This window comes from Streptomyces sp. NPDC085927 (assembly GCF_044540975.1).
GTDB classification, from domain to species: Bacteria; Actinomycetota; Actinomycetes; order Streptomycetales; family Streptomycetaceae; genus Streptomyces; species Streptomyces hirsutus.
The window spans coordinates 54,349-164,741 of record NZ_JBITSN010000003.1; the positions used below are offsets into that span (position 1 = coordinate 54,349).

General features: G+C 70.9%; 116 protein-coding genes, 1 tRNA gene, 3 pseudogenes and 1 riboswitch (2 of these 121 only partly in view). Of the genes and pseudogenes, 61 read left to right on the forward strand and 59 right to left on the reverse strand.

From position 1 onward, the window contains the following. Positions 1-150: the end of a GNAT family N-acetyltransferase gene (locus ACIF80_RS09190; protein WP_399801425.1), read on the forward strand. The gene continues 1,122 nt to the left of window position 1, outside the view; only the last 150 of its 1,272 coding nucleotides appear in the window; its start codon lies beyond the left edge, outside the window; the stop codon is at positions 148-150. Positions 151-486: 336 nt separating this feature from the next. Then, the gene (locus tag ACIF80_RS09195; protein ID WP_399801428.1) at positions 487-1,425 is read left to right on the forward strand and encodes a FadR/GntR family transcriptional regulator; all 939 of its coding nucleotides are present in this window, start codon (positions 487-489) and stop codon (positions 1,423-1,425) included. A gap of 45 nt (positions 1,426-1,470) precedes the next feature. Here the strand turns inward: ACIF80_RS09195 and ACIF80_RS09200 are convergent, their stop codons facing one another. After that, positions 1,471-1,659, reverse strand: a complete 189-nt coding sequence (locus tag ACIF80_RS09200) for a hypothetical protein (RefSeq protein ID WP_399801431.1) — start codon at positions 1,657-1,659, stop codon at positions 1,471-1,473. A 164-nt stretch (positions 1,660-1,823) separates the two neighbouring features. Between ACIF80_RS09200 and ACIF80_RS09205 the strand changes: the two genes are divergently transcribed. The 6 genes from ACIF80_RS09205 to ACIF80_RS09230 all read left to right on the forward strand — a co-directional run bounded on the left by ACIF80_RS09205 (position 1,824) and on the right by ACIF80_RS09230 (position 8,986). Next, on the forward strand, positions 1,824-2,705 hold the full coding sequence (locus tag ACIF80_RS09205) for a GntR family transcriptional regulator (protein ID WP_399801433.1): 882 nt from the start codon (positions 1,824-1,826) through the stop codon (positions 2,703-2,705). Beyond that, the gene (locus tag ACIF80_RS09210; protein ID WP_399801435.1) at positions 2,654-3,514 is read left to right on the forward strand and encodes an HAD family hydrolase; all 861 of its coding nucleotides are present in this window, start codon (positions 2,654-2,656) and stop codon (positions 3,512-3,514) included. Before ACIF80_RS09205 ends, ACIF80_RS09210 begins: the two co-directional genes overlap by 52 nt. Positions 3,515-3,953: 439 nt before the next feature. Beyond that, a complete protein-coding gene (locus ACIF80_RS09215) occupies positions 3,954-6,143 on the forward strand; it encodes a phosphotransferase family protein (protein WP_399801438.1) in 2,190 nt (729 codons plus the stop codon). An 82-nt stretch (positions 6,144-6,225) separates the two neighbouring features. After that, positions 6,226-6,822: a hypothetical protein gene (locus tag ACIF80_RS09220; RefSeq protein ID WP_399801441.1), complete on the forward strand. Its 597-nt coding sequence runs from the start codon at positions 6,226-6,228 to the stop codon at positions 6,820-6,822. Continuing rightward, entirely contained in the window at positions 6,819-8,066 is a 1,248-nt protein-coding gene (locus ACIF80_RS09225) for an aminotransferase class V-fold PLP-dependent enzyme (RefSeq protein WP_399801443.1), read from the forward strand. The genes ACIF80_RS09220 and ACIF80_RS09225 overlap by 4 nt, the downstream gene beginning before the upstream one ends. A 194-nt stretch (positions 8,067-8,260) precedes the next feature. After that, positions 8,261-8,986 carry a class I SAM-dependent methyltransferase gene (locus ACIF80_RS09230; RefSeq protein WP_399801446.1) on the forward strand — a complete coding sequence of 242 codons (726 nt, stop codon included), beginning with the start codon at positions 8,261-8,263 and terminating at the stop codon, positions 8,984-8,986. 28 nt (positions 8,987-9,014) lie between these two features. Here the strand turns inward: ACIF80_RS09230 and ACIF80_RS09235 are convergent, their stop codons facing one another. Next, positions 9,015-9,542 carry an SMI1/KNR4 family protein gene (locus tag ACIF80_RS09235; protein WP_399801449.1) on the reverse strand — a complete coding sequence of 176 codons (528 nt, stop codon included), beginning with the start codon at positions 9,540-9,542 and terminating at the stop codon, positions 9,015-9,017. Between the two features lie 391 nt (positions 9,543-9,933). Here ACIF80_RS09235 and rox point away from each other — a divergent pair, with 391 nt between their 5' ends. Further along, a complete protein-coding gene (gene rox, locus ACIF80_RS09240; protein WP_399801451.1) occupies positions 9,934-11,403 on the forward strand; it encodes a rifampin monooxygenase in 1,470 nt (489 codons plus the stop codon). Between the two features lie 159 nt (positions 11,404-11,562). On the opposite strand, the pseudogene ACIF80_RS09245 reads toward rox, so the two are convergent. Next, a pseudogene (locus ACIF80_RS09245) lies at positions 11,563-12,443 on the reverse strand (GNAT family N-acetyltransferase). A 233-nt stretch (positions 12,444-12,676) separates the two neighbouring features. On the opposite strand from ACIF80_RS09245, the gene ACIF80_RS09250 reads away from it, so the two are divergent. The 3 genes from ACIF80_RS09250 to ACIF80_RS09260 all read left to right on the forward strand — a co-directional run bounded on the left by ACIF80_RS09250 (position 12,677) and on the right by ACIF80_RS09260 (position 14,528). Continuing rightward, positions 12,677-13,336, forward strand: a complete 660-nt coding sequence (locus ACIF80_RS09250) for a helix-turn-helix domain-containing protein (RefSeq protein WP_399801453.1) — start codon at positions 12,677-12,679, stop codon at positions 13,334-13,336. Between the two features lie 76 nt (positions 13,337-13,412). After that, positions 13,413-14,042: a hypothetical protein gene (locus ACIF80_RS09255; protein WP_399801456.1), complete on the forward strand. Its 630-nt coding sequence runs from the start codon at positions 13,413-13,415 to the stop codon at positions 14,040-14,042. Between the two features lie 153 nt (positions 14,043-14,195). After that, positions 14,196-14,528: a DUF2516 family protein gene (locus tag ACIF80_RS09260; RefSeq protein ID WP_399802588.1), complete on the forward strand. Its 333-nt coding sequence runs from the start codon at positions 14,196-14,198 to the stop codon at positions 14,526-14,528. Between the two features lie 68 nt (positions 14,529-14,596). On the opposite strand, the gene ACIF80_RS09265 is transcribed toward ACIF80_RS09260, so the two are convergent. From ACIF80_RS09265 to ACIF80_RS09275, 3 genes and pseudogenes are all read right to left on the reverse strand, one after another. Continuing rightward, positions 14,597-16,051: a PP2C family protein-serine/threonine phosphatase gene (locus ACIF80_RS09265; RefSeq protein WP_399801458.1), complete on the reverse strand. Its 1,455-nt coding sequence runs from the start codon at positions 16,049-16,051 to the stop codon at positions 14,597-14,599. Between the two features lie 659 nt (positions 16,052-16,710). Further along, positions 16,711-17,808 (reverse strand): annotated as a pseudogene (locus ACIF80_RS09270) (NlpC/P60 family protein); the annotation flags it as partial. Positions 17,809-18,081: 273 nt separating this feature from the next. Continuing rightward, entirely contained in the window at positions 18,082-18,873 is a 792-nt protein-coding gene (locus tag ACIF80_RS09275) for a class I SAM-dependent methyltransferase (protein ID WP_399802590.1), read from the reverse strand. A gap of 400 nt (positions 18,874-19,273) precedes the next feature. On the opposite strand from ACIF80_RS09275, the gene mshA reads away from it, so the two are divergent. The 3 genes from mshA to ACIF80_RS09290 all read left to right on the forward strand — a co-directional run bounded on the left by mshA (position 19,274) and on the right by ACIF80_RS09290 (position 22,043). Further along, positions 19,274-20,611: a D-inositol-3-phosphate glycosyltransferase gene (mshA, locus tag ACIF80_RS09280; RefSeq protein ID WP_399801460.1), complete on the forward strand. Its 1,338-nt coding sequence runs from the start codon at positions 19,274-19,276 to the stop codon at positions 20,609-20,611. After that, positions 20,604-21,125 (forward strand): YbjN domain-containing protein, encoded by a 522-nt coding sequence (locus ACIF80_RS09285; protein ID WP_399801463.1) that lies wholly within the window; start codon positions 20,604-20,606, stop codon positions 21,123-21,125. The genes mshA and ACIF80_RS09285 overlap by 8 nt, the downstream gene beginning before the upstream one ends. Before the next feature lie 114 nt (positions 21,126-21,239). Continuing rightward, positions 21,240-22,043, forward strand: coding sequence for a hypothetical protein (locus tag ACIF80_RS09290; RefSeq protein ID WP_399801466.1), 804 nt, complete (start codon positions 21,240-21,242; stop codon positions 22,041-22,043). A 145-nt stretch (positions 22,044-22,188) separates the two neighbouring features. Here the strand turns inward: ACIF80_RS09290 and ACIF80_RS09295 are convergent, their stop codons facing one another. Then, on the reverse strand, positions 22,189-23,004 hold the full coding sequence (locus ACIF80_RS09295; RefSeq protein ID WP_399801468.1) for an AraC family transcriptional regulator: 816 nt from the start codon (positions 23,002-23,004) through the stop codon (positions 22,189-22,191). A 49-nt stretch (positions 23,005-23,053) separates the two neighbouring features. Between ACIF80_RS09295 and ACIF80_RS09300 the strand changes: the two genes are divergently transcribed. Then, entirely contained in the window at positions 23,054-23,470 is a 417-nt protein-coding gene (locus ACIF80_RS09300) for a DUF2000 family protein (protein ID WP_399801471.1), read from the forward strand. A gap of 119 nt (positions 23,471-23,589) precedes the next feature. Here the strand turns inward: ACIF80_RS09300 and ACIF80_RS09305 are convergent, their stop codons facing one another. Together ACIF80_RS09305 and ACIF80_RS09310 are read right to left on the reverse strand one after the other, a co-directional pair. Beyond that, complete coding sequence (locus ACIF80_RS09305) at positions 23,590-24,834, reverse strand: amidohydrolase (protein WP_399801473.1); 1,245 nt, start codon at positions 24,832-24,834, stop codon at positions 23,590-23,592. 432 nt (positions 24,835-25,266) lie between these two features. Then, positions 25,267-26,442, reverse strand: a complete 1,176-nt coding sequence (locus ACIF80_RS09310) for a YihY/virulence factor BrkB family protein (RefSeq protein ID WP_399801475.1) — start codon at positions 26,440-26,442, stop codon at positions 25,267-25,269. A gap of 229 nt (positions 26,443-26,671) precedes the next feature. Between ACIF80_RS09310 and ACIF80_RS09315 the strand changes: the two genes are divergently transcribed. Together ACIF80_RS09315 and ACIF80_RS09320 are read left to right on the forward strand one after the other, a co-directional pair. Further along, the gene (locus ACIF80_RS09315) at positions 26,672-27,826 is read left to right on the forward strand and encodes an aromatic acid exporter family protein (protein WP_399801478.1); all 1,155 of its coding nucleotides are present in this window, start codon (positions 26,672-26,674) and stop codon (positions 27,824-27,826) included. Between the two features lie 183 nt (positions 27,827-28,009). Then, positions 28,010-28,336 carry a plasmid stabilization protein gene (locus ACIF80_RS09320; protein WP_399801481.1) on the forward strand — a complete coding sequence of 109 codons (327 nt, stop codon included), beginning with the start codon at positions 28,010-28,012 and terminating at the stop codon, positions 28,334-28,336. A gap of 130 nt (positions 28,337-28,466) precedes the next feature. Here ACIF80_RS09320 and ACIF80_RS09325 read toward each other — a convergent pair whose 3' ends face one another. Beyond that, the gene (locus ACIF80_RS09325) at positions 28,467-29,069 is read right to left on the reverse strand and encodes a flavodoxin family protein (RefSeq protein ID WP_399801483.1); all 603 of its coding nucleotides are present in this window, start codon (positions 29,067-29,069) and stop codon (positions 28,467-28,469) included. A gap of 360 nt (positions 29,070-29,429) precedes the next feature. Between ACIF80_RS09325 and ACIF80_RS09330 the strand changes: the two genes are divergently transcribed. Continuing rightward, positions 29,430-30,887, forward strand: a complete 1,458-nt coding sequence (locus ACIF80_RS09330; protein WP_399801486.1) for an FG-GAP-like repeat-containing protein — start codon at positions 29,430-29,432, stop codon at positions 30,885-30,887. Positions 30,888-31,044: 157 nt separating this feature from the next. Continuing rightward, entirely contained in the window at positions 31,045-32,625 is a 1,581-nt protein-coding gene (locus ACIF80_RS09335) for a hypothetical protein (protein WP_399801488.1), read from the forward strand. Positions 32,626-32,766: 141 nt separating this feature from the next. On the opposite strand, the gene ACIF80_RS09340 is transcribed toward ACIF80_RS09335, so the two are convergent. The 3 genes from ACIF80_RS09340 to ACIF80_RS09350 all read right to left on the reverse strand — a co-directional run bounded on the left by ACIF80_RS09340 (position 32,767) and on the right by ACIF80_RS09350 (position 35,099). Next, the gene (locus tag ACIF80_RS09340; RefSeq protein WP_399801491.1) at positions 32,767-34,179 is read right to left on the reverse strand and encodes an amino acid permease; all 1,413 of its coding nucleotides are present in this window, start codon (positions 34,177-34,179) and stop codon (positions 32,767-32,769) included. A gap of 138 nt (positions 34,180-34,317) precedes the next feature. Next, a complete protein-coding gene (locus tag ACIF80_RS09345; protein WP_399802593.1) occupies positions 34,318-34,611 on the reverse strand; it encodes a universal stress protein in 294 nt (97 codons plus the stop codon). 62 nt (positions 34,612-34,673) lie between these two features. Next, positions 34,674-35,099, reverse strand: a complete 426-nt coding sequence (locus ACIF80_RS09350; protein ID WP_399801493.1) for a VOC family protein — start codon at positions 35,097-35,099, stop codon at positions 34,674-34,676. A 14-nt stretch (positions 35,100-35,113) separates the two neighbouring features. On the opposite strand from ACIF80_RS09350, the gene ACIF80_RS09355 reads away from it, so the two are divergent. Both ACIF80_RS09355 and ACIF80_RS09360 read left to right on the forward strand, forming a co-directional pair. Next, positions 35,114-35,476 (forward strand): SLATT domain-containing protein, encoded by a 363-nt coding sequence (locus ACIF80_RS09355; protein ID WP_399801496.1) that lies wholly within the window; start codon positions 35,114-35,116, stop codon positions 35,474-35,476. 201 nt (positions 35,477-35,677) lie between these two features. After that, a complete protein-coding gene (locus ACIF80_RS09360) occupies positions 35,678-35,980 on the forward strand; it encodes a hypothetical protein (protein WP_399801498.1) in 303 nt (100 codons plus the stop codon). A 671-nt stretch (positions 35,981-36,651) separates the two neighbouring features. On the opposite strand, the gene ACIF80_RS09365 is transcribed toward ACIF80_RS09360, so the two are convergent. Continuing rightward, a complete protein-coding gene (locus ACIF80_RS09365) occupies positions 36,652-37,116 on the reverse strand; it encodes a hypothetical protein (RefSeq protein ID WP_399801501.1) in 465 nt (154 codons plus the stop codon). A 259-nt stretch (positions 37,117-37,375) separates the two neighbouring features. Here ACIF80_RS09365 and ACIF80_RS09370 point away from each other — a divergent pair, with 259 nt between their 5' ends. Both ACIF80_RS09370 and ACIF80_RS09375 read left to right on the forward strand, forming a co-directional pair. Next, on the forward strand, positions 37,376-37,705 hold the full coding sequence (locus tag ACIF80_RS09370) for a hypothetical protein (protein ID WP_399801504.1): 330 nt from the start codon (positions 37,376-37,378) through the stop codon (positions 37,703-37,705). 85 nt (positions 37,706-37,790) lie between these two features. Further along, complete coding sequence (locus ACIF80_RS09375; RefSeq protein WP_399801507.1) at positions 37,791-38,168, forward strand: DUF5958 family protein; 378 nt, start codon at positions 37,791-37,793, stop codon at positions 38,166-38,168. 166 nt (positions 38,169-38,334) lie between these two features. On the opposite strand, the gene ACIF80_RS09380 is transcribed toward ACIF80_RS09375, so the two are convergent. The 4 genes from ACIF80_RS09380 to ACIF80_RS09395 form a co-directional block, all read right to left on the reverse strand. Further along, positions 38,335-38,820 (reverse strand): DUF4265 domain-containing protein, encoded by a 486-nt coding sequence (locus tag ACIF80_RS09380; RefSeq protein WP_399801509.1) that lies wholly within the window; start codon positions 38,818-38,820, stop codon positions 38,335-38,337. Positions 38,821-39,113: 293 nt separating this feature from the next. Beyond that, positions 39,114-39,545: a DUF4145 domain-containing protein gene (locus ACIF80_RS09385; RefSeq protein WP_399801511.1), complete on the reverse strand. Its 432-nt coding sequence runs from the start codon at positions 39,543-39,545 to the stop codon at positions 39,114-39,116. Between the two features lie 407 nt (positions 39,546-39,952). Continuing rightward, positions 39,953-40,360 carry a hypothetical protein gene (locus ACIF80_RS09390; protein WP_399802595.1) on the reverse strand — a complete coding sequence of 136 codons (408 nt, stop codon included), beginning with the start codon at positions 40,358-40,360 and terminating at the stop codon, positions 39,953-39,955. A gap of 106 nt (positions 40,361-40,466) precedes the next feature. Next, positions 40,467-40,898 carry an ATP-binding protein gene (locus tag ACIF80_RS09395; protein WP_399801514.1) on the reverse strand — a complete coding sequence of 144 codons (432 nt, stop codon included), beginning with the start codon at positions 40,896-40,898 and terminating at the stop codon, positions 40,467-40,469. Positions 40,899-41,083: 185 nt separating this feature from the next. Here ACIF80_RS09395 and ACIF80_RS09400 point away from each other — a divergent pair, with 185 nt between their 5' ends. From ACIF80_RS09400 to ACIF80_RS09410, 3 genes are all read left to right on the forward strand, one after another. After that, entirely contained in the window at positions 41,084-42,361 is a 1,278-nt protein-coding gene (locus ACIF80_RS09400) for a helix-turn-helix domain-containing protein (RefSeq protein ID WP_399801517.1), read from the forward strand. 14 nt (positions 42,362-42,375) lie between these two features. After that, on the forward strand, positions 42,376-42,912 hold the full coding sequence (locus ACIF80_RS09405; RefSeq protein ID WP_399802597.1) for a flavoprotein: 537 nt from the start codon (positions 42,376-42,378) through the stop codon (positions 42,910-42,912). Between the two features lie 399 nt (positions 42,913-43,311). Continuing rightward, positions 43,312-43,668, forward strand: coding sequence for a hypothetical protein (locus tag ACIF80_RS09410; RefSeq protein ID WP_399801519.1), 357 nt, complete (start codon positions 43,312-43,314; stop codon positions 43,666-43,668). Positions 43,669-43,769: 101 nt separating this feature from the next. Here the strand turns inward: ACIF80_RS09410 and ACIF80_RS09415 are convergent. Beyond that, a protein-coding gene (locus ACIF80_RS09415) for an IS5 family transposase (RefSeq protein WP_399802599.1) occupies positions 43,770-44,569 on the reverse strand; the annotation gives its coding sequence in 2 pieces (ribosomal slippage) (positions 43,770-44,231 and positions 44,234-44,569; 798 coding nt in all). 229 nt (positions 44,570-44,798) lie between these two features. On the opposite strand from ACIF80_RS09415, the gene ACIF80_RS09420 reads away from it, so the two are divergent. Then, positions 44,799-45,401, forward strand: a complete 603-nt coding sequence (locus ACIF80_RS09420) for a hypothetical protein (protein ID WP_399801522.1) — start codon at positions 44,799-44,801, stop codon at positions 45,399-45,401. A gap of 318 nt (positions 45,402-45,719) precedes the next feature. On the opposite strand, the gene ACIF80_RS09425 is transcribed toward ACIF80_RS09420, so the two are convergent. Then, a complete protein-coding gene (locus ACIF80_RS09425) occupies positions 45,720-46,121 on the reverse strand; it encodes a winged helix-turn-helix transcriptional regulator (protein WP_399801525.1) in 402 nt (133 codons plus the stop codon). Here ACIF80_RS09425 and ACIF80_RS09430 point away from each other — a divergent pair. Next, positions 46,120-46,791, forward strand: a complete 672-nt coding sequence (locus ACIF80_RS09430) for an NAD(P)H-binding protein (RefSeq protein ID WP_399801527.1) — start codon at positions 46,120-46,122, stop codon at positions 46,789-46,791. The genes ACIF80_RS09425 and ACIF80_RS09430 overlap by 2 nt on opposite strands. A gap of 687 nt (positions 46,792-47,478) precedes the next feature. On the opposite strand, the gene ACIF80_RS09435 is transcribed toward ACIF80_RS09430, so the two are convergent. Further along, positions 47,479-47,694: a hypothetical protein gene (locus ACIF80_RS09435; RefSeq protein ID WP_399801530.1), complete on the reverse strand. Its 216-nt coding sequence runs from the start codon at positions 47,692-47,694 to the stop codon at positions 47,479-47,481. 272 nt (positions 47,695-47,966) lie between these two features. On the opposite strand from ACIF80_RS09435, the pseudogene ACIF80_RS09440 reads away from it, so the two are divergent. After that, a pseudogene (locus tag ACIF80_RS09440) lies at positions 47,967-48,653 on the forward strand (integrase core domain-containing protein); the annotation flags it as partial. Between the two features lie 421 nt (positions 48,654-49,074). Continuing rightward, positions 49,075-49,527 carry a hypothetical protein gene (locus ACIF80_RS09445; RefSeq protein WP_399801532.1) on the forward strand — a complete coding sequence of 151 codons (453 nt, stop codon included), beginning with the start codon at positions 49,075-49,077 and terminating at the stop codon, positions 49,525-49,527. A 78-nt stretch (positions 49,528-49,605) separates the two neighbouring features. On the opposite strand, the gene ACIF80_RS09450 is transcribed toward ACIF80_RS09445, so the two are convergent. From ACIF80_RS09450 to ACIF80_RS09465, 4 genes are all read right to left on the reverse strand, one after another. Continuing rightward, entirely contained in the window at positions 49,606-51,513 is a 1,908-nt protein-coding gene (locus ACIF80_RS09450; RefSeq protein ID WP_399801535.1) for a TerD family protein, read from the reverse strand. Positions 51,514-51,786: 273 nt separating this feature from the next. Next, positions 51,787-52,188, reverse strand: coding sequence for a PIN domain-containing protein (locus tag ACIF80_RS09455; RefSeq protein ID WP_399801538.1), 402 nt, complete (start codon positions 52,186-52,188; stop codon positions 51,787-51,789). Further along, positions 52,185-52,433 carry a type II toxin-antitoxin system CcdA family antitoxin gene (locus ACIF80_RS09460; protein WP_055627308.1) on the reverse strand — a complete coding sequence of 83 codons (249 nt, stop codon included), beginning with the start codon at positions 52,431-52,433 and terminating at the stop codon, positions 52,185-52,187. The genes ACIF80_RS09455 and ACIF80_RS09460 overlap by 4 nt, the downstream gene beginning before the upstream one ends. A gap of 349 nt (positions 52,434-52,782) precedes the next feature. Then, positions 52,783-53,544 carry a phosphoglyceromutase gene (locus tag ACIF80_RS09465; RefSeq protein ID WP_399801541.1) on the reverse strand — a complete coding sequence of 254 codons (762 nt, stop codon included), beginning with the start codon at positions 53,542-53,544 and terminating at the stop codon, positions 52,783-52,785. A 192-nt stretch (positions 53,545-53,736) separates the two neighbouring features. Here ACIF80_RS09465 and ACIF80_RS09470 point away from each other — a divergent pair, with 192 nt between their 5' ends. Then, positions 53,737-55,131: an MDR family MFS transporter gene (locus ACIF80_RS09470; RefSeq protein ID WP_399801544.1), complete on the forward strand. Its 1,395-nt coding sequence runs from the start codon at positions 53,737-53,739 to the stop codon at positions 55,129-55,131. A gap of 3 nt (positions 55,132-55,134) precedes the next feature. Here the strand turns inward: ACIF80_RS09470 and ACIF80_RS09475 are convergent, their stop codons facing one another. The 3 genes from ACIF80_RS09475 to phoU all read right to left on the reverse strand — a co-directional run bounded on the left by ACIF80_RS09475 (position 55,135) and on the right by phoU (position 56,613). Further along, the gene (locus ACIF80_RS09475) at positions 55,135-55,386 is read right to left on the reverse strand and encodes an SCO4226 family nickel-binding protein (RefSeq protein WP_399801547.1); all 252 of its coding nucleotides are present in this window, start codon (positions 55,384-55,386) and stop codon (positions 55,135-55,137) included. Between the two features lie 240 nt (positions 55,387-55,626). Then, positions 55,627-55,791: a hypothetical protein gene (locus ACIF80_RS09480; protein WP_399801550.1), complete on the reverse strand. Its 165-nt coding sequence runs from the start codon at positions 55,789-55,791 to the stop codon at positions 55,627-55,629. A 123-nt stretch (positions 55,792-55,914) separates the two neighbouring features. Beyond that, positions 55,915-56,613: a phosphate signaling complex protein PhoU gene (phoU, locus tag ACIF80_RS09485; protein ID WP_399802602.1), complete on the reverse strand. Its 699-nt coding sequence runs from the start codon at positions 56,611-56,613 to the stop codon at positions 55,915-55,917. 268 nt (positions 56,614-56,881) lie between these two features. On the opposite strand from phoU, the gene ACIF80_RS09490 reads away from it, so the two are divergent. Both ACIF80_RS09490 and ACIF80_RS09495 read left to right on the forward strand, forming a co-directional pair. Next, entirely contained in the window at positions 56,882-58,234 is a 1,353-nt protein-coding gene (locus ACIF80_RS09490; RefSeq protein WP_399801552.1) for a sensor histidine kinase, read from the forward strand. Beyond that, complete coding sequence (locus tag ACIF80_RS09495) at positions 58,231-58,911, forward strand: response regulator transcription factor (RefSeq protein ID WP_042168908.1); 681 nt, start codon at positions 58,231-58,233, stop codon at positions 58,909-58,911. Before ACIF80_RS09490 ends, ACIF80_RS09495 begins: the two co-directional genes overlap by 4 nt. A gap of 336 nt (positions 58,912-59,247) precedes the next feature. On the opposite strand, the gene ACIF80_RS09500 is transcribed toward ACIF80_RS09495, so the two are convergent. Continuing rightward, positions 59,248-59,958, reverse strand: coding sequence for a DUF461 domain-containing protein (locus ACIF80_RS09500; RefSeq protein ID WP_399801555.1), 711 nt, complete (start codon positions 59,956-59,958; stop codon positions 59,248-59,250). A 777-nt stretch (positions 59,959-60,735) separates the two neighbouring features. On the opposite strand from ACIF80_RS09500, the gene ACIF80_RS09505 reads away from it, so the two are divergent. From ACIF80_RS09505 to ACIF80_RS09530, 6 genes are all read left to right on the forward strand, one after another. After that, on the forward strand, positions 60,736-61,218 hold the full coding sequence (locus tag ACIF80_RS09505) for a CarD family transcriptional regulator (RefSeq protein ID WP_042168913.1): 483 nt from the start codon (positions 60,736-60,738) through the stop codon (positions 61,216-61,218). 365 nt (positions 61,219-61,583) lie between these two features. Beyond that, positions 61,584-62,360, forward strand: coding sequence for a 2-C-methyl-D-erythritol 4-phosphate cytidylyltransferase (gene ispD, locus ACIF80_RS09510; RefSeq protein ID WP_399801557.1), 777 nt, complete (start codon positions 61,584-61,586; stop codon positions 62,358-62,360). Then, complete coding sequence (gene ispF, locus ACIF80_RS09515) at positions 62,350-62,943, forward strand: 2-C-methyl-D-erythritol 2,4-cyclodiphosphate synthase (protein WP_399801560.1); 594 nt, start codon at positions 62,350-62,352, stop codon at positions 62,941-62,943. Before ispD ends, ispF begins: the two co-directional genes overlap by 11 nt. 101 nt (positions 62,944-63,044) lie before the next feature. Continuing rightward, complete coding sequence (gene cysS, locus ACIF80_RS09520) at positions 63,045-64,451, forward strand: cysteine--tRNA ligase (RefSeq protein ID WP_399801563.1); 1,407 nt, start codon at positions 63,045-63,047, stop codon at positions 64,449-64,451. A 221-nt stretch (positions 64,452-64,672) separates the two neighbouring features. Beyond that, positions 64,673-65,614 (forward strand): 23S rRNA (guanosine(2251)-2'-O)-methyltransferase RlmB, encoded by a 942-nt coding sequence (gene rlmB / locus ACIF80_RS09525; RefSeq protein ID WP_399801566.1) that lies wholly within the window; start codon positions 64,673-64,675, stop codon positions 65,612-65,614. Between the two features lie 135 nt (positions 65,615-65,749). Further along, positions 65,750-67,513 carry a DoxX family protein gene (locus ACIF80_RS09530; protein WP_399801569.1) on the forward strand — a complete coding sequence of 588 codons (1,764 nt, stop codon included), beginning with the start codon at positions 65,750-65,752 and terminating at the stop codon, positions 67,511-67,513. 116 nt (positions 67,514-67,629) lie between these two features. Here ACIF80_RS09530 and ACIF80_RS09535 read toward each other — a convergent pair whose 3' ends face one another. The 4 genes from ACIF80_RS09535 to ACIF80_RS09550 all read right to left on the reverse strand — a co-directional run bounded on the left by ACIF80_RS09535 (position 67,630) and on the right by ACIF80_RS09550 (position 71,499). After that, complete coding sequence (locus ACIF80_RS09535) at positions 67,630-68,361, reverse strand: NDP-sugar synthase (RefSeq protein ID WP_399801572.1); 732 nt, start codon at positions 68,359-68,361, stop codon at positions 67,630-67,632. Between the two features lie 146 nt (positions 68,362-68,507). Then, positions 68,508-68,978: a hypothetical protein gene (locus tag ACIF80_RS09540; protein WP_399801574.1), complete on the reverse strand. Its 471-nt coding sequence runs from the start codon at positions 68,976-68,978 to the stop codon at positions 68,508-68,510. Between the two features lie 240 nt (positions 68,979-69,218). After that, complete coding sequence (locus ACIF80_RS09545) at positions 69,219-70,307, reverse strand: ABC transporter ATP-binding protein (protein WP_399801577.1); 1,089 nt, start codon at positions 70,305-70,307, stop codon at positions 69,219-69,221. Positions 70,308-70,518: 211 nt separating this feature from the next. Then, positions 70,519-71,499 carry a helix-turn-helix transcriptional regulator gene (locus tag ACIF80_RS09550; RefSeq protein WP_399801580.1) on the reverse strand — a complete coding sequence of 327 codons (981 nt, stop codon included), beginning with the start codon at positions 71,497-71,499 and terminating at the stop codon, positions 70,519-70,521. 114 nt (positions 71,500-71,613) lie between these two features. On the opposite strand from ACIF80_RS09550, the gene ACIF80_RS09555 reads away from it, so the two are divergent. After that, positions 71,614-72,024 carry a DUF3224 domain-containing protein gene (locus ACIF80_RS09555; RefSeq protein WP_399801583.1) on the forward strand — a complete coding sequence of 137 codons (411 nt, stop codon included), beginning with the start codon at positions 71,614-71,616 and terminating at the stop codon, positions 72,022-72,024. A gap of 93 nt (positions 72,025-72,117) precedes the next feature. Continuing rightward, positions 72,118-72,191, forward strand: a tRNA-Thr gene (locus ACIF80_RS09560). A gap of 97 nt (positions 72,192-72,288) precedes the next feature. Here the strand turns inward: ACIF80_RS09560 and ACIF80_RS09565 are convergent. Together ACIF80_RS09565 and ACIF80_RS09570 are read right to left on the reverse strand one after the other, a co-directional pair. Beyond that, entirely contained in the window at positions 72,289-73,488 is a 1,200-nt protein-coding gene (locus tag ACIF80_RS09565) for a tyrosine-type recombinase/integrase (protein WP_399801586.1), read from the reverse strand. Continuing rightward, positions 73,488-74,147: a helix-turn-helix domain-containing protein gene (locus tag ACIF80_RS09570; RefSeq protein WP_399801588.1), complete on the reverse strand. Its 660-nt coding sequence runs from the start codon at positions 74,145-74,147 to the stop codon at positions 73,488-73,490. Before ACIF80_RS09570 ends, ACIF80_RS09565 begins: the two co-directional genes overlap by 1 nt. A gap of 121 nt (positions 74,148-74,268) precedes the next feature. Between ACIF80_RS09570 and ACIF80_RS09575 the strand changes: the two genes are divergently transcribed. The 8 genes from ACIF80_RS09575 to ACIF80_RS09610 all read left to right on the forward strand — a co-directional run bounded on the left by ACIF80_RS09575 (position 74,269) and on the right by ACIF80_RS09610 (position 79,758). Then, entirely contained in the window at positions 74,269-74,514 is a 246-nt protein-coding gene (locus tag ACIF80_RS09575) for a helix-turn-helix transcriptional regulator (RefSeq protein ID WP_399801589.1), read from the forward strand. Positions 74,515-74,809: 295 nt separating this feature from the next. Next, positions 74,810-77,152 carry a DUF3987 domain-containing protein gene (locus ACIF80_RS09580; RefSeq protein ID WP_399801592.1) on the forward strand — a complete coding sequence of 781 codons (2,343 nt, stop codon included), beginning with the start codon at positions 74,810-74,812 and terminating at the stop codon, positions 77,150-77,152. Next, positions 77,149-77,454 (forward strand): hypothetical protein, encoded by a 306-nt coding sequence (locus ACIF80_RS09585; RefSeq protein ID WP_399801594.1) that lies wholly within the window; start codon positions 77,149-77,151, stop codon positions 77,452-77,454. Before ACIF80_RS09580 ends, ACIF80_RS09585 begins: the two co-directional genes overlap by 4 nt. A 76-nt stretch (positions 77,455-77,530) precedes the next feature. Continuing rightward, positions 77,531-77,974 carry a hypothetical protein gene (locus ACIF80_RS09590; RefSeq protein ID WP_399801597.1) on the forward strand — a complete coding sequence of 148 codons (444 nt, stop codon included), beginning with the start codon at positions 77,531-77,533 and terminating at the stop codon, positions 77,972-77,974. Positions 77,975-78,064: 90 nt separating this feature from the next. Then, positions 78,065-78,364 (forward strand): hypothetical protein, encoded by a 300-nt coding sequence (locus tag ACIF80_RS09595; protein ID WP_399801599.1) that lies wholly within the window; start codon positions 78,065-78,067, stop codon positions 78,362-78,364. Next, positions 78,336-78,806, forward strand: a complete 471-nt coding sequence (locus ACIF80_RS09600; RefSeq protein ID WP_399801601.1) for a hypothetical protein — start codon at positions 78,336-78,338, stop codon at positions 78,804-78,806. The genes ACIF80_RS09595 and ACIF80_RS09600 overlap by 29 nt, the downstream gene beginning before the upstream one ends. A 17-nt stretch (positions 78,807-78,823) precedes the next feature. Beyond that, a complete protein-coding gene (locus ACIF80_RS09605; protein WP_399801604.1) occupies positions 78,824-79,054 on the forward strand; it encodes a hypothetical protein in 231 nt (76 codons plus the stop codon). 53 nt (positions 79,055-79,107) lie between these two features. Beyond that, on the forward strand, positions 79,108-79,758 hold the full coding sequence (locus ACIF80_RS09610; RefSeq protein WP_399801605.1) for a hypothetical protein: 651 nt from the start codon (positions 79,108-79,110) through the stop codon (positions 79,756-79,758). A 163-nt stretch (positions 79,759-79,921) separates the two neighbouring features. Here the strand turns inward: ACIF80_RS09610 and ACIF80_RS09615 are convergent, their stop codons facing one another. Then, positions 79,922-80,305, reverse strand: a complete 384-nt coding sequence (locus ACIF80_RS09615; protein WP_399801608.1) for a DUF6415 family natural product biosynthesis protein — start codon at positions 80,303-80,305, stop codon at positions 79,922-79,924. 152 nt (positions 80,306-80,457) lie between these two features. Here ACIF80_RS09615 and ACIF80_RS09620 point away from each other — a divergent pair, with 152 nt between their 5' ends. After that, positions 80,458-80,691 (forward strand): GntR family transcriptional regulator, encoded by a 234-nt coding sequence (locus ACIF80_RS09620; RefSeq protein ID WP_399801611.1) that lies wholly within the window; start codon positions 80,458-80,460, stop codon positions 80,689-80,691. Positions 80,692-80,910: 219 nt separating this feature from the next. Here ACIF80_RS09620 and ACIF80_RS09625 read toward each other — a convergent pair whose 3' ends face one another. From ACIF80_RS09625 to ACIF80_RS09685, 13 genes are all read right to left on the reverse strand, one after another. After that, positions 80,911-83,043 carry an FtsK/SpoIIIE domain-containing protein gene (locus ACIF80_RS09625; protein WP_399801613.1) on the reverse strand — a complete coding sequence of 711 codons (2,133 nt, stop codon included), beginning with the start codon at positions 83,041-83,043 and terminating at the stop codon, positions 80,911-80,913. Positions 83,044-83,129: 86 nt separating this feature from the next. After that, positions 83,130-83,306, reverse strand: a complete 177-nt coding sequence (locus ACIF80_RS09630; protein ID WP_399801616.1) for a hypothetical protein — start codon at positions 83,304-83,306, stop codon at positions 83,130-83,132. A 2-nt stretch (positions 83,307-83,308) separates the two neighbouring features. Further along, positions 83,309-83,620 carry a hypothetical protein gene (locus tag ACIF80_RS09635; RefSeq protein ID WP_399801619.1) on the reverse strand — a complete coding sequence of 104 codons (312 nt, stop codon included), beginning with the start codon at positions 83,618-83,620 and terminating at the stop codon, positions 83,309-83,311. Then, a complete protein-coding gene (locus ACIF80_RS09640; RefSeq protein ID WP_399801621.1) occupies positions 83,617-83,790 on the reverse strand; it encodes a hypothetical protein in 174 nt (57 codons plus the stop codon). Before ACIF80_RS09640 ends, ACIF80_RS09635 begins: the two co-directional genes overlap by 4 nt. After that, on the reverse strand, positions 83,787-84,632 hold the full coding sequence (locus ACIF80_RS09645) for a hypothetical protein (protein WP_399801624.1): 846 nt from the start codon (positions 84,630-84,632) through the stop codon (positions 83,787-83,789). Before ACIF80_RS09645 ends, ACIF80_RS09640 begins: the two co-directional genes overlap by 4 nt. After that, positions 84,629-84,799: a hypothetical protein gene (locus ACIF80_RS09650; RefSeq protein WP_399801627.1), complete on the reverse strand. Its 171-nt coding sequence runs from the start codon at positions 84,797-84,799 to the stop codon at positions 84,629-84,631. Before ACIF80_RS09650 ends, ACIF80_RS09645 begins: the two co-directional genes overlap by 4 nt. Before the next feature lie 193 nt (positions 84,800-84,992). Next, entirely contained in the window at positions 84,993-85,385 is a 393-nt protein-coding gene (locus tag ACIF80_RS09655) for a DUF6907 domain-containing protein (RefSeq protein ID WP_399801629.1), read from the reverse strand. Next, positions 85,382-85,696 carry a hypothetical protein gene (locus ACIF80_RS09660; RefSeq protein WP_399801632.1) on the reverse strand — a complete coding sequence of 105 codons (315 nt, stop codon included), beginning with the start codon at positions 85,694-85,696 and terminating at the stop codon, positions 85,382-85,384. Before ACIF80_RS09660 ends, ACIF80_RS09655 begins: the two co-directional genes overlap by 4 nt. Beyond that, positions 85,693-86,220, reverse strand: a complete 528-nt coding sequence (locus tag ACIF80_RS09665) for a DUF6907 domain-containing protein (protein ID WP_399801635.1) — start codon at positions 86,218-86,220, stop codon at positions 85,693-85,695. Before ACIF80_RS09665 ends, ACIF80_RS09660 begins: the two co-directional genes overlap by 4 nt. 113 nt (positions 86,221-86,333) lie before the next feature. Continuing rightward, a complete protein-coding gene (locus ACIF80_RS09670) occupies positions 86,334-86,783 on the reverse strand; it encodes a hypothetical protein (protein WP_399801637.1) in 450 nt (149 codons plus the stop codon). A gap of 356 nt (positions 86,784-87,139) precedes the next feature. Continuing rightward, the gene (locus ACIF80_RS09675; protein WP_399801640.1) at positions 87,140-88,036 is read right to left on the reverse strand and encodes an aminoglycoside phosphotransferase family protein; all 897 of its coding nucleotides are present in this window, start codon (positions 88,034-88,036) and stop codon (positions 87,140-87,142) included. Between the two features lie 13 nt (positions 88,037-88,049). Then, entirely contained in the window at positions 88,050-89,024 is a 975-nt protein-coding gene (locus tag ACIF80_RS09680; RefSeq protein ID WP_399801642.1) for a zinc-binding dehydrogenase, read from the reverse strand. Positions 89,025-89,183: 159 nt separating this feature from the next. Beyond that, positions 89,184-90,344 (reverse strand): NAD(P)-binding protein, encoded by a 1,161-nt coding sequence (locus tag ACIF80_RS09685; protein WP_399801645.1) that lies wholly within the window; start codon positions 90,342-90,344, stop codon positions 89,184-89,186. 173 nt (positions 90,345-90,517) lie between these two features. On the opposite strand from ACIF80_RS09685, the gene ACIF80_RS09690 reads away from it, so the two are divergent. Continuing rightward, positions 90,518-91,201, forward strand: a complete 684-nt coding sequence (locus ACIF80_RS09690) for a pentapeptide repeat-containing protein (protein WP_399801647.1) — start codon at positions 90,518-90,520, stop codon at positions 91,199-91,201. Between the two features lie 74 nt (positions 91,202-91,275). Here ACIF80_RS09690 and ACIF80_RS09695 read toward each other — a convergent pair whose 3' ends face one another. Then, positions 91,276-91,776, reverse strand: coding sequence for a hypothetical protein (locus ACIF80_RS09695; RefSeq protein ID WP_399801650.1), 501 nt, complete (start codon positions 91,774-91,776; stop codon positions 91,276-91,278). A 130-nt stretch (positions 91,777-91,906) separates the two neighbouring features. Between ACIF80_RS09695 and ACIF80_RS09700 the strand changes: the two genes are divergently transcribed. Beyond that, positions 91,907-93,403, forward strand: a complete 1,497-nt coding sequence (locus tag ACIF80_RS09700) for a M1 family metallopeptidase (protein WP_399801652.1) — start codon at positions 91,907-91,909, stop codon at positions 93,401-93,403. A gap of 114 nt (positions 93,404-93,517) precedes the next feature. Here ACIF80_RS09700 and ACIF80_RS09705 read toward each other — a convergent pair whose 3' ends face one another. Next, complete coding sequence (locus tag ACIF80_RS09705; RefSeq protein ID WP_042168946.1) at positions 93,518-94,093, reverse strand: TerD family protein; 576 nt, start codon at positions 94,091-94,093, stop codon at positions 93,518-93,520. Positions 94,094-94,238: 145 nt separating this feature from the next. On the opposite strand from ACIF80_RS09705, the gene arfB reads away from it, so the two are divergent. After that, complete coding sequence (gene arfB, locus ACIF80_RS09710) at positions 94,239-94,676, forward strand: alternative ribosome rescue aminoacyl-tRNA hydrolase ArfB (RefSeq protein WP_399801655.1); 438 nt, start codon at positions 94,239-94,241, stop codon at positions 94,674-94,676. Positions 94,677-94,741: 65 nt separating this feature from the next. Here the strand turns inward: arfB and ACIF80_RS09715 are convergent, their stop codons facing one another. Continuing rightward, positions 94,742-95,215 carry a GNAT family N-acetyltransferase gene (locus tag ACIF80_RS09715; protein ID WP_399801658.1) on the reverse strand — a complete coding sequence of 158 codons (474 nt, stop codon included), beginning with the start codon at positions 95,213-95,215 and terminating at the stop codon, positions 94,742-94,744. Positions 95,216-95,297: 82 nt separating this feature from the next. Then, positions 95,298-95,882 carry a flavin reductase family protein gene (locus ACIF80_RS09720; RefSeq protein WP_399801660.1) on the reverse strand — a complete coding sequence of 195 codons (585 nt, stop codon included), beginning with the start codon at positions 95,880-95,882 and terminating at the stop codon, positions 95,298-95,300. A gap of 373 nt (positions 95,883-96,255) precedes the next feature. Here ACIF80_RS09720 and cdgB point away from each other — a divergent pair, with 373 nt between their 5' ends. Both cdgB and ACIF80_RS09730 read left to right on the forward strand, forming a co-directional pair. Beyond that, on the forward strand, positions 96,256-97,941 hold the full coding sequence (gene cdgB / locus ACIF80_RS09725; RefSeq protein ID WP_399801663.1) for a diguanylate cyclase CdgB: 1,686 nt from the start codon (positions 96,256-96,258) through the stop codon (positions 97,939-97,941). 153 nt (positions 97,942-98,094) lie between these two features. Further along, positions 98,095-99,048, forward strand: a complete 954-nt coding sequence (locus ACIF80_RS09730; RefSeq protein WP_399801666.1) for a carbohydrate-binding protein — start codon at positions 98,095-98,097, stop codon at positions 99,046-99,048. A gap of 42 nt (positions 99,049-99,090) precedes the next feature. Here ACIF80_RS09730 and ACIF80_RS09735 read toward each other — a convergent pair whose 3' ends face one another. From ACIF80_RS09735 to ACIF80_RS09745, 3 genes are all read right to left on the reverse strand, one after another. Continuing rightward, a complete protein-coding gene (locus ACIF80_RS09735) occupies positions 99,091-100,020 on the reverse strand; it encodes a 1-phosphofructokinase family hexose kinase (protein ID WP_399801669.1) in 930 nt (309 codons plus the stop codon). Between the two features lie 122 nt (positions 100,021-100,142). After that, complete coding sequence (nagA, locus tag ACIF80_RS09740) at positions 100,143-101,324, reverse strand: N-acetylglucosamine-6-phosphate deacetylase (protein WP_399801672.1); 1,182 nt, start codon at positions 101,322-101,324, stop codon at positions 100,143-100,145. Beyond that, a complete protein-coding gene (locus ACIF80_RS09745; protein WP_399801675.1) occupies positions 101,324-102,268 on the reverse strand; it encodes an ROK family protein in 945 nt (314 codons plus the stop codon). The genes nagA and ACIF80_RS09745 overlap by 1 nt, the downstream gene beginning before the upstream one ends. Before the next feature lie 125 nt (positions 102,269-102,393). Between ACIF80_RS09745 and ACIF80_RS09750 the strand changes: the two genes are divergently transcribed. Next, positions 102,394-103,662: an extracellular solute-binding protein gene (locus tag ACIF80_RS09750; protein WP_399802604.1), complete on the forward strand. Its 1,269-nt coding sequence runs from the start codon at positions 102,394-102,396 to the stop codon at positions 103,660-103,662. Between the two features lie 126 nt (positions 103,663-103,788). Next, on the forward strand, positions 103,789-104,064 hold the full coding sequence (locus tag ACIF80_RS09755; protein WP_399801678.1) for a DUF3263 domain-containing protein: 276 nt from the start codon (positions 103,789-103,791) through the stop codon (positions 104,062-104,064). A gap of 137 nt (positions 104,065-104,201) precedes the next feature. Here the strand turns inward: ACIF80_RS09755 and otsB are convergent, their stop codons facing one another. The 3 genes from otsB to ACIF80_RS09770 all read right to left on the reverse strand — a co-directional run bounded on the left by otsB (position 104,202) and on the right by ACIF80_RS09770 (position 107,744). After that, positions 104,202-105,122: a trehalose-phosphatase gene (gene otsB, locus ACIF80_RS09760; protein WP_399801680.1), complete on the reverse strand. Its 921-nt coding sequence runs from the start codon at positions 105,120-105,122 to the stop codon at positions 104,202-104,204. Between the two features lie 123 nt (positions 105,123-105,245). Further along, the gene (locus ACIF80_RS09765) at positions 105,246-106,661 is read right to left on the reverse strand and encodes a trehalose-6-phosphate synthase (protein ID WP_399801683.1); all 1,416 of its coding nucleotides are present in this window, start codon (positions 106,659-106,661) and stop codon (positions 105,246-105,248) included. Positions 106,662-106,799: 138 nt separating this feature from the next. Continuing rightward, complete coding sequence (locus tag ACIF80_RS09770) at positions 106,800-107,744, reverse strand: glucosyl-3-phosphoglycerate synthase (RefSeq protein WP_399801686.1); 945 nt, start codon at positions 107,742-107,744, stop codon at positions 106,800-106,802. 253 nt (positions 107,745-107,997) lie between these two features. Further along, positions 107,998-108,212: riboswitch (SAM riboswitch) on the forward strand. A gap of 18 nt (positions 108,213-108,230) precedes the next feature. On the opposite strand from ACIF80_RS09770, the gene thrC reads away from it, so the two are divergent. The 3 genes from thrC to ACIF80_RS09785 all read left to right on the forward strand — a co-directional run. Further along, the gene (gene thrC, locus ACIF80_RS09775; protein ID WP_399801688.1) at positions 108,231-109,535 is read left to right on the forward strand and encodes a threonine synthase; all 1,305 of its coding nucleotides are present in this window, start codon (positions 108,231-108,233) and stop codon (positions 109,533-109,535) included. Next, a complete protein-coding gene (locus tag ACIF80_RS09780) occupies positions 109,532-109,807 on the forward strand; it encodes a MoaD/ThiS family protein (RefSeq protein ID WP_399801690.1) in 276 nt (91 codons plus the stop codon). Before thrC ends, ACIF80_RS09780 begins: the two co-directional genes overlap by 4 nt. A 431-nt stretch (positions 109,808-110,238) precedes the next feature. Beyond that, on the forward strand, positions 110,239-110,393 hold the 5' portion of the coding sequence (locus ACIF80_RS09785) for a cold-shock protein (protein ID WP_004986573.1). It continues 49 nt past the right edge of the window; 155 of the gene's 204 nt are visible here — the first part of the coding sequence; the start codon lies at positions 110,239-110,241; its stop codon lies beyond the right edge, outside the window.

The window sequence follows — 110,393 nt, forward strand, 5'->3', positions numbered from 1 at the left end:
GCCGAGTTGGCGCCGCTGTGGCTGGGTGACGAGTCGGCGGTGCGGCTGGCTGCGCTGGGCCGGGTCCGGGAAGAACGAGCGGGCGCCGCCCGTGAGGCCGACGCCCTGCTGCGTACGTCCAGGCGTCCATGGTGCCCGGACATTTTCTGAGCGCTGCCGCGCTCCCTCGGTGTCGTTCGCTCCTCCTCCCCCTCGTCCGGCGGGTGTCCGTACATCCGTAGCTGTTCTTGCCGTTCTTGTTGTTCAGTTGTGGTTGTTGCGCTGGTGCTGACCGACCGGGTTCCCGGCTCCCCTCCGGAAGGGAAGCCCGGTCGGCGGCTCGAGGAGTGGTCCCCACTGTCACCGTGATGGCCAACCTCCCGGGAGGCCCGACCATGTTGCTCAAGTTGGCGACCAACTTCTCTTAAGTTATCTCCGCTTGGATGCGGCTCATAACCACCTTTCCGTGAACTGCCAAAAGATGGCGAGAAGTTGTAGGGTTTCGGCGTGGACCCGGAATACGCCCCCGTCAATGGACGGAAGAGGCCACAGCGGCCACAGAGGACACACCGCGAGGTGGCCGACGAGTTGCGCGCCCGGATCAGGTCCGGGGAGCTGCGACCTGGCCAGCGCATGCCCACTCAGGCGAAGCTCGCGGACGAGTTCGGCGTCGAGCGCGGTGCCGTACGCCAGGCACTGCGCATCCTGCAGTCCGAGCAGTTGCTCACCAACGTCGCCAAGGGCGCCCCGGCGACCGTCGCCGGCCGCCCCGGCGGGGCGCTGACCGGGCCGGAAGCGCCGCCCCAGCCCACCACGGCGGCCCTCGCACCCCGTATCGCCGCCGCCTTCGAGGCCGAGCACGTCGAGATCGACGCCGTCTGCCTGACCGCGATATCCCTCACCCTCGCCATCGGCGAACCGCTGCGTCAGATCCATGCCGGACGGATGAAACCGGCCAAGGTCGACGTCCGCGTCCTGCTGCCCGGAAGGAACATCGACCTCGCCTTCCCGGTGGCGGTCGAGGACTCCGCCAACGGCCGGGGCGGTGACCGTCACGGTGGCCGGGGCGAGGACCCCGTGCACGAGCGGTGGCTGGCGATGCGCAACGCCCAGGGGCAGGTGCTCCGGCACAGTCTGCTCGCCCTGCGTGCCACCCACGGCATCGACGTGCGGGTCTCCTTCCGGGCGCTGCCTTTCACCCCGCCGGTGAAGCTGTACCTGCTCAATGACGTGGAGGCGCTGTTCGCCTACTACACGCTGTCCCGCAGCGAGGCGCAGATCGACCAGGAGAACGTTCAGATGTACGACGCGCAGGGCACCCGCTCCGCGCTGTTCGCGTTCGAGCAGGGCGCCGGGATGCGGGACAGCGCCTTCGTGACGCAGTCCCGGCTGTGGTTCAACGCGTTGTGGGAGACCATCAGTTCGGAGTTGCAGCTCACGAGCTGACGTCTCCCTGCCCCCATGGGCAGGGGCCCGGCGGGTACGGGTGGTTCAGAGTGCGGGCCGCGCCATCAGCAGCGCGAGCAGGACGGCTCCGGCGGAGCTGACGCCCGGGCTGTGGGCCTTGATGCCGACGGTGAGCAGCAGCAGGCCGATGATGCCGGCGATGCCGTACTTCCATTCGACGTACTGCTCGAGGGTGACGACGAGGACCGCGGAGATGAGAGCGAGGACTGGCACGATGTTCCCCCTTCGTGCTGCTTCGTGCTTTCCTGTGGGCGGAAGCGGAACCTCCGCCAACTCGGTCAAGTTGGTTGCCAACTCTAGCTAGGTTGTCCCCACTTGGCAGGTACTTATAAACAACTTTCAAGCAACTCCCCATAGATGGATCAAAGTTGTAGCGTTTGGTCGTGACCCAGGAGAACGTCGCAGTGAACGGCAACAGCAGGAACTCGCCCCAGGAGATCGCCGACATCCTGCGCGAACGTATCCGCGCCGGGGAGCTCAGGGCCGGCGAACGCCTGCCCACCCAGGCCGAGCTCGCCGAGGAGTTCGGCGTGGAACGCGGCGTCGTCCGCCAGGCACTGCGCGTTCTCGCGGACGACGGTCTGCTCAGCAACGTCAGCAAGGGCAGCCCGCCCCGGATCGCCGAACCGGCCCCGGCGTCGGACGAGCCCCAGCCGACCATGGTCGGTCTCGCCCCCCGTCTCACCGAGGCCTTCTCCGCACCCCACGTCCGTATCGACGTCGTGTCCCACACCTCCGAGACGCTGATGGTCGCCATCGGTGAACCCGTCCGGCTGATCCACGAGGGAAGACTCCGCCCCGAGTCGATCGAGTTCCGCGTCCTCCTGCCGTCCCGGACCATCAACCTGGCCTTCCCCGTCCTGGTCGACGAGGACGCCGACGGCGACGACCCGGTCCACGAGCGCTGGCTGCAGATGCGCAACGCCCAGGCCCAGGTGCTCCAGCACAACCTGCAGGCCGTCCGCCACACCCACGGCATCGACGTCCACGTCAGGTTCCGCGCCCTGCCCTTCACCCCGCCGATGAAGCTCTACCTGCTCAACGGCCAGGAGGCACTGATCGGTTACTACCTGCTCGCCAGGCGCGAGGAGGAGTGGGGCTCCCAGACCCTGGACATGTACGACGCCCTCGGCTCCCAGTCCCTGCTCTTCTCCTTCACCAAGCAGACCGGACAGCGGGACCAGGCGTTCGTGGAGGAATCCCAGAAGTGGTTCGACGCCCTCTGGGAAACCATCACCACGGACCTGACACTCTCCTAGTGACTTCTGATGCGACGCAGACCGAACCGGTGACACACGAGACCGATAACGACCGGAACGACCGGAACGACCTCAGCGGCCTCAGCGATTTCGGCGACCCGGACGCACCGAACGAACTGCGTGAGCTGATCAGCGGCGCCCGTGTCGTGCTGTGGGACTTCGACGGGCCCATCTGCCGCCTCTTCGCAGGGCACTCGGCCGACAGGGTGGCGCGGGACCTCGTCGAGTGGCTGGAGGGCCGGGGCCTGCACGGCCTGCTCACCGAGCCCGAACGCGAATCGCTGGACCCGCACGCGGTACTCCGCGCCGTCGACCGCAGACACCCGGGCAGCGACCTGGTGGCCGAGCTGGAGGCACGGCTCACCCGGGAGGAAATGCTGGCCGCGTCCTCGGCATGGCCCACCGCCTACGCCGACCCGCTGATCCGCACCTGGACCGCGGTGGGCTCCAGGCCGGCCATCGCGACGAACAACTCCCCCCGCGTGGTCCGCAAGTACCTCGCCGACCGCGGTCTCCTCGGCTGCTTCGCCCCCCACATCTACGGCCGGACCCAGCAGCTCAGCCGGCTCAAGCCGGACCCCCACTGCATCAACCGCGCCCTGAACGCCATGGGCGCCGCCCCGGACTCCGCCCTGATGATCGGCGACACCCCCTCCGACTTCCACGCCGCCACAGCGGCCGGCGTGCCCTTCCTCGGCTACGCCCGCAACGAGAAGAAGGAAAAGATCCTGCAAGCCGCGGGCGCCACCGTGATCCTGTCCTCCCTGGAACCCGTCCTCACCCTGCTCCGCACGGCACCTCAGGCCTGAACCACCAGCAGGGCCGGTGGCAGGGCCGGTGGCAGGACGGCGCCGACGGCACACCCGTCCTGCCGAATCCGCGCCCACCCGCCGATGAGAAGCAGGAGCACCGGACCGGCCGCACCGAGTTCCTTCTCCGCGACCAGTCGCAGGAGCGGCAGGGGTTCGAAGCGGTAGGGAATCCGCTCTCCGCCGAGGTGTGAGCCGCTTTCGGTCCGCCTTCCGCTAGCATGCCCGCACCGACCGAGCAGACGCTCTCCGGAGCTCGTATCAAGAGGCTGACAAGCCCATCTCCGACGAGCCCGCGGGGGCCTCACGCGGAGCGGTGGTACACCCCCCAGTGCGCCCGGCGCGCCGCTCCGCCGCCCATCGTTCCTCATGCGTGATAACCGGCCTCGTGCCTACCGTTTGCCATGTCGTGACTCTCCTCGCACTTCCGGAGTGGCCAGTGGGCGTGTCCCCCCTTCCCCGTCCCGCCCTCGGGGAACGTCCCGCGTCCTCACCGGGGCACCGCGCCTTCGTCGACCTGGCCGCACGGGCGGGTCAGGCGATCAGCGGTCACCACCATCAGAACTACGTCGTGCCGGTCACACCCGCCATGGCGAAACCGCTGGGCCGCGAGGCCGGTACGTCCGTGACCGTGCGGATCCGCCGTACCACGGCGTTGTCGGTGGTGATCAGGACATGGCAGAACGAGCAGGAGATCCTCGACGCCGTCAGAGGGGCCCTGCCGTACGTGCCGGAGGTCCTGGCCAGGGGAGACGACTTCGCGATCCACAGCTATGTGGAAGGAGTCCCGCTCTCCGGCGTCTGCGGGAACGGTGAACCCGTCGACTCCCTGCTCGTCCGGGAACTGGCCCGGCTTCTGGCCGGTATGGCGCTGGTGCGCCGTAACGGGCTTCCTCCCCTACCGTCGGCCTGGCCCCGCAACGACACGGACAGCCAAGGCTTTCTGCGCACGCTGACGCATCTCGCGGATCAACAGATCAGAGAGCCCAACTGGGCATCGTTCGGTGGACTGTTCGTGGCCCTGGGCATTCCCGAGGACGCTCTGCTCAGGCTGGCCGAGCGGGTTCCCGCCATGGCGCGGCGACCGTACAGCCTGCTCCACGCCGACCTGCACCGCGACAACCTGATCCTGTCCTGCACCGGCGACCGGCCGCCCGTCTGCGTCGACTGGGAGCTGGCGACCTACGGTGACCCGCTGCACGACCTGGCGACCCACCTGGTGCGGATGCGGTATCCGGCACACCAGCTTTCCGAGGTGGTGGACGCCTGGGCGGACGCCATGCGCGAGGTCCGCCCGAACGCCGTCAACGGCCTGGGCAAGGACCTGTGCCACTACCTGGCCTTCGAGCGCGCCCAGTCCGTGTACCCCGACGTCATACGGGCGGCGCGGTCCCTCGAGGAGTCGTTCACCCAGAACAGGCTGGACGAGGCGACGGCGGAGGTGCGCAGGGCCCTGGAGGCGGCTGCCGAGCCGCTGCGGCTCAGGAACGTGCCGGGGGAGAGGGAGATCGAGCGGGCGCTGTTCCGCCGGCTCGCGGCCCGCCCTGATGAGAGCGGTGCCGGCCGCAGCCTGAGGGGCAGAGCCTTCACCTGGGAACCGGACCGGCGCCTCGAGCAGCCCGCGGACTTCCCCGAGGCCGCGGTGCGGGAGGCCCTGGAGCTCGAGGGAGCGGCTCCGGCCGGCCGTGTCTTCAAGGGCACCGCTCACCTCAACACGGTGGTGCGGGTGCCGAGCATCGACCGCCCCGTGGTCGTCCGCCGGAAGCTGCCCGACGTATGCAGCCGGGAACGCGGCATCCTCAGCGAGCACGCCGTCCTGCGGCTCATCGAACAAGCGCCCGTCCCGGTGGCCGTGCCGAGGGCCCTGGCGCTCGGAGTCAGCCACTCGGACGATCCCTTCACCATTCACACCTACGAGGGCCCCGCCGATGCCGGCAGCCCTCCGAACCATCCGGTCGACGGTCTGCTGCCGCACGAGGCGGACGGTCTCGTGGACCAGCTCTGCGCCCTGACACGGGTGGACTGCACACCACTCGATCCGCTGGCCGGGACCGAAGGGTCCTACCCCTCGCTCAAAGACCAACTGGTCCTGCTGGTGGCCGGACTTCCGGAGCGTTCACAACGGCTGGCGCGGCATCTCGGACTCCCGGACGCCGACCGCCTCCGGCAGCTCCTGTCCCGCCACGAGGTGAGCCACCGCAAGCCCTCCCTGCTGCACGGCGATCTCAACCCGTGGAACCTGGTGCGCAGGGACGACGCCTTCGCGCTGACCATCATCGACTGGGAGATGGCCCTGGTCGGCGACCCCCTCTACGACCTGGTGCGCCACATGCACCTGACGCCCACCCGCCCGGAGATCCGCGAACGGATGTTCCGCCGCTGGGAACGCCGGCTGCCGCCCGAACGCACTCGGGACTGGCAGAAGGACTGGCAGGTGTACCGCTGGCTGGAGATCGTGCGCTCCGCCTACATCGACCTCGACCGCATCGTGACCGGAGCGAGCCTGGACGCCCCCAACGTCCGGCGTGCGGTGGACTCCTACGCCATAACGCTGGCGGTGGCGACCGGGACGCTGGGCCTGCCGACCCGTACCACCACCCCTTCCCGTCTTGCCCGGGGCCTGGTGTAGGTGGCCCATGAACCTTCCGAAAGCTGTGGTGGCCGACGGAACGCGACGCTCCGTCGGCCACTGCGCGCGGAGGGGGTTCGGCATGCCGGAGCGCGTGAACGGGGCGGCGGACGGAGGGGCGGGGCAGCGACTGCGGCGCTTCCAGGAACGCTTCGGGCCCGCGGCGACCCGGGTCGTCGTCCGGTGCGAGTACCGGTACCACCCCGGCATCCCCCGCGACAAGATCTGCATCTTCAACCGGGCCCAGGTCCTGCACGGCCTCTACGACGTCTCCGCGCGTATGCGTATCGAATCCCCGGGCTTCGAGTACTTCGACCCCAACGGCTGCATGACCGAACTCAACGTCTGGTCGCGCGAGGGGACCCCCGCGGCCGACGCCGCGGTGGCCACCTGGATCAAGCACTTCGACGACCTGGGGGCACTGGCGGCGGTCCCGCGGTGGCGCCGGTCCACGGCCGTGCAGACCGGGCGCCGGAGGAGTCGCCGGACGGCCGGGGCGTATCTGTCACACGTCGTCCGGCCTCCCCTGCCGCCGAGGAATTGTCATGGCCCGAAATCTCGTGCGACCATCCCGGGTCGTCCTGTGTCCTGGGCCCTCCCGTTCCGGGGACCTGATGACTGCCGGTGCGAGAAGGCCGTACCCGGGGCTCCTCCCGGGGCCCGGAGGAGAGTCGTGTGAGCGAGACCGAGGTCACCACCGCACCGCGTCCCCTGCTGCTGGCCGACGGCCGGCCGGCCCTCCACGCGTGGTCGCTGGACCCGGCCCTGCGGCACCTCAACCACGGTTCGTTCGGGGCGGTCCCGCTGGTGGCGCAGGAGCACCAGCAGCGGGTGCGGAAGGAGATGGAGAGCGCGCCGGTGGTCTGGTTCCCCGCGCTGCCGCAGCGGCTCGCGGAGGCCAGGGCCGACCTCGCCGCGTTCCTCGGGGCGGACCCCGGCGACCTCGCCCTGGTGCCGAACGCGAGCGCCGGCGCCAGCGTCGTCTACGCCAACCTCGCACGCCGCCACGGCGGGGAGATCGTCGTCACCGACCACGGCTACGGCGCCGTCACCATGGGCGCCGAACGCCTGGCACGCCGCTGGGGCGGCCGGGTCCGCACGGCCGCGGTGCCGCTGGACGCGGACGAGGAGCAGGCGTACGAGGCCGTGGCCGCCGAGCTGAGCGACGCCACCGACCTCGTGGTCGTCGACCAGATCACCTCGCCGACCGCCCGCCGCATGCCGGTGGAGCGGATCGGCGCCGAGACGCGGCGACGCGGTGTCCCGCTGCTCGTCGACGGCGCGCACGCGCCGGGGCTGATCGCCGCCCCGTTCGCCGGGCCGGCCTGCGACTTCTGGGTCGGCAACCTGCACAAGTGGGCCTGCGCACCGCGCGGCACCGCCGCCCTGGTCGCCCGCGGCCCGCAGCGGGACGACCTGTATCCGCTGATCGACTCATGGGGGGCCGAGGACCCGTACCCCGACCGCTTCGACCAGCAGGGCACGGTCGACGCCACCGGCCCTCTCGCCGCCGCCACCGCGATCGACTTCGTCGAGAGCACCTGGGGCTGGCCCGCCGCCCGCCGCTACATGGACGACCTGGCCGATTACGCCGAGCGGACCATCGGTGCCGCGCTCGCCGGCCTGACGGGCTTCGACGGCCCGGTGGACGTCGGCATGCCCGTGCCCGGGATGCGGTTGGTGCGGCTGCCCGAGGGACTGGCCGACAGCCGCGTCGCGGCCGACGCGCTGCGCGACCGGGCGGCCGGGGAGCTGGGGGCGGAGGCCGCCTTCACCAGTTTCGACGGCGTCGGCTATCTGCGGCTCTCCGCCCACGTCTACAACACCGCCGAGGACTACGACTACTTCGCCGAGCACTGCGTTCCGATCCTCGGGGAGTGGGCCCGCGCGGCCCGTGCACAGCGGCGGCACCGCGCTTCCTAGACCCTGTCGTCGAACCCGGGCCCCGGCCCCGTCCGGATGTTCCGCGGCGGGTCCGCCCTCGCCGGCCGCCACATCGTCCAGGGCCTGATCTCGGGCGCGGTGAAGGGCTGAACCGCCGGTCCGGGCGGGTCCGGGCCGGCCTGGGCGGAAAAACCAGTGGGCGGTTCGAGCCCGGCCCTCCTACGTTCGGGCGCATGGCTGATGAGTGCTTCGGGCATCCGCGCCTCGCCGCGGTGTATGACGTCCTCGACCCCGACCGCGGCGATCTCGACGCCTACGTCGAGCTGGCGGAAGAGGGCGGGGTGCGGCGGGTGCTGGACATCGGCTGCGGGACGGGGGTGTTCGCGCTCCTGTTGGCCGGCCGCGGACTCGAGGTCGTCGGAGTCGATCCCGCCCGGGCGTCCCTCGACGTGGCCCGGGGCAAGCCGGGCAGCGGGCGAGTGCGCTGGATCTGCGGTGACGCGACGGCGCTTCCGCCGCTGCGGGTCGACCTGGCGACCATGACGGCGAACGTCGCCCAGGCCGTCGTCGATCCGCGGAGGTGGCGGGAGACCCTGCGGGGCGCCCACGAAGCACTGCGGCCCGGCGGACGTCTGGTCTTCGAGACCCGGGACCCGGCCGCCCGTGCCTGGGAGGAATGGAACCGTGCGGCTTCGTACGGCGTGACGGACGTTCCGGGGGCCGGCGCGGTCGAGAGCTGGGTCGAGCTGGTCGAGGTGGCGTGGCCGCTGGTGACGTTCCGCTGGACCTATGTGTTCGCCGCGGACGGGCAGGTGCTGACCTCGGATTCCACGCTGCGTTTCCGTGAGCGGGAGGAGATCGCGACGGAACTGGCCGCGCAGGGTTACGTGGTGGAGGACGTACGCGACGCTCCCGACCGGCCGGGCAGGGAGTTCGTCTTCGTCGCGCGGCAGGCGTAGGGGCACGTGGCGGGCACGGTGACCGGGTTCAGCGGCAGAGGGCCGTGACGGTGTCGTCGAAATCCGGGAACTCGCGCGCCGCCTGCTGCATCACGGAACCCGCCGACGCGCGGAAGGGCGCCGCGTACTGTTCCGCGACGGCCGTCAGCTCACGATCGGGACGCGGTCCCCGGTCGGGCTCGTAGGGGGTGGCCGCCTCCCAGGGGCCGTAGCCGTCGGCCAGCAGCCACAGGAAGGCGTTCAGGTCGCTCGCGACGACGCCCGTCTCCCCCTCGGAGCCGAGGAAGACGACCGGCTGACCGGCCGTCGTCCGGCCCGGGCGCACCAGCCAGAACGCCGCGTACCCGCCGGAGCCGTCCTGGCCGAACACCCGGAACGCGTCACCGTTCAGCTCGCCGTTGCCCGTCCAGGCCCGGAACCACTCCGTCGTCCCGTCGGCGGAGAGGAATTCCGTGAAGGGCTCGAAGTCGATGCCGCCCTCGCCGATACGGCCGGACCGGACCGACATCGCTGCGGAGAGCGGGGGAGGAAACCGGCGGTCTTCGTTCGACGTCATGCGGCCAGACCAGCCGGCCTTGGGCGAGGTCCGGCTCGTGGACCTGGAGAGGCTGTACCGGGGCTCGTAGCGTCCGTCCCGGTTCGGGCAGGCAGGTCGGCGAGGGGACCTGGGAGGCCTGAGCGGCTTGGGAGGACGAGACGGCAAGGGCAAGGAGAGAAACCGTCTCCTTGCCCTTCTCAACGTATAGCGCACCGGGGGGCTTGCGGCAAGGCCCCGGTCGTGCCGCAGAATCATCGCCCTGGGCCGGAACCTGCGTAAATCGGCGATTCGCGAAGAGTGTGAGCCGTTGTCGAGGTATGCGCCTCGCGTGGGGCGTCGAACCGTCGGCGTCGCGCGCGGCGCGGTGCGTGCGGTATCCGGCATCGTTCATCCGGGGGTTGGGGTTTTCATGATTGACGTGATCGTGGTCGGCGGCGGGCCGACCGGGCTGATGCTGGCCGCCGAGCTGCGGCTGCAGGGTGTGCGGGTGCTCGTGCTGGAGAAGGAGGCCGGGCCGACCGGGTACGTCCGTGCGCTGGGGCTGCACGTGCGCAGCGTCGAGGTGCTGGATCAGCGCGGTCTGCTGGAGCGGTTCCTCGCGCTGGGCAAGCAGTACGCGGTCGGTGGTTTCTTCGCCGGCATCGACAAGGGGTGGCCCGAACGGCTGGACACCGCGCATGCGTACGTCCTCGGCATTCCGCAGCCGGTCACCGAGCGCCTGCTGACCGAGCACGCCGTCGCACTCGGCGCCGAGATCCGGTACGGCTGCGAACTGGTCGGGCTGAGCCAGGACGAGGACGGGGTGACCGCCGAGTTCGCCAGTGGGGGCGCCCCCGCCGAAGAGGGCGTAGCCGGCGGGGGAGGCACGCGGGTGCGCGCGCGCTGTCTCGTCGGCTGCGACGGCGGGCGCAGCACCGTGCGCAAGCTGCTCGGTGTCGGCTTCCCCGGCGAGCCCTCCCGGGTCGAGACGCTGCTGGGCGAGGTGGAGCTGGGCGTACCGCCGGAGACGGTGGCCGCCGTGGTGGCCGAGGTCCGCAAGACCCAGCTCCGGTTCGGCGTCATCCCCGAGGGGGAGGGGGTGCACCGCGTCATCGTGCCCGCCGAGGGCGTGGCCGAGGACCGTACGGTCCCGCCGACTCTCGACGAGCTCAAGCAGCAGCTGCGGGCGTTCGCCGGCACCGACTTCGGCGTGCACTCACCGCGCCGGATCTCCCGCTTCGGCGACGCCACCCGCCTCGCCGAGAGCTACCGGAGCGGCCGGGTGCTGCTGGCCGGCGACGCGGCGCACATCCACCCGCCGACCGGCGGGCAGGGCCTCAACCTCGGCATCCAGGACGCCTTCAACCTCGGCTGGAAACTCGCCGCCGAGCTGGCCGGCTGGGCACCGGAAGGGCTGCTGGACAGCTACCAGGCCGAACGGCGCCCGGTGGCCGCCGACGTGCTGGACAACACCCGCGCGCAGATGGTCCTGCTGTCGGCGGAGCCGGGGCCCCGGTCGGTGCGCCGGCTGCTGTCGGAGCTGATGGACTTCGAGGACGTCAACCGCTACCTGATCGAGAAGATCACCGCGATCGGGGTTCGCTACGACTTCGGCGAGGGCCACGAACTCCTCGGCCGGCGGCTGCGGGACGTGGGGCTGAAGCGAGGACGCCTGTACGAGCTGATGCGCGGCGGACGCGGACTGCTGCTCGACCAGACCGGCGGCCGGCTCTCGGTGGAGGGCTGGGCGGACCGGGTCGACCACGTCGTCGACGTCAGCGAGGAACTGGACGTCCCCGCGGTGCTGCTGAGGCCGGACGGACATGTGGCATGGGTCGGCGAGGACCCACGGGATCTCCTCGACCGACTCCCCAGGTGGTTCGGCGCAGCCACCGGCTGAGACCTGCCCCGTCCCGACCGGCCGGCTGACCGACTGACCGACTGGCCGGCTGACCGACTGGCCGGCTGACCGACCGGCCGGTCACGGGACTGGGTGGGTCGAACGGGATCAGGACCCTCGCCCGGGTGGTCGCTCGGTGCGCCGCAAGTTCGGTTGTGCTCAAACGACTTCCGGTGCGGCGCACGAGAAGTCGTACGCGGCCCAGTCGGTGAGCGTGCGATAGCCGAGACGCTGGTAGAGGGCGTTGCTGGTGGGGTTGGACAGGTCCGCGAACAGCACGACCTCCCTCGCGCCCGCGGCCAGCGCGGCCCGGCTCACCTCCGCCGTCACGGCGCCCGCGTAGCCGCACCCGCGCAGGCGGGCCGGGGTGTAGACGATGTCCACCTGGATCTGGCCGCCGATCATCGGGTTCATGCCCGCGAGGGAGACGGGGGTGCCGTCCGGGGTCTCCCAGAGCGTGTAGCGCTTGTCGGCGAAGCGGGTGTCGGCCCACGTGCCGGCGTCGATGGAGACGTCTTCCCCGACGGCCTTGGCGAACTCGCCGCACCAGAAGATGACTTGCTCGAGGTCCTGCTCGCCCAGGACGCGGCCTCGGCCCGCCGGCAGCGGCTCCGGTGGAGTGAGCGTGCCGAGGCGGTACAGACGGAGTCGCGTGTCGCGGAGTTTCGGCGTTGCGCCATTGTGCCGCTGCCAGGCCTCGGCGAAAGCGGTGGCCGTGCTGTGGTCCGCGCTGACGGAGGGAAGGGAGTGCCCGAGGCGGCCAGGTGGGCGGCGAGGGAGTCGGCCTGCCCGGGCGTGAGCGGGGAGAGGCCGAGACCAAGGGGCGGGAGGCGGTGGAAGGTGGCGTGGACCTCGCCTGCTCGCTCCAGCATGCCGAAGACGGGGGCTCCGGTTCCGAACGCCTCCGCCCCACGCGCTCGCACTCTCTCGGCCCAGGTCAGCTGCATGACGTGCGGGCCGGGCCGAGAGCGCAGAAAGTCTCCGGCTCGGGCGAGAAAGTCGTCGGCGTCTTCGGTGAGGCACCAGCCATCCGGTCGCATGCTTCATGGTTCCCCATACCGGAGGTGTGCCCCGTGGTTTTCCGCCAGGGCGGGACCGCAGGGCTTCCTCGCCGTGGTCCGGACTTCCGCGCCAGGAAGGCGGCGGTCGCCCTGGCCGCTCCTTCGGCCGGCTCCTCCCGCGGACGCGCCCGAACGCTCCGGTCGCGCGCGATGTGGCGCACTATTGCAAGCAGGTGCTTGCAATAGTTAGCGGTGTGCGGCAGGGTGGAGGCATGGCATCACTCAACGTCGGCAATCTCGGTGACTATCTGCGGGAGCAGCGGCGCAACGCGCAGTTGTCGCTGCGGCAGCTCGCCGATGCCGCCGGAGTGTCCAATCCGTATCTGAGCCAGATCGAGCGCGGGCTGCGCAAGCCGAGCGCGGAGGTGTTGCAGCAGGTCGCCAAGGCGCTGCGGATCTCCGCCGAGACGCTGTACGTGCGCGCCGGCATCCTCGACGCCGAGCGGGACCGCGACGACATCGAGACACGGGCGGTCATCCTCGCCGATCTCACCCTGACCGAGCGTCAGAAGCAGGTGCTGCTCCAGATCTACGAGTCCTTCCGCAAGGAGAACGGGTTTGTGGGTCCCGAGGACGGTGAGACGACGGGGAGTGCCGGTGGCGTGGACGCCGTCGGTGCTGTCGGTGCCGTGGGTGTCGTCGATGGTGCCGGTGCTGCTCAGGGAGCCGGGGTTCCGGAAGCCGTGGAGGCTTCGGACGCCACGGACGACGGTTCCGGGAGTGGTGCCGGGATACGGCGGGGGCGTCAGGGCGGTGGCGGTGCGTCCGCCAAGCGCCGGGCTCCCTCCCTCAGCAAGGGCGGTTCGTCCGCCAAGCGCCGCCCCCGTACGGCCGGCGGCACTGACACCGATCCGCAGCAGACGGCCGGCTGAGCCGGACCAGGGCACCGGCCGCCGCCGCGGACCACACAGACCCTCAGCCGAAAACGAATCCGGGAGGACCCTCACCATGGCCATCACCGACGACCTGCGCAAGACCTTCAGCAACCCGACCCCCCTCTACTTCGCCGCCGGCACCGCCGACCTCGCTCTGCAGCAGGCCAAGAAGGTGCCGGGGCTGGTGGAGCAGATCCGCGCCGAGGCTCCTTCGCGCATCGAGGCCGTGCGCCGCACCGACCCGAAGACCGTCCAGGAGAAGGCGACCATCAGGGTCAAGGAGACGCAGGAGACCGTGCAGGCCAAGGTCGGCGAGCTCTTCGGCTCGCTCGACACCGACCTCAAGAAGTTCGGTGAGACCGCTCAGGACTTCGCCCTGCGCGGCGTCGGCGTCGCCGCCGAGTACGCCGTCAAGGCCCGCGAGACGTACGAGAAGGTCGCCGAGCACGGCGAGCAGGCCGTGAAGACCTGGCGTGGTGAGGCCGCCGAGGGCATCGAGGACATCGCCGTCGCCGTCGAGCCGAAGGCCGAGCCCAAGCCGAAGCTCGAGGCCGTCGAGATCAAGGAGGACGAGGCCGTCAAGGGCGGCAAGGCCGCTCCGGCCGCCTTCGCCTCGGACGAGGCGAAGAAGTCCGCCGCCAACGCCAAGAAGGCCCCGGTGCGCAAGGCCGCGGTCAAGAAGACGACGCCGCCCGCCAAGTAGCCGCGAGCGGAGCGGCAGCGGTGAGCAGGGGATAGAACCGAACGGGCTGGGCACTCTCGCGGTGTCCGGCCCGTTCTACGGATAGCCGGCCGGCGGTTGCGGGTACGGTGACCGCGTAAGGACGAGCCGAGTCGGGTGGTGGACGTTGTGCTGATGCAGGGCTTCGCTGGGTTCATGTGGCTGCTGAGCATGGCCCTGATCGTTTTCAGCGGCTTCGCGTTGATCGACGCGGCCATCCGCCGCGAGGACGCCTATCGCGCGGCGGACAAGAAGACCAAGCCGTTCTGGCTGATCGTCCTCGGGCTCGCCTTCGTGGTGAACCTGATCTTCAACATCCTGTCGTTCCTGCCGATCATCGGGTTGATCGCGACCATCGTCTACATGGTCGACGTCCGTCCCGCCCTGCGCGGCCTCTCCGGCGGCGGGCGCAGCCACCGGGGCTCCAGCAGCGACGGCCCCTACGGCCCGTACAACGGCGGACGGTAAACGGTAAAAGGCACCGGACCGGACCGGAACGAACTGGAACGAACTGGACCGGGCCGGACCGGTCACGGTCACGGCTGGGGCACCCGGTCCAGGAGGAGCAGTGCCACGTCGTCGGTCAGCTCGCCGCCGTTGAGGTCGCGGACCTCGTTGACCGCGGCCCGGAGCAGTTCCTCGCCGCGCAGGCCGTCGGTGAGCTGGCGGCGGACCATGCCGACCATGCCGTCCTGGCCGAGCCGTTCCCCGCTGTCGCCGACGCGGCCCTCTATCAGGCCGTCGGTGTAGAGCATCAGGCTCCACTCGGAGCCCAGGTCCACCTGTGTACGCGGCCAGCGGGCGCCGGGCAGCAGTCCGAGCGCGGGGCCGTTGTCGTCGTACGGCAGCAGCCGCGCGGGGTGTCCCGGGCGGGCGAGCAGCGGTGACGGATGGCCGGCCAGGCACAGGCCCGCCTTCCGGCCGTCGGGGGAGATGTCCACCGCGCAGAGGGTCGCGAAGATCTCGTCGTCCGCGCGCTCGTGCTCCAGTACCTGCTGCAGCGTGCCCAGCAGCTCGTCCCCCGACAGGCCCGCCAGCGTCAGCGCCCGCCAGGCGATCCGCAGCTCCACGCCGAGGGCGGCCTCGTCCGGGCCGTGACCGCAGACGTCGCCGATCATGGCGTGCACGGTGCCGTCCGGGGTGCGGACGACGTCGTAGAAGTCACCGCCGAGCAGGGCGCGCGAGCGGCCCGGACGGTAGCGGGCGGCGAAGTGGAGCGGGGAGCCGTCCAGGAGCGGCGTCGGCAGCAGTCCGCGTTCCAGCCGGCGGTTCTCCCGGGCGTGCAGCCTGCCCTCGGCGAGCCTGCGCTCGGCCGAGTCGGACCGCTTCCGCTCCACCGCGTACCGGATCGCCCTGCTCAGCAGCCTGCTGTCCAGCTCGTCACGGAAGAGGTAGTCCTGGGCGCCCACGCGCACCGCCTCGGCGCCCCGCTCGGCGTCGCCGGACGCGGTCAGCGCGAGGACGGCGTGCCGGGGCGCGAGTTCCAGCACGTGCTTGAGCACGGCGAGCTCGTCGTCGCCCTCACCGCCGTCGCCACCGCTACTGCTCGCCCCGTTCGCGCCGCTCGTCCCGTTTCCGCCGTTCGCCGGCCGGCTGCCGGGTGCGGGCAGGGCGAGGTCCAGGAGGATGCAGTGGACGTCGTCGGTCAGCAGCCGCTCGGCCTCGGTGAGGTTGCGGGCGGTGCGGACACGGATCGGCTTGCCGCCCCGGTCGAACAGGTCGGGCACGATCGGCGAGCCTGCCGGGTCGTCCTCGATCAGCAGCAGGGTGAGGTTGGTGGGGGCGGTCGAGGCCGCCTCGTCGCTGTCCGGCGTGATCCTGGTCCTGGCCTTCCCCGTGCGGTTCGCGGTGTCGGTATCGGTTTCGGCGCAGGTGTCGCCTTCGGCGTTGCCGTTCGCGGCGCTGCCGGTGGTGCCGGTCGCGGGGTGCTCCGCCGTGTGCGGGGCCGTTGTCCCCGTCTCCGGGGCGCCCTCGGCGGGGCCGCTGTTCATGGATGCGGCGTGCGCCTGACCGCTTTCCGCGGCCGGGAGCGTTCTCTGCCGCGGTACGGGTGCGGGCATTGTTCCGGGTTCCTTCCCTCCCCCCGAGGGCGTGGTGGGGTGCGGGCTCTCGACCCGTCCCGTGCTCGCCGACTCCGTGCGAGCAGGGGTGCCACTTTCCAGCGGGGACGATAGCGGGTGTCGGCGCCGCAGCGGAATGGCGTGGAGCACGCCGTTCGGCCATCAGCCAGTGTCATATGCCGCGTAATGGGCAGCAGTTGGACAGGCTCGGAGATGCAGCCGGAATGACGAACGTCACGTCCCCGGGGGTTTGGCGGCGCCCATCACGTGGATTGGGTCACGTGGTGCAGGTCACGGGCGGATCGAGCAGGGCGGGTCGAGCGGGTTGAGCGGGTTGAGCCTGCCGGGTCGAGCGGAGTGGAAGGGTGCGAGACCCGGGTCACTCAGTTCGTGTCCGTGTTCCTGGCCGTGTCCGCATCCGGGTCAGGGTTCGCGTCCGGGCGCGCCTTCGCGTTCTCGGTCGTGTGCGATGCCGAGTTCGCGTTCCCGCTTCCGCCTCCACTCCTGTTCCCGCTCCCGCTCCCGTTTCCGCGCCGGCTCTCCTTCTTGCTTCCGCCCTCGTTGCCGCTTCCGCTTCCGTCGGCGGTCCCGCCCGGGCGTACCACCCCGAGGATCGGCATCGAACCGGCACCGGCGGTCGTCACCGTCCGCCCCGGGCGTGGGGCGTGCACCATGGAGCCGTCACCGATGTACATGCCGACGTGGCTGGCGTCGTCCCAGTAGATGATGAGGTCGCCCGGCCGCATGTCCTTGACGGCGACGCGCGGCAGCTGCCTCCACTGCTCCTGCGAGGTGCGCGGGATGGCCCGCCCGGCCGATATCCACGCCTGTGAGGTCAACCCCGAGCAGTCGTACGCCTCCGGACCCTCGGCGCCCCACACGTACGGCTTGCCGATCTGGGCGGCGGCGTACGCGACGGCCTTCTTGCCCTGCGCGGTCGCCGCGGCCGCGGTGCCTTCGAGGGCGCCGGAGTTCAGCCAGGCGGCCTGGGCCTTCTGGGCGGCCTGCCGCTCCAGTTCGGCCAGACGCTCCTTCTCCTCCTGCTCCAGCTCGGACTCGACCTTCTCGGCCGCCGCGATCCTCTTCTCGATCTTCCTCTGCGCCTTGGCCCTGGCCTTGCGGTTCGTCTCCAGCTTCCGCCACTGGGCTTCGGCGTCCTCCGCGTACTGCTCCAAGTCGTCCTGGGCGCGCTGCATCTCGCCGAGCAGGCCCTTGGCCGCGTGCTGGCCCTGACGTATCCGGCCCGCGCCGACGAGGAAGTCCTGGGGGTCGTCGCTCAGCATCAGATGGGCCTCGGGCGGCAGTCCGCCGCCGCGGTACTGGGAGGCGGCCGCGGCGCCCGCGCGGTCCTTCAGGTCGTCCAGCTTCTCCTGGCCCTTGACGATCTTCCCGGTCAGTTCGACGATCTCGGCGGACTGCTGCTTCGTCTTCTCCTCGGCGGCGTTGTACTCCTCGGTGGCGACGGCCGCCGCGCGGTAGAACTTCTCGAGCTTCTTGCGTACGGCTTCGAGATCCCTGGACGGTGCGGCCTCGGGGTCCGCGGCGGGATCCGTGCCGGCGCTCGCGGTCGCGCTCGGGGAAGGCCGGGGGGTGGGGGCCGCGAAGGCCGTGCCCGGTGCCGCCAGTACGGTGATCGCGCAGACCACGGTCACCGCTGTCGCCGTCAGAGTGCGCCTGCCCGCTTTCATGACTCCGCCCCCAAACTGATTAACCGTCAGTAACATTTCGTCACTCGGGGGATGCTGCCATGTCGACCTGTGAGGTGACCAGAGGTAACCCTTCCCGTCTCCCCCTCCTCGCCATGACGATCGCCCCCTCGATGTGACGAACGACTCACAGGGATCGTCCCCGGCGCCGCCCCGGGTGTCGGAACGCCAGAGATCCGGAGCGCAGGCTCGCCCTCCCGGAGCGCAGACTCACCTTTCCCGGAGCACCGCCTCGCCCCCCTGGGAAGCGTCGGCTCACCCCCGGGGCGCCAGGGCCTCCCACCGCACCGTGACCTCGCCCTGCCGCCACCGCGCCGGGCCGTCCGTCACCGGCCAGTCGGCCGCGAGATCCCGCACCGTACGGATCCAGCGCTGGCGGGCGCCGTACGAGGCGTAGGGCGCCGCCGCCGCCCAGGCGCGGTCGAAGTCGCGCAGGAAGGCGTGCACCGGCTCGCCGGGGACGTTGCGATGGATGAGTGCCTTCGGCAGGCGTTCCGCCAGGTCGGAGGGGCGCTCCAGGGAGCCGAGGCGGGTGGCGAACGTGACCGTGCGCGGCCCTTCGGGGCCGAGGGCGACCCATACGTGCCGTCGTCCGATCTCGTCGCAGGTGCCCTCGACCAGCAGCCCTCCGCGCGAGCCCCGTCCCGGGACGGCCGGTGCGAGCCGCGCGCACAGCCGCTGCCACACGGCGGCGACCTCGGCCTCGTCGTACTGGCGCAGGACGTTCGCCGCGCGGACCAGCGTCGGCCGGCCGGGGAGCGGGATCTCGAAGCCGCCGTGCCGGAAGGACAGCCCCTCGCGCTCGTACGGGCGGGCCGCCGTGACCCGGGCCGGTTCGATCTCGACGCCCACCACCCGCGCGCGCGGAGCCACGGTGCGGAGGCGGTGCAGCAGCTCGACCGCCGTCCAGGGGGCGGCGCCGTAGCCGAGGTCGACGACGACGGGGTGGTCGGCGCGGCGCAGTTCGGCGCCGTGCGTGGCCGCGATCCAGCGGTCCATGCGGCGCAGGCGGTTCGGGTTGGTCGTTCCGCGCGTCACCGCACCCACGATGGGGGTCCTCCCGCTCATGAGGGTCCCCCCGCTCGAGCGCAGTCGAGAGTGGGGGAGGGAGGCGGCGCGGGCGGTCATGCGTACGAGGGTATGCGGGCGCCCGGAACAGGCCCGAATCAGCCGGTACCGCGCACCCTGCATCCCACGTGCCCCACGTACCCCGCATGCCCCATGCGCCCTGCGCGCGCTACCCACCCCGCGTGCCCCACCCGCCCGGAGTGTCCCGCGCACCCGCACCCCCTGCCCTCGAACGGTTGAGCGACATCCGGTAATGATTCGGCAAAGACCCGATCCGGGAAGGTCGCCCGGAAATGGGAACGCATCCCTCCGGCGTTGGGGAACTGGAGGGCGCACCGCATGCCCCGAAAGCCATGCCCGCAGCGAGGAGGACCGGCACGTGAGCCAGTACATCGCCAGGCTCGGGCGGCGCTCCCCCGCCGCGTCCCCGCGGCTGCGACTGCACCGCAGGCCCCGCCGTGTGGCGATGCTCTCCGTGCACACCTCCCCGCTCCACCAGCCGGGCACCGGCGACGCCGGCGGCATGAACGTCTACATAGTGGAGCTCGCCCAGTGCCTCGCCGCGATCAACATCGAGGTCGAGATCTTCACGCGCGCGACCGCCGCCGCCCTCCCGCCCACCGTCGACCTGGCGCCCGGTGTCCTCGTCCGGCACGTCGACGCGGGCCCCTACGAGGGCCTCGCCAAGGAGGAGCTGCCGGCCCAGCTGTGCGCCTTCACGCACGGTGTGATGCAGGCGTGGGCCGGGCACCGGCCCGGGTACTACGACCTGGTCCACTCCCACTACTGGCTCTCCGGCCACGTCGGCTGGCTCGCCGCCCAGCGCTGGGGCGTCCCCCTGGTGCACGCCATGCACACCATGGCCAAGGTCAAGAACGCCAGCCTCGCCAACGGTGACACTCCCGAACCGGCCGCCCGCGTCATCGGCGAGACCCAGATCGTCGCCGCCGCGGACCGGCTGATCGCCAACACCGCCGAGGAGGCGGACGAGCTCGTCCGGCACTACGAGGCCGAGCGGGACAAGGTCGCCGTCGTCCACCCCGGCGTCAACCTGTCCCGCTTCCGCCCCGCCGACGGGAGGGCCGCCGCGCGCGCCCGCCTCGGCCTGCCCCAGGATGCTCTGATCCCGCTCTTCGCGGGCCGCATCCAGCCCCTCAAGGCTCCGGACGTGCTGCTCCGCGCGGTCGCCGTCCTGCTCGGCGAGCGTCCCGAGCTGCGCTCGAGGATCTGCGTCCCCGTGGTCGGCGGCCCCAGCGGCAGCGGCCTCGCCAAACCCGAGGGGCTGCAGAAGCTCGCCGCCCGCCTGGGCATCGCCGACGTCGTACGGTTCTGTCCGCCGGTCGGGCAGGAGCAGCTCGCGGACTGGTTCCGGGCCGCGTCCGTCCTCGTCATGCCGTCCTACAGCGAGTCCTTCGGGCTGGTCGCCATAGAGGCGCAGGCGGCCGGCACCCCGGTGCTCGCGGCCTCGGTCGGCGGACTGCCGGTGGCGGTACGGGACGGGGACACCGGTTTCCTCGTCCAGGGCCACGACCCGCGCGCGTACGCGCGCGTACTGCGCGATTTCGCCGACGCGCCGCACCTCGTCGACCGGATGGGCGAGGCCGCCGCCCTGCACGCCCGGTTCTTCGGCTGGGACCGGGCGGCCGCCGCCACGGCCGACGTCTACACGGCCGCGACGCAGACGCACCGCCGTCACGTACGCTCCCACCATGGCTGACAGGGCAGCGGCGGAAGCGGAGCAGCGGGCGGCACGGGTCGTCGAGGACGTACTGAAGGACGCCGAGCTCGACTGGGAGAGTCCGGCCCCCGGCACGTACGTCGTGAAGCTGCCCGGCACCCGGAAACTGTCCACGACGGTCTCCCTCATCGTCGGCCGCCATTCGCTCTCCCTCAACGCCTTCGTCGTCCGTCACCCCGACGAGAACGAGGCGGCCGTCCACCGCTGGCTCCTCGAGCGCAACCTCAAGCTGTACGGCGTGAGTTACGCCGTGGATCCGCTCGGCGACATCTATGTCACCGGCCGTTTCCCGTTGGCCGCCGTCACCCCCGACGAGGTCGACCGGCTGCTCGGCCAGGTCCTGGAGGCGGCCGACGGAAGCTTCAACACCCTTCTGGAGCTCGGGTTCGCCACCGCGATCCGCAAGGAGCACGCCTGGCGGGTGTCGCGCGGCGAGTCGACCCGGAACCTGGACGCGTTCGCCCGGCTGATCGAGCGGCCCTCGGGCGAGTAGGAACCGCGCGGTCCGGAGCAGGCGGAGGTCCCGAACACACGCGCGAGAGCGTGCTGTTATTCTGCCGCGATTCGGACCCCGGTCTCAGGGGTCCCGTGCATGAAGAGGACGTGCATGCGCACAGGCAGATCCGCCCTGACGGCCGCGCTCACAGGAGCACTCGCCCTCGTGGCGTTCACCGCACCGCCCGCCCAGGCGGCGGACACCGGCGTCACGGTGACGAACATGGTCGTGAACAAGGGCAAGCCCATCATCGTGGGCGTCTCCGAGGAGAAGAACCCCAGCGTCGGCTTCCGCATGACCTGGCCCTCGGGCCACTCGTCCAGCGACATCACCGCGTTCCCGTACCTGTACCACGACACCACGGCCGCCAAGGCCCGGGACGGGGGCGGCATCTACACGGGCTTCGTCACCTACTACGACGACACCCCCCGCGCGGCGGACGTCGAGGGTGAGCTCCACATCGATCCTCCCTGGACGCTGGACTCCAACAACGACGCCACCACGTGGAAGATCGCCGTCAACGTCCGTCTCTGGACCCCCGACGACAAGCTCAAGGCCGAGGAGAACCTGACCGGTCTCGGCACGGTCCAGGTCAAGCGTGCCGCGCGGGCCACGGTCAACGCCTCCCCGGAGCCGGTCGCCAAGAACAAGACGCTCACCGTGACGGGCAGGCTGACGCGCGCCGACTGGGTGAAGCACGCGTACGCCGGCTACGGCGACAAGCTGGCCAAGCTGCAGTTCCGCAAGGCGGGCACCAGCACCTACACGACGGTCAAGACCGTGCGGGCGAACTCCACGGGCTCTCTGAAGACCACCGTGAAGGCCGCCACCGACGGCTACTGGCGCTGGACGTTCGGCGAGACGTCCACGACGGGCGGGGCGACGGCGGCGGGCGACTACGTCGACGTGAAGTGACGCGGCGGCGGCACACCACAGCCGCCGTCCGGCCGTTCAGTCCTCCGGCCGTTCAGTCCTCCGGCCGTTCAGTCCTCCGGCCGTTCAGTCATTCAGCCGTTCAGCCGTTCAGCCGTCCGGGGCCGGTGACCCGCTTGCACAGGGGCTACCGGCCCTCCGCGCGGTAACGGCCCGGTGTGACGCCGACCAGCTTCCGGAAGTGCCGCGTGAGATGGGCCTGGTCGTAGAAACCGGCGGCCACCGCGACCTCGCTCGGCGCCCGCCCGTCGAGCAGCAGCCGACGGGCCCGCCCCACCCGGCGGGACATCAGGTACTGGTGCGGGGCGATGCCGTAGGCGCCGCTGAACGCCCGTACGAGATGGGCGGGATGGGCGGCCAGCAGCCCCGCGGCCTCCGCCAGGCCGAGACCCTCCACGACCCGCTCGTCGAGCAGCTCCCGCAGCCGCCGTGCGAGGACGGGATCCCGCCGGGACCCCGGTGCGCCGGCCCGGGACCGCAGATGGGTCCGCAGCCGCTCCCCGACGAGCGTCAGCCTACTCTCCGCCTCGAACTCGTCACCGGGTCCCACGAGCGCCGCGTGCACCTGCCCGACACGCCGCCGCAGCAGCGGATCACGCAGGTCCGGGCGGTCGACGGCGGCCCCGATCAACTCGTCCCCGAGGTGCGTCCCGTCGAGGTACAGCACCCGCTTGCGGAAGCCGTCCGAGGTGGCGGGGGCGCCGTTGTGCGGAACGTGCGGCGGCAGCAGGGAGACGGTGTCGTGCGGGGTGCCGTGCTCGTGCCGGTCCAGGTCGTACCGTACGGCGCCGTCGTCGACGATGAGCAGCGTCCAGGCGTCGTGGACGTGCATCGGATAGGCGTACTCGGTGAAGCGGGCGTGGAACACCTCCACGACACCCGGAACCCGGGGCCGCCAGGCGGAAACGATCCGCTCGGGGCGATCCGCGCGCGCTGCGGCCATGCAAACAACGTACAAGACGGGGACGTGCGCCGATCGGCAGTCTCAGGGCATGAGCACTCGCTTCGACACGAAGATCGCCGTCCTGCTGCGCGAGGACCTGGAAACCTGGCAGCGCCTCAACGTCACCGCGTTCCTGGTCAGCGGCCTGGGCAGCCAGGTCCCCGAACTGATCGGCGAGCCCTACGAGGACGCGGACGGCGTGGCCTACCTGCCGATGTTCCGCCAGCCGGTGCTGGTCTTCGAGGGCACCAAGGAAACCCTGACGGCGGCCCACACGCGCGCGCTGTCCCGCGCCCTGCCGCGCGCGCTGTTCACCGGCGACCTGTTCGCCACCGGCCACGACGAAGCCAACCGCGCGGCGGTACGGGCGGTGCCGACGGCGGACCTGGACCTGGTCGGCCTGGCCGTCCACGGCCCGAGGAACGCGGTCGACAAGGTCCTCAAGGGAGCCCGCATGCATCCGTGAGCGTGGCGTGGTGAGGGCTCGGAGCGGTCGTCACCTCTGACGCGGCGGGACGTCTTTCCGGGCCGGACCGGACCGGGCCGGACCGTCCGCCGGACGCGGCCCGCGTCCGCATCCGGTGCTCAGGGGGCCGGCATCCAGGTGTGGGCCGCGGTCACGAGGGTGCGGACGCCCGTGCTCAGCGTGGGCTCGACGACGGGAGCGTACCGGGGGGAGTGGTTCGAGGGCAGGCCGCGGACGACGCGTTCGAGGGACTCGAAGTCCTGGGCGTCACTGAAGGCCCGCGGGTCGGCTCCGCCGAGGAGCCAGTAGGCGCAGGGTGCGTTCGCGCTGTGGGCCAGGATGCCCACGTCCTCGCTGCCGGTGCCGGGCCCGGGGTCCACGACCCGGTCGGCACCGACGACGCCGGCGAGGGCCCGCCGGGTGCGGGCACACGCCTCCGTGTCGTTGAGCACCGCGGGGAACGACTCGGTGAGTGAGATGTCGGGTTCGCGGGGTGCGCCGGAGGCGCTCGCCTCCGCCCGGGCGATCCGTTCGATCGCGGCCAGGACGCTGTCGCGGACCTCCGGTTCGTAGGTGCGGACGTTGAGGAGCAGTTCGGCCTGCTCCGCGATCACGTTGCCCCTGGTGCCCGCGTTCAGGGCCCCGACCGTCAGGACCGCCGTGGAGGTGCCCGCCACTTCCCGGGACACCACGCCCTGGAGCCTCATCACGGTCGCCGAGGCCATGAGGACGGGGTCGACCGTCGTCTCCGGCCTCGACCCGTGCCCGCCGCGGCCGTGCAGCACGATCCGCAGGGAGTCCGAGGCGGCGAAGGCCGGACCGGCGCTCAGGCCGACGAACCCGGCCGGCAGCGGGGCCACGTGCTGTCCCAGGACGACGGCGGGCCGCCCGAAGCGCTCGTACAACCCGTCGTCGACCATCGCCCGTGCGCCCCGGCCGACCTCCTCGGCGGGCTGGAAGACCAGCAGGGCGGTGCCGCGCCAGGCGGACCGGTTCCCGGCCAGCTCGGCGGCGGCGCCCAGCAGGCAGGTCACGTGCATGTCGTGACCGCAGGCGTGCATGAGCGGCACGGTACGGCCCTCGTCGTCGGTTCCGGAGGCGGTACTGGCGTAGGGCAGCCCGGTTTCCTCGCGGACGGGCAGGGCGTCCATGTCGGCGCGCAGCAGTGCCGTGGGGCCGTCACCGTTGCGCAGCAGACCGACCACCCCGGTGCCGCCGATCCCGGTCGTGGTGTCGTATCCCAGTGAGCGGAGCCGGTCGGCCACGATGCCGGCGGTGCGGGTCTCGCGGAAGGCGAGTTCCGGGTGCGTGTGGAGATCGCGGTAGAGCGCGGCCAGTTCGGCCGCCGCCCCCGGTGCCGTCATGGTGAGTCTCCCTGCGGGACGTGGGGTTCGAGCGCTCGCGCCGGGACTCGTGAATCACCGGACAGCCACTTTTGCCCAACGTATAGGAATCACATGGACATTTCGGGCAAGCCGCTGCCGGTGCGGGTGTCGGCAGCCCGGCGGTGACGGCCCAGCCGCTTGGACGAGCCACCCGAACGGCCCGGTACGGCCTTGGGGGGGGGGGGGGGGGCCCCCCCCCCGCGGGGGGGGGGCCCCCCCGGGCCCGGGGGGGGGGGGGCGGGCGGCGGGGGGGGGGGGCGCGGGGGGCCCCGGGGGGGGGGGGGGGGGCGCCCCCCGGGGGGGCCCCCCCCCCCGGGGGCCCCCCCCCCCCCCCCCGGCGGGGCGCCCCCGGGGGGGGGGGGGCCCCCCCCCGGGCCGGGGGGGGCCCCCCCCCCCCGCCAAGGCCGGCCGTCAGGAATCGAGGCGGCGGCGGTCCTCCTCGTCCCACTTCTGGGTGTCACGCGGCTCCACGTAGGGCTCCTCGTGGGGCGGATGGCCCCCGGCGACGGCGCGCTGACGGGCCAGCTCCGCGTCGAACTCCAGGCCGAGCAGGATGGCCAGGTTGGTGATCCACAGCCACACCAGGAAAATGATCACACCGGCGAAGGTTCCGTAGGTCTTGTTGTACGAGCCGAAGTTCGCCACGTACAGCGCGAACCCCGCCGAGGCGATCATCCAGATCACCAGGGCGAGGAAGCTGCCCAGCGTGATCCAGCGGAAGCCGCGGACCTTCGCGTTCGGGGTGGCCCAGTACAGGACCGCGATCATTATCGTGACCAGGAGGACCAGCACCGGCCATTTCGCGATCGACCACACGGTCAGCGCCTCGTCACCGACCCCGAGCGCGTCGCCGGCCTGCCGGGCCAGGCCGCCGGTGAAGACCACGATCAGCGAACTGATCACCGCCATCACCATCAGCAGCACGGTCACGCCGACCCGCACCGGCAGGACCTTCCACACCGGACGGCCCTCGGGGACGTCGTAGACCGCGTTGGCGCTGCGGATGAACGCGGCGACATAACCCGAGGCCGACCACACCGCCAGCACCAGACCCACGATCGCCACGATCGAGCCGATCCCGCTCTGGCCCTGCATCTGCTGCACCGCGGAGCTCAGCACTTCCCGGGCCTGGCCGGGGGCGAGCTTCTCGATGTTGTCCAGGACCGACTGGGTGGCCGACTGCCCGACGACCCCCAGCAGCGACACCAGCGCCAGCAGGGCGGGGAACAGCGCCAGGATCGAGTAGTAGGTCAGCGCCGCGGCCCGGTCGGTCAGCTCGTCCCTCTGGAATTCCTTCACGGTGCCTTTCAGCACCGCTCCCCAGGAGCGTTTGGGCAGCTCGGTGGGGCTGTCCGGTGCCCGCTCCTCCACCCGCTCGTCAGGCCCGGCGTCGAAGTCCCGACCGGTCTCGTCGGCCCGCTTCACCTCGGCTCGCCCCGTCCCGGCTCGTCCCGTCCCGGCCTGGAGGTCCTCAGTCCGGCGGTCTTCAGCCTGACGGTCCTCGGCCTGACGGTCCTCGGCCTGGCGGCCTTCGTCCTCGCGGCTCTCGGTAGAGGTCTGCCCGCCGTGCTTTTTGTGCCATCCCACTGTCCGCGCCATTCCCTGCGGGTATCCGGCCCGCCGCCACTCATGCATGGAGGCGGGACAGGTCGATCCTTCGGACTCCGCTCCGGTGTCTCGTCCGGTGTCCCCTCCGGCGTCCCCTCCTGTGTCCTCGGCCTTCCGCGCCGGTGGCGTCGTGGGCCGGGCCGACCGGACGGCTTCGATTCCGGGAACCGTAGGTGCGTCTCCTCCTTAATGTGGCACTTGCTGTCCCATGGAGTGGATGCATAGGGCGGACCGGGCTGCCCGGCGCTGGGCAGGGACGGCCGTCACGGCGGTGCGGCGGGCCTGGGAGGGCCCGGGCCGTGAGCGGGATCTGGCGGTGCAGGCGGGCAAGGGGGCGCTGGCCGCCTGGGTGGCATGGGCGGTGATGGGCTGGTGGCTCGAGGCGCCGATGGCGTTCGTGGCGCCGTGGGTCGCGGTGGTGCTGGTGGAGTCGACGGTGTACCGGTCGGTCGCGCACGGGCTGCAGCAGCTCGCGGCGATCGGGGTGGGTACGGCCCTGGCGACAGCGGTGGCGCTGTTGCTGAACAGCACGATGGCCGCGATGGCCCTGGTGCTTCCGGTGGCGCTGCTCCTCGGACAGTGGCAGCGCCTGGGAAGCCAGGGCGTCTACGCCGCCACCGGTGCGCTTTTCGTGCTGACCGGCGGCGAGGTCACCGTCGCAGGGTCGGCCGCCCGCGTCCTGGAGGCGGTCTTCGGCGCGGCGGTCGGAGTGACGGTCAACGTGCTGATCCGACCTCCGGTGTACCTGCGGGACGCCCGGGCCGCGCTGGAGGACACGACCCGGGAGGCGTACGAGCTCCTGAGCGCGGTGGCCGACGGACTGGCCACCGGTGAGTGGGACGCCCACGCGGCCGGGGACTGGCATGTACGGGCGCTGCGTCTGGGCCGCCTGGTCGACCAGGCACGGTCGGCGATCGGCTGGAGCCGGGAAAGCATGCGCGTCAACCCGCTCGTGCGTCGCAAGCGGGCTCTCCCCCCGCCCGGCGAGGCGTACGCCGACGCGGTGGACGTGCTCGACTACGTGGCCGTCCACACCGCGGGCGTGACCAGGACCGTATGGGAGACGACGGACAGCGAGAAGGAGGACTGGCCGGCCCCGGAACTCACCCGTGCCTACGCGGATTTCCTGCGCCATACAGCGCGCGCCATCCGGCTGTACGGGCAGACCCGGTTCGGTCCGGGCGGCAGTGACGACTCCGCTGCGGAGCAGCTGCGCGAGGCGGTCGAGGAGCTCCACCGCACCCTGGACGCGTTCCGCCGACAGCTGCCGGGAGCCGTGCCCGACGACCCGGCCGCACTGGCGACCTACGGAACGCTGCTGGCCCAGGCGCATCGCCTGGCCGATCAACTCGTGCAGGACTGACACCGCCGGGTGGCGGGGGCGGGGGCGGGGGCGGGAGGGCACGACGACCGGGTGTCCGGGCGGGTTCCCGGGGAACCCGTCGATCCCGACGGCCCCGCCACTGGACTGGCTCTGGAGGGGCCCACCACCCGACCGCAGTCCGGACGGGAGTCCGCGCGAGACCGTGAGAGAGGGAGAACCACCATGCCGGCCGGATCCAGCTCCAAGCGTGAACGTCAGTACGAGCACATCAAGGAGAGCGCCGAGGACCGTGGCGAGTCGTCGAAGCGGGCCGAGGAGATCGCGGCCCGGACGGTCAACAAGGAGCGGGCCAGGTCGGGCGAGTCCAAGACCGCCGGCAAGGCCTCCATGCGTGACCCGAAGTCGGCCTCCCAGCGCGGCGGGGAGCGCTCGCACAGCGGCGCGGAAGGGCCGACCAAGGACCAGCTGTACGAGGAGGCCAAGAAGCGCAACATCCACGGCCGCTCCTCGATGACCAAGAAGCAGCTGAAGAACGCACTCGACCACTGACGTGTGACGTGATGAGAGGCCCGCCGGGAGGAGCCGGGAGGAGACGGCACACGATCGGCGGGCCAAGCCCTTCAGGTGCTCATGCCGCAGCGGTGAGGAGAGAACCGGGAAGAGGACCGAGGAGAGAACCTCAGCCGGGGGCCGGCAAGGGGTGCGCGGTCAGTGCCCGTGCGACGCCGAAGAGGTTGTCGGCCATGGCGCGCCCGGTGGTGTGCGCCCACTCGCGGCCCCGCTCCTCGTCCAGGTAGTCGGGTCCCGGACCGGGGCCCAGGTGCCAGTACGTCCACGCCTGGCCGGGAATCGTGTAGCCGATGTCCACGAGGGCCCCGGAGATCTCGCTGATCACGTGGTGGGCGCCGTCCTCGTTCCCGGTGACCACCACCCCGGCGACGCGGTTGTAGGCGACGGGGCGGTCCTCGTCGTCCGTCTCGGAGATCATCGCGTCCATGCGCTCCAGCACGCGCTGTGCCACCGAGGACGGCCGGCCCAGCCAGGTCGGCGAGGCGATGATCAGGATCTCCGACTCCAGGAGCTTCGCGTGGACGGGGGGCCACTCGTCGCCGTCGCCCCCGTCGGTGACCACGCCGGGGACGAGGTGGAGGTCGACGGCCCGTACGAAGTCCACTTCGACCTCGTGCTTGGACAGCCGCTCGGCGACCACGGTGGCCAGCGCCTCGGTGTTGGAGGGTTCGGGGGACGCCTTGAGGGTGCAGTTGACGACCAGTGCTTTCACGTTCGCTCCGAGGTCGGGGGAGGGGCGGCCCGCCGCACGAGCACGAGCCCACAGCGCTGCCCCGAGTACCCCTGGGCAGCAGGCGTAACAAAACCCCGGCCCCCGCGGCCGACCGACGAGCCGTGAGCCGAAGGCGCCCGCACCCGCGCCTGCACCCGTGTCCGCGCCTGCACCCGTATCCGCGTCCGCGTCCGCGTCCGCGTCCGCGTCCGCGTCCGCGTCCGCGTCCGCGTCCGCGTCCGCGTCCGTGCTGCGTACAACCATTGGACGTCCGTGCGAGTCCAAGATCGCAGTTCAAGCGCCCTACGGGCACGTCGGGCACGTCGGGCCCTTCGGGCACTTCACGGACAACGGAGAACCATGAGCGCCTCACGCACCGTCCTCGCCACCGCCACGGCCCTCGCGGCGGCGCTCTGCACCTCCCTCCTCGTCGCCCCGACGGTGGCTGCGGCCCCCGCCAAGCTCTCCGACGACTTCAACGGCGACGGGTACCGCGACTTCGTCATGCTCGGCGGGACGCACGGCAAGGACGGCCGGGTCACCGTCGTCTACGGCACGTCGGCCGGCCCCGGCACGCGCGTGCAGACCCTCCACCAGAACTCGCCCGGCATACCGGGTGCGGTGGAGGAGGGGGACGAGTGGGGGTGGGCCGCGACCAGCGCCGACCTCGACCGCGACGGCTACGCGGACCTGGTCGTCGCCTCACCGGGCGAGAAGATCGGTGAGATCCAGACGCGCGGGGGCCTGACCGTCGTCTGGGGCGGATCGAAGGGGCTCGGCTCCGGCACCGTCTTCCACTCGCCCATCGCGCCGGAGAACGCGTACTCGGGTGACCAGTTCGGCCTGGACGTCGTCGCGGGCGACTTCGACGGCGACGGCGACCAGGACCTCGTCGCGGTCAGCAGCAGCCGGGCCGGTGCGGTCCTGCTCAAGGGCCCCTTCACCCGTAAGGGCGGGAAGAGCGGCTGGCAGTCCCTCGGCAAGAGCTACGGCTACCTGAGCGCCTCCCAGCTCACGGCGGGCCGGGTCACCGCCGACGGCGCCACCGACCTGTACATCATCGGCAGCGATCTCCAGGGCGGTGACGACGACGTGGACCTGCGGGCCTACTTCCACCGCGGCGGCGCCGACTTCACCCGGAGGGCGAGCGAGACCCGCGTACCGGACGACGGCGGCCACCAGGTGGGCGGCGGCTCCATCACCGCCATCGGCGACTTCGACAAGGACGGCTACGGCGACCTCGCCATCGGGCGCGGCTACGAGCAGCCGGACGGCGGGAAGGGCTACGTCACGGTCCACTACGGCGGCTCCTCCGGTCCGAACACCGCCCGCAAGCCGGTGAAGTTCACGCAGAACACGGCGGGCGTGCCGGGCTCCTCGGAGAAGGAGGACCGCTTCGGTACCGCCGTCGCCGCCGGCGACGTCAACGGCGACGGCTACGCGGACCTCGCCGTCGGCGCCCCCGGGGAGGACCTGGGGGGCAAGCGGGACGGCGGCACGGTCACGGTCCTGCTCGGCCGCAAGGGAGGCCTGTCCGGCGCCGGGGCCAAGGCGTACCACCAGAACACGTCCGGTGTCGGGGGAGCCGTGGAGAAGGACGACTACTTCGGCCAGAGCCTCAAGCTCACCGACTACACCCGCGACGGCCGCGCCGACCTGGTCGTCGACACGAACGACCAGCTCGACAACACCCGCTGGGGCCTGGTCCACCTGCTGAAGGGCTCCAAGTCCGGCATCACCGGCACCGGTTCGAAGTCGTTCACGGTGAAGTCCCTCAAGCTGACGTACAAGACGCTCGGCGGCCCCTTCCCCCACTGACACCGGGCGACCGCACAGCAGCCCTGCGCCGACGGAGGAAACCGCGGGCAGAGGGCTGCATCCCCCCCCACACAAAACCCGCACACAACCATTGATCCGACGGAGAAGGCAGAGAGCCGACCGGTGGATCAACCAGAACAGACCTGGTGGGGAACCATTGAGAAAGATCACGGCAGCGGTGGGCACGACGGCCCTCGCGGTCTTCGCCTCCACGCTGATCGCCGCGCCGGCCGCGCAGGCGGCCGACGTCAGACTCAAGTCGCGCACCTCGACGCAGGAGAAGGACGGCAAGATCCACGCCGTCTACGAGTCCTACGACGACCATGTGCGTCCCGAGGACGTCAGCATTCGCATCCGGAAGAAGGACAGCGCCCAGATCCTCGACACCGTCCGGATCGCCGACCGGTGCGCCCCCGAGAGCGACTGCTGGGACATGAAGTTCCTGAGCGAGCCGGTCACGCTCCCCGAGATGGGCGTCTACACCATGGACGTCGTGGTCAGGGAAGGCCGGGCGGACGAACTCGTCCACCGTGGCAACGGTGAACTCACCTACGGACTCGCCCCCCGCTTGACGGTCACCAGCGACCGTCAGTGGATCTCGTACGACAACCACCTCATCACCGTGTCCGGCACGCTCGTGGCCGAGGACCCGAACACGCACGAGGTCAAGCCGTTCGCAGGAGCCGGGCTCTACCACCGCGCGACGCCCGGCGGGGGCGGCTGGCTGTGGACGAACGACGAGGGGCGCTTCACCGACACCCTCTACTTCTTCGAGGACAGCACCGACACCCAGCACGAGTACAGCTTCAGGTCGGAGCGCGAGACGCTCACCCTGCCGTTCCGCAAGCAGGAGCTGAAGGTGGAGACCTCCCTCGGCACCGTCAACGCCCCCTACGGGAGTGAGGTTCCCGTGCGGGGCAAGCTCACCCGTATCGCCGACGACGGTACGGAGAAGCCGATGCTCCGTTACGGCATCACGATCGGCGGCAAGAACATCCTGCCGACCCGCAAGGACGGGACCTTCTCGGGCCGGTACACCGTCAAGCAGGCCGGCACGGTGAAGATCGCGCCCAGCGAATGGGGCTGGTTCAACACCACGGCGCACTCCTTCGAGGTCGCCAAGGCTCCGCGGACGAGCAAGTTCACGTCGCTGAAGGCCAGTGCGGACAAGGACCGGAAGGTCACCTTCACCGGCAAGCTGGGCGTCACGGAGGGCTCGTACCCCGCGGGGACGACGGCCCACGTCGCCATCGAGCACTCCACGGACAACAAGACCTGGTCGACCGCCGGCACCTTCACCGCGAAGTACGGCGCCACCTTCACCCAGTCCCCGGTCAAGAAGGCCTCGACCAGCAGCTACTGGCGGCTGCGTCATACGGGCGCCGACCTGAGCAGCACGTCCTTCAAGCTCGGCCGCAAGTCCACCCAGCTCGTCGACGACGACCTCACGCCCGAGGGCGTACGCAAGGGCAAGACGCTCACGGCCAAGGGCAGCCTGATCCAGAAGTCCGGCTCCTCCTGGAAGTCGTTCTCCGGCCAGACGGTCCGCGTCTACTTCAAGGCCTCCACCAAGGGCGCCACCTGGAAGAAGCTGGGCACCGCCAAGACCCTGTCCAACGGCACCTTCAACAAGAAGTTCACCGCCCGGCAGGACGGCACCTGGCAGATCCGCTACGTCGACACCCCGACCACCCACTACGCGGACTCCGGGCGTGAGGACTACGTCGACGTCCGCTAGAGGCGTGTGAGGCCGCCGGCGCCGGCCATTGGCGGTTGCTGTACTTCGCGGCTCTACCGCAGGATCGGACAATGTCCCGGTCGACAGGCGCGCTCCCGTCCCGCCGGCGCCGGGCGTCCGCACCCGCTGACGCCAGCCCCGCTAGCGCTTGGCCAGCTCCGAGCGCTTGTACGAGTACGCGAAGTAGATCACGCATCCGATCAGGAACCAGATGGCGAACCGCACCCAGGTCTGCCACTGCAGGAACGTGATCAGCCAGATCGAGAAGACCACTCCCAGCGCCGGCACGAACGGCATCCACGGGGTACGGAAGCCGCGCGGCAGGTCCGGCTGCCGGTAGCGGAGCACGATCACCGCCGTGCACACCACCACGAACGCCAGCAGGATGCCGATGTTGGTCAGTTCGGCCGCCTCCGCGATCGGCAGGAAGCCGGCGAGGAGGGCGGACGCCGCCCCGACGATCCACGTCACGCGGGTCGGCACGTGCCGCGTGGGGTGCGTCTTCGCGAACCACTTCGGCAGCAGCCCGTCCCGGGACATGGAGAACCACACCCGGGTCACACCCAGCATGAACGTGAACATCACCGTGAGAATGCCGATGATCGCGCCCACCGCGATCACGTCCGCCAGCCGGCTCAGCCCCACCGACTGGAACGCGGTCGAGAAGCCGCTCTCCTTGTCGATGTCCTTGTAGTTCTGCATACCGGTCAGCACCAGACAGGCCGCCACGTACAGGACCATCGCGATCGCCAGCGAGTAGATGATCGCCTTCGGCATGTGCCGCCGCGCGTCCTTGGACTCCTCGGCCGCCGTCGACATCGCGTCGTAGCCGAAGACCGCGAAGAACACGGTCGCCGCACCCGTGAACGCGCCGCCGACCCCGTAGGGGAAGAACGGGTTGTAGTTGGCGGTGTCGATGTGGAAGACGCCGACCACGACCACCACCAGCACCACCAGCACCTTCAGCCCCACCACGATCGTCTCGAAGCGGGCCGCGCTGCGGATGCCGAGAGTCAGCAGCCAGGCGATGAGCAGGCACAGGAGTGCCGCGAACAGGTCCACCTTGTGCCCGGCACCGGTGCCGGGCGCACCCAGCATCCAGGCGGGCAGATCGGCGCCCAGGTCCTCGATCAGGAAGCTGAAGTAGCCGGAGATGCCGATCGCGACCACCGCCACGATCGCCGTGTACTCGAGCAGCAGGTCCCAGCCGATGAACCAGCCGGCGAACTCGCCGAGCACCGCGTAGCCGTAGGTGTAGGCCGAGCCCGCCTTCGGGATCATTCCCGCGAACTCGGCGTACGACAGGGCGGCCGCCGCGCTGGCCACGCCCGCGATGAGGAAGGACACCAGCACCGCGGGGCCCGCCGTGCCGTTGGCCACCGTGCCGGCCAGGGTGAAGATGCCCGCGCCGATGATGCCGCCCACGCCGATCGCGGTCAGCTGCCACAGCCCGAGCGTCCGCTCGAGGCGCGGCCCCTCGGCGGCTTCCGTCTCTTCGATGTGTTCGATGGGTTTGCGGCGAAGGATGCCCTCGCCCGCCCGGAGTCCGGCCATGTGCCTCACCTCTTCGCCTACGGCAACGGCTGACGGCGGATGATGCGGGCTCAGCGCCACCGGGTCGGGGGACCGCCCCGCACGCGGCCGGACCGCGGCGGGGCGGCCGCCGGTCCGGCCCACCGGTCCGGGCCCTGCCTACGGCACCACCGTCACTGGCCATCGTCCCGCTTCGACCAGGCGGACCGCGACCGAGCCGATGATCCGACGACCGGCCTGCTCGGAGGCGCCCACCACCACCGCGTCCGCCCTCAGCCCGTCAGAGTCCCTGGCCAGACCGTTGCACGGGTCGCCGCGGAACGTGGGGAACTCCCGGCGGACCCCGACACCCCCTTCAGCCGTTCGGCCGCCTCCCGGATCCGCTGCACGAGGTTCCTCGACGATCCCGTGGATCATCGCGGCCGGCGACACGCCCAGCGCTGCCCCCGCCATCGACGGGGCCCGCTGACGCCCGTGGTGACCGTCACCGGCCGGGGCGGCTGCCGTGGACGCGGTCACACGACCGGCTCACCGATGCCCAGCAGATTCCCCTCACTGTCACGGAACCAGGCGGCGCGTTCACCGCGGGCGCCCTTGCTCGGATAGTTGCCCTCGATCTCGGCGATCCCGTCCTCCATCCGGAACCCCGGCAGGTCGACCACCTCGAACACCACGCCGCGCCGCCTCAGCTCCGACACGACCGCTCCGATGTCGTCGACCTGCCAGCCCATCTGGGTGAAGGTGCCGGACGAGGCCCCCGCCGACCGGAACACGGCGAACTCCGTGCCGCCGCACCGGTACAGCAGCCCGCCCGGCCGTTCGTCGACGGGCTCCAGACCGAGCTTCTCGGAGTAGAAGCGCCGCGCCCGCTCCAGATCCTGAGCCGGCAGCCTGGTCGCCACGCGCCCCCGGGCCAAAAGATTCCTGCCGTCTGCCTCCATGCCCCCACTGTGCCGTGACCGGCGGTCGATCGAGCGGAGGCAGGCGGGCGGGCGGACGGGGCCGTTCCTCCCGACGGTGGTACCGCCTGGCCGAGCTGGGTGCTCTCGCCACCGCCTCCTCCACCGTGGTGGCGGCGGGGCTCAGCGCCCCGGCATGGCTGACGGCTCTCATCGCCGGTGGGGCCCTCTTCTTCACCGGCTTCCGGCAGGTGTTCGGACACGGCCCCCGCTACGTCCTGGCGGCGCAGTCGCACGAGGCGCTCCGACGAGCCGTCAACCGCTACCGGTTGCTTCCCGCGACCGACCGCGACGAAAGAGCCCGGCAGGAACTCCTCGCGGCAGTCGAGCGGGTGGGCGACGAGGAACTCCGCCAGTAGGTCGAACAACGCACCCAGACCTCCCCGCCTCTCGGCTCGCCCCCGGGCGGCCCGCCACTCTCCTGATCCACCGTCCCCAAGGGGCTTTCACGTCACCTGAGTAGGCGTACTCATGTGCGGTGCGGGCCGAGTCCGCATGCTGTCCCCCATGCGGTGGGCAGACGAGGGGCGACAGCTGGAACGGCGGTGACGGTGAAGCGTGTGAGCAGGCCGTCGGTCGTTCAACAGGCGGGAGTCGGTGCGGTGCTGCTCCTGGTCGACCTGATGGTGATCGCTTGGCTGCTGTACGGCTACGGGATGACGGGGTGGGCCGACAGCTACGACGCCTCCCCTTCGCCGGATGCCGCCTCTCGGGCTGCCCGGCAGGCGATGTGGTTCCTGGCCGGGGGCGCGGTGGTCACGGGCGGCGGTCTGCTTGCTCTGGGATGGCGCATCTCCGGCATGATGCAGTTCCTGCTCCTGGGCGGTGCAGCGGGGGTGTTCGCCCTCTTCGCCTCACCATGACGGGCGCCCGCAGTGCACTTGGCTACTGCATCCGTCGCTTTCCTCACCACCCCATCCGGAGGGCCCGGAGAGGGCCAACGGCATAAAATCCCCTTACCCGCGACGGAAGCACAGGCAAGGGGCACGACCACGAAACCTGCTTCTTCTTGCCCTGGGTCTTGCCGGGGATCTTGGTGGCCTGCGTTTTCGCTGCTCAGAGACGGTAGGCCCGTGCGCCTGGTGGTCATCATTGGCTGTCATTGGCCACTGTCGAGCGGCCTCGGACGGCCCAGAGACGGCCCAGTTCTGCCGCACTCGACTGACGGCCAGCACCTGCGATGCGCCCCGTCTGAGCCTCAGCCGACGACAGTCAGCCACGACGGCGGGAATCGCCGACCGGCCACGCACGCGTATGCCTCGTTGCACTTCCGCCGGCCTCCGCCGCGCTGCCGGTGCTATCGACCAGAGCGAGCCACGACGGCCGGCCCGTGACGACGATGCCGGAGCCCTCAGCTTGGGAAGCTGCGATCATTTGCGGCTGGTTCGGGCGCTGACCTGCGCGAAAGGTCGAGATGGGGCCTCGTTGGGTCCGGCTGCTTTCACTGTGATTCCCCGCTGTTCCCCGCTCGATCTGGTGCGCTTGTGGTGCGGTCCGATCTGGACACTCTGCAGGCCAACGCCTCTATAAGCCCTCAGAGGTGTTGCTTGCCCGTGCTGACAAGTCGACCGATGTCATCACGGGTTTGCACCCTGAGGGCGTCAAGCTCGACTCTGCTGCCGACCTTGGGTAGCGCCGTGATGTCGGCGAGCACCTCCTCCGCGGTCCGGCTCAGTGTCTCGTCATCTGTAAGCATCTGCACCCTGAACAGGGCTTCCTGGGCGTTGGAGCGCAAGTCATAAGCTCGAACGCGCACCGTGTCGGCGTCTTCCGGTGGTGGCTGCTCATGCTCGCAGAACCAAAGGTGGACCAGACAACGGCGATAGTTGATCAACGCACCGGCGTAGGCGGAGTAGGCATCGAGTCGTTCCTGCCGGAGCTTCTCGCGGCGGGTGAACTGGTGGCTCCTGTCGGTGGTTCGATGCTGGAACGCCAGAGTGATCCCTGAACCGAGCAGAGTTCCCAGGACGGCTATGGCGCTGGCGATGATGGTCTCCACGCTCCAAGCTGATCACGCGACGCTGGTCTTGGTGCGTCGTACGTTCAATCCCGATGCCTCCAACACGCTTTCCAACTGTGTTGGTGCCGTTCCGGGCCGAGCACAAGGCCGTTCACCTGCGTTCATGAGCGGCCAGTCGCCTGGGCAGCTACCGCCTCCGGTCCTGTTTGAACGGCCGTGAACGGCGCTGAATGAGACGGAAACTGAGACGGACGACTGCGCCGGGCTCGCTAGCATCTTCGCTGTTGAAGGGGGAGTCATGGCGCTGGTCCGCAAGGGATCACGACGGATCGTCGTCGACGGCACGGCCTACCGCTGGCGGCTTCGAGGCAGGCCGACCTACTTTCAGGGCTTGGCCTGGTCGCCGTGCACGTTCGCGGTCGACCGTGCGGACACCCCGGGAGCGACGCTCGTGGTGACCACCGACCAGCCGCACCCGAGCAACTGGATGGGGCGCGAGGCTGAGCCTGTACGGCCGTCCAGTGTTGCCGCGGCTGTTCAGCTGGCCCTGCGTGAGGGGTGGACTCCGACGATTCCGGGTTCCGCATTCCACCTCGACCAGTCCGCCGGCTTCACGCCTTCGCACTGAACAGCTCGGGGAACCGTCGGGGCTTTGATGAGCGTACCGTCGGCCTGAAACCACGGGGAGGCGAACGACGTTGTACGCACATGAGGTGGTCCTGAACGAACTCGCGCAAGGGCTCAGACCGACGGCCGAGGGTGTCGAGTGGTTCGAGGGCCTAGCGGAGGATGACCAACGCAAGGTCCTGCACGCACTGGCGCTGTTCTGCGGGCAGGCCCGCGCCTGCGAAGACGATGTGCCAGAGAGCATTGCGCGTTCTGGCATTCGTCCCACGCACACGTCGGCGGTGATGCTCACGAAGTGGCGCTTCGGGATGGAATCACTCCCGGCCTATGAACTTACCAAGTCATTCCGCCTGCTCATCGCCCTCTTCAGCATCGCGGATACCCGCAGGCGGATGCTGCATTGCGCCGATGGGTGCGGCCACGAGTGGCACAACCTGTCGGATCCGCGGCGGGATGCAATCTAGGTGTCTTCTTGCCCTGGGTCTTGCCGGGGATCTTGGTGAGCTGGGTTTTTGCCGGTCAGGGGCGATGGTTCTGCGCGCCTGGTGGTCGTCTTCGGTCGTCCTTGGCCACTGTTGAGCGGCCTCGGACGGCCCAGAGGCGGCCCAGCCGTGGACGACATGAGCGGCTTCAGCCGGCGGAGGCGGCCCGCCACTTTGCGGTGATGTATCCCTCTTCCATGGCCCACCACTCCTTGGCGACACCGTGCTTGAGCAACCGTTGCACCTTGGTGAGGTCGGCTGTGAGCGGGACGGCCAGGGCGACCATGCCGAACCGCTCTATGCCCTCGCCGTCGACGTCGAGTTCTCGAAACGCGTTGATCACGCTCTGCCGCGCGGCTCCCGAACCGCCGCCACGGAACACGATGAGGCGGATGGTGCAGTTCTCCGAACGCCGTACTACCTCGCCGGCCCATCGCACGCCTTCCTCGTCGGGCTCGGTTGCCACGATGTCCCCGCAGGCGATGCCGCGAACGAACCAGGGGATGTTGTCGATCCGCGCGGTGCCGTCGCCCTGGTCGATGCCCCAAAGACTCTCCACTGACGCCGGGGGCCAGTCGTCTTCGATCTCCAGCCGGAAGTGCACCTTGACGTACGGGCCTTCGGGGTTCGTCATGGTGCCCAGGATGCACAGCCCTGCCGCACCGGCCGCGGGTGGGTGACGATGACGTCTGCTCCAACTGAATACGGGTTGGTCTGTGCCTCAGCCAACGACAGTCGGCCACGACGGAGAGGGTGCCCACCGATCACGCGCGCGTATGCCTCGCTACACCCCCACCAGCCTCTGCCACGCTGCCGGTGCCGTCGACCAGAGCAAGCCGCGACGGCCGGCCCGTGACGATGACACCGGAGCCCTGCGGTCTGTGCTGTAACCGGCCGTACGCCGACTCAGCGATCACGGAACCAGTGTTAATCAGCGGTCTTTTCTGGCGACTGCCTACGGTTCTGGAATTCCTCGTACTTGACTGTGAAGACATAGAGGTAGTTCAGCAGAGCCTCGGCAAGAGACAAGGCGTCTGCTGCGTCTTCTCGGCTCACCGGTTCCTCGCTGAAGTGCGCGCCCTGGTTGCCAAGCACTCGTAGCGCATGTGCCCAATCGAACAGGCGGCCCTCAATCTTCCCGTCATCGCGGAGTTCCTGGAGGGCCTGGAAGAGGGCTTTCTTCTTGGTGCCTTGCTCGATACACATGCCTTCCAGGCTGCGACGGACCATGACTGCAGAGGCCGTGTACAGCTTGGCATCGAAGCATGCACGTGCTTCGATCACCTCACGCGCTATCGGCGTTGGGATTCCCTGAGCTAGCGCGGCAACCTGCGGCCATAACCGCTCGGACTTATCCAAGTCGCCAGAGCCTACGGGATCTTTCCAAAGCTGGGGTTGTCCGCACGCCCCACAGCCGAGGAGGGTGTAGCAAGCTAGCGAGATATCTTGATCTGGATGGGGGACGTAGTCATACGTGACCCATTCATTCAAAAGGGATGGGCCCTCGCAGTTTGGACACTCAAGCAACCGACTAACTTGGCTCACGTACACCCCCGGAGCTGGCCCATTGACCTGCTGAGCCTAGCGTGATCGCCCCAGCCGCGACGGACCCCTTCTCTCAGCGCAAGCGGCTGATTGCTGTGCGCGCGGCACGGGTGCCGGCCGGGCTGGAGCGGGGCGGAGACAGGAGCGCAGGCCCGGTCGGGGGCCGGGCCGCGCGCGGGGAGCGGAGCGAGCCGCCTTGAACCAGTGGAGAAAGTTGTAACTCAGTCTGTGGCGTGTGGTTTGAAGTCGTGTGCACAGGAGAGGAGTTCGATGTTTTGTTGATGTGCGAGGGGCAGGAAGAGCACTGGGCGGATGGTCCAGGTGATGCGGGTTCCGGCGTGTGTGATTGTCACCGTGCAGGGTTCGCTTCGTAGCAGGGATCGACGCGTTTCGAGGCGGTCCTCGTACAGCCATGCCCACGCCGCGTCCGAGGCGTCCGCATCGAGTGCTGGTGAGATCGTCCGGAGGGCGACCGCGACCCATCGGTCGGCCTGAGCCGCCGAGTAGGCGTCGAAGGATGCCAGGAACACCGGCCGCTCTGTTCCGTTTCCGGTGGCTGTGGTCCGGCACTCGCACCAGTAGCCTCGTCGGATCCTGCTGGTACTGGTTGCAGCAATGCTCGGCGTCACGGGAAGCCCCGAAACTCCCGCTGCGTTGGCGTCGATGGACGGTCGTTCGGTACGTGCAATGTGTGCCTCAAGCGTCCGCGACATGTGAGGCGATGCGGGATTCAAGTCAACTCCCCCTCAGAAAGGCGTGGTTGTCTGTCCTCGTTGGGGCGAGGAGCGGGAGTTCGGCCCAACACCGTTTACCAGTCGGTGTCGGCTCGGCACCGTGCCGGTCGGTGAGAGCGGAGACGAGGAGCAGACCACGCCCGGTCTCGCTGTCGTCGTCCGGTGGGCCGGGCTGGGGGAGCAGCGAGCTGGAGTCGCAGACCTCGATGCGCAGGGCGGTGCCAGTGAGGCGGAGGGCCAGCAGGATTCGGCCGGTGCCGGCATGCTGAACCGCGTTCGTCAGCAGTTCGCTGATCACCAAGGCCGCGGTGTGCTCCACGTCGTCGTCCCATTCCGCGTTCCAGCGCCGTATCCCGTTCACGGCCTGGTGTCGCGCGGTGGAGACCGCGTTGGCCGTGGCCGGTACCGATAGAGCGAGCTGGTGCGCTGCCATGTGTGGCCTTCCCTGTGTGAGCGGCGTCGGTGGTGCCATTCCAAGGAACCAGTCGACCGGTGTTCCCGTTCGGGCCGAGTGCTGTCGGTGCATGGGGTATGCAGAAGCTGCATCGAGGCGGAACCGGGCTGATTCGAGTTCCGTTGTGCAGACAGGACCGGCAGCGGCGGAAGGAACCGTGGCAGATGGCCGAAGCATGCAACGAGGTGCGGCGGATCGGTGAAGTGATTCGCCGGGCGCGGGTGTTGCAGGGGCGCTCACAGAGAGAAATCGCTACCGCGCTCGGTTATCACCAGTCCAAGGTGAGCCGTCTGGAGAGCGGCCGTGGCACGGAGGACATCCGTGTCCTACGGGCGGTTGCACAGGAGCTCGGCATCCCCTCCGAGCAGTTGGGCCTCGCAGCCGCGCCTGACCGTGCTGCCCCCGGCCCCGGGCCCGGAGTCAAGGAGATGCACCGCCGTACGTTCCTTGCCGCCGGCGTCGCGGCTTTCGTTCCTTTGCCCGAATCGGTCACCGCCCACGACGAACTCGTCCGAGCTCTCCTTCCCGGGCTGCTTCCAGCAGCCGCCGCCGCGCCACTTGATACGGCCGTTCTGCGTGATCGGCTCGGCGCGGCCCGCAGGCTCTTCTACACCTGCGACTACACGGCACTGGAACGCATGCTCCCCGGCCTGATCGCCGACCTCCGGCAGGCCGCAGGCGATGTGGGAGCCAGGGATGCCCTCTCGCCACTGCTTGCCACGGCCTACCAGACCGCTACCAGTCTGCTGCTCAAGCAACATGATCAAGGGACCGCATGGTTCGCCGTCGGCCGTGCCATGGCCGAGGCCGAGCGGTCCGGTGACCCGCTGATCCTCGCCTCGAGTGTCCGCGTACAGGCTCACGTCCTGGCCCGTGAGAAGCACACCGCTCAAGCCGTCGCACTCGTGCGTCACGCCGCCGACCAGCTCACCGGCTCCTACGACCGTCGCTCCCCGGAGTACCTCGCCGCTGTCGGACTGCTGCTTCTACGGGGTGTGACCGCGGCCAGCAGTGGGGGCGACCGCGCCGCCACGGCGGTGTTTCTCTCCGAGGCGAAGGAAGTGGCACGCTACGTCTGCGTCGACCGGCCCGATGCATGGGCCAACTTCGACTCCACCAACGTGGCTCTTCACGAAGTCAGCGCACTGGTGACCTTCGGCGATGTGGACCGCGCGCTCCAGGCGGCCCACCCGCTCATGCGCCGCCACATTCCCGTTCCGGAGCGCCGGGCCGCGCTGTGGCTGGATGTGGCCCGGGCACACAGCCGTCAGGGACGCCTTGCCGATGGCTACCGGGCCCTGCGCATCGCCGAGGCATGCGCCGCACAGGACGTCCGCCGTCCTGCCGTCCGGGATCTGGTCGCGGACATGGCGGCTCGCGACCGCCGCCGTACCCTGCCCGAACTGCATCAGTTCAGCCGCCGACTGGGGGTGCCCGCGTGAGCGATCCGACGGCCATGGGGAAGAAACCCTTCTTGTACGTCGTCGTCTGCGCGTCCGGTATCGCCGCCGATGCCGGCAGGCTGATCACAGCCGCGCAGGAACGGGGCTGGAACGTCGGCGTCATCGTCACTCCACAGGGATTGGCCTTCCTTGACGTCAGGGCCGTCGAGGAGCAGACCGGCCGCCCGATCCGCTCCGCCTGGCGCGCACCCGGTGAAGCACGCCCCCTGCCACCGGCCGACGCCATCGCCGTCGCGCCCGCCACCTTCAACACGATCAACAAATGGGCCGCCGGTATCTCCGACACCCTCGCTCTGGGCATCCTGTGCGAGGCGCACGGCACGGGCGTTCCCACCGCCGTTCTGCCCTACCTGAACGCCGCCCAGGCAGCCCACCCCGCCTATGCGCGGAGTCTGGAGGTGCTGCGTGAGATGAACGTCATGATCGGCACCTACGAGCCCCACAGGCCCAAGGCCGGCGGTGGAGCGGACCGCTTCCGCTGGGAGGAGGCTCTGGACCTTTTGGAACCCCGGCTCGGTCGGCGGTCGTGATGCGGTTCCGGCGAGCGAGGTGGTGCGCATCTGGCGTACTTCCGGCACGCGGCGAGTGATCACGGCGGACAGCAAAAGGCCCGGGTCTCTGACCTGGGCCTTCTTCATGGAGCGGGTGACGAGAATCGAACTCGCGCTCTCAGCTTGGGAAGCTGCGATCATTTGCGGCCTGTCGCGGCGCTGACCTGCGGTGACGGTGTGGCTTCGGCCCATCCGAGCGGGCTCCCATTCACCGTGATTCCCCGCTGCTCCCCGCCCCACCTGGTGCGGCAGTGGTGCGGAGGAGCTGACCGTCCACCGCACTGCTCCACCCTGCCGCACTAGATGCACATGGCCTCCCACTGAGAAGCGTTAGGGAATCTCTAGACTTCTTAGTTAAACTTTCCTGGCATCTCTGCCATGGAAGAGCTGCAGAGGGACCTGACGGAAGTCGAAGCTGCCTTGCAGGAGGCGCAGTTGCAGTACGCGCGCCTGGGAGTCGAGATCGAAGGGCTGAAGGCGAAGCGCGAAGCTCTGGCCAAACAGGTCCCCCTGCAGTCCGGACTCGCCGAGCGGATCGCAGGCATGACTAAGGCGCAGGCCATTGTTGAGGTGCTCCGCTACTCACCTGAACCGATGACCCTGAAGCAGATCGCCGGCTCTGTGACGGAAGCTGGCAAGATCCTCAACCCCAACGGAGCCTCGGTGTATATCGACGGCCTGCTCAAGGAAGGCCGAGTGGTCCGCGTAGCGCGCGGCCTTTACCGTGACGCCTGAAGCATCTCAGGCGGCCTCGTAAAGGCGCCGGAGCGCCGCCCGTAGACGACTGCATGCCGACTTGCGACGGTAGTCCGCCGACACCCGCTTTAGAAGTCATCTCATTTGGTGAGTCTGCGGTAGCAGATCAGGGTGCAGGCGATGCTGGTGAAGGCCAGGAAGTGGTCGGCCTTGCGCTCGTAGCGGCGGTGCAGACGGCGGCAGCCGGCGAGCCAGGCCATGGTGCGTTCGATGGTCCACCGGTGTCGGCCAAGTCGCTGCGAGGTCTCGACGCCCTTGCGGGCTATGCGGTGCCGGATGCCCCGGCGGGAGAGCCATTGCCGCAGGTGGCGGTAGTCGTAGCCCTTGTCGGCGTGGAGCTTGCCGGGTCTGCGGCGGCGTCGGCCGCGGCGGGAGCGGATCGGGGGTATGCCCTTCACCAGCGGGATCAGGGCCTGGCTGTCGTGGAGGTTGGCGCCGGAGATTCCGACGGAGATGGGCAGACCGGTCCGCTCGGTGATCAGGTGGATCTTCGACCCGTACTTGCCCCGGTCGACAGGATTCGGACCCGTCAGGTCCCCCTTTTCAGGGCCCGCATGTTCACCGAGTCGATCGCACAACGGGACCAGTCCAGCTCGCCCCGGGAGCCGAGTTCGTCCAGGATCAGGCGGTGCAGCTTGGTCCACACCCGGGCCTTGGTCCACTCGGTGAACCGGCGGTGGGCCGTGGCCCCGGAGGGCCCGAACGACGCGGCGGGCAGCTGCTGCCACGTGCACCCGGAGGTCGTCACGAACACGATCGCGGCCAGCACCTCACGGTCGCCGTGCCGGCGCCGGCCGCCGCCCTGGGGCCGCGAAGGCGCCTCCGGCACCACGCGCTGGAACAGTTCCCACAACTCATCCGGCACCAGCCGCTCAACGATCCCTGCCACGGCCGACAGCCTATCGAGCCAAATGAGATGCCCTCTTAGGAGTTCGATCGCTGCTCGGCATTGTCGGGGAGCCACCCGGCCACGCCTGCCGTGCAGGACCGCTTAGGAGTGCCGGCGTCCGGGTCGTTGATGTCAGCCGTGAATGTCAGAAGCCTCGGTCGTTGATACGGAGCGCGCAACTTAGATGACTGCAGGCTTCGGTTGGCGCTAGCGTGCGGTAGTGATCAGCTGTGTGGGAGTACGTCTGGGTGCGGAGGCCGCGCGTCGTCTGGCAGAGACAGGCCTCTATGAGTTTGAGCCGGGACTGACGGACGCCGAGTTCGAGCGCATCGAGCGCGAGTACGGCTTCGAGTTCGCGGACGATCACCGGGCGTTCCTTGCGGCCGGCCTCCCGGTCAACGTCCCTCCCGAGGAGGGGCAGACCTGGTCCAGGCCCTGGCCGGAGTGGCGTGGCGGTGATCTGGACAGCTTGCGTCGACAGCTCGACTGGCCGGTCGAGGGCGTTCTGCTCGCCGTGGAGCACAACGGGTTCTGGTACGAGGGCTGGGGGGAGCGTCCAGTCGACGGGACCGCGGCACTGGATACGGCGCGGCGCCATCTGGCGGAGGCGCCGGTACTGGTGCCCGTGTACGCCCACCGCTACCTGCCCGCCGGCCGGGGAAGCTTCGGGCATCCGGTGCTCTCCATGTGGCAGACCGACATCATCTATTACGGGCTGGACCTGGTCGACTATGTGCATCAGGAGTTTGATGAGGCGCGGGGTGAGGTCGACGAGAGCTGGAACCCGCGAGCGACGGTCCCCTTCTGGCGGGACCTTCTCTGAGGTTGCTCAACTCTGCTTCACTGATCGGCACCTGCGCCGGCACCCGAAGCACCGTCTCTGAGCAGGGGAAGAGCCGTCGTCCACCGTCGCCATCTGTCATCGTTGAGCACCCCCGCACGGCCCAGAGACGGCCCGGGCGGGGGTGTCGCGGTGTGCCCCTCGATTGGCAGCTGGGGGCCGTGGTCCAGGACGGGGCCGGGCCGGCGGCCGCAGCGCCTTCACTGCTGGCTGTGAGAGAACTTCATGACGGACCGGGTGTAGAGCGATGAAGGGCACGTAGGCCCGATCCGGTGCACTGGTCGTGCGCCGAGGGCGGGGTCAGTGCCGCCGGTCGTAGTCCTCGCGTGCGGTCATGATCGCGGGGATCTCGGCTTCGAGTACGTCGAGGAGGGCGCGCAGCGTGTCGGCGATGCGGGCACCCGGGGCGGTGAGCGTGTATTCCACCCGGGGAGGAATGGTGGCTTGCACGTCGCGGGTCACCAGGCCGTCGCGTTCCAGGGCGTGGAGGGTCTGCGCGAGCATCTTCTCGCTCACCCCGTCGACCCGGCGGCGCAGGGCGTTGAACCGGTAGGGGCTCTCGGTGAGGGCGACCAGGGCCAGTGCTCCCCACTTGTTGGCAACGGTTTCCATCGTCTGGCGAGACGGGCAGGCACGGTTGAACACGTCGGCGATCAGATCGTCGAGCGGGTCGGCGGTGTCTCGCGGTGCAGTGCTGGTCATGCCTACGACAACCGACAGGCTTCTGCTGGTCTCCGGCAACGAGGTCGGCCAGCGGCTGGCGCAGCACAAGAACGTTGTGCAGGCCGCGGTGGACGCCGGTGTCGAGCTGATCGCGTACACCAGCACCCTGCGCGCCGACACCAACAGCACGAAGCTCGCCGAGGAGCACAGGACCACCGAGGCGCTGATTCGCGAGTCCGGCCTGCCGTACGTCTTCCTGCGCAACGGCTGGTACATCGAGAACAACACCGACAACCTCGCCACCGCGTTCCAGTTTGGTACGATCGACGGCTCCGCGGGCGACGGCCGGATCTCCGGCGCCACCCGTGCCGACTTCGCCGCCGCCGCGGCCGTCGTCCTCACCAGCGACGGTCATGACGGCAACGTGTACGAACTGGGCGGCACCGCCTACACCATGACCGAACTCGCCGCCGAGGTCGCCGCCCAGAGCGGCAAGCCGGTCACCTATCAGAACCTGCCCGCCGACGAGTACACCCAGGTGCTGCTCGGCGCCGGACTGCCCGCGCCGTTCGCCGCCCTCCTGGTCGACTCCGACCTCGGCATCAGCCGCGGCGAACTCTTCACCACCAGCACCGACCTGGAACGACTCATCGGACGCCCGAGCACGCCGCTCACCGACGCCGTCGCCGCCGCGGTCAAGACAGCCTGAACCGGCCGCAGCACCAACCGGACAGCCGATCCGCCCTACTCGGCCAGGGCTTGGCCGAGCGGGGTGGGATACCCGTCACGGGTCAGTATCCGCCAATTATTGCTGATCCGAACGGCTAGCCAAGGCGTCCTCGTGCAGCTGAATTGCTACCGACCCCACCGCTTTTCCTGCTCCCATCCCGTCCGCCGCCGACCCACACACCGTGGAGCGGGCGTGGTTCAGGGCGTCCAGGTGGAGCGTGCCACTGTACGAACGACCTGGACGCCCTGGGCCGCGTCTGCTCGGCTCTGCCTGGGTCGACGGTGGACGGGATGGGAGCTCCCCACGCACACCACAACGGGCCCGCGGTCGGGTACGGCGCCCCCTCCATCCCGGTGCCGGCCGATCCCCCGCCGGAGGCGGACTACCTCGCTCGCCTCCGCGAGCTTGGGCAAGGAACCCCCGGCTTCTTGCCTCAGTAACAGAGGTGCGGCCTACGGCCGCGCAAACCTTGGCAGCTCGCTGCGCTCGCGCGCGACGGCGTTCGGGAGCTCCCGCCCGCCGCGTGCTTCCGGGCCGACTCGGACCTGGCGTGCCCGACGGGTCGGCACAGTCCCTGCGACTCTCCCGGCTACGCTCGCGAGGGAGCGCCCCGCAGCGCGTGGCTGCGGGGCGCCGATCCGCTTTCGCAACAGGCCCTGGTGGGGTTTAGTCGACCGTCTGCCCGTCGTACATACCGCCCCTGCAGGTCGGGAGCACGGGCGTCGACCGATCGATCGTTCCGCCGCCGTCCGTGCACTCACCCGGGGTGACGCTGCCGGGCGAGGTGACGCTGCCGGCGGTGGCGGTGGCGGCGCCTGTGAGGCCGAGTCCGGCGAGGGCTGCCGTGGTGATGACTGCGGCGAGGATTCGTCGAATGCGCATTTGGTTCGCCTTTCACGGATTGCCTCGGTTGGGGCACTAATCAGCTTGATGTTCACCCATGTGGGTGGCACGTCATGTTGGGCCATTCGGGTGACAGTGCTGTCGGGTGCGGGGTCGGTGACGCGACCCGTCGGACAGGCCCTGGAACGAAGAGACCACCCCGGCCGGATGGATGGTCTCTTCGTTGTTCCGGAGGGGGCAGCGTCCGCAACCATCGTCTTGGCCGTGGGCCGCTCTATGCGGTGATCGACTCATGGCCACCGGCCCTATAACTGCGGCGCAAGCACCCGAAGTGGGGTCCGCGGCGGATCGCTCATGTGCTGGAGCGGTCCGGGACGGTCACGCCGGTGCCGTCGCGGATGACCGTGTATCGGATTCTGGTCCGCCAGGGGCTGGTGGAACCTGGAGCTCGGCGCCGGAGGCGGTCGGATTACAAGCGCTGGCAGCGGGACCGTGCGATGCAGTTGTGGCAGATGGACATCGTCGGCGGGGTGATGCTGGTCGACCCGGTGACCGGGGAGCTGACCGAGGCCAAGGTCGTGACCGGGGTGGATGACCATTCCCGGTACTGCGTGATCGCGTCGGTGGTCGAGCGGGCGACCGGGCGCGCGGTCTGCTCGGCCTTCGCCGGGACCTTGCAGGCGTTCGGGGTGCCGGAGGAGGTGCTGACCGACAACGGCAAGCAGTTCACCGACCGGTTCGGGCAGGGCGGTGAGGTGCTGTTCGACCGGATCTGTAGGGAGAACGGGATCGCGCACCGCCTCACCCAGCCGGCCTCCCCGACCACGACGGGCAAGGTCGAGCGGTTCCATCAGACGCTGCGGCGCGAACTCCTGGACGGATGCGGTGCGTTCGAGAGTATCGGAGAGGCGCAGGCGGCACTGGATGCGTGGGTGGAGGAGTACAACTCGATGCGTCCGCATCAGGCGCTGGACATGCAGTCTCCTGCCGACCGGTTCACCCCGGTGCCCGAGGAGGAACGGGACGTGCTGGGTCTGCGGGTGCCCGGGGTGCTGGCGCTGGTGCCGCGGCAGCGGACACCTCCTGCGGAGCCGGAGCCGGAGCCGGAGCCGGGTTCGGTCGAGGTGGTGTCCGTGCCGGCCGACCGGCCTGAGCTGGTCCCGGCGGCGGTGCCGGTGGAGCCCGGTGGGCCGGTGGAGTTCGAGCGGGTGGTGCCGGCGAGCGGGAATCTGCAGGTCGCGGGCAAGCAGTTCTGGCTGGGGCCGGCCCGTTCGGGGCTGACGGTGACCTTCTGGGCCGACACCTTGGTGATCCATCTGCTGATCGCGGGAGCGCGGATCAAGACGGTGCGGTCGCATCTGTCGGTGGCGGACCTGGCACGGCTGGCCGCTCGGGGCTGCCTTTGAGGTGGACCGGACGGTGAACAACAGCGGCCTGGTGGGCCTGGCCGGGCACCAGGTGCTGGCGGCGGAGATCCTCGGCGGGCGCCGGGTGGGTATCCGGATCGACGACGAGACGCTGTCATTCTTCGACCCGTCCTCGAGGGAGCTGCTGCGGGTGCGGCCCAACCCGCTGACCCGTGAGGAAGTCCGTGGGCTGTGGGGTCTGCGGCCGGCCGGACCGCCGCCACGGCCTCGTGTCGAGCCGGTGCGGGTGCAGCGGCGGGTCAGCGCGGTGGGCACGGTCATGGTCTGCCGCCAGACCGTCTCCCTCGGCCGCCCCTACGCAGGGCAGACCGTGACCGTGCACGTGTCGGACACGACGATCACCGTCGAGCTGGCCGGCCAGGTCCGGGCCATCCGGCGCACCACCGATGTCCCGGTCCGCAACGTGAAGGCGAACAGGCCCCACAAGGTTTCCGATGTTGTCTAGGCCCACCGTCAGGCAACAGCTGGGATCAGAACGTCAAACATCACCTGGGACTAGACACTCCGTATCCGGCACCGTCGTTCAGTCGGCGATGGCGACCCCGTACCCACGTGCGAGGGCGTCGAGGCCGTGGTCGTAGCCCTGGCCGACGGCGCGTAGGCGCCAGACCGGGCCCCTGCGGTAGATCTCCGCGAGCAGCATGGTGCGTTCGGTGGTGGCGGCATCCAGGGTGGCCCGGGCGAGAGGTGCCCCGCTGCTGCCGGGGGCCGCACCGATCTGGATCGCGCCGACGGTCCCGAAGGTGGCGGCGCCGTCGATGGCCGCAGCGACGACGATCTTCCGCGTCGCGGGCGGCAGGGACGCGAGGTCGAGGGCGATGGTCTGTTCGGCAGGGCCTCCGGTCAGCAGGCGCGCTGTTCCGACGGGGCTCTCCGGGGCTCCGTAGAAGATGAAGTCCTCGTCGAAGGTGACCTGTTCGTCCTCGTCGAGGAGGAAGGCGACGACGTCGATCTCGCAGTCGGACTGTGGGGCCCAACCGGCGGTGACGTACCACTCCGGTGCGGGTCTGCCGTGCGGCATGGGCAGGTCGATGACGCCGCCCCTTGGCATCACGTGCGGTTCCTGAGGCCGGAGAGCCGCCGCGTTCTGGTCCGTTGCGGCCGGAGAGGCGAGCCAGTGCAGGTCGTGCACCGGGAGCCCAAGGGCGGTGATGCGCTTCATACGCCGGTCGCCCTCCCCTCCCGGCAGGAGCACGATGTCGGTGACGCTGGCGGACAGGTTGACCGCCGCGGACCCGCCCAGTTCGACGACGCGGGTACGAGCTGCCGCGGCATCGGCATGGGCGCCACCGAGCACCAGCACCCGGCGTCCCGCCAGGGGCTTGTCCAAGGTGTTGCCGGAAGGCTGTGATTGGCGCGGAGCGGGGACTGAGACCCTGGAGGAGGCTGTGGGAAGGGCCGCTGCTTCCGGGGCGGGTACGGCAGAGGCGGTGGTGGACACCGGCCCCACGAGCCCGACCTGTTCTGCTTCCGGCTCAGCCACCGGGGCGCCCCTGACGGCCGTCGCCTCATGTGCTGTCCCCGGCTGTACGTCGGCCAGCAGTCGCAGGAAGGACTGCTCGTCGATGACCGGCACGCCTTCGACGAGTGCACGTCGGGCCTTTGCCGAATCGGACGCCGGTTCGTTGGTGACCAGCACGCTGGTGTGCCGGCTGACGGAGGTCATCAGGTTCAACCCGGCGGTGACCGCCCGCCCGACCAGCTCCGCCCGCGCGTGTGCGGTCTCCCCGGTGATCGCGACCTTCATCCCCTGCCGGAGCGGCCCGCCGGGAGCCATGCGTCCCGGATTGCGGTAGGCGCAGGGAGTCTTCGGCGGCTTCGGCGTGAACTGGGATTCTGCCCGTGGCGGGCAGGTCACCAGTGGCAAGGGCAGATCGATCCGAGCTGCCTCGCGCAGCGACGCCCGCAGGATCCCGGCAAGCACCCGGGTGTCGTCCAACGCATCGTGAGCGCGCTGCTGGGAGACGCCGTAGTGGGCGGCGAGGGTGCCGAGCTTCATATCGTCCGTAGGGGGATCCACCTGGCGGTTCAGAGCCAGGGTGCACAGCCGCTGCGACACCGGCAGCCACATCCGTGCACGGGTGAACTCGTAGGCCAGGAAGTCGTAGTCGAATTGAGCATTGTGGGCTACCAGGACCCGGTCCTGGAGCATCGCTCCGATTCGCCCTGCGACTTGGTCGAAGGTCGGCGCGCCCTGCAGTTGCTCGACGGTGAGCCCGTGTACCTCCACTGGACCCGGATCACATCCCGGATTGAGCAGCGTCGAGAACTCTCCGGTCTGTTCACCGTCCGGACCGATCGTGATGACCGCAACGGACAGGACCCGGTCCCGCCGGGCTATGAGTCCCGACGTCTCCACGTCGACCAGGGCCCAGTCGTAGGCGTAGTCGCCCATGGCGGGCATGTCGAGGGAGGGGGAGAGGAGGCTCATGGTGCCAAGGATGATCCGATATGTGGTCTTCCTTCAAGCCGCATGGCGTTCTGTCTTCGCCTGGAAGGCCGTGACGAGGTGGTCATGCCATGCCGACCGCAGAACCGGCGGGTGTCGCAAGCGCCGTCAGTGCTTCAGCGTCAGTTCGAGCTTCTCGCACCAGGCGCGCATGCTCTCGTCTCCTGCTACGTGGCCCGCCATGTTCTAGGCACGTCGGCGCTGGTGGACCGTGCGTGGTCACTCACCCATGAGGCAACCGAATGAGCCGGTGCGTCACAGGGAGACGATCCGGACGCGGTTACCGCAGAGCTTTGTCATGTCGTCGCTGTCGGACGTCAGCAGCGCGACCGGCTGTGGCTGGCGAAGGGCTACTTCGGCCACGGTGGCGTCGATGGCGTACTTGTGGCCATGCAGCCCTGCCGCTTTGAGGAGTTCCGCAGCGGCCTTCGCCGCCTGCTCGGTGACCGGTTCCACCTTGATGCGCGACAGGAGCCAGTTGAGGCGTGGCATGTTGGTACGCGAGTGGCTGACCTCCACGATGGTGTTCGCTCCGATGACGAGGTCGGCACCCATCTCGTGGAACACCTGGAGCAGCGCGAGGAACTTGCGGTCCTGCGCGATCCAGGCCGAAAGCCCTTCCGAATCCAGGACCACGGTCTCGATGCGTCCCGTCATGCGGCGTCCGCATCCTTGGAGGGGGCGAGGGCACCGAAGATCTTCGACCGGGCTTCCGCGAGTTCCTCGTCGCTGAACTTCCCGTGCTCTTCTTCATGGCGTCGCAGGTCGTCGCCGAGCAACTGGTGCCGGATCTGGCGGGCGACCGCTTCCGCCACGTAGCCGGACACGTTGTCCGTGAGCTTGCGGAGTTCTGCCACCTGGTCGCTGGGCAGGGTGACGGTGATGCGAGTCGTCGAGGACATACGGCAAGCATACTGGAGTATGCGCGGAAGGGGTCGTGAACGCTGAACCGGGTGGCGCCAAGGGCGGGGGTGGTCCCGGGCGATCCGGCGGGACCGGTGCAGAGAAACCGGACGACCGTAGTGGACGGGCCGGTGGTGCGAGCCGGCCGACGTGGAGGCGGGGTCTCGCCCGCTCCTCGCCGAGGCGCGCGGCCATCAGTTCGCCGGGGCGCGCAAGCGGTCCGGTCTCGCACCCCGCCGGCGTCTGACGGCTGGGTCGGGCAACTGACGGCCCAGAGGACGGCTCCGCCCCGCCAAGAAGCCCCCGACCTGACAGGAAATCGCAGGCCGGGGGCTTACTGGTGTCGGCTTACTTCTTCTTGCCCTGGTTCTTGACCGCCTCGATGGCCGCCGCCGCGGCGTCCGGGTCGAGGTAGGTGCCGCCCGGGTTGAGCGGCTTGAAGTCGGCGTCGAGTTCGTAGGACAGGGGGATGCCCGTCGGGATGTTCAGGCCCGCGATGTCGCCGTCCGAGATGCCGTCGAGGTGCTTGACCAGGGCGCGCAGGCTGTTGCCGTGGGCGGCGACCAGGACGGTGCGGCCGGTCAGGAGGTCGGGGACGATGCTGTCGAACCAGTACGGCAGCATGCGGACGACGACGTCCTTCAGACACTCCGTGCGCGGGCGCAGCTCCGGCGGGAGGGTGGCGTAGCGCGGGTCGTCGAACTGGGAGTACTCGGCGTCGGTGTCCAGCGGGGGCGGCGGGGTGTCGTAGGAGCGGCGCCACAGCATGAACTGCTCCTCGCCGAACTCCGCGAGGGTCTGCGCCTTGTCCTTGCCCTGGAGGGCGCCGTAGTGGCGCTCGTTCAGGCGCCAGCTGCGGTTCACCGGGATCCACAGGCGGTCGGCGGACTCCAGCGCGAGCTGGGCGGTGCGGATGGCGCGCTTCTGGAGCGACGTGTGCAGTACGTCGGGCAGCAGGCCGGCGTCCTTCAGCAGCTCACCGCCGCGGACTGCCTCCTTCTCGCCCTTCTCGGTGAGGTTGACGTCCACCCAGCCGGTGAACAGGTTCTTCGCGTTCCATTCGCTCTCGCCGTGGCGGAGGAGGATCAGCTTGTACGGTGCGTCGGCCATGGCTCCGAGCGTAATCGAAGCCCCGCGCGGGCCGCCCCCCTGTCCGGTGGGTGAAGGGCGGGCTCGACGGGTTGACGGGATCTGTTAATCGAGTGGTGGGCGCTCCGGCGGCCTTCGTAATGTGTGCCTGCCGGTTCAGGCGCTTACATTCGGGGGGTTTTCGTGGTGTCCATCGGGCGTACCGGGCGTGCGATGCGGGAGACCGTGTCCGGGCTGCCACCCGCCTTCTGGTGGCTGTGGACGAGCACCCTCGTCAACCGGCTCGGTGGCTTCGTCGCCACCTTCATGGCGCTCTACCTCACCCTCGACCGCGGCTACTCCGCCACCTACGCCGGTCTGGTCGCCGCCCTGCACGGCCTCGGCGGGGTGCTGTCCTCGCTGGGCGCCGGGGTGATGACCGACCGGCTGGGACGGCGGCCCACCCTGCTGGTCGCGCAGGCGTCCACCGCGGTGTCTGTCGCGCTGCTCGGCTTCGTGCGCGACCCCGTCGCCATCGCCGGCGTCGCCTTCCTCGTCGGGATGGCCTCCAACGCCTCCCGGCCCGCCGTCCAGGCGATGATGGCCGACATCGTCCGGCCCGAGGACCGCATCCGCGCCTTCTCCCTCAATTACTGGGCCATCAACCTCGGGTTCGCCGTCTCCACCATGGCCGCCGGGTTCATCGCCGAGCACAGCTACGCCGCCGGGTTCCTCCTCGAGGCCGTGATGACGATGATCTGCGCGATCGTCGTCTTCGTGAAGCTCCCCGAGTCGAAGCCCGTCCAGGCCGCGGGGGAGGCGCGCGAGGACTCCGTCGGGCTCGGGACCGTGCTCCGCGACGGGCGGTTCATGGGCGTGGTCGGGCTGTCCTTCCTCGTCGCGCTGATCTTCCAGCAGGGGGCCGTCGGACTGCCCGTCGCGATGGGCGCGGCCGGGTTCACCCCGGCCGACTACGGCATGGCCATCGCGGTCAACGGCGTCCTGATCGTCGTCCTGCAGATCCCGGTCACCCGGTTCATCGAGCACCGCGACCCCGGCCGCCTGCTGGTGGTCTCCGCGCTGCTCGCCGGGTACGGCTTCGGCCTCACCGCCTTCGCCGGGTCGGTCGGCGTCTTCGCCCTCACCGTCTGCGTGTGGACGCTCGCCGAGATCGTCAACGCGCCCACCCAGACCGGGCTCGTCGTCCAGCTCTCGCCGGCCCACGGGCGCGGGCGCTACCAGGGCATGTACACCATGTCCTGGGCCGTCGCCGCGCTCGTCGCCCCGCTGATGTCGGGACTCGTGATCGACCGGTACGGGGCGGAGTGGCTGTGGGGCATGTGCGCCGTCGTCGGCACGGTGGCGGGAATCGGGTACGCGCTGCTGATGCGGCGGCTGCCGTCCGCGTCCTCCACCCTTGCGGCCCCGGCACCGGCCCCGGCACCGGCCCCGGCACCGGCCCCGGCTTCGATTCCTGCCACCGACGCCGTCCCCGCCCCCGTCCCCGCCCTCGTCCCCGCCCCCGTGGAGGAGGCGTCGGTGGTCGCCGCCGGAGTGGACGCGAGCGTGGAGAAGGCCGTGGTGCCGGGGCGTGGGGGTGAGGGGCGGCCGGAGGCCGGCGCCTCCTGAGGCTCACCGCACCGACAACGGCACCGCGTGGATCTCGTCGGCCTGGTGGCCGGTGCGTTCGTGGATGCGCTGGACCGCCTCGGCGGAGGGCGCCTCCGAGAGGCAGTAGATCGTGCCGGACTCCGGGTCCGCCCACGCCTGCTGGAAGTGGACGTCCTCTTCCTGCTGAATCGCGAGGTCGGCCGCGTGGGCCTGTTCCAGCTGGTCCGCCGTGATGCCGCCCATGTTGTGGTGGACATCCATGTACTGCGCCATGGCCTCGCACCTCCTTCCGGCTTCAGCCGGCCGTACGCACCGTTGTCCGGTCGTGCGAACCGTACGAACCTTCCCTCGGGCGTACGTGTCTGCTTCGGGTCTGGGTACCTTCCATGCTGCGCCTGCGCCGACCGCACGGCACGCCGAGGGCCCCGGCGGCCGGACGACGGCGGCAGCGAGTGCCGCCGTCACGACGGCCGCGGGGGCCCTCGGCGTGTACCGAGCGGTGAGCGGACGGGCTCAGCCGCACTGGCAGGAGCCGCCCGACTGGCAGCCGCAGCCGCAGCCCGAACCGCAGCCGCACGCGGCGATCAGGGTCAGGCTTCTGATCTCGGCCGGCTGCTCGGTCTCGCGCTCCCGCGCGGGATCGGGCGTCGTGCCGGTGGAACTGGGGGAATCGGCCATGGGTCCCTCCTCGAGACTGGTGCCTGTGCCCATTGGATGCCCGCGCCACCGGGCGCATCAACGGCGCATCGACGGCGCATTGGGACTCGCACGTGCCCCTGGCCGATTCCCCGCCCGGTCCGGTCAGGCGTCCGTCCCCGGCGCCGCCTGGATGTCGGGCTGGATGTCGGGCTGGATCTCGTCCGCGTGCTCGCCCGTGACCAGGTAGACCACCCGCTTGGCGACCGAGACCGCGTGGTCGGCGTACCGCTCGTAGTAGCGGCCCAGCAGTGTCACGTCGACGGCCGTCTCGATGCCGTGCTTCCAGCGGTCGTCCATCAGGTGCTGGAAGAGGGTGCGGTGCAGCAGGTCCATCTCGTCGTCGTCCTGCTCCAGCTGGAGCGCCAGGTCGACGTCCTTGGTGATGATCACCTCGGCCGCCTTGGCCATCAGGCGCTGGGCGAGCTGGCCCATCTCCAGGATGGTCGCGTGCAGGTCGCTCGGCACGGCACGCTCCGGATACCGCAGCCGCGCGAGCTTCGCCACGTGCTGCGCCAGGTCGCCGGAGCGCTCCAGGTCGGCCGACATCCGCAGCGACGTGACGACGATCCGCAGATCGGTCGCCACCGGCTGCTGGCGCGCCAGCAGGGCTATCGCCAGGGCCTCCAGGTCGTGCTGGAGCTCGTCGACCTTCTGGTCGCCCTCGATCACGTGCTCGGCCAGCCTCAGATCGGCGTCGAGGATCGCGGTCGTGGCGCGCCCGATCGCCGACCCGACCAGTCGGGCCATCTCCACCAGACCGTCGCCGATCGAATCCAGTTCCTCGTGGTACGCGTCCCGCATCAGGGTTCCTCTCATGCGTTCGAAGGGGTTTCGGGAGCCGGGGCCCCCATGGGATCTCGGGGCATGTACCCCACCACGCAGCCGACGGCGCGAACCCCGCGCGACCGACGGTGCGAACCCCACGCTCCCACGTTCCGTTCTCCACGCGTCCGAATCCGGCCCCTCACATGAATCATCCCTGGCTCCAAGGTGAACTCTGGGCGACGAGTGTTCGAGCATGTCGTCCCATGGCTGTGGCCACCGGTCGGCGCATGCCTAACCTGGACACATGGACGTGAACGCGGCGGTCGCCGCAGTGGCAGCGATCGCCGGAGTGCTCACCGGCGTCATCGCCATGCTGGCGGTCCGCTTCAGCGAACGCGAACAGAGGCGCCCCATACGTTCCTCGCTGCACACCGACCCGGTGCTTCCGCCGGGCGTGGACACCGTGCTGTCCGTCCTGCGCTCCTCCGCCGTCGTCCTGGACGAGGCGGACGGCGTGGTCAAGGCCAGCTCCGCCGCGTACGCCCTCGGGCTGGTCCGCGGCGGCAAGCTCGCCGTGGAACCCATGCTGCAGATGGCCCGCGACACCCGGCGCGACGGCGAGATACGCCAGGTCGAACTGGACCTGCCCCGCCGCGGCACCGGACGCGGCGAGGCCCTCGCCGTCTCCGCCCGGGTGGCCCCCCTCGGCTCCCGGCTCGTCCTGCTGCTCGTGGAGGACCTCACCGAGGCCCGCCGCATAGAGGCGGTACGGCGTGACTTCGTCGCCAACGTCAGCCATGAACTGAAGACCCCGGTCGGCGCGCTCTCCCTGCTGTCCGAAGCCGTCATGGACGCCTCCGACGACCCCCAGGCCGTGGAGCGCTTCGCCGGCCGCATGCAGGGCGAGGCCGTCCGCCTCACCAACCTGGTGCAGGAACTCATCGACCTCTCCCGGGTCCAGAACGACGACCCGCTCGAGGACGCCGAACCCGTCCGCGTGGAAGAACTCGTCGCCGAGGCCGTCGGCCGCTGCCGGCACGCGGCGGGCACCAAACAGATCACCATGGCCTCGAACGTGTGGTCCCCCGAAGGAGCGGATCAGGGCGACACCGGACACAAGGCGGAATCGACCACCACCGGCGACCTCCGCGTCTGGGGCAACCGCGGCCAGCTCGCCGCCGCTCTCGGCAACCTCGTCGAGAACGCCGTCAACTACTCACCCGCCCGCACCCGCGTCGGCATAGCGGCCCGCAGGGTCGCCCGGCCGGGCGGGGACATGATCGAGATCGCCGTGACCGACCAGGGCATCGGCATCTCGGAGAAGGAGAGGGAGCGCGTCTTCGAGCGCTTCTACCGTGTCGACCCGGCCCGCTCCCGTGCCACGGGCGGTACGGGTCTCGGCCTGGCGATCGTGAAGCACGTGGCCGCCTCGCACGGCGGGGAAGTCACCGTGTGGAGCGCCGAAGGCCAGGGCTCCACCTTCACCCTGCGGCTTCCCGAGGCCGCCGCGGCCCCCACCCGCGACCGCGCACCCCGGCCGTCCCACCAGGACGACCCCGAAGGCCTCGACGCCGAGGCCGGACGGACCGCCGGCTCCCCCCACTCCCCCGATCCATCCGCGTACGAAACGCTTCCCTCCCCGGAGGTCCTTCCGTGACCCGAGTGCTCGTCGTCGAGGACGAGGAGTCCTTCTCCGACGCCCTGTCGTACATGCTCCGCAAGGAGGGTTTCGAGGTCGCCGTCGCGGCCACCGGGCCCGACGGCCTCGACGAGTTCGAGCGCAACGGCGCCGACCTCGTCCTCCTCGACCTGATGCTGCCCGGCCTGCCGGGCACCGAGGTGTGCCGCCAGCTGCGCGGCCGTTCCAACGTCCCCGTGATCATGGTGACCGCCAAGGACAGCGAGATCGACAAGGTGGTGGGCCTGGAGATAGGGGCCGACGACTACGTCACCAAGCCGTTCTCCTCGCGCGAACTGGTCGCCCGCATCCGCGCCGTGCTGCGCCGCAGGGGCGAGCCCGAGGAGGTCGCCCCCGCCGCCCTGGAGGCCGGTCCCGTCCGCATGGACGTCGACCGGCACGTGGTCACCGTGAGCGGCACCAAGGTCGACCTGCCCCTGAAGGAGTTCGACCTGCTGGAGATGCTGCTGCGCAACGCCGGGCGCGTGCTGACCCGCATGCAGCTCATCGACCGGGTCTGGGGCGCCGACTACGTGGGCGACACCAAGACCCTCGACGTCCACGTCAAGCGGCTGCGCGCCAAGATCGAGCCGGACCCGGGCGCGCCGCGCTACCTGGTGACGGTCCGCGGGCTCGGCTACAAGTTCGAGCCGTAGACGGACCCCCGGTGCCGGGCCACCATCGCCCGGCACCGGCACCGGCACCCGGTTTCCGGTACCCGGCACGCCCGGCACACCCGGTTTCCGGTACCCGGCACACCCGGCACACCCGGTTTCCGGTACCCGGCACACCCGGCACCCGGTACCCGATGACCGGTATCGGTCGGCAGTGACCGGCAGTGACCGGCACGGCCGCTGATACGACGGTGGGCGGGACCCCTCGCAGGGGTCCCGCCCACCGTCGTATCAGTGCGTGTACGCGGCTGTGCGGCTACGTGACGGCGCAGCCACCCGTACGGGTGCTGCCGCCACCGCGGCCGTCGCCGCTGCCGTTCAGTTGCCGGCCGGCTGGCTGGCCGAGGCGGCGTCGGTCGGGGTGCCCGTCCCGTCGGCGGCGCCCTCGGTCTCCCCGGCCTCCCCGGCCTCGCCGGCCTCGCCGGCCGCGGAGTCGTCCGACGAGCCCGTGGCGTCACCGGTGGCCTCGGCGGACGCTTCCGCCGACGGCTCGGCCGAGGTCTCCGGCGCGGTCGGGATGTCGCTCGGGCCCCAGTCGGTGAAGAAGTTCTCGGCCGGGTAGACGAACGCGCGCAGGCTCACGTCACCGGTCTCGCTGAAGGTGAAGGTGACCGGCTGGGCGTTGCCGTCCTGGACGGACTCGCGGCTGCTGGACAGTACGGCCGAGGCGTTGCCCTCGCCGCCGAGGATGAGCCGGCCGCCGGCCGGGACGGTCAGGCTGCCGCCCTTGGCGGGGGTCAGCTCGGCGGTCTTGCCGGTGCCGGGGAGGGTGACCGACTCCAGCGTCTGGTCGGTGCGGCCCTCGTTGAACAGGGTCGCGGAGACGACGGCCGGACCCGTGGACTCGAGGTCCGGCTGGGTGACGACGATGGCGTTCTGGACCTTGATGTCGCCGACGGTCGTCGCGGCGTTGTCCGGCTGGATCTGCAGGCTCTGGGCGTTGTTGCCGGCCGCGCACGCGGAGAGCGAGGCGATCGAGAACGCGATGACGGCGGCGGCGATGGCCCCGCGTCGAAGGCTGCTGCTCACGGCGGCGGCAACTCCTTGACTCGTGCGAGCGGTGGCGACCGGTCAGCCGCCCTGAGTGTCTGTAAGTCGCTGTCAGCGGGTGTCTGCCAGCGGCCTCAGGTTATCGAGCCGTTCCCGCGCGTCCGCACCCGACCCTCCCTGGGGCCTTCTCTGTTCACCCCGGATGGCACGTACGGGCGCCGTCAGGGGCGGACAGGGGAGGTCTCTCGGCTTGCGTGCGGTCCCGGAGTGTGATGCCCGATCGTGAGCCCGTGTGCGAGGGCGTGATGCCCGCCGCCGACTCGCGCGACGCACACGAGTGACTCGCGGGTTACTCCGTCCGGACACTCCTCCGGCATTCACATAAGTACGGCCGGGGGCGTCCTCGCCTCGGCGTGGCGCATATTCCGTGAAGGAATGCGGGACCGGGCCGGGAAATGCGGCGGGCGTCCGGAAATGGATCACCGTCGGCGTGTCCCGGGAGGGCTCGTGATCAATTCCGGATTCGGCCGGAACCCGGCCGGACGCACCGAACGGAGTAGCGGAAGTCGAGCACTTGGAGTCAGACATATGGGGATGTATGGGCGTCCTCGAAGGGCTCCGGATACGTGTAACGTACGCGTTTCACTTGCCCCGGAGAGCCCCTCCGACCTGCGAATACCTGCTTCCGTTCGGCGGTCGAAGCACGTTCCTGATGCTGTTGTCAAGCCCCGAGAATGGCCCTGACCTGCGAAAACGTCATTCAGAACACGCCGTATCCGTGTTACCCTGGATAGCCACGGAAGGGGTACCTGTCACATGACGTTCAAGGTTGGCGACACCGTGGTCTATCCCCATCACGGGGCCGCGCTGATCGAGGCTATCGAAACTCGCCAGATCAAAGGCGTGGACAAGACCTACTTGGTGCTGAAGGTCGCCCAGGGTGACCTGACGGTACGTGTGCCAGCGGACAATGCGGAGTTCGTCGGCGTACGTGATGTGGTCGGTCAGGACGGGCTGGACCGGGTCTTCGAGGTGCTGCGCGCACCGTATGCCGAGGAGCCCACCAACTGGTCCCGCCGGTACAAGGCAAACCTGGAGAAGCTCGCCTCGGGCGATGTCATCAAGGTCGCGGAAGTCGTGCGTGACCTGTGGCGTCGTGAGCGTGAGCGCGGTCTCTCCGCCGGTGAGAAGCGCATGCTCGCCAAGGCGCGCCAGATCCTGGTCAGCGAGCTCGCCCTCGCGGAGAAGACCAACGAGGACAAGGCCGAAGCTCTCCTCGACGAGGTCCTCGCCTCCTGAGGCGGGGAAGAGGCAGCAGGCGGGGCACGCACGGAGCTTCGTCGCCCGGTGCTCGGTAGCACACCGAATTCCAGTGCACCTCGAGGACCAGCACTATCGAAATGCCGCGGTGCCCGATGACGTGTGTGAAGTCGCCGGGCGCTGCGGCATGTTCGTCCCCGGACACCGTCCGTATGCCGCCCGGCCCGTACGCTTCGCACCCGCCGTGCTTCCCCGCACCCTGCCGGGTCCGGGCGGCCGGCTCGACCAGAGTCACGGAAGGGGCTGGTCAAGGCGGTACGCCCGGCACTTCCCCCGCTCCGGGAGCAAGGGTTACGCCCAGGCCATACCCACTCGGGTCCAGCACACAAACCTGACAGGAACCGATGTCTGACGATCCCTTCCCGCAGTCGCCGGCACAGCCCGTGCCCGGCCGTACGACCGCCCGCACGGCGGCCGTGATCCCGGCCGCCGGCCGGGGGGTGCGCCTCGGTCCGGGCGCGCCCAAGGCGCTCCGCGCCCTGGGCGGCACGCCCATGCTCATCCACGCCGTCCGCGCGATGGCCGATTCCCGCGCCGTCTCCCTGGTCGTCGTCGTGGCCCCGCCCGAGGGCGCCGCGGAGGTCAGGACGCTGCTCGACGCGCACGCGCTGCCCGACCGCACCGAATTCGTCGTCGTCCCCGGCGGGGAGACCCGCCAGGAGTCCGTCAAACTCGGCCTCGACGCGCTGCCGCCCGGCTACGACATCGTCCTGGTGCACGACGCGGCCCGCCCGCTGGTCCCCGTCGACACCGTGGACGCCGTCGTCGAGGCCGTCCGCGACGGCGCCCCCGCCGTGGTCCCGGCGCTGCCGCTCGCCGACACCGTCAAACAGGTCGAGCCCGCCGCCGTCCCCGGCGAGCCGGAGCCCGTGGTCGCCACCCCCGACCGCTCCCTGCTGCGCGCCGTGCAGACCCCGCAGGGCTTCGACCGGGACACCCTGGTGCGCGCGCACGAGACGGTGACCGACAACGTCACCGACGACGCGAGCATGATCGAGCAGCTGGGCCTGGCCGTCGTCACCGTGCCCGGCCACGAAGAGGCGTTCAAGGTCACCCGCCCCCTCGACCTCGTCCTCGCCGAGGCGGTCCTCGCCCGCAGGAGGCTCAACGATGGCTTCTGAGCCGCAGGCCGCACGCGCGGAGTCCGTCCACGCCGAGTCCGTACGGACGGAATCCGCACGCGCCGAGGCCGCACGCGCTGAATCCCTCCACCCCGAGCCCCTCCTCCCGCAGGTCGGCATCGGTACCGACATCCACGCCTTCGAGGACGGCCGGGAGCTGTGGTGCGCCGGTCTGAAGTGGGAGGGCCAGGGGCCCGGACTCGCCGGGCACTCCGACGCCGACGTCGTGGCGCACGCCGCGTGCAACGCCCTGTTCTCCGCCGCCGGCCTCGGCGACCTGGGCCGGCACTTCGGCACCGGGCGGCCCGAGTGGTCCGGCGCCTCCGGCGTGACCCTGCTGACCGAGGCCGCGCGGATCGTCCGGGCGGCCGGATTCCGGATCGGCAACGTGGCGGTGCAGGTCGTCGGGGACCGGCCCAAGATCGGCAAGCGCCGGGACGAGGCGCAGAAGATCCTTTCCGAGGCCGCCGGGGCACCCGTGTCGGTCTCCGGCGCCACCACCGACGGACTGGGCTTCCCGGGCCGCGGCGAAGGACTGATGGCCGTCGCCACCGCCCTCGTCGTCCGCACGGACCGGGGCTGACCGCCGTCCGCGTGAACCGGGGACCGGGGCCGACCGAAACACGGGGCGAGGACGGCGGAAAGGGGCGCGAGGCACCGCCCCGGGCCGACTACCCTGGAGGGGTGACTATTCGCCTGTACGACACCAGCGCCCGGCAGATTCGTGACTTCGTCCCGCTCCAGCCGGGTTGTGTCTCGATCTACCTGTGCGGTGCCACCGTGCAGGCAGCACCCCACATCGGGCACATCCGTTCGGGGCTGAACTTCGACATCATGCGCCGCTGGTTCGAGTACCGCGGTCTGCGCACGACGTTCATCCGCAATGTCACGGACATCGACGACAAGATCATCTCGAAGTCCGCGGAGCAGGGCCGCCCCTGGTGGTCCATCGGTTACGAGAACGAGCGCGCCTTCACCGACGGCTACCGGGCCCTCGGCTGCCTCCCCCCGACCTACGAGCCGCGCGCCACCGGCCACATCACCGAGATGGTCGAGATGATGCGCGGCCTCATCGAGCGCGGCCACGCCTACGAGGCCGACGGCAACGTCTACTTCGCCGTCACCTCGTTCCCCGAGTACCTGGAGCTGTCCAACCAGGAGCTGGACAATCTGCTCCAGCCGTCGGGCGAGGGCGAGACCGGCAAGCGCGACCCGCGCGACTTCGCCCTGTGGAAGACGGCCAAGCCCGGCGAGCCGAGCTGGGAGTCGCCCTGGGGCCGCGGGCGTCCAGGCTGGCACCTCGAGTGCTCGGCGATGGCGCACAAATACCTCGGCACCGTCTTCGACATCCACGGCGGCGGCCTCGACCTGATCTTCCCGCACCACGAGAACGAGATCGCCCAGGCCAAGGCCTACGGCGACGAGTTCGCCCGGTACTGGGTGCACAACGCCTGGGTCACCATGAGCGGCGAGAAGATGTCGAAGTCGCTCGGCAACTCGGTGCTCGTCAGCGAGATGGTCAAGCGCTGGCGGCCCATCGTGCTCCGCTACTACCTCGGCACCCCGCACTACCGCTCGATGATCGAGTACAGCGAGGAGGCCCTGCGCGAGGCGGAGTCCGCGTTCGCGCGGATCGAGAACTTCATCCAGCGGGTCGGCGAGCTGACCGGCACCGCGGACGCCGTCGAGCCGGCCGCCGAGGTGCCGCCCGCCTTCGCCGAGGCCATGGACGACGACCTCGGCGTACCGCAGGCCCTGGCGGTGGTGCACACCACCGTCCGGCAGGGCAACAGCGCGCTGGCCGCCGACGACAAGGAAGCGGCCGTCGCCCGCCTCGCCGAGGTGCGCGCCATGCTCGCCGTCCTCGGCCTGGACCCCCTCGACCCGCACTGGGCCGGTGGCACCGACCGCGGCGACGATCTGAACGGCGTCGTCGACACCCTCGTCCGCATGGTCCTCGACCAGCGCGAGGCCGCCCGCGCCCGCAAGGACTGGCCCACCGCGGACGCCATCCGCGACCAGCTCGGCCAGTCCGGACTGGTCATCGAGGACGGCCCGCAGGGTCCACGCTGGAGCCTCGGCCCGCGCTGACGCGGACGCACGGCCACAGCACGGCCGCGGCCCGGCCGCAAGATCGAGTGTGCCGTCCGGGCCTCCGGGCGGCACACTGCATAGACGTAACACCGACACAGACGCGACACCGGCACGCCGACGCGACAGACGCAGGACCGAGTCGCCGACGCCACGGACGCGACACCGACGTGCGTACGCAGAGCCGTACGCACACACGACTTCATGGAGACGGGTACATCATGGCCGCGAACAACCGCCGCATGTCCGGCAAGAAGGGCGCGCAGGTCGGCAGTGGCGGCCAGCGACGCCGGGGCCTGGAAGGCAAGGGACCCACGCCCCCCGCCGAGATGCGCAAGGGGCACGCCAAGCAGCGCATCGCCCAGGCGAAGACCCGCCGGGCCGTCGGACGCGCCCCGCAGCGGCGCGGCGGCGGACGCTCGACCTCCGAACTCGTCGTCGGGCGCAACCCCGTCGTCGAGGCGCTGCGCGAGGGCGTGCCCGCCTCCACGCTGTACGTCCAGCAGTTCATCGACAACGACGAGCGGGTGCGCGAGGCGCTCCAGCTCGCGGCCGAGCGCGGCGGCATCAACCTCATGGAGGCCCCCCGCCCCGAGCTCGACCGGATGACCAACGGCCTGAACCACCAGGGTCTGGTCCTCCAGGTTCCGCCCTACGAGTACGCGCACCCCGAGGACCTCGTCGCGGCCGCCCACGACGCGGGCCAGGACCCGCTGATCGTCGCCCTCGACGGCGTCACCGACCCGCGCAACCTCGGCGCCGTCGTCCGCTCCGTCTCCGCCTTCGGCGGCCACGGCGTCGTCGTCCCCGAGCGGCGCGCCGCCGGGATGACCGCCGGCGCCTGGAAGACGTCCGCCGGTGCCGCCGCCCGTACGCCCGTCGCGCGGGCCACCAACCTGACGCGCACCCTGGAGGCGTACAAGAAGGCGGGGATCGCGATCGTCGGGCTGGCCGCCGACGGAGAGGCCGAGATCGGCGAACTGAAGGCGCTGGCGGGCCCCGTGGTGATCGTCGTCGGCAGCGAGGGCAAGGGGCTCTCCCGACTCGTCGGCGAGACCTGCGACTTCCGGGTGCGGATCCCGATGCCGGGCGGCACCGAATCCCTCAACGCCGGTGTGGCGACGGGAATCGTGCTGTACGAGGCGGCACGCCGCCGCGCCTGAACGACCGTTCGGCACCTTCACCCGTACGGGGTATTCCAGGTCGTCCGGACGGGTGGGAGACATGCTTGACGCGGTCCGGACACATCCGGCGCGTCAAGACAGTGTCCTAACGTCGGGTCACTCGGTTAGACGAGTGTGGACACCAGAACACCCCGCACACCTACGGGGGACCGCTCGTCGGGACTCGACGACGCTCCCGCGCTGAGCATGGTGAAGGTGCCGAGCGATCCGGCGCAGGTCATCGTCAATCACGCCAGCTTCCGCGTGCAGCTGGGCGTCTCGAACCGACGCGTCCAATCCCAGCGGATCGCACGGCACCTGATCGCGGCCGAGGACACGGCCCGCATCCCCGTCGTCACCACCGTGGGCGCCCCGGGCCGGACCGCGGCCCGTCGGCGCCCCGTCGTCTGGAGCGGCCGTTCGGCCCCCGACGACACCGGCGCGCACCGGCTCCTCCAGACCATGCGGAGCGAAGGCGTCCGCCACGCCGACGAACCGCTCACCGACGCCGGCGCCACCCGGGTCGTCCCCCGCGCCGGCGACGGTCACGGCTATGCCGAGGACCCGGCCGCCCAGACCCTCGAAACGCCCGTCGTCGGTCCTCAGCGCACCCACGGCGGCCGGCAGCCCCTGCTGCCCCCCCTGCGCACCGTCGGCAGCGCCTACGACGAACCGGCGTACGGCGGCCAGGGCTACGGGGAACAGGGATACGGGGACCAGGACTACGACGAGCAGGGTTACGGCCGGCAGGGCTACGGCGAACAGGGCTACGACAGTGACGGGTTCGGGGACACCGGCGGCCACCGGACCGCCACCGACCCGACCACCGGCGGCCGCCGCGCCAGGCGCCACGGCGACGACCCGGCCCGGCACGCCTACTACCCCGGCCGCCGGATGAACCTCGGGGTCGTCCTGCTCCCGCTGCGCCTCTTCCTCGGCTTCATCTCCATCTACGCCGGCATGGGCAAGCTCTGCGACCCGCTCTACTTCGACGGCGGCGAGCGCGGCTCCATGGTGACGTGGCTCAGGACCCTGCACCCGTGGGAAGTCGCCCAGCCGCTCCAGCAGTTCGCCCTCGAGCACCCCATCGGCTCCGGACTCCTCGTCGCCTTCCTGCAGGTGATCGTCGGCGTCCTGACCATCCTCGGCTGCTGGCAGCGCGTCGGCGCCGCCATCGGCGCCCTGCTCTCCGTCGCGCTGCTGGTCACCGTCAGCTGGAAGAGCGTCCCCGCCTACGACGCGCCCGACATCATCTACCTCGCCGCCTGGTCCCCGCTGATCATCGCCGGCGCTCCCGTCTACTCCGTCGACGGCCGACTCGTCGCCCGCGCCTGGCGCCACCTCGGACCCCGCTCCGACCTCTGGGACCTGCGCCGCTACGTGCTGCGCCGCGGTGCCCTCGTCACCGTCGTCGTCTGCGGACTCACCCTGCTCGTCGGCTCGCTGCTCGGCGGCGCCGTGCGGGACGCCGACCGCGTGGTCGTCCCCGGACCCGGCGAGGCCCCGCGCAACGAACTCCCCGGCTCCCCGCTTCCGCAGGAACCCGGCGAGAGCCGGAAGGGGACCCCGCCCGCCTCCACCCCGCCCGCCCAGGGCGCCACTACCGGAACCGGCAGCACCGGCCCCTCCGAGGGCACCACCACCCCCGGCGCGACCCGCGACACCGGCGGTGGCGTGACCGGAGCGCCCAGCCAGACCCAGGGCACCACCGGCGAGGCCCCGCCCCAGCAGTCGTCCCCGGTGGAACAGGCCCCGAGCTCCAGCGCCGGTGCCACCACGGGCGGCGGCACCACCGGAGGCGGCGGCGACAGCGGCGTCCCGAGCGACGGCGGAGGGGGCGGGGACGAGGACCCGGCGCCCGAGCAGCCCGGCCGGCTCGTGGGCGGACTGCTGGGATAGACGGCCCGGCCGCTCGGCGGTCCACCACAGTCACGACGACGGGGTCCCGCACACACTGTGTGCGGGACCCCGTCGTCGTGCTGGGAGCGGTGTCCGGGGAAGGGCGGTGCGAGGGCTCAGCGGCTCTGGGAGGCCAGTTCCTTCGCCGCCTCCGTCAGGTCCTTCGCGGTGTCGATCGCCCGCCAGTAGGCGCCCTGGGGGAGCGGGAACCCGGCCAGCCGGCGCTCCCGGGCCAGCCGCGGGAACGTGGTGCGCTCGTGGTCGCCGCGCTCCGGCAGCAGACCCGTGAACTCGGGGGAGAAGACGTACACGCCCGCGTTGATCTCGAACGTCGACGGCGGCGACTCTATGAAGTCGGTGATGTGACCGAACCCGTCGGTCTGCACCGCGCCCCAGGGGAGACGCGGGCGGGCCAGGGCGAGGGTCGCGACGGCGCCCCGCTCGGCGTGGAAGTCCGCCATGTCGCGCAGGGAGAAACGGGTCCAGATGTCGCCGTTGGTGGCGTACCAGGGCTGGTCCGGGTGCGGCAGGCGGGCGGCCGCGTACCGCAGACCGCCGCCGCGGCCGAGCGGCTCCGTCTCGACGACGGTGGTGACGGAGAGCGGCAGGTCGGTGGTCTCCAGCCACTCCTGCAGCACCTCGGCGAGATGACCGCAGGAGACGACGACGTCCGTCACCCCCTCCTCGGCGAGCCAGGAGAGCTGATGGCCGATGATCGGGGTTCCCGTACCGGGAATCTCGACCATCGGCTTGGGCCGGTCGTCGGTGTACGGACGAAGCCGGGAGCCTTGCCCGCCGGCCAGGACGACGGCTTGAACGGGGCGCGACGCGGCGCTCGGATGGGTCATGAGCGCACTGTACGTGGCGCCCTGAGGGCCGGACCGTGGGCCCCGGGCCCATGGGTGCCCCGCTGCCCGCGGGGCAGGCAGCGGGCCCGGCAGAGGGGCTGCTGAAGACTCCGGCCGCGAGGTCCGGCCGAGGGGCGGGCGGGGGCTCAGCCGTGGGCGGTGAGCACCCCCGACGCGAAGGAGGTGTCGCAGACCGGACGGGCGTAGGACTGGGCCCTGGTGGGGCCGTACGCCCGGACCGCCGCCTTGCCGAGCGCACGCGCGATCGACGTGCAGTGCCGCGCCAGCGACGGGCGGTCGTTCACCGCCTGCTGGAGACGGGTGAGGGCGACGCCCGGGTTCTCCTCGTGCAACTCGACCAGGAGCTTGTCCCGCAGGACCTCGTGCGGGGCCCGCTCGGCGGCACGCGAGGACGTGCCGGACGAGGACGCACCGGACACGGTGGTGTCGGCGGCGGCGAGGGCCGGACCCGAAGGGCTCCCCGACCAGTTGACCCCGGCGACCGCGAGGGTTCCGGAGAACACCAGGACGACGGGCAGGACGAAGGCGAGGGTGCGGCCGACCCGGCGGGCGGGGCCCCGGCCGCGTCGCGTCTGAGGGTTAGTGGAGTGCTTCACGCGTGTGAGGGTAGCGTCCGGTAATGACATGGAGACATTCAGTCACCGGTTCGGGTGACATGGCAGGGGCGATGCCAGGGCGGCGCATTGACGCACACTGCTCGAAACAGCCTGTATGTCAGGGTATTTATCGGCGCTGAAGACGCAACGGAGAGGGCCCCGCAGCGAACTGCGGGGCCCTCTTCATCAACCCGGGTGAATTACCCCGGCCGTCGCGTTTCGGATGTGACGACGCCCGGCTCAGTCGGACAGGCGCGCGCCGGACGACGTCGAGAACACGTGGGTCTCACCGGACCGCGGCACGACGTGCAGCGTGCTGCCCTTCTCCGGCACGTTGCGGCCGCCGACGCGGACGACGAGGTCCTTGGACTCGTCACCGAGCTTGGCGGTGCCGTACACGAACGCGTCGGAGCCCAGCTCCTCCACCACGTTGACGGTGACCGCGAGGCCCTGGTCGGACTCGGCGCCGGCCACGTCGAAGTGCTCGGGGCGGACGCCCACGGTGACGGTCTTGTCGGTGGCGGCGGCCAGCGCGTCACGGTCCACGGCCACCACCGAGTTGCCGAACTTCACGCCGCCGTCCGTGATGGGCACCTCGACGAGGTTCATCGCGGGGGAGCCGATGAAGCCGGCCACGAAGAGGTTGGCGGGCCTGTCGTACATGTTGCGCGGGGTGTCGACCTGCTGGAGCAGACCGTCCTTGAGGACCGCCACCCGGTCGCCCATGGTCAGGGCCTCGACCTGGTCGTGGGTGACGTAGACGGTGGTGATGCCCAGACGGCGCTGGAGCGAGGCGATCTGCGTACGGGTGGACACACGGAGCTTGGCGTCCAGGTTGGACAGCGGCTCGTCCATGAGGAACACCTGCGGCTCACGCACGATGGCGCGGCCCATGGCGACACGCTGGCGCTGACCGCCGGAGAGCGCCTTCGGCTTGCGGTCCAGGTACTCCGTCAGGTCGAGGATCTTCGCGGCCTCCTCGACCTTCTGCCGGATCTCCGCCTTGTTGACACCGGCGATCTTGAGCGCGAAGCCCATGTTGTCGGCGACCGTCATGTGCGGGTACAGCGCGTAGTTCTGGAACACCATGGCGATGTCCCGGTCCTTCGGCGGCAGGTGCGTGACGTCGCGGTCGCCGATGCGGATGGCGCCGCCGTTGACGTCCTCGAGCCCCGCGAGCATGCGGAGCGAGGTGGACTTGCCGCAGCCGGACGGACCGACCAGGACGAGGAACTCCCCGTCGGCGATGTCGATTTCCAGCGCGTCGACAGCGGGCTTGGTCGAACCGGGATAGATCCGGGTCGCCTTGTCGAACGTGACAGTGGCCATGGTGAAGGGCCCCCTTCTACCGGCAGGAACGTGCCGGACGATCCGAGTAGGAAGGTGGTGCCACGACGGGATGTTCCGTTGTGGTTCCGTGTGATGCGGTCCACGAGGGTGGACTGGCACAGGACGGTACCTGGCGTTCACCTGGTCTGTCAGTACCCGCGGCCCTGTGAACTTCGCGGAAACTTTCGCCGTTCGGCGTCACCGCCCGGCGTCACCGCCCGGCCGCGTACCGCTCGGCGAGGACCGCCACGGCCCCCGCGACCGCCTGCCGCAGTCCCGGCGGACCGAGCACCTCCGCCTCGGTGCCGAGCCGGAGCAGATCGCCGGTGGCGACCGCCTCCGACTCGACGGACAGCTCCACCTCGACCCACCCCTCACCGTCCGGCGGCCCCGCCTCCCGCAGCGCCCGTACGCCCGCCGCCCCGAACTGCATCGGCAGCAGCTTCTGTCCGCGGGGCGACAGCCGCAGCCGGGCGGTGCCCTGCCGCAGCGCCGCCTCCATCCGCCGGGAGGACTCCGCCCAGTACGCGGCGAGATCGAACCCGGCGGGACGGTCGAACAGGTCGCCCGTCTCCTCCACCGCCTGGAAACGCGACACCCGGTAGGTGCGCACGACGTCCTCGGACAGCGCCACGAGGTACCAGATGCCGCCCTTCAGCACGAGCCCCAGGGGACGCACCTCCCGGTGCACCTCGCCCCGCCAGCGCCGGTAGCGGGTGCGCAGCACCCGCCGCTCCCACACCGCCCCGGAGATCCGTTCCAGGTGCGGCACCGGGTCCGCGTCGCGGAACCAGGCGGGGGCGTCCAGATGGAACCGCTCACGCACCCGCCGCGCCTGGTCCGCGAGTTCGCCCGGCAGAGCCGCCTCCACCTTCAGCTGGGCACTCGCCAGCACGGCACCCAGACCGAGGTCCCTGGCCGGCCCCGGCAGCCCGGCCAGGAACAGCGAACCGGCCTCCGCGTCCGTCAGCCCGGTCAGCCGGGTGCGGTACCCCTCCATCAGGCGGTAGCCGCCCTCCGGCCCCCGCGCGGCGCGGACCGGCACCCCGGACGCGCCGAGCGCCTCGATGTCCCGGTACACGGTGCGCACCGAGACCTCCAGTTCCGCCGCGAGGTCGGGGGCGGTCATCAGGCCGCGGTTCTGCAGCAGCAGGAGCAGGGAGAGAAGCCGGTCGGCACGCACGGGACGCATTCTCCCGCGCCCCGGACGTACCTGACAGGAGATGTCAGGTACCGCTCCCAGGATGGTCGTGCCGGACCGGCGCGGGACGGTCCCCGCCGGCGGCACGACCGAAGGAGCACCTCCATGCCCACCACCCGGACCACCGGCCACTTCACCTTCGCCGACTGGAAGGAGGTTCCCGTGGGCCCGGAGGACACCCACCCCCGGCTCGCCCACGCCACCGTCACCAACGCCTTCACCGGCGGCATCGAGGCCGAGTCCACGACCTGCGACTACGCCATCTCCTACCTGACCGGCACGACCGGCTCCTTCGCCGGAATGGAACTCGTCCGCGGCCGGGTCGACGGGCGCGAGGGCGCCTTCGTCGTCGAGGAGCGCGGACGCTTCGACCCCGACGGGACCGTCCACTGCTCCTTCGAGGTCGTCGAGGGCTCGGGCACCGGAGACCTGGCCGGGCTGCGCGGCACCGGCGAGTTCACCTACCGGCACGGGGAGACGAAGGTGCCGTACACCTTCGCGTACGGACTGGAGTGAGCGGACCGGGTCCGCCGCCCTCAAGTGCGTGGCTCGGCGAAAGCCGCTCTGTGTACAGTGGACCCGCCCTCGCGCGCTCCGCGCGTACGCGGCGCCTCCTTAGCTCAGATGGCCAGAGCAACGCACTTGTAATGCGTAGGTCGTCGGTTCGAATCCGACAGGGGGCTCGGGTGTGAAACCGCTGGTCAACGGCGGTACGCGACAGGCCCCCGGCAAGATCACTGCCGGGGGCCTGTACGCATTCTGTACATGCTGGATTGATCGCTAGGCGTCCGTGAGCGGCGCATCGGCCATCGCCAGTGCGACCATGCGGCCCGCATCGAGCGCGTCGGCCACCTCGTCCAGCCGATCCGGGAACAAGTGCGAGTAGACGTTCAGGGTCATCGCTGCGTCCTTGTGTCCCAACATCGTCTGGATCACCTTCACGTCCGCGCCGGCCGCGATGGCGAGCGAGGCCGCGGTGTGCCGGAGCTTGTGCGGGGTGATGCCCATGCCCTCGAGGCCGGCCGCCTTCACTGCGGGGTCGAACACCCTCGAGCGGAAGTTGGCGTACCGCAGCGGCCCACCCTCGGGCGCGGTGAACAGCAGATCGTCAGCCTTCCGCCCACGGGCCAGGGTGCCCAGCTCGTCGGCGAACGACCGGGGGAGCGGCACGCTGCGCTTCTCGTGCGTCTTGCACGGCCCCAGGGCTAGCTGTCCGCTCACGTCGGTGAAGTTCTGCGTGATCCGGATGCGGCGCTTCGGCACCGACAGCCGGCCCGCCTTCACCGCGGACGCCTCCGCCCACCGGATGCCGCAGTACCCCAGGGTGAGGATCAGCAGCCGGTACTCACCAGCTGCGAGCGCGAGCCGTTCCAACTGGGAGTGGCTGAGGTAGACGTGCTCGTCCTCGTCGTCCGGGCGGGGCAACTCGTGGTCGTGGCACGGGCTCACGGAGACCCGTTTGGAGAACACCGCGTGCTTCATGACCATGGCCATGACCCTGTAGCACTTGACGATGCGGGCCGCTCCCAGCTGCTTGCCGGCCTTGCCCGGTTGCGTTTCCAGCTCGGTCAACCAGGTGGAGACGTCCTCCCACTGGATCGCCGCGATCTGCCAGTCACCCCACCGGGGAATGATGTAGTTGTCGAGCAAATCGCGATAATCGCGACGAGTGGTCCGGCCGATCTTCCGCTTCGCCGTGAACCACTCCTCGGCGACCACCTTCACGGACGCCTTGCCCGACTTCGGGTCACGGTACGAACCCTTGTCGAGTCGGGCCGTGATCGCGTCCTTCTCGGCTTCGGCCTGTGGCAGCTTCCCGAACGTCTTCGCCTTCGGCTTCCCGTCCGGGCCGTACCAGCGCACCCGCCACCGGCCCGGCGCCAGCCGCTTGGCGCCCTCACGCTTCGCGGCCTGCCACTTCTCCATGGCCGTCAGGTATTCCGCGTGATTCGCGCGATCTTCGATCCATACACGCGCCATCAGTCGTCACCCCCCTCTCGAGGTACGCCGTCCCGAAAGCGCACCAGCTCGTCGTACTCGTTGGCCAGCCTGCCGAGCTCCACCGCCGTCCGATCGAGGGAGGTGCGGGCCCGATCGAGGAGGTCGGCGAGCTCGTGCTCGTCACCCTCGACCGACCACCCCGCACGCACGATCGCCCTCGTCACGTCCTCGTAAGCGGCCTCGAGGGCGCGGCCGGCCGGATGCTGCCTGGCCTCACGCACGTGCGGTGGCAGCGAGGCGAGGGCGTATTCCATCTCTGCGGTGCGCGGATTGCTGGTATCCGCCTTCAAAGCCTGGCGGCTGCTGACCCATGCCCACGCCACATCGATCGGCACCCGTCCGGCCCCTGTCACCTCGACGTTCTCCCTGTCCAGAGGCAACAGCAGTGCGCCAGGGGAGACCCCGAAAGCAACGGCGAAGGCGGCCAGGTCGTCGGCGTCGACTCGACGCGCGCCCGACTCGACGCGCGAAATGCCTGACTGGGGAATGGGGCGGCCGATCGCCTCCATCCGTTGGGCCAACTCGTAGGTGGTCCAGCCGCGCAGTTTCCGGAGCCGGGCCACGTTCGCTCGCACGGCCTGCCCGGTTGCTGCCACCTGCGTAGCGGCGGGGCCGCGGCGCTTCTGCTCGTCAGTCATGAGTCTCAGCTTATGGGGCTGCGTTCGCTTCTTTGTCCCGTCTGGGGGTGCTAGTGTCTTGGTCACCACTAAACTCTAGCATCATCCAATGCAAATCCGCATTGAAGGGAGGATGAGTTTGATGGACAAGCAGGCAGTCCAGCAGGCCATCGACAAGGCCAAGGGGGACGGGCTACTGACTCCGCGGCAGGTCCATGAGGACTACGGCTTCAGCCCTCAGACCCTCGCCAACTGGCGCTGGTCGGGCATCGGCCCCGACTACATCAAGACGTCGCCCGGTCGCTCCGGGCGGGTGAAGTACCGGCGTTCTGCCATCGAGGCATGGCTCAACGCCCAGACCGTCAAGGTCGGAGGCAACGCGGCATGACTCAGAACGCAGAGAAGGGCCTGCTCCACACAGGCCCTTCTCGAGAAGACTCCGCGGCGGGCGGTAAGTCCGTTCCCACCGTAGCGCAGGCAGACCCGCCGCGTGTAGCAGGCCGGCTCGACACCTACCGGTCCCGCTCCCGGAAGTGGCACCGACAGGTCAAGGTCGAGAAGTGCCCCGGCTGCGGGCACCCGCACCTTCACCGCGCACCGCTCCCGCTCGTCCGTTCCGTCCTCAAGACCGGCCCGTGTGGCGCCGTGTACCTCGTCATCCTGCGCCCCCAGGCGGTGACCGCGTGAGCGCTCACGCACGCGTCCTTGAGGCGCTGCAGCAGCACGGCAGCAACGGGCGCGGCACGTCGTACCAGTGCGTCGCCCACGAGGACCGGGCGCCGTCCCTGTCGGTGACCCGCGGCAGCAAGGGCGTCATCCTCAAGTGCCACGCCGGATGCGCCACCGAGGACGTCGTCGCTGCCCTCGGACTGACCATGGCCGACCTGTTCGACGAGCCGCTGGAGAAGCAGGAACGGCCGCAGATCGTCGCTGAGTACAAGTACTGCGACCCCCAGGGTGAACTGACCAAAGTGGTTCGGCGCATCGAGCCCGGCTACAACGGCGAGCGCAAGACGTTCCGCCAGTACCGGCCCGACGGCACGCCCGGCGTGAAGGGAGTCCGTGACTACCTGTACCGGCTACCCGAGGTCATCGCCGAGGCGCAGGCTGGCGGAACCATCCTGATCCCCGAAGGGGAGAAGGACGTCGAAAGCCTGCGGGCTCTCGGCTGCGTCGCAACCTGCAACATCAGCGGCGCGGGCAAGTGGCGCGACGACTACACCGAGTCCCTGCGCGGCGCCTCCGAGGTCGTCGTCATCGCCGACCGCGACGAGCCCGGACGCAAGCACGCCGCGGCCGTCGCCGACTCCGTGCAGCGAGCCGGCATCCCCGTGCGCGTCCTGGAGCCCGCCCGCGGCAAGGACATGACCGACCACATCTCGGCCGGCCTCGGCTTCGACGATCTGGTGCCCGCAACACGGACCGCCCCCGCCCAAAACGATTCCAGTAATTCCAGCGAACCCCTCTGGGGGCCCGAAGACGCTCCCGCTGGAATAAGTGGAACGGAAAATGAGGGGGGCGGTCCGTGTTGGGACCCGCCCATCCCGGTCCCGAAGACGACGCTGCCTCCGTTCCCCACGGATCTCCTCGGCGACTCCCTGGCCCGCTGGGTGCGCGCCCAGGGCGCATCCCTCAACGTCTCCGACGACCTGCTCGGCTTCTCCGCCCTCGGCACGATCTCCGCTGCCCTCGGCGGGAAGGTGGGGGTGGCAGTCAAGAGCGGTTGGGATGCCGAGAACGTCTGCCTGTACCTGCTCGGCCTGGCCGACTCCTCTGCCCGCAAGACACCCGCGCTCGATGCGGCCTCGGCCCCCATGCGGGACCGCATCGGACAGCTGCGAGAAGAACAGCGCGCCGAAGTCGACCAGGTCGAGCAGGAGATCCGCATCACGGAGAAGGAACTAGCGGCCGTGGAGAACGACGTCTCCCGCGGCAAAGCGTCCAAGGAGGACGCCCGCGCCGTCCTCGAATCCCTGCGGGACCTACGGGAGCAGCCGGGCCTGCCCAAGGCGTTCGTCGGTGACGTCACCCTCGAAGCGCTCGGCAAGGTCATGGGAGAGAACGGCGGCCGCATGGCCCTGCACGAGTCGGAGGCAGGGTTCTTCAAGGCCTGCGCCGGCCTGTACGGCAACGGCCGTGCAGACATCACCCTCGTACTCAAGGCGTACAGCGGCACCGGACACGAAATCGACCGCGTAGGCCGCGGCCACTCGTGGATGCCGCGCACGGCCCTCACGCTGACGCTCATCATTCAGCCGGGCGTCGTAGAGCACATGGAGAAGGACAACCCCGAGTTCAAGTCCTCCGGGTTCCTGAACCGCTTCCTGTACGCGCTCCCCTCTCCCATGCCGCCCGGCTCGTTCGACACCCCCGACGTGCCCCTCGATGTCGCCCTGGACTACGCGCAGCGCATCGTGCGCCTGGTCGACGACGTGTGGACGTCTGAGAACGTCCGCACGCTCACCCTCACCACGCAGGCCCGCAAGGTGTTCGCCGAGTTCTACAACCAGACGGAGAAGGACAAGGCCGACGGGGGCAAACTCCACGACGTCGCCGAATGGGCGGGCAAGTTGTGCGGCCAGATCATCCGTCTCGCCGCCTGCCTGACCCTGTACGACAACCCGGCCGCAGCGGAGATCGCCGAGGACGCCATGACCCGCAGCGTCGCCCTCGCCCCGTACCTGACCGCCCACGCCCGGTCGGCGTTCGCCCTCATGTCCCGTGACGGAGACGGCGGCCGGAAGCTCCTGCGGGACATCCTCGACCGCCTTCCCCAACTCCTGGCTGACGACCGCACGGTGACGCTGCGGAAGATCCGTGAGTCCTTCAAGGGCCGCCGGGCCGCCGGCTCGGCTGGCGCGGTCGATGCCGAGGCCATCAAGGAAGCCATGGACGAGTTGGAAGAACTCGGCTGGGTTGCCGAGATTCCGGCACCGCCCCGGAAGCCGGGCCAGCGCGGGCAGCGGCCCTCGCCGAAGTACGACGTTCACCCCTGGATCTACGACCCGCCCGAGGAGACCTCATGACCACGACCACCATCCCCCTGCATGACGACCGCGAGACGACGTTCACCGTGCAGACCACCCCCGTCAGCACCGGGGACTGCTGCGCTGAGCAAGGAGGCTGCGGCAAGCCCGGAATCGTCGCTGTCCGCGTCACCATCGACCAGCAGCGGCCCGCCGAGAACAGCACCCTGCGGTGGACCATGTGCCCCGAGCACCAGAGCGGCGCGCCCCGGCTGCACGAACGACAGGTGGCCTCCGCCCGCGAGATGCAGGACCCCGCCAAGCACGCCGCGTTCCTCGCCGCCGCCGGTGTGACCGCCTGACCCAACTCCCGGACGGACGAAGCCCGCCGGCCGTACCGTCACACCACAGACCAGCACCAACCGCCCAGGAGGTCGAATGCCCAGCAACGGCGACCCGGTCGAAGACCACATGAACGGGATCCGCTATGGCGGCAAGATCCTGTCGCTGATCCCCGCACCCGAAGGATGGTTCGTCGGCACCCAAGTAAAGCGCCGCAACCGCAAGACCCGCGAAACCGATGACGAGACCCCGCAGGTCCGTCCGCTCATCGCCTGGGCCCTGGTCGACGCCATGTTCCGCGACGGACACCGCGAGACCCGCATCCTCCCGGCGTTCCTGGGCGACTCCGGGAACATCACACACGCCTCGGAATACCGCTGGATGGAGGGCGCTGGCGACGTCGACCCGGACGGCTGGAGCACGCTGGTAGCCGTCGAGGTGCTTCCCCCGCCCGACGTACTCGCGAACGCTCCGCGCTACGAGGGGCGCCGCTGGCCGACAGCCGGACCCGATTCCGACCCCGCGCCGCCTGCCATCTGAGCAACGACACCGGCCGGGGCCCGTCCGTAGCAGGCCCCGGCCACAACCCCCAGTCTCCCCTCAGCCCCCGCCCGGAACGTGGAGAGACCGATGGCCGACAGCGGCCAGCAGCTCATCGAGAAGGCCCTCGGCTCAGTCGAGGACCGCATACAGCAGCAGATCGAAGCCGCCCGGCAACGCCGCGAACGTGAACGCCAGCAGCGCGCCGAACTCGCCGAAGCACGGGCCGCCGGCCTGGCCGCACGGCGCTGCGCCAAACTCCAGCGCCAGGCCGAGGACGCCCCGCCGAACAACGCGACAACGCCGCCTGATGCGTACCAGTACAACCCTTGCGCGCGCGAGGGAGATGAGGAGGTGCCCAGTGTCTCCAGCGATTCCCATCCCGGCTGAGGTCAGAGCCGAGGTGCTGCGCCTGGCCCGTGAGGGCGTGGCACGGAACGAGATCGCCCGGCGGGTCGAGGTGTCCAGCGCGTCCGTGACACGGATCTGCGCAGGCGAGGAGGGCATTTCCTTCGATCGGTCGGCGACGGCCGTCGCGGTGCGGGCGCGTGCCGTCGACTTGAAGGCGGCCCGGCTCGGACTGGCCGGCGACCTGCTCGAGGACGTCGGCGAGGCAAGGGCCCGCATGCACGCCGGGGAGGATTCCCGGGCGTTCCTCGACGGGGCGCGCGCGGTCGCCGCTCTGGTCGGCTCGCACGTCCGCGTGGCCGCGGTCGACAAGGACGACACGTCCGGCGTGGACACGGCGAAGAGCATGCTCGGTCGGCTCGCCTCGGCGCTCGGCGCGGCTGTCACCGAGGACGGACCGGACGAGGACGGGGAGGACGCGTGAAGGGGAGGGCTGGCGACATGCAACGGGTCCTAGCGGTGCTCGCCTTGGTAGCGGAGCCGGGCCAGCCGGACATCGAGGCGTTCATCGACACGCTCGAGCTGCAGGACCTGGTGACGCTGATCGCGCACCTCGCCGATCTGGCCTTGCGCGGGATGTCCCTACCCGGTGCAGACCCTGAGCGGCGGGACGCCCTGTGCGCCTGGCTGCGGACCGAACTCGCCCGGCAGATAGCTGCGGACGGGGCGTAACCCCTACAGCGCCGGGACGCCCGTTCTGGCGGCACTTCACACGAGGAGAGACCATGACGACTCACGTACAGGAAACGACTCCGCTGGCCGACGCACAGGCCCAGCTCGAGGACGCGCAGCGAGTGAAGGAGGAGATCGAGGCCCGCATCGCTGACCTCGAGGCGCAGGTGCATGCCGGCGCTGCGGAGACGGCGGAGCGACAGCTTGCCGAGGAGTACGCGCAGCGGCGCTTGGCGGAGCTGCGGGCGGAGGCTGCGGCGGCCAAGGTGCGGCGGGCGGAGGCTGCGGCCCTCGAGGAGCGGCGGCGGGCGGCGGTGGCTGCGGCCGTGGCCGACTTCGAGATCCTCAGTCATGCCCGGCTGGCCGAGGCGCTCGAGGCCGCGGTGAAAGCGCTCGAGGAGCTGAAGCGTCTCGGGGACGCCCGGCAGGCGGCCGTGGAGCGGCACGCGACGGCGTTCGTCGAGCTGGGGATGGACGGCCACATCGTCCACCAGGACGGCGGCTGGGTCGTCTTCACGGCCGGAGGTGACCGGTACGACAACCGCAGCGACCGGTGCGAGGGTGCCACCCTGGTTGGCTTGGCGACGGGCGAGCTGGACCGGCGCGCGCAGGCCGTCCGTCGGCTGGAGCAAGGGTTCGAGCCGCCGGAGCCGCTGCCGCACCCCGTGACCCGGCACTTGGCCGAGGGCGCATCCGGAAGTTAGCAGCAACCTTGGAATCATTGGCGCGATGCGCGTGATGCCTGTGATTCAAAGGTGATGGGTTCGGGGTAAGCGAACGGCCCCCAAGCGCATGCGGCTGCGCCTGGGGGCCGTCGCCGTACCCGCCTGGCCTCACGGGGGGAAGGCGCAGGCGGGCGTCTGGGGGTTAGGGCTGGCGGCCGGTCAGCCGCTCGAGGTGGTTGCACAGTGCGTCGACGGAGCGGGCCAGTCGCATTGCCACCGATACGCGCACCATGGGATTGCCTCCGTCGCCCAGCCGCAGCCGCATGCGGGCTTCGCCGGCCGCGGCCATCACGCACGCCCGGGGCGCGCCGTCCGCCGGCAGGCTACGGGCCGCGGCCTCGACGTCGACGACGAGCAGCTCGAGGTGCCCGCGCAGGGCGAGCGTGAGCGTCTGCAGGTCCTCGGGGCCGATCGGCTGCGCATCCGGGGCGAGCAGGCGGTGTGCACTGGCGCGCATGGTGACGATGTCCGCCGGGTGATGCTCTGCCCCTGACTCGATCACCGAGGGGGCAGTACGGTGCTCCATGTCGACTCCATCCAGTCGGCCATCCCCCCGAGCCCGGCCAGGCTGCGGGGGTTTTCTGTGACCCGGACCATACTCCTTGCATACCTTGCATGCACTACACACAGTGAATCCAGCGCTCGCGAGTAACACACTGCGCCCCTAGCGTGACCTGCATGATCGACCCCACGTCCGAGGTGCCACGTTGGCGGCAGGCCCACGCGATCCTCGCCGAACGCATCCGCGCCGGCGAGTACCCGCCCGCTGAGCGAGTGCCGTCCGTGGTCGCACTCTCGGAGGAACTGGGTATCTCGATCCCGACGGCACAGAAGGCGCTGCGGCAGCTACGCGAGGACGGTCTGACGTACACGGTGCCGGGCCTCGGCTCGTTCGTCGCCGACAAGCCATAGAGGCGGGCTACCCCCAGACATGACGAAAGGCCCCCGTCCTCGACAACCGAGGCGGGGGCCTTTGACGTGCAGGGAGGGAAGAGGCGCAGGGGAGGCCGACACCCCGTTTTCGGGGGTCGCGGCACCCTTCTGGTGTCGCCTCCCCTGCCTCCCTGACTGGCCGTTTCTGCTGGTCATGTACAGGGAGGCAGGGTAGGGAGGCGGGTAGGGAGAACTCCCCTACTCTTCGTCGCCTCCCTCGTCCTGGTCGTCCTCGTCGCGGGCGGCGATGGCGTCGAGGATCCGGTCGAGGCTGACGTGCATCTTGCCGCCGGTCTTGTACTCGCCGTGCCCGGCGTCGTCCAGGACGCTCTTGAGATCCCGGAACGTCCACCCGTCGTACTCGCCCGGGTTGCGATCGATGAGCCCGCGCAGAACGTCCTGCGTCCGCATCCGCGGCTCGTGCCCGAGGACGGCCGCAATGTCGGCGAGGTGGTCGGCCGGCTGGAACGTAGGCGCCTGCTCGACCGCGCCACCGACCAGGCCCATGGCCCTTTCGACAACCGGCGTCACCTGGTCGATGCCCTTCTCCGGGTCCCGCTCGATGTAGTGGGAGCGGATCACCTCGAACGGCTTGCTGGTGAACCCGTAGGTCACCGCCGTACCGACGTCCTGCCCGGGAACCAACTCGGTCGCCCGGATGCCGGCCTTGTACTTGCCCGAGCCGAGCAGGCCGTCGTTGGCGACCTGGTCGCCGACCGCGAACGCCACGCGGACGCTGGTGTTGCGGGTGACGTCCCGCGGGATGCTGTCGGCGGTCGGGGAGACCGTCACCCAGATCAGGGTGATGCCCACCTTGCGGGCCTTCTTCATCACGCGAATGGCCAGCTCAGCGGCTTCCTTGCCGTACTCCTTGTTCATGAACAGCTCGTGGCACTCGTCGAACACGACGACCTTGGGCCGCATCCGCGGGTCCCGCTGCGCCAGTTCGCGCGTGAGCTTGGTCGACTCGCCGCCGAGTTCCTCCAGCAGCTTGCCGCGCTCGGTGACCTCGTTGACCAGGCCGCGCAGGGCGTCGAGGGCAGCCTTCAACTGCTCCGGGTCGTCGCCCTTGACCAGGGTGCGCAGGCGCGGCTTGAGCGGGTCGTAGTCGACGTTCGCCGCCATCACGTACACCTCGCCGATGACGAGCGGGTCGAGGAGAGCACCGAGCAGCAGGGCGACGACGATGGACGTCTTGCCCGAGCCCATGATTCCGCCGACGATCCAGTTCTGCGCCATGAGCTTGCCGATGATGGACTCGCCGCGCTGGGAGACGGCGACCGGTACGCCCCGGAAGTAGTCGGTCGTGCCCTCGGTGAGCAGCGGCCAGTCGGGGATGGCGCCGGACAGGGAGCCCTGGTCGGCGACCCACAGGTCGAGGACACCGGGCTGCTTGTCCGGTTCGGTCGGCCACGTCTCGACGGGCTTGCGCAGCAGGTTGTGCGCCAGCACCTTCTTCTTGGCGTTGACCATCTCGACAGTGACGCCCATCGGCAGCTGCACCTGCGTGTGGTAGCCGTTCCCGGACCGGGTGGTCGGGGACACCCACCGCGGCTGCCAGCCGTCCTTGATGGCCTTGTTCAGCGGGGCGATGCCCAGGTTGCCGAGGGCCCGCAGGATGGCGTTCTCGTCCGGGACGACGTCCCGCTCCTCACCGTTGGCGGGCAGCGCCCAGGCGGGTGCCGCCTGCCGGTGCCGGCCGACGGCCCACGCTCCGGCTAGGGCGAGCCACGGCAGGGCGGTCAGCAGAGGATCCCAGATGACGCCGGCGATGAACGCCACCCAGGCGACGAAACCGATCGTCGCGTTGATCGGGGTGAGCACGTCGGCGACGTCGCGGTTCGCCCAGGCCAGCATGATGCCGAGCATCAGCAGGATGCCCGCACCGCCGGCCGCGCCCATGGCGATGGCCTTGGGGGCGTTGATGGCCATCTGCAGCAGCTCCATGCGGCGGCGGTGGCGGGACTGCCGGAAGATGTAGGCGCGCTGCTCCCAGTCGCGGGCGACGTCTTCCTGCCCGGCGGCTTCGGCGGCGCGCATCATCCGTTCGTGGCGGGCGGTCGTCCTCGAGTCCCAGGCGCGGCGGGTGAGGATGCGGGTACCGCCGACGATGTACGAGCCGTGCCGGACGAGGGCGCGGTATCCGTCGTTGGTGCGGACCTCGACGACGATGCGGCGCAGGGAGTCGATGCGGACCCGGCGGCGGTTCCGGTTCGGCTCGTCGGCCTTCTCGACAGGTACGGGTGTCGGCGACGCGCTCGGCTGCTCGGGTACGGCGGGTACGGGCGTACCCGGGGCCTCGATGTAGGCGGGTACGTGAAGGTCGGTCATGCTGGTTCCTCCGGTCGTTCTGATGGGCGGTCCGGGACACGGGGCGGCCGGTGTACCTGGCCGGGTACGGCCGCCCCGTGGCGTACCTACTTGCGCTTGCGGGCGTCCTCGCGGGCCTGCGCCTGCTCGCGGATCTCGTCGACCTGCTTCTCGAGCCGGGCGGTGCCCTTGCCGCGGGCCTTCTTGCGCTGGATCTTCGCGCCGAGGACGACGACCCGGGCCAGTTCGCCCCAGGTGTGCGGGTCATGGTTGGTAGCGGGCATGGTCACTTCCCCTTCTGGAATTCGCGCCACATCGAGCGCAGGACGAGCAGGCAGCAGGTGACTGCGACCGCGCCGATAGCTACGGCGATCGCCGACAGGGCCAGCGAGATGCAGGCGACCGATCCGGCGACGCCGACGGCCACCCACTTCCCGACGCTCGGGCCCGGCTGCGACGCCTGGTGCTGACACGCCGGCTGCTGCTGGGCGTTGAGGAGCTGCTGCGCCTGCAGGACCGCGGCGATCAGTTCCACCTGCCGGGTGTTGTCGGCGGCGTCGACCGCCTCGCGGGCGGCCCGCTCGAGGGCGTCGCTCACCGCGTCCACCTCCCCACCAGCGGCAGGTACGGGCGGGCGAGGATGCCGGCGGCGAACGCCACCAGCAGCGGCTGGGAGGCCAGCACGGTGACCACCGTGACGGCCACGGCGAGCGCCTGCGGGATGGTCAGCAGCAGCCCGAGCAGGGCGCCGAGGAGAAGCCACTTCATGCCGTCGCCTCCGTCCTGGCGGCCTGCCACTCGGCGAGGGCCTGGCGGAAGCCGTCCTGAATCTCCTTGGCTCGGGCCTGGCCGACGGACAGCCGCTCCTTGATGGCACGGATGGACGGGACACTCCCGGCCAGCAGCTCATCCTTGAACTGCTCGGCGGCCAGCCCGAGGCCGTACTCGGTGAGCGGGTCGGCCTGCGCCGGGCTGTCCTGCTCGTCGGCGTGGTCGCCGCCCATCAGATACTCGTGATCGGCCTTCCACGCCTCGTCGGGTACGTACTCGGCGTGCACCTCGGGCCGGCTGCGGGTGTACTCGGCTGCGGGTACGAGGGCGGGGCGCTCGTTGCGCAGAGCCCTCTGCAGTTCCCCGCGGCACTCGAACGTCGGCAGCAGCCGGGCGCCCTCGGGTACGGCGTTCGTCGGCTCCGGGTGCACCTCGGGTACGGCGGGTACGGGTTCCGCTTCCGGCTCCGGCGCGTACTCGGCGAGCTCGTCGACCGGCTGCTCGTCGGGTACGGCGGTCTGGTCGCCGCCGAGGGAGTGCACCCGCCACAGGACGAGCGGGGCGATCGCGGCGACGGCGACGACGAGCGGCCAGTCGACGGGCAGCAGCCCAACCGTCACCAGATGGGAGGCCGCGTTCACTGCGATCAGCGCGACGACCGCGGTGAGGACGTCGCGGTGCGCCCGCAGGGCACGCACGGTGTAGATGTCCAGGGCGCCCGGTACGGCGGCGGCCACCCACTGGTTGAAGCCGACCGCGCGGGCCAGCTCGTACTCGGCCGAGGCCGTCGCGACGAGCGCGGCGGCCAGGGCACCCCACTTCAGGTAATCGGTCTTCACGCTGCGGCCCGCCCGTGCTGGTGGGCGCACAGGTCGCGCCACTGCAGGTGGGTGGGGCAGGTGCGCCGCTCGGTCAGCGGCACGTTCCAGACGGCCTCGACGTGCAGCTTCCGCAGCAGCTCGTCCGAGGCGTCCACGGGGATACGGGGCAGGGTCGCGGTGGTCATTCGCCGAACTCCTTCGGGGCGGCAGCCCGCACGACGCGGTGCGAGCAGAGGCAGATGCCTTCGCGGTCGCGGCGGTCGACGGCGTCGACCAGGGCGGCCATCAAGGCGGGAACGGGGGGCAGGGGCCGGACCGATCGGGCGACGCCACGCAGAGCGGCGTGCTCCGTCGGACGCGGGATGGGCCACTTAGCGGTCACTGGACGTCGCCCCGCAGTCGGAGCGCTTCGGCGGCGACGTTCTCGAGCCGGGCGGCGGCCGTGCGCAGCGCGCCGGCCACCCCCGCGATCTCCTCGGCCTCGAAGTCGCCCACGAGGTCGACCTCGACGGCGACCCGCGGCACCAGCTCGACGAACGGCGCCCACGAGATCCGCGCGGTCAGCACCGGCATCAGCCCGTAGGACTCCGTGTCGACGGCCGCCTTCACCCTGACCGAGTTGTGGGTGATGTCGTTGCGTCCGACGGTCGCCCCCTCCTGCCAGCCGTGGCCGATGCACCAGGCGGGGCAGTCGAAGCTGACCGGGCCGGAGTCGAGCGTGTCGAGTGTGACCGTGCGGACCATCGGGATCCGCGGGGGCGTCCCGTTCACCGCTCCTCCCCTGCGGGGAGGGTGACGGCCTCGGACCACGTCTTGCCGGCGTCGAGCGCGGCGTGCGCCTGGTCGACCGTGACGTATCCGGTGACCGGGTGCTCGGCGAGCCGCTCACGCAGGTACTTCGCGGTCCAGGCGGGCCCGAGGTCGGGCACGTCGTCCAGCAGGTTCCGCAGGGCGATCCGGGCGTGCACGACACGGGCCGACAGCAGCCGGTCGTGCACCTCGGCACCGCCGGTCGTAGCCGGGTGCGGAAGGTCGATGGCCTCCAGAACGGCGGCCAGCAGCTCGCGAACGTCGTCGTTCACGCCGACCGCCCCTTGCGGACGCGGCGCAGGGCCTCGTCCATGTCCGGGTCGGAGTCGTCGTTCGAGGCGCGGCAGATCTGCAGCGAACTGCGGATGTCCGCGGCCAGGCGCTCCAGCTCGTTCGCCAGCTCCTCGGCCTGCTCGTTCGTCAGGTGCGCGTCGTTCGCGGACGCGCCGTCGGCCACGACCAGGTGCGCGGCCCGCATCCGCGGGTCCGACGCCACCGGGTCGGCCATGAGGTTCACGTACCACTCGAGGACGGCCGTCGAGTCGTCGCCCATGTCCGGCACCTGGATACCGCCGCCGGGCCCGTAGTGCGTGACGTCCTCGACGGCGACCTCCCGCACCTCGGCGTGGTCGACGTGGCACCAGACCGGGCACGAGATGTAGACCGTCTGCACACGCCCCGGGCGGCCGATGGAGGCCGGCACCAGCCGGGAACCGGTCGGCAGCGGCGAGACGTTGGGGGACGGCTGCACCGGGATCGAGGGCAGGTTGACGGGGGGCAGTACGGTGTTGCCCATGGTTGTTCTCCCTGTTCTGGAGGGGTTCGGCCACAGGCCCCGGCGGGTGCTCGCAACACCTGCCGGGGCCGTCCGCTTGTGCGGCGGCCGTAGAGCAGTGGTCAGGGGGTCGCTCAGGCGGCGACGGAGAGGGCGGGCTCGACGGCCTCGACCTTGAGGGAGGCCGCGCACGCCTTCATCGGGACCGGGCCGAGGCCGAGCTGCTTGTACGTGGCGGTGATGGCGGCGAGGTCCGGGGTCTGCCGGGACGACGGGGTGCGGAAGATCCGCCAGGCGCCGTACACGCCGGCCGGGAGCCGGTCGAGGACCTTCTTCGCGGCGCGCTTGCCGCGGTCGGCGCGGCGGGCCTGGTCGGCGGCGCGCTCGTACTCGGCGGCGGCGGCCTCGATCGCCTCGGTCTCGGGCATCTCGTCCGCCTCGTACAGGCCGGCCGGGTCCGGGGCGACCTCGGCCGGCTCGGCGGGGGCGAGGGAGCGGACGGCGTCGGCGGCCGTCTCGATGAGGTTCCCGATCAGGCCGCGCACGGTGCGGGCGGTCCGGGGGGACGTGAGAAGCTGGAACACAGCGGGCTCCCTGTTGCGTCAGGTTGTTCCGTCAGGCCCTCGGTCGGTGTTACCAGCACCGTCGGGGGCTGCCTTCGTTGTGGCGTTAATGCAGATTAGCATCAGTCAATGCAGATCTGCAAGACAGTGGGAAGCAAGGATGACGGGCCGCAGTACACATGCCGTACACGTGACCCCGGGATAACCGGAGACAACGACGGATGACGCCAGAAGGTATTTCCGCAGGTCAGGGCCATAATTGCGTCATGCTGCAGGTCTCAGAGGTGCCCCGATAGACCTTGTAATGCGTAGGTCGTCGGTTCGAATCCGACAGGGGGCTCCGGTTCCCGGGCCGGAGAGATCCGGCCCGGGATTTTTCATGGTGTCCGGGTGCTCAGGCGGCGGGCGATCTCCAGTTGGCGGTCCTCCAGGGGGCGGCCGTCCTCGAGGTCCCAGAGGCAGTTCTGCAGCAGCCGGCCGTACGTCCACGCGCGGGCCCGCTCGCGGTCCAGGCCGAGGACGTCGGTCATCGCGTCGAAGCGCCAGCGGACGTCGGCGGCGTCGAAGCGGTTGTCCAGGGCCGGCCAGAGGTCGAAGCCGGGGTCGCCGGCGAGCGGCTTGGGGTCGATGGCGACCCAGTCGGCACGGTCGGCGGCCAGGACGTTCTCCTCGTGCAGATCCCAGTGCAGGAGGCGGTCGCCGGGCTCGTCCGCGACCTCCCGTACGGCCGCCGCGCAGTCGGCGAGGATGCGGCGGGCCGCCGGGTCCGGGACGCGGTCCAGGGCCCGGGGGGTCTGCTCCAGCATGGCGCGGGCGAGGTCGCCGAGGCGGCGCATGCCCGCCGGGGCGGGGGTGGCGCCGAGGCGGGCCAGCAGGCGGGCGATCACCAGGACGGCCTCATGGACGTCCGGGAGGTGGGAGAGCATCCGGGAGGGGTCGAGACGTTCCAGGAGCATGGTGTGGGTGGACGCGTCGTGCTCCAGCAGGCGGACCGCTCCGTCGCCGTCCCAGATCCGCAGGGCGACCGGTTCGCCCTCGCTCTCCTCGTCCAGGATCTGGAGCTTCAGCACGGCCGGTGTGCCGTCCGCGCGGTCGACGGGGAGAACCAGGGCGCTCACGCCGTGCATCGGCGCGCCGGTGACGCGCAGGTCCCAGCGTTCCAGGGAGGCGGCGGCCAGACCGGGCAGCCGGGCGAGGAAGGCGCGGCCCGCCTCCCCGTTGAACTTCTCCTGTGCCGCGGCGAGTTCCTCGGGTACGTGGATCACGGTGGGCACGGTAGTACGGCGCTCACGGCTCCAGGACGACCTTTCCGGTCGTGCCCCGGTTCTCCAGGGCGCGGTGGGCGGCTGCGGCCTCGGCGAGGGGGAAGCGGTGGACGGCGGGGGTGAGCCTGCCTTCGGCGGCTTCGGTGAGGGCGCGCAGTTCGAGGGTGCGTAGGGGGTCGGGGCCGCCTGCTCTGCGCATCATCTCGGGGCCGAGGACGTTGAGGGAGACGCCGTCGACGAGGTAGGGGTCGGTGCTGTCGAGGCCCTGGGCGGACCAGCCGAAGACGACGTGGCGACCGCCGGGGGCGAGCAGGGCGACGACCGTGCGGGCGATGTCGCCGCCCACGCCGTCGTAGACGAGGGTCACCTTGCCCTCGTGGGCGGCGAGTCGTGCGGGCCAGGCCGGGTCCGCGTAGTCGACGGCGAGGTCGGCGCCGTTCGCCGAGACCCGGGCGGTCTTGCCGGGGCCTGAGGCGAGGCCGATGACGGTGGCGCCCGCGTTCCTGGCGTACTGCACGAGGAGGGTGCCGATGCCGCCGGCCGCGGCGGGGACGACGACCACGTCCCCGGGGCCGGGTTCGGCGAACTGCACGATGCCCATGGCCGTGCGACCGGTGCCGATCATGGCGACGGCCTGGGCGAAGTCCAGGCGCTCCGGGATCTCGTGCAGACGGCCGGCATCGGTGACGGCCAGCTCCGCGTAGCCTCCGGGGGCGAATCCGAGGTGGGCGACGACGCGCTTGCCGAGCCAGTGTGCGGACGTGCCGTCGCCGAGGGCGTCGACGACTCCGGCGATCTCGCGGCCGGGGACGGTGGGCAGGGTGGCCGGGGCGGGGGCCGGGCCCCGCTGTCCCTGCCGCAGGGCGGTGTCCAGGAGGTGGACCCCGGCGGCCCGGACGGTGATCCGCACCTGGCCGGGGCCCGGCCGCGGATCCGGGACCTGTTCGTGGGTGAGGTTCTCGGCGGGGCCGAAGGCGTGCAGGCGGATGGCGTGCATGGGCGTCTCCTGTGGGCGCGGTCCGGGAAGCCGGTCCGGGGCATCGGTCCGGGCCGACCGGTCCGGGCGAACGCCCGGACGCCGGCCCGGGCGAACGCCCGGACGCCGGCCCGGATGCCGGTTCGGCGTGGTCGCTGTGGTGGGGCCCACTGTTCAACCTCAAGCTCGCTTGAGGTCAAGCTCGTGCCGGCCGAGGGCGAGGGAGACGGCCGTGAGGGCGCTGTTGAAGGAGACCTCGGAGAGCACCCCGGGGGCGGCGACCTGGTCGCCCGCGAGGTAGACGCCGTCGCCGCGGTCGACGGCGGGCCGGTCGCGCCAGCCGGCGCCGGGCGGGTCGACGGCGCCGGTCCGCCCGGTCGCCACCGCCTCCCGCCGCCAGGTGAGGCGCTCCCGCCAGTCCGCGTGGCCCAGGTCCAGCAGTTCCTCGGCGCGGGCCACGCCGTCGGCCCTGGTCTCGTGCGGGGCGATGGGGAACTGGCCCTGGAGGAGCTGTTCGCCGGCGGGGGCGAGGGTGCGGTCCTGGGCGGTGAACCGTTCCAGCCAGCCGGGCGCGTCCAGGTCGGAGACGACGAACGCGTCGCCGCGCCGGGTGCGCAGGGCGAGGTCGACGAGGACGGTGCGGCCGCTCGGCCAGGTGAGGGCGGGGTCGCCGAGGAGGCGGCGGGCGGCGTCCAGGGAGGTGGCGACGACGACCGGGGCGTCCGTGGGGAGTGTGTCCACGCGGGACAGGGTCTCCATGCGGACGCCCAGGTTCCAGGCGCGGGAGGCCATGCGGTCGACGAGGGCGCCCCAGCCGCCGCGCGGGTAGTGGGCCTCCGGCGGCAGTTTGGCCGCGCGGCGCAGGCGTTCCTGGACGAAGGCGGCGGAGAGGGAGCCGGGGTCGTGGTGGAAGAGGGCGACGGCCGAGTAGTGGGCGGCGGCGCGCGCACCCTCCTCGCCGGCGATGCCGGTGGCCCAGGTACGGAAGTCGGTGTCGACAGGGGCATGGGCGTGGGCGCGGCGCAGCAGCTTCAGCAGGGCGAGGGGCGGGACGCGGCGCAGGGTGCCGTGGTGGCGGAACCGGAGGCGGGCGGCTTCCAGGGGCGGAAGGGGCGCGAGGGGGCCGAGGAGGCCGCGTTGCCGGAGCCAGGACCAGTGCGGGCCGCCGCTGTAGAGGGCGTGGGGGCCCTCATTGGTCCGGTAGGGGCCCTCGGCGGTGCGGGCGCGGCCGCCGAGGGTGTGGTGCGCTTCGTGGAGGGTGACGTCGGCTCCTGCCTCGGCGGCGGTGATGGCCGCGGTCAGTCCGGCGAAGCCGCCGCCGATGACGGTGATGCGCTGCATGGCTGGGTTCTCCCTCGATCGGGGTCGCGCCTGGCGGTCCCGGAGACGGTTCCGTCCCGTCTCCGGTGGTTCCGGTGGTTCGTGGCTACGACGGCCCGGGGCCCCAGGATGTGACAGGTCCGAGGTCTTCGCAGGTCAGGCCGATTGTCAGCGGGGGAGTGCAGGATGAGGGCATGGTGAGGCGAGCGGTGTCGGCGGGCGGTACGGGGGTGAAGGGCGCACGGCGTCCGGAGCTGCGGCTGCCGGAGCCCGAGCGGTACGAGGGGGGTGACCTGGAGCCGGACGGGGATTACGACGGGCTGGAGTTCTTCGAGGCGGATCTCTCGGCGCAGGACGGCGCGGGGGCGCGGTTCATGGACTGCGTGCTGACGGGATGCGCGCTGGACGAGACGCGGCTGTCCAGGGCCCGGGTGCTGGACTCGGTCCTCGCCGGCGTGCGGGGGGTGGGCACGGATCTCTCCGGGGCGACGCTGCGCGACGTCGAGATGACGGACGCGCGTCTCGGGGGGACTCAGTTGCACGGGGCGGAGCTGGAGCGGGTGCTGGTCCGGGGCGGGAAGATCGATTTCCTGAATCTGCGGTCCGCGCGGCTCAGGGACGTCGTCTTCGAGAGCTGTGTGCTGGTCGAGCCGGACTTCGGCGGGGCGCGGCTGGAGCGGGTGGAGTTCGTGGACTGCGCGCTGAAGGGCGCGGATCTCAGCGGGGCCACGCTCACGGACGTCGATCTGCGCGGTGCCGCTTCGCTGGAGATCGCCCGGGGGGTGGACCGGCTGGCGGGGGCGGTGATCAGCACGGGGCAGCTGCTGGATCTGGCACCGGTGCTGGCGGGGGAGCTGGGGATCCGCGTGGAGGGCTGAGGGGAGGGCGAGGGGCTGAGGAGCGGGGCGGAAGGGGGCGGGCTGAGAAGGGGAGCCTTGAGGGGCGGGGCGGGTTACTCGAGGCGGGGGTAGCGGGCCTGGAGGGTCCAGACGGCCGGGTTCTCGCCCAGGTCCTCGTGCAGGTCGGTGAGGTCGGCGAGCAGGTCGTGCAGGAAGTCGCGGGCCTCGCGGCGGAGTTCGGAGTGGGAGAAGGTCAGGGGCGGTTCGTCCGCCGGCAGCCACTCGGCCTCGATGTCGACCCAGCCGAAGCGGCGTTCGAAGAGCAGCCGGTCGGTGGATTCGGTGAAGTCCAGTTCCGCGTACTGGGGGCGGGAGGCGCGGGAGCCCGCCGGGTCCCGGTCGAGGAGTTCCGCGATGTCGCACAGGGCCCAGGCGAAGTCGAGCACCGGCACCCATCCCCAGGCTGTGGACAGTTCCCGGTCCTCCTTGGTGTCGGCGAGGTAGACGTCGCCGCAGAAGAGGTCGTGCCGCAGGGCGTGGACGTCCGCACGGCGGTAGTCGGTCTGCGGCGGGTCGGGGAAACGGTTGGAGAGGGCATAGCCGATGTCGAGCACGAAGGTGATGGTGTCACGGCGGGGGCGGGGGGACGGCAGCGGACGGCCCGGGGGAGGAGCGGGCCCGAGGACTGCGCGGCGACCGGGGTCGTTCCGTGGTGTGCGGCCGCGTTCTTCCTAGGATCGCGGGGTGCGCCTCCGCTCCCGTCCCCGTGGCCCCCGCCGTCCCCACGGCCCTCGTCCGCCTGCTGCCCTCACCCTCACCCTCACCCTCGTCCTCGTCCTCGTGGCGGTGACGGTGGCCGGGTGCGCGGGCGGTGCGTCCGGCGGGCCCGGGGGTTCCGGCGGTTCGGACGGTTCGGGCAGTGCCGGGGTGGGCGACCCGTACTTCCCGAAGGCGGGCAACGGCGGCTACGACGTCTCCCACTACGCGCTCGACCTCGCCTACGACCCGGCCGCCCACCACCTCACCGGCACCGCGACGATCACCGCCCGCGCGACCGAGGACCTGACCGCGCTGAACCTGGACCTCGAGGGTCTGGACGTCGAGCGGATCACCGTCGACGGCGGCACCGCCCGCTGGCGGCGCGCCGGCCAGGAGCTGACGGTCCGGCCGGCGAAGGCACTGGACCGGAACCTGACGTTCCGGGTGGTCGTCCGCTACTCCGGCGCCCCGGTGACCGTCACCGACCCGGACGGCTCCGAGGAGGGCTGGCTGCGCACCGCGGACGGGGCGTTGGCACTGGGCCAGCCGACGGGCTCGATGGCGTGGTTCCCGGGCAACCACCATCCCTTCGACAAGGCGACGTACACCGTCACGGCGACGGTGCCCAAGGGCCTGCGGGCGGTGTCCAACGGCGAGCCCGCGGGGGAGCGGACGAAGGGGAACCGGACGGCCTTCACCTGGCGTACCACCGAGCCGATGGCGAGCTACCTCGCCGTGCTCGCCGTCGGCCGGTACGAGACCGGCCGCACCACGACCCGCGACGGCCTTCCCGTCCACACCGCCGTCGATCCGCGGCAGGCGGCGGCGAGCCGTGCGGTGCTGGCGCGGCTCCCGGAGGCCGTGGAGTGGGCGGAGGGCTGGTTCGGCCCGTACCCCTTCTCCTCGGCGGGGGCGATCGTCGAGCGTCCCGGGGACGCCGGGTACGCGCTGGAGACCCAGAACCGGCCCGTGTTCGCCGGGGCGCCCAGCACCCTGCTCCTGGTGCATGAGCTGGCCCACCAGTGGTACGGCAACTCCGTCACGCCGAAGACCTGGCGGGACATGTGGCTCAACGAGGGGTTCGCGACCTACGCGGAGTGGCTGTGGCGGGAGGACCACGGCGACGGCACCGCCCAGGAGACCTTCGACGCGATGTACGCCGGGACGTACTTCCCCGACGCGGCGACGAACGAGGCGATCTGGTCGTTCCCGCCCGCGCGGCCGCCCGACGCGGCGCACATCTCCGGTGTCCCCGTCTACCAGCGCGGCGCGATGGTCCTGCACAGGATCCGGCGGACGGTCGGCGACGACGCCTTCCGCGCCCTCCTCCGCGGCTGGGCGGCGGACCACCGCCACGGCAACGCGGACACCGCCGGCTTCACGGCGTACGTGGAGAGGTCGGCCCCGGACGAGGACTTCGGCGCGGTCTGGTCGGACTGGCTGTACGGGAAGGGGAAGCCGGTACGGCCGTCCAAGCCCTGAAGTCCCGAAGACCCGAAGCCCCGCGGTCCTGGAACAGGTCCTGCCCGTGCCGGAGCCCCCGGCCGCCGAGAAGGAGGCGGGCCGGGGGCTCCGAAGCGTGGTGTGGGGCGTCCGTCAGACGTTGACGCCGAAGTCCTGGGCGATGCCCGTCAGGCCCGAGGCGTAGCCCTGGCCGACGGCGCGGAACTTCCACTCGGCGCCGTTGCGGTACAGCTCGCCGAAGACCATGGCGGTCTCGGTGGCCGCGTCCTCGGACAGGTCGTAGCGGGCGATCTCGGTGCCGCCGGCCTGGTTGAGGATGCGGATGTACGCGTTGCGCACCTGGCCGAAGTTCTGGCTGCGGTTCTCGGCGTCGTAGATCGAGACCGGGAAGACGATCTTGTCGACGTCCGCCGGGAGGCCGGCCAGGTTGACGTTGATCTGCTCGTCGTCGCCCTCGCCCTCACCGGTGCGGTTGTCGCCGGTGTGGACGATGGTGCTGTCCGGGGTCTGCTTGTTGTTGAAGAAGACGAAGTGCCCCTCCGAGTACACCTTGCTCTGCGGGTTGACCGCGATCGCGGAGGCGTCGAGGTCGAAGTCCGTGCCGGTGGTGGTGCGGACGTCCCAGCCGAGGCCCACGGTGACGGCGGTCAGGCCCGGAGCCTCCTTGGTGAGCGAGACGTTGCCACCCTTGGACAGGCTTACAGCCATTGTTGGGAGTCCCTTCCCTCGTGTACGTACGGCTACGAAGCTACAGCTACCTCTCTGAACGCGAGAGGAGCACGCGAGGTTCCAGGTGGCTTTACTTTCTTTACCCGGGATATTCGGGTGACGCGGACCGGTCAGGGGCGGGACCATGGACGGCATGTCCGGTCCCCATGTCATCCGCGGTTCCGTCCTCCTGCCCGAGGCCGAGCTCATGTGGCGTTTCTCGCGTTCGTCGGGGCCCGGCGGGCAGCACGTGAACACCACCGACTCGCAGGTCGAGCTGCGGTTCGACCTCGCCGCCACCGAAGCGCTGCCCGAGGTGTGGAAGGAGCGGGCGCTGGAGCGGCTGGCGGGGCGGCTGTCCGACGGCGTCGTCACCGTCCGGGCCTCCGAGCACCGCTCCCAGTGGCGCAACCGCGAGACCGCCGCCGTGCGCCTCGCGGCACTCCTCGCCGAGGCCACCGCGCCCCCGCCCCGGCCCCGCAAGCCGACCCGCATCCCGCGCGGCATCAACGAGCGCCGGCTGCGGGAGAAGAAGCAGCGCTCGGAGACGAAGCGGGGGCGCTCCGCGCGCGACTGGGGGTGACCCGCGCGGGGCCGGGGATGATGCGCGCGGGACTGCGAGGGCGGCCGTGACCGCGAGGGCGGCCGTCAGGCCAGGTCCAGCACCCCGACCGTCTCCTCCTCGACGACCTCCCCGTTCTTGCGGAAGCCCAGGCCGAGGTAGAAGCGTTCCGGGCCGTTCTCGCCGGGGTGCCAGGTGACGTGGAGCTCCCTGCCGCCCCGGGCGCGGATCTGGGCGGCGACCGACTCCACGGCGAAGCGGCCGTAGCCCTTGCCCTGTTCCCCGGCTGCGATGTTCAGCCGCCACAGGCCCGAGCGGACGACGCTGCCGCCGTCCTCGTGCCAGTCGATGTCGAGGAAGGCCATCAGGAAGCCGACCGCGCGGTCACCGTCCATGATCAGGCGCGGCCAGGCGGAGCCGGAGTGGACGTATGCCTCGGCGAGGGACTTCACGACCGGGGCGACCGCGAACTCCTGGTCGGGGCGGACGCGTATGCCGAGGGCGGCGTCGAGGTTTTTCGGGGTGATCTCTTCGAGGCGGGGAGTTGTGGTCTTTGTCACCCGGGCAGCGTAGGGACGCAATTCCCTTTCGGTAAAAGGAATTTCCGGCCCGGGAGGCTTCCGTGAGGAGCCCCGGAAACGCTCAGGCCAGGTGCCGGTAACGGCCGCGGAAGTAGGTCAGCGGCCCGCCGTCCGCACTGGGTACGTCCGCCGCCAGGACGCGGCCGATCACCAGGGTGTGGTCGCCGGCCGACACCCTCTGCTCGGTGCGGCACTCCAGGGTGGCGAGGGCGCCGCCGACCAGGGGGGCGCCGCTGTACTCGCCCCGCACGTACGGGATGTCCGCGAAGAGGAGGCGGTCGCTGATCCGGCCCTTCATCGAGAAGCGGCCCGCGATGTGCCGCTGGCTCTCGGACAGGACCGACACCGACCACAGCGGCTGCTCGTCGAGCAGGTCGTCCATGCGGGAGCCCTCACGCAGGCTGACCAGCACCAACGGCGGGTCCAGGGACACCGACAGGAACGCGGTCGCGGTCATGCCGACGTCCTCGCCGACCGGTGCCCGCGGGTCGTCCGGGTCCAGCGACGGCTCCTGCGCGGTCACCAGGACCACACCGGCGGCCAGACGGGACAGGGCTGCGCGGAACTCGTCGTTGCTCACCCCCTCAGCATGCCGGGCGGCGGGTACGGCGGTGATCGTGGACGGGGGTACGGGAGTGTTCAGCACACCGGGAACGCTAGTCTCCGCTCCATGCACACCGCATCGGGCCTCCGCCCGAGCGGGGACCTAGGACCAGCGACGGACTCCCGCGCCCCACGGGCGCGAGCCGGCACCCACGGACCGAACCCTGTGGAAGGGGTGCGGAATTCGCATGCGGCGCATGCCGCGCATTCGGCGTATCCGGTGAATGGCCGGAGAAATCGCGGAAAGGTCTCCCAATTGTTCACGTTTAGTTGTGACTTGAGTCACAAGAGGCGATAATTGTTGACCCTGTGTACCGAGTGGGCAGCGCGCTGTGATTCAGTGGCGGGGAGACTGCCAGGACGATACGCCGATGAGAACGCTTGATTCGCTGCGAGGTCCCGGGGGGAGGGTGAGCATGGAGACCGAGTCGGAGCCCTACGTCCGTCTTGCTTCCCTGCGGCAACTGCACCAGGGCATGGCCGACATGAACACGGCCCGCAGCCTGGCCGACACCCTCCAGACCGTCGCCGACGGCGTGGTCGACGCCCTGGGGTACGAACTGGCCTGCGTCAACCTCGTGCGTCCCGACGGCGACCTGGTCGTGGCCGCCCTGTCGGGCAACGCGGCAGCCGAAGCCCTCATCACCGGCCGGGTCGGCTCCCGCGAGTCCTGGGAGCGCCGCCTCTCCATGGGCGAGGCCTGGGGCGACCTGATCTTCATACCGCACACCGAGGGCTGGGTCCTCGACGACGACGACGTCCCGCAGTGGTACACCGACGGGCCCGCCCCCCGCTTCGAGGACGAGTGGCACCCCTCCGACCGCCTCTTCGCCCCGATGTACGCCCCCGGCCCGCAGGGCGGCGGAGCCGGCGAACTGGTCGGCGTGCTCTCCGTGGACCGCCCGCGCAACGGCCGGCTGCCCGGCGCCTGGGGCCGCGAAGCGCTCCAGATGTACGCCTTCCAAGCCGCCATCGCAATCAGCAACGCCCGGCTGCGCTCCAACATGCAGCGCGCCCTGGTCCGCCTGGAGCGCGAGCAGCAGGCACTGCGCGCCAGCGAGGAGAGCTTCCGGCAGGCCTTCGAGTACGCCCCGTCCGGCATGGCCGTCGCGGAGATGGGCGGCGACCAGCACGGGCGCGTCCTGCGCACCAACGACGCGCTGTGCCGGCTGCTCGGCCGCCCCGCCTCCGCGATGCGCCGCTACTCCTTCTCCGACCTCGTGCACCCCGAGGACATCGGCACGCTGCTGCGGACCTCCGCCGAGGGCGGCCGCGCCGAGCTGCGGCTGGCCCGCCGGGACGGCACCTACGTGTGGGTGTCCCTGCGCAACTCCGTGGTCGCCGACGCGGCCGACGGGCCGCGCTTCCTGCTCACCCACGTCGAGGACATCGAGGAGCGCAAGCGCCGCGAGCTGCACCTCGCCCACCGTGCCTCCCACGACTCCCTCACCGGCCTGCCGAACTCGGCGGAGCTGCGCACCCGGCTCTCCGCCCGCCTGTGTCAGCAGCGCCCGTCGATGCTGCCCGCCGGCGGGGACGAAGCCATGGCCGCCTTCGAGTCCTTCGACTCCCAGGACGCCGCCTACGGCCCGCCCGCCTTCGACCGCGGCCACGACTTCGACTTCCCGCCCGAGGCCGAGGGGTTCGAGGGATACGACCATCATGTGCACGCCATTGCCCCCGCCGCGGACCACGACGACGGCGCCAAGGGCCTCGCGGTGCTCTTCTGCGACCTCGACGGCTTCAAGTCGATCAACGACCGGTTCGGGCACAACGCGGGCGACGCGGTGCTCATCGAGGTCGCCCGCCGGCTCAGCGACGGCGTCCGGGACGGCGACACCGTCGCCCGGCTCGGCGGCGACGAGTTCGTGATCCTCGCCAACGGGCTCGGCCGGGCCGACGCCCAGGACCTCGCCGTACGGCTGCGCAACGAGATCATCCAGCCCATACGGGCCGAGGGCCGGGCCGTGCGGGTCGGCGCCAGCTTCGGCATCGGATGGGCCCACTGCGGCATGACGGCGGACGAAGTGCTGAAGTCGGCCGACGAGCGGATGTACATCGAGAAACGATCTCGTCCCAAACAGCATCGGCGTGCGGGATGAACCGCAGCTCAGCGAGTTGATGCGGCCTGAGTCACCCGTTCGGGCCGTCGGGTGAGGGTCCCCCCGTTCGAGTAAATTCGAGAAGGGGGGAGGGTAGGCTCGCTCTTCTCAGCACCTGTACCGCATCCGATCCGCAGCTAGGAGTACCAAGGGATGACGCCCGGCAACAACGGCGCGAGCACGCCCGAGGACGACGACCCGTTCGGCTACCTCTACGCCGACGGGCAGGCCAACGGAGCCCAGCCGCCGTCCGGGGGTTACGGCTACCCGAACTCGGTCAACCGGGTGCGGCCGGTCGGCACACGCCAGTACGGCCAGCAGGGTCCCGCGGCGCAGGCGCCGCAGCAGCAGGGAACGTACGGCCGGCCGAACGCGAACTACGCGGCACCGGAGACGCTGCCCGGCGCCGCCCCCACCGTCTCGTCGCAGCTTCCGGGCGGCCGCGGTGGTCATGGCGGAGGCGGCCGGGGCCGCGGCCCGAACACCAAGGGCCTGCTCATCGGCGCCGTCGCGGTGGTCGCCGCGGTGGTCATCGGCATCAGCGTGGCCATGATCGGTGGCAACGACGAGGACGACAAGGGCGAGAACCAGGCCGACTCGACGCCGACCCAGGCCCAGACCACCGAACCGAGCAGCCCCCCGGCGAGCGGTGACAAGGAAGAAGAGGAAGCGGCCGAGCTGCCGCCGATCGACGCGAAGGCGCTGCGCCTGGGCGGCGGCGCGGCCCTGGCGCAGGACGTCGAGGGCGCGCAGTCCGACGGCGGCACCTACGTGGCGAACCTCAACCAGCCGGGTGCCGCGGTCACCTGGACGGTCGACGGCATCCCGAAGGACGGTGACTACACCGTCTTCGTGCGCTACAGCACCACCGACGATCCCCAGTCGATGACGCTCACCGTCAACGGCAAGGAGTTCGGCAACAAGCTGAACATGGACAACTTCGCCCGCGCCAAGGACGGCGACTTCTCCAAGGGCTGGACCAAGACCTTCGCCTGGCCCGCCCTCAACAAGGGCACCAACACGATCTCGGTCTCCTGCAACGACGGCGACAAGTGCAACGTCCTGCTGGACCAGCTGTGGCTGAAGGAAGGCCGGGTCAAGGAGTAGGGGCGGGGCCGTTCCGGTCGGCGCCGGCCACCGGGACAGGCCCTACGCCGCTCCGGCCTCGCTCGTGACCACCGTGCGCCGCAGCAGGTCCTCATAGGTCTCGCGGTCGAACTCGCCTGCCGTCGGGGCCAGTACGGTCGCCGCCGACAGGGCTGCCGCCCGGACGAGGCGGTCCGGCCACGGCAGGTGCTCCACCAGGCCCGACAGCAGGCCCGCGACCAGGGAGTCGCCGGCGCCGGTGGGGTTGCCGCGCAGGCGGGCCGGTGGTGCGGTGCGCCAGCGGCCCTGAGGGGTCACCGCGAGCAGCCCGTCCGGGCCCAGGGAGGCGACCACCGCGCCGGCGCCGCGCCGGCGGGCGTCCTGGGTGGCGGTCAACGGATCGTGGGAGCCGGTGAGTTCGGCCAGTTCCTCGGCGTTCGGCTTGAGGATGTCGGGGCGCCCGGCGATGCCGCGGCGCAGCGGTGCCCCGCTGGTGTCGAGGAGGACGGGGACCTTGGCGGCGCGGGCGGTGCGGATCAGTCCCGCGTAGGCGCCGACCGGGACGCCCGGGGGCAGACTGCCGCACAGGGCCACCGCCGAGACACCCTCCAGCAGATCCTCGTAGACCTCCTGGAAGGCGCTCCACTCGGCGGGGGAGACGACCGGGCCGGGCTCGTTGAGCTGGGTGGTGGTGCCGGAGCGTTCGTCGACCACGGCCAGGGTGCGCCGGGTCGTGCCGGACACCGGGAGCAGCGCGTCCGTCAGGCCCGGTATCGCCGTCAGCCTCTCGCGCAGGAGCCGTCCGGTGAGGCCGCCGGCGAAGCCGGTGACCGTCGTCTCGTGGCCCAGGGCGGCGAGCACCCTGGCCACGTTGACGCCCTTGCCGCCGGGGCGTTCGAGCACCTCGGCGACCCGGTGGGAGGCGCCCGGGCGCAGGGCGGGCACGCGATGGGTGATGTCGAGAGCGGTGTTCAGTGTGACGGTGAGGATCACCGGACCGGCCTCCCTCCGTCATGCCGGCCCCCGATCATGCCAAAGAGACGGCCGTCGGCCCACCCCCCGTCGGGCACCCGCTTCCCGGCGAGGGCCCGACCGGTGGAGAGGAGGGGGACGGATCAGCCCAGTGGGGGAGCGACCACCCATTCACCCCGGCGCATCACGCCCTTGAGGGTGAAGTCCGCGTCGAGGACCACCAGGTCGGCGTCCTTGCCGGGTTCCAGGGAGCCGATCCTGTCGTCCATGCCCAGCAGCCGGGCCGGGTTGGCGGACAGGGCCGCGACCGCGTGCTCGACGGGCAGCCCGTCGACGGTCACCGCCCGCTTGAGGGCGCGGTCCAGGGTGAGCGTCGAGCCCGCGATGGAGCCGCCCTCCACCAGCCGGGCCACCCCGTCCGCGACCTCGACCTCCAGCGGGCCGAGCAGGTAGCGGCCGTCGCCGAAACCGGCCGCGTCCATCGCGTCCGTGACGAACGCCACCCGTCCGGGGCCCGCGTGGTGGAACGCCAACTGGAGGGCGGCCGGGTGCAGATGGGTGCCGTCGTTGATCAGCTCGACCGTGACCCGCTCGTCCTCCAGCAGGGCGGTGATCGGGCCGGGGGCGCGGTGGCCGAGCGCCGGCATCGCGTTGAACAGGTGGGTGGCGACCGTGGCGCCCGCGTCGATGGCCGCCACGGTCTGCTCGTACGTCGCGTCGGTGTGGCCGACGGCCGCGATCACGCCGTGTTCGGCCAGCAGGCGTACGGAGTCGAGGCCGCCGGGCAGTTCGGTGGCGAGGGTGACCATCTTCGCCCGGCCGTGGGCGGCGTCGATCAGCTTGCGGACCTCCGCCGGGTCGGGGTCGCGCAGCAGTTCCTCGGAGTGCGCGCCTTTGCGGCACGGCGAGATGAACGGGCCCTCGAAGTGGACGCCGGCGATGTCGCCCTGTTCGGCCAGCTCCGCCAGCAGGCCCGCGCGCCGGACGAGGACGTCCATGTCGCCGGTGACGGTCGAGGCGACCAGGGTGGTGGTGCCGTGCAGACGGTGGGTGTGGATGCCCTTGAGGACCTCGTCGACGGTCCCGGAGGGGAAGGACGCGCCGCCGCCGCCGTGGTTGTGGAGGTCGACGAAGCCGGGCACCAGCCAGTGCCCGGCCAGGTCGAGCGTCTCGACGGCGTTCGAAGCGTCGGCAGGGGCGCCGGAGGGGACGTTCGCGGGGCCCGTGGTGACGATCCGGGTGCCCTCCACGGTCACGCGGCCGTTGTCCACGGCCCCGGTGGGCAGTACCACCCGGGCACCGGTGAGAACCTTGGTGGGGGCCATCAGGTGGTTACCTCCGAGGGGTCAGTGGTGGTGAGGAGATCCCGGGCGAGGAGTCCCGCGCCCAGGCATCCGGCGGCGTCCCCGAGGGCCGCGGGGACCAGGGACGGCGGTTTCTGGAAGGTGACCCGCTGCCGGACGGCCTCCCGCAGCGGTGTGAACAAGGTTTCCCCGGCCTCGGCCAGCCCGCCACCGATGATCAGAGTGCGGGGGTCCAGCAGGGTGAGCGCGGTGACCAGCCCGTCGGCGAGCGCCTCGACCGCCTCCTGCCAGACCTTCCGGGCCCGTACGTCGCCCGAGGCCACGGCCTTGGCGCAGTGGGCCGCGTCCGCGTCCGGGTCGCCGCAGGCCGCCGCCCACGCCTCGCCGACCGCGGCCGCGGACGCGTACCGCTCCAGGCAGCCGCGCTGACCGCACGGACAGGGGGCCCCCCCGGGCCGTACGACGATGTGGCCGATCTCGCCCGCGAAGCCGTGCGCGCCCGCCTCCACCCGGCCGTCGATGCCGATGGCGCCCGCGATGCCGGTGCCCAGCGGCACGAACAGGAAGCGGTCGGCGCCCCGGCCCGCCCCGATGCGGCCCTCGGCGAGCCCGCCGGTGCGGACGTCGTGGCCGAGGGCGACCGGGATGCCGCCGAGCCGCTCCGCGAGCAGCGCGCGCAGCGGCAGGTCGCGCCAGCCGAGGTTGGCGGAGTAGACGGCGACGCCCCGCGTCTCGTCGACGATGCCGGGGACGGCGAGGCCGGCGGCGGACGCGGGCTCGCCGAGGTGTTCGGCGCCGTGGTCGAGGAGGTCGGCGGCGAAGTCCAGGATTCCGGCGGCGACCGCGTCCGGACCGTGCTCGCGCGGGGTGGCCCGGCGGGCCCGGTGCAGCAGCGTGCCGTCCGCTCCGACCAGGGCGGCCTTCATCCCGGTGCCGCCCACGTCGAGGGCGATGACATGTTCCACGGGGGACAGTGTGACCCCGGGACCCACAAGAGGTCTAGTCCACTTACGTGGTGTAGACCTTAATCCGATTATCGGAAACTTTTCGGAGCGGATGGCGCGGAGCGCCGGAGTTGGGGCAGGAAGCAGTGCAGCGGCGGAGCTTGGCAAGGACGATCGCGGCGGTATCCGCACTGGGACTGACGGGGGCCCTCGGCGGATGCGGTCTCGGCGGGGACTCCTCCGACGTCACCCTGGAACTGATCGCCGCCGACTACGGCACCGGCGTGGACAACAGCTCGAAGAAGTACTGGGCCGCCCTGACGGAGGAGTACGAGGCCGAGCACCCGGGCGTGAAGATCGACGTCACCGTCCACTCCTGGAACGACGTCGACCGCAAGGTCAAGGAGAGGGTCGACGCGGGTGACCCGCCGGACATGGCCCAGATCGGGGCGTACGCCGACTACGCGGCCGACGGACTGCTCTACAAGGCCGACGACGTGCTCTCCATCCCCGTACAGGCCGACTTCGTCGCGCAGTTGGCCAACGCGGGCCAGATCGGCGGTGTGCAGTACGGCATGCCGTTCGCCTCCTCCACGCGCGTGCTGTTCTACAACAAGACCCTGTTCGAGGACGCCGGCCTCACCCCGCCCACCACCTGGGCCGAACTCGCCGCGAACGCCGAGGTGTTGAAGGAAGAGGGCGTGAAGTACCCCTACGCCCTGCCCCTCGGCCCGGAGGAGGCGCAGGCCGAGACCATGCAGTGGCTGCTCAGCGGCAAGGGCGGCTACACCGACACCATGGGCGCCTACGTCTTCGACTCCGCGCAGAACACCGCGACCGTCACCTGGCTGAAGGACGAACTGGTCGGCAAGGGCCTGACCGGTCCCGTCGCGCCCGGCGAACTCGACCGGGCCGACGCGTTCGCCGCCTTCGCCGCCGGTGACGTCGGCATGCTGAACGGCCATCCGTCGCTGATCGGCATGGCCGAGCAGAAGGGCGTGGAGTTCGGCACCGTGCCGACGCCGGGGACCGCCGGCGAGAGCCCGGCCACCCTCGGCGTCGCCGACTGGATGATGGCCTTCAACAAGAGCGGCCACCGCGACGAGATCGGCGACTTCCTCGACTTCGTCTACAGCGAGGAGCACGTGCTCGACTTCTCCCGCGATTACGACCTGCTGCCGGTCACCACCTCCGCCTCCCGCGTGATGAGCGAGTCCGCGGAGGACGAGAAGCTCCGGCCCTTCCTCGACCAGCTGCCGACCGCGGAGCTCTACCCGGTCGGCAAGACCTCCTGGGCCGACGTCAACGCGGAGATCAAGCAGCGGATCGGCAAGGCCGTGGCCCGCAACGGCAGCCCCGAGGACGTGCTGGGCCGGCTCCAGGCGACCGCCACGCGCGCGGAGAGCGCGCAGTAGGGCACATGCCCGCCGCCCGCCGCCCGCCGCCCGCCGCCCGCCGCCCGCCGCCCGCCGCCCGCCGCCCGCCGCCCGCCGCCCGCCGCTCGCGGACCGGCTGTCGGCGGCGGAGGTTACCGTGCGGGTATGGACCAGGGCCCAGGCATGGACGAGGAACGGGAGCGGGACCAGGGGCAGGAGCGGCTGGCACGGCGCGAGCGGGACGTCCTCGCGCTGGAGCGCCGCGGCTTCCTCGGCCCCGGCGCGAAGGAGCGGGCGATCCGCGAGGAGCTGGGCCTGGTCCCGGTGCGCTACTACCAGCTCCTCAACGCCCTGCTCGACGACCCCCGCGCCCTGGCCCACGACCCGGTCACCGTGAACCGGCTCCGACGCGTCCGCGAGTCCCGCCGCACGGAACGCTGAACGCGGGCCGCCGGCGGGGGCGGCTGTCGCCGGCCGGTGGCGTCAGCCGTCACCGTCACCGTCACCGTCAGCCGGCCGGTCGGCCGGTCAGTCGGTCGGCTGGTCGGCCGGTCAGTCGGTCGGCTGGTCGGCAGGTCTCAGCCGGTCGGCCGGTTCTGCGGGGTCAGGGCCCGTGCCAGCGCCCCGAGCAGGTGGACGACACCTTCGGGGCCGTCGACCACCACGTCCGCGCGTTCCCGCAGCTCCGTGACCTCGTCGCTGCCGCTGCACACCAGCACACCGGGGACGCCGTCCGAGCGGAGGTCGTCGACGGCGGCGTAGGCGGGGAGGTCGCCCAGGTCGTCGCCCGCGTAGAGGACGGAGCCGGCGCCGATCTCGCGGGCGTACTCCGCCAGGGCGACTCCCTTGTCCATGCCCGGCGGACGCAGCTCCAGGACCATGCGGCCGGGCTCGACGACCAGCCCGTGCCGGTGTGCCAGGCCGGTCAGCGGCTCGCGCAGCGCCTCGAGGGCGGCCTGGGGATCGGCGGCCCTGCGGGTGTGGACGGCCACCGCGCGGCCCTTCTCCTCGGTCCAGGTGCCCTCCGGGGCGCCGACCCGGTCGAGCAGCTCCGGCAGTTCCGCGCGGACGGCGGCGACCCCGGGGTGCGGGGCGGGCGCGGTGATGTCACCGGTGGCGGCGTCCCAGCGCTCGGTGCCGTAGTGGCCGAGGACGACGAGGTGCTCCAGGCCGGGGACGTCCGCGAAGCCGCCGTGCCGCACCGCGACCGCGGGCGGCCGGCCGGTGACCACCGCCACGGAGGCCACCCGCGGGGCGAGCGCGGCGAGCGCGCGCACCGCGCCGGGATGGGCGCGGGCCTGTTCGGGGTCGGGCACGATCGGCGAGAGCGTCCCGTCGAAGTCGAGGGCGATCAGCGCCTTCCCCGGCCGCGCGAGCAACGCGTCGAGCCCGTCCCGCCCGGCCCGCGTGGCGGGCACCGGGAGGGGGGCGGAGGCGCCGGCGTCACCGGCGTCGGGGTGCATGGCGTTCGGGTCCGTGGAATCCGTGGGGCTGCCCATACCGCCAACCTATCCACGCCCGCCCCTCCGCACGCATCCGTGACCGGCCGTTCAGGGACGAAGGGGGGCCGGGGAGCGGGCGGGCGCTCGGGAGGGGCGGGCGGCCGGGAGGGGAGGCCGGTGCTAGCTTCCGTCCCGCAGCGCGTTCAGCTGGTCCAGGAACCACTGCTGCGGCGGCAGCGCCGTCGCCGCCCCGGCCAGGCGTTTGGCGCGCTCGGTCCGCTCCTCCGGGCGCATCGTGAGTCCTTCGTGCAGGGCCCGCGCCGTGTCGACCACGTCGTACGGGTTGACGGTGATCGCGTCCTCGCCCAGTTCCTCGTAGGCGCCCGCCTCCCGGGACAGCACCAGCGCGCAGCCCCGGTCGGACAGGATCGGGATCTCCTTGGCGACCAGGTTCATCCCGTCCCGGATGGGGTTGACCAGGGCCACGTCGGCCAGCCGGTACGCGGCCAGGGAGCGCGCGAAGTCGTCCTTGACGTGCAGCACGACGGGCCGCCAGCCCGGGGTCCCGTACCGCTCGTTGATCTCCTCGGCGACCCGCTGCACCTCGGCCGTGTAGTCCCGGTACACGGCGAGGTCCTGCCGGGAGGGATAGGCGAAGGCGACGTGCACGACACGTTCGCGCCACTCGGGGTGGTCGTCGAGGAGCTGCCGGTACGCGAGCAGGCCGCGCACGATGTTCTTCGACAGCTCGGTCCGGTCGACCCGGACGACGGTCTTGCGCGGGGTCCCGTCGGCGGCGGTGCCGATCTCCTCGCGGAGCGCGACGATCCGTTCCTCGACGTCCGCCTCGTGCGCGCGGCCGCGCAGGAAGTCCGCGTCGGCGCCCAGCCCGTGCACCCCGATCGCGGTCCGTCCGAGTCCGTCCGCGAACCGCTCGCAGCACGCGGTGAACGCGTCCGCCCAGCGCCGGGTCAGGAAGCCGAGCCGGTCCGCGCCCAGCATCCCGCGCAGCACCTGCCCGGCGATGTCGTCGGGCAGCATCCGGAAGTACTCCGGCGGGGCCCACGGCGTGTGCGAGAAGTGGCCGATGCGCAGGTCGGGGCGGAGCTCCCGGAGCAGCCCCGGGACCAGTGTCAGGTGGTAGTCCTGCACCACGACCGCGGCCCCCTGGGCCGCCTCCTCGGCCAGCGCCTCGGCGAACGCCCGGTTGTAGGCCTCGTAGGACGCCCACTGCCGGCGGAACTCCGCGTCGAAGACGGGCTCCAGCGGTGTCTGGTACAGCATGTGGTGCACGAACCACAGCACCGAGTTCGCGATGCCGTTGTACGCGTCGGCGTGCACGTCCGCGGGGATGTCCAGCATCCGCACGCCGTCCTCGCCGACCCCGCGCCGCACGGCCTCGCGGTCGCCGTCGGACAGCGCCGAGCACACCCACAGCGCGTCCGCGTCCGACCCGATCGCCGACAGTCCGGACACCAGCCCGCCGCCGCCCCGTCTGGCCCGCAGCGAACCGTCCTCGTCCACCGCGTACGAAACGGGGCCGCGGTTCGACGCGACCAGCACCTGAGCACCCTGACCAGCATGGATGGAAGCCATACGCCTCAACCTAGCCCGCCTCCGAAACGCTCAAACGTGCGGATCAGCCGTATGCGGATCAGCGGCTCGGCCGTATACGACCGGATATGCCCGGAACACCAGGTCAAGGGCTGTGGCGAGGACCGCGGACCGTCGTGGTCAGGCCACCCGGCGGGACCGGTACTCGGCTATGTCCGCCATCGGGGGCCGCTCCTCCGTGTCCACCGGGTGGGTGCGGGGCTCGAAGCCGGCGCCGGTGCGTTCGAACTGGGTGAGCGCGGGGCGGACGAGGTGGCCGCGGGCCAGGCGGAGGTGGGCGGTGCGGTAGATCGCGGCGGCCATCCGGCCGAGGGCCTGGCCGTCCTGGTGGCGGTGTTTGCGGACGCCGACGTCGACCTGGGCGAGGGCGTCCAGGCCCACCAGGTGCAGGGCGTCGACCAGCATGCCCAGCTCGACGCCGTAGCCGACGGGGAAGGGCAGCCGTTCCAGGAGCGAGCGGCGGGCCGCGTACTCGCCGCCGAGCGGCTGCACGAAGCCGGCCAGCTGCGGCCAGTGCAGGTTGAGCAGCGGGCGCGCCATCAGCTCCGTGACCCTGCCCCCCTGGCCGGCCGCGGAGCCCAGGGGCCGGTCGTACATGGCCTTCACCAGCTGCACGTCCGGGTCGGTGAGCAGGGGGCCGACGATGCCGGAGACGAACTCGGCGGAGAACTCCCTGAGGTCCGCGTCGACGAAGCAGACGATGTCCCCCCGGGTGACCAGCAGGGAGCGCCACAGCACCTCGCCCTTGCCGGGCACGGCGGGGACGCGGGGCAGGATCGTGTCCCGGTGCACCACGGTCGCGCCCGCCGAGGCGGCCACCCGGGACGTGCGGTCGGTCGAGCCGGAGTCCACGACCACGATCTCGTCGACCAGCGGGACCCGCAGCATCAGCTCGTGCCGGATCGCCGTGACGATCCCGCCGACCGTGGCCTCCTCGTTGAGCGCGGGCAGCACCACGCTCACCGTCTGTCCCGTGGCGCGTTTCGCGGCCAGGAGGCGGTGCACCGGGCGGTCGGTCACGGACCAGGAGCGGTCGGCCAGCCAGCGCTCGACTTCTTCCAGCACGGTCGGCGGCTCCTCACCTCTGCGGTCCATAACCCCTCTGGTCCATACTCCTGCGTCCCGTACCCGGGCGGCCCGTACTCCCGTGATCCATGCCCTGTGATCCGTCTCGCGGTTCGGACGTGCCCTCTCCACCGCCCTGGCCTTCGGTTACAGTCTTGAACAACGCGGACGGGCCCCGCACATCGGGGGTCGCGACCCTCTCCGGTCCTCGCCCGCGCCGCACGACCCACAACCGCACGACACAACCGCATACAGCTCATCCAGAGGGGCAGAGGGAAACGGCCCGATGAAGCCCCGGCAACCCTCCAGCCGGTTCTCGTAGATCACCGTCGATCGACGATCACAGCGCATTGCGGCGTTCACCGCCCGGCGCGGTGGATCGCGTCGCTGATCGTCCTCGCGAGGCTCCCGGCTAGGGAAGGTGCCAAATCCGTCTCACGGCGAGATGCGTCGTGAGGAAGATGAGGAGAAAGGGCCTCGCCTCACATGGCTGTGCAGACTGCCGAAAGCACTACGGAATCCGCTGCCGGATCCGCCACGCCCTCCGTCGATCTCGGCCCCGCCGCCGCGCTGTCCTGCCGCGAGTGCGGCCACCGCGTACCGCTCGGTCCGGTCTTCGCCTGCCAGGAGTGTTTCGGCCCGCTGGAGATCGCCTACGACTTCTCGGACCACGACACCGAGGAACTGCGGCGGCGCATCGAAGCGGGCCCCGCGAACATCTGGCGTTACGCGCCCCTGCTGCCCGTCCCCGCCGACGTGGCGACCAAGCCGAACATCAACCCCGGCTGGACCAAGCTCGTCCAGGCCGACAACCTCGCCCGCGAACTCGGCGTCACCGGCGGCCTGTACGTCAAGGACGACTCCGGCAACCCGACGCACTCCTTCAAGGACCGGGTCGTCGCCCAGGCCCTGGAGGCCGCCCGCGCCTTCGGCTTCACCACCCTCTCCTGCTCCTCCACGGGCAACCTCGCCGGTGCTGTCGGCGCCGCCGCCGCCCGCGCCGGACTGCGCTCCTGCGTGTTCATCCCGCACGACCTGGAGCAGGGCAAGGTCGTCATGGCCGCCGTCTACGGCGGGGAGCTCGTCGGCATCGAGGGCAACTACGACGACGTGAACCGCTTCTGCTCCGAGCTGATCGGCGACCCGGCCGGCGAGGGCTGGGGCTTCGTCAACGTCAACCTGCGGCCGTACTACGCCGAGGGCTCCAAGACCCTCGCGTACGAGATCTGCGAGCAGCTCGGCTGGCGGCTGCCCGACCAGATCGTCGTCCCCATCGCCTCCGGCTCACAGCTCACGAAGATCGACAAGGGGCTGCGGGAGCTGATCGAGCTCGGCCTCGTCGAGGACAGGCCGTACAAGATCTTCGGCGCCCAGGCGGAGGGCTGCTCGCCGGTGTCGGCCGCGTACAAGGCGGGCCACGACGTCGTCCGGCCGCAGAAGCCGAAGACCATCGCCAAGTCGCTCGCCATCGGCAACCCCGCCGACGGCCCGTACGTCCTGGACATCGCGCGCCGCACCGGCGGCGCGGTGGAGGACGTGACGGACGAGCAGGTCGTGGAGGCCATCCGGCTGCTCGCCCGGACCGAGGGCATCTTCGCCGAGACCGCGGGCGGCGTGACCGTCGGCGTCACGAAGAAGCTGATCGAGAACGGCGACCTGGACCCGGCCCTGACCACCGTCGTGCTCAACACCGGCGACGGTCTCAAGACGCTGGACGCGGTGGCCGACACCGGCCTGACCGCGACCATCCGCCCGAACCTGGACTCCTTCCGAGAGGCTGGCCTCGCATGAGCGTGACCGTTCGCATCCCCACCATCCTGCGCACCTACACCGGCGGCAGGGCCGAGGTCGGCGCCGAGGGTGCCACGCTCGGCGACGTCATCGCCGACCTGGAGAAGAACCACACCGGGATCGCCGCCCGGGTCCTCGACGACCAGGGCAGGCTGCGCCGCTTCGTCAACGTCTACGTCAACGACGACGACGTCCGCTTCGAGCAGGGCCTTCAGACCGCGACCCCGCACGGCGCGGGTGTGTCGATCATCCCGGCCGTCGCCGGCGGCTGATCATTACCATCGGTAATCACGCTTACTGAGCGTTCACCGGATTGCCCCCTCCGTGAGAGAAGCGGAGGGGGCAATTCCATGGGGTTGAACGCGATAGAGTCGGGGAACACGGCCCTGATTTCCCCCTCGGGAACCATTAATTCCTGCCGCCCGCCCGACTGGATGTAGCCAAAGTCTGGGCCCTTTCTGCGGCTTTTGCGGCGTTTGCCCGGTCTGACTTGCCCTGAAATCGGACGAATTACCGTCACATTCCGGACCGGCGACGTCGAGATTTCTCGTCCGATTGACCTGTTGCAGAGGGCAGTTGGGCAGATACATTCAGCCGCGGTCGACGCGTTCCGGCGCACGCCCCCAACCGTTTGGGGAGTGAGGTCTGACCCGGATCCGCGAAGTGCGGATCTGTGCAAGGGCCAGTAATAGGGGAGTTAGGCATGGCTCAGGGCACCGTCAAGTGGTTCAACGCGGAGAAGGGATACGGCTTCATCGCGGTCGACGGTGGTGCGGATGTTTTCGTCCACTACAGCGCGATCCAGATGGACGGCTACCGCACCCTTGAAGAGGGCCAGCGGGTCGAATTCGAGATCTC

Coding starts and splice junctions, on each gene's coding strand:
- ACIF80_RS09220 (WP_399801441.1), top strand. CDS start 6,226: ATGCCGGAGCGCGTGAACGGGGCGGCGGACGGAGGGGCGGGGCAGCGA.
- ACIF80_RS09230 (WP_399801446.1), top strand. CDS start 8,261: ATGGCTGATGAGTGCTTCGGGCATCCGCGCCTCGCCGCGGTGTATGAC.
- ACIF80_RS09235 (WP_399801449.1), bottom strand. CDS start 9,542: ATGACGTCGAACGAAGACCGCCGGTTTCCTCCCCCGCTCTCCGCAGCG.
- rox (WP_399801451.1), top strand. CDS start 9,934: ATGATTGACGTGATCGTGGTCGGCGGCGGGCCGACCGGGCTGATGCTG.
- ACIF80_RS09250 (WP_399801453.1), top strand. CDS start 12,677: ATGGCATCACTCAACGTCGGCAATCTCGGTGACTATCTGCGGGAGCAG.
- ACIF80_RS09255 (WP_399801456.1), top strand. CDS start 13,413: ATGGCCATCACCGACGACCTGCGCAAGACCTTCAGCAACCCGACCCCC.
- ACIF80_RS09260 (WP_399802588.1), top strand. CDS start 14,196: ATGCAGGGCTTCGCTGGGTTCATGTGGCTGCTGAGCATGGCCCTGATC.
- ACIF80_RS09265 (WP_399801458.1), bottom strand. CDS start 16,051: ATGAACAGCGGCCCCGCCGAGGGCGCCCCGGAGACGGGGACAACGGCC.
- ACIF80_RS09285 (WP_399801463.1), top strand. CDS start 20,604: ATGGCTGACAGGGCAGCGGCGGAAGCGGAGCAGCGGGCGGCACGGGTC.
- ACIF80_RS09290 (WP_399801466.1), top strand. CDS start 21,240: ATGCGCACAGGCAGATCCGCCCTGACGGCCGCGCTCACAGGAGCACTC.
- ACIF80_RS09295 (WP_399801468.1), bottom strand. CDS start 23,004: ATGGCCGCAGCGCGCGCGGATCGCCCCGAGCGGATCGTTTCCGCCTGG.
- ACIF80_RS09300 (WP_399801471.1), top strand. CDS start 23,054: ATGAGCACTCGCTTCGACACGAAGATCGCCGTCCTGCTGCGCGAGGAC.
- ACIF80_RS09305 (WP_399801473.1), bottom strand. CDS start 24,834: ATGACGGCACCGGGGGCGGCGGCCGAACTGGCCGCGCTCTACCGCGAT.
- ACIF80_RS09315 (WP_399801478.1), top strand. CDS start 26,672: ATGGAGTGGATGCATAGGGCGGACCGGGCTGCCCGGCGCTGGGCAGGG.
- ACIF80_RS09320 (WP_399801481.1), top strand. CDS start 28,010: ATGCCGGCCGGATCCAGCTCCAAGCGTGAACGTCAGTACGAGCACATC.
- ACIF80_RS09330 (WP_399801486.1), top strand. CDS start 29,430: ATGAGCGCCTCACGCACCGTCCTCGCCACCGCCACGGCCCTCGCGGCG.
- ACIF80_RS09340 (WP_399801491.1), bottom strand. CDS start 34,179: ATGGCCGGACTCCGGGCGGGCGAGGGCATCCTTCGCCGCAAACCCATC.
- ACIF80_RS09345 (WP_399802593.1), bottom strand. CDS start 34,611: ATGGCGGGGGCAGCGCTGGGCGTGTCGCCGGCCGCGATGATCCACGGG.
- ACIF80_RS09350 (WP_399801493.1), bottom strand. CDS start 35,099: ATGGAGGCAGACGGCAGGAATCTTTTGGCCCGGGGGCGCGTGGCGACC.
- ACIF80_RS09370 (WP_399801504.1), top strand. CDS start 37,376: ATGGCGCTGGTCCGCAAGGGATCACGACGGATCGTCGTCGACGGCACG.
- ACIF80_RS09380 (WP_399801509.1), bottom strand. CDS start 38,820: ATGACGAACCCCGAAGGCCCGTACGTCAAGGTGCACTTCCGGCTGGAG.
- ACIF80_RS09395 (WP_399801514.1), bottom strand. CDS start 40,898: ATGGCAGCGCACCAGCTCGCTCTATCGGTACCGGCCACGGCCAACGCG.
- ACIF80_RS09400 (WP_399801517.1), top strand. CDS start 41,084: ATGGCCGAAGCATGCAACGAGGTGCGGCGGATCGGTGAAGTGATTCGC.
- ACIF80_RS09405 (WP_399802597.1), top strand. CDS start 42,376: ATGGGGAAGAAACCCTTCTTGTACGTCGTCGTCTGCGCGTCCGGTATC.
- ACIF80_RS09410 (WP_399801519.1), top strand. CDS start 43,312: ATGGAAGAGCTGCAGAGGGACCTGACGGAAGTCGAAGCTGCCTTGCAG.
- ACIF80_RS09430 (WP_399801527.1), top strand. CDS start 46,120: ATGCCTACGACAACCGACAGGCTTCTGCTGGTCTCCGGCAACGAGGTC.
- ACIF80_RS09425 (WP_399801525.1), bottom strand. CDS start 46,121: ATGACCAGCACTGCACCGCGAGACACCGCCGACCCGCTCGACGATCTG.
- ACIF80_RS09435 (WP_399801530.1), bottom strand. CDS start 47,694: ATGCGCATTCGACGAATCCTCGCCGCAGTCATCACCACGGCAGCCCTC.
- ACIF80_RS09450 (WP_399801535.1), bottom strand. CDS start 51,513: ATGAGCCTCCTCTCCCCCTCCCTCGACATGCCCGCCATGGGCGACTAC.
- ACIF80_RS09455 (WP_399801538.1), bottom strand. CDS start 52,188: ATGACGGGACGCATCGAGACCGTGGTCCTGGATTCGGAAGGGCTTTCG.
- ACIF80_RS09460 (WP_055627308.1), bottom strand. CDS start 52,433: ATGTCCTCGACGACTCGCATCACCGTCACCCTGCCCAGCGACCAGGTG.
- ACIF80_RS09465 (WP_399801541.1), bottom strand. CDS start 53,544: ATGGCCGACGCACCGTACAAGCTGATCCTCCTCCGCCACGGCGAGAGC.
- ACIF80_RS09470 (WP_399801544.1), top strand. CDS start 53,737: ATGCGGGAGACCGTGTCCGGGCTGCCACCCGCCTTCTGGTGGCTGTGG.
- ACIF80_RS09475 (WP_399801547.1), bottom strand. CDS start 55,386: ATGGCGCAGTACATGGATGTCCACCACAACATGGGCGGCATCACGGCG.
- ACIF80_RS09480 (WP_399801550.1), bottom strand. CDS start 55,791: ATGGCCGATTCCCCCAGTTCCACCGGCACGACGCCCGATCCCGCGCGG.
- phoU (WP_399802602.1), bottom strand. CDS start 56,613: ATGCGGGACGCGTACCACGAGGAACTGGATTCGATCGGCGACGGTCTG.
- ACIF80_RS09490 (WP_399801552.1), top strand. CDS start 56,882: ATGGACGTGAACGCGGCGGTCGCCGCAGTGGCAGCGATCGCCGGAGTG.
- ACIF80_RS09505 (WP_042168913.1), top strand. CDS start 60,736: ATGACGTTCAAGGTTGGCGACACCGTGGTCTATCCCCATCACGGGGCC.
- ispD (WP_399801557.1), top strand. CDS start 61,584: ATGTCTGACGATCCCTTCCCGCAGTCGCCGGCACAGCCCGTGCCCGGC.
- ispF (WP_399801560.1), top strand. CDS start 62,350: ATGGCTTCTGAGCCGCAGGCCGCACGCGCGGAGTCCGTCCACGCCGAG.
- rlmB (WP_399801566.1), top strand. CDS start 64,673: ATGGCCGCGAACAACCGCCGCATGTCCGGCAAGAAGGGCGCGCAGGTC.
- ACIF80_RS09535 (WP_399801572.1), bottom strand. CDS start 68,361: ATGACCCATCCGAGCGCCGCGTCGCGCCCCGTTCAAGCCGTCGTCCTG.
- ACIF80_RS09545 (WP_399801577.1), bottom strand. CDS start 70,307: ATGGCCACTGTCACGTTCGACAAGGCGACCCGGATCTATCCCGGTTCG.
- ACIF80_RS09550 (WP_399801580.1), bottom strand. CDS start 71,499: ATGCGTCCCGTGCGTGCCGACCGGCTTCTCTCCCTGCTCCTGCTGCTG.
- ACIF80_RS09555 (WP_399801583.1), top strand. CDS start 71,614: ATGCCCACCACCCGGACCACCGGCCACTTCACCTTCGCCGACTGGAAG.
- ACIF80_RS09565 (WP_399801586.1), bottom strand. CDS start 73,488: ATGGCGCGTGTATGGATCGAAGATCGCGCGAATCACGCGGAATACCTG.
- ACIF80_RS09570 (WP_399801588.1), bottom strand. CDS start 74,147: ATGACTGACGAGCAGAAGCGCCGCGGCCCCGCCGCTACGCAGGTGGCA.
- ACIF80_RS09575 (WP_399801589.1), top strand. CDS start 74,269: ATGGACAAGCAGGCAGTCCAGCAGGCCATCGACAAGGCCAAGGGGGAC.
- ACIF80_RS09585 (WP_399801594.1), top strand. CDS start 77,149: ATGACCACGACCACCATCCCCCTGCATGACGACCGCGAGACGACGTTC.
- ACIF80_RS09590 (WP_399801597.1), top strand. CDS start 77,531: ATGCCCAGCAACGGCGACCCGGTCGAAGACCACATGAACGGGATCCGC.
- ACIF80_RS09595 (WP_399801599.1), top strand. CDS start 78,065: ATGGCCGACAGCGGCCAGCAGCTCATCGAGAAGGCCCTCGGCTCAGTC.
- ACIF80_RS09605 (WP_399801604.1), top strand. CDS start 78,824: ATGCAACGGGTCCTAGCGGTGCTCGCCTTGGTAGCGGAGCCGGGCCAG.
- ACIF80_RS09610 (WP_399801605.1), top strand. CDS start 79,108: ATGACGACTCACGTACAGGAAACGACTCCGCTGGCCGACGCACAGGCC.
- ACIF80_RS09615 (WP_399801608.1), bottom strand. CDS start 80,305: ATGGAGCACCGTACTGCCCCCTCGGTGATCGAGTCAGGGGCAGAGCAT.
- ACIF80_RS09620 (WP_399801611.1), top strand. CDS start 80,458: ATGATCGACCCCACGTCCGAGGTGCCACGTTGGCGGCAGGCCCACGCG.
- ACIF80_RS09625 (WP_399801613.1), bottom strand. CDS start 83,043: ATGACCGACCTTCACGTACCCGCCTACATCGAGGCCCCGGGTACGCCC.
- ACIF80_RS09630 (WP_399801616.1), bottom strand. CDS start 83,306: ATGCCCGCTACCAACCATGACCCGCACACCTGGGGCGAACTGGCCCGG.
- ACIF80_RS09640 (WP_399801621.1), bottom strand. CDS start 83,790: ATGAAGTGGCTTCTCCTCGGCGCCCTGCTCGGGCTGCTGCTGACCATC.
- ACIF80_RS09650 (WP_399801627.1), bottom strand. CDS start 84,799: ATGACCACCGCGACCCTGCCCCGTATCCCCGTGGACGCCTCGGACGAG.
- ACIF80_RS09665 (WP_399801635.1), bottom strand. CDS start 86,220: ATGGGCAACACCGTACTGCCCCCCGTCAACCTGCCCTCGATCCCGGTG.
- ACIF80_RS09680 (WP_399801642.1), bottom strand. CDS start 89,024: ATGCACGCCATCCGCCTGCACGCCTTCGGCCCCGCCGAGAACCTCACC.
- ACIF80_RS09685 (WP_399801645.1), bottom strand. CDS start 90,344: ATGCAGCGCATCACCGTCATCGGCGGCGGCTTCGCCGGACTGACCGCG.
- ACIF80_RS09690 (WP_399801647.1), top strand. CDS start 90,518: ATGGTGAGGCGAGCGGTGTCGGCGGGCGGTACGGGGGTGAAGGGCGCA.
- ACIF80_RS09705 (WP_042168946.1), bottom strand. CDS start 94,093: ATGGCTGTAAGCCTGTCCAAGGGTGGCAACGTCTCGCTCACCAAGGAG.
- arfB (WP_399801655.1), top strand. CDS start 94,239: ATGGACGGCATGTCCGGTCCCCATGTCATCCGCGGTTCCGTCCTCCTG.
- cdgB (WP_399801663.1), top strand. CDS start 96,256: ATGGAGACCGAGTCGGAGCCCTACGTCCGTCTTGCTTCCCTGCGGCAA.
- ACIF80_RS09730 (WP_399801666.1), top strand. CDS start 98,095: ATGACGCCCGGCAACAACGGCGCGAGCACGCCCGAGGACGACGACCCG.
- nagA (WP_399801672.1), bottom strand. CDS start 101,324: ATGGCCCCCACCAAGGTTCTCACCGGTGCCCGGGTGGTACTGCCCACC.
- ACIF80_RS09755 (WP_399801678.1), top strand. CDS start 103,789: ATGGACCAGGGCCCAGGCATGGACGAGGAACGGGAGCGGGACCAGGGG.
- otsB (WP_399801680.1), bottom strand. CDS start 105,122: ATGGGCAGCCCCACGGATTCCACGGACCCGAACGCCATGCACCCCGAC.
- ACIF80_RS09765 (WP_399801683.1), bottom strand. CDS start 106,661: ATGGCTTCCATCCATGCTGGTCAGGGTGCTCAGGTGCTGGTCGCGTCG.
- thrC (WP_399801688.1), top strand. CDS start 108,231: ATGGCTGTGCAGACTGCCGAAAGCACTACGGAATCCGCTGCCGGATCC.
- ACIF80_RS09780 (WP_399801690.1), top strand. CDS start 109,532: ATGAGCGTGACCGTTCGCATCCCCACCATCCTGCGCACCTACACCGGC.